Here is a 115,343-nt window from a genome sequence, read left to right as displayed (position 1 = left end):
TAGTTTATTTTATCCCTTAAAACTAACTAACATATTTATTTAAAAAACCATCTATTGTTTCCCAATAAAGTTTTGGATTAACCTTACTTGCCTTAGCATGTCCAGCTCCTTTTATTATTAATTTTTCCTTTTCAGCAGAAGAGGCATTATAAAGTTCTTCTACCATAAAGGAAGGAACAAAGGTGTCTTCATCTCCTTGAATAAAGAGTGTTGGTGTTTTTGATTTTGCAGTTTGATCAATAGGTGACGATTCATTTATCCAATAGCCAGCTCTAATTTTTGTTATTAAATTTGCTATATGCATCATAGGGAAAGCTGGAAGACCAAAAAGTTTATTTAACTGATAAGCAAATTCATCCCATGCACTAGTATATCCACAGTCTGCTACAACGGCCTTAACATTCTCTGGAAGTTCTTCTCCTGATGTATTAAGAACTGTAGCTGCCCCCATTGATATACCATATAAAACTATCTCTGCCCCTTTATCTTCTTTTATTATATAATTAATTAAATCTATTATATCTAAACGCTCGTCCCATCCCATTCCTATATAATCACCTTCACTAGTGCCATGACCTCTTAAATCAGGGATTATAACATTATATCCCATGTCAGAAAAGTTTTTTGCATAGTATGATGTTAATTTTCCTTGAGATTTATAGCCATGTACTGTAATAACCCACTTATTAGAGTTTGGTTTTTTTATAAGATAATTGTGTAATTTTAGCCCATCTCTTGAAGTCATATATAAATCTTCGTAACCACTTTCCTTTAAAAGCCATTCTTCACTTGAAATACTTACTGGTCCACTTGTACTATTTATTGTAACCACATCTTTACTACTTTCAGTTGATTCAAAGACTATATCTTTTGGTGTATCTGGATTTATAGCTAAATTATATAAATAGTTTCCTCCAAATCCTAAAGATAAAATAATACATATTATTATTCCTACTAATATTCCACAAATCCATTTTTTAAGCTTACTCGATCTTTTCTTAGTTTTATTTTCTTGTTTTATATGTGTTGTATTCATATACTCTCCTTCATAAAAGAATTTTGTAAGTCATTATTATATCACGAATTATTTTGATTATCAAATATTTATTATAGCAAATAATTTTATTTATAAAACATTAAAAATCAAAGGTACTTGATGTAATAAAAAACAGTCAAGCATCAAAGCTTAACTGTTTTTTATATCTTGTTTATATTAAATAAATTCTTTAATTAAATACAATACTAAATCATCATCATTTCTGCACTGAGCATTCTGCTCTAAAAGCATATTATTATACCAAACTCCACTACCATCAGGAATGTACCCTCTTTTTACATACATTCTCTGAGCAGAACCATATCCTGAATGAAGCCCAACCCCTAAACAAATGCTTTTAGAATATTCTTTAACAGTATCTTCAATTTTATCAAGTAAAGCTGTACCTATACCTTTATTCTGATATTTCTCAAGAACATTAAAATCACGAAGAGTAGGAATTTTCTTATTGGCAAAAGGTCCATTTTCATCATTTGGAATTAGTGTTGCATAGCCAAGGACTTGCTTATCATTACATGCTACAAAAACTCTTCTAATTCCATTTTCTTGCTCTTCATAATACTTTTCAAATAATGAAATAGGTTTTTCCCACCCTTGTAATTTAAACTCTTTATTAAAGTTAATAATATCTGATTTTATCATATTTCTAATTTGAATATTCAAAACTATTCTCCCTGTCATATAAATCAAAAGAATTTATTTATAAAAATTTCCAACTAACTAAATAATAACATTATTTTAATCATGAACCCCTAAAAAAACTATACTTTTTCATTAATTTTACAAATGAAAATTTAATATATTAATTTATTTCTTTACTAATTTTACTTTCTAAAAAAATTACTAACTATTTATAAAACTAAGTGATAAAATATTAAGGCAGTATAATTTTACACGAAAGATGGTGTTGTTTTGAAAACAAATTTTTTTATTCCAAAATATATGAAGACATTTAAATGCATAGGTCCTAATTGCACTGATACTTGTTGTGCTGGTTGGGACATTAACATAGATGAAAATACTTTTAAAAAGTATGAAAATGATAAAGGAAATCTAAAAGAATTAATAACTGGAAAATACATAAAAAACTCTCAATCAGATGATTCTTTTAATTATGGATTTATGAAAATAACAGAAGATAATAAATGCCCCTTTTTAAATGAAAACTTACTTTGTGAAATTCACGGTAAATGTGGCGAAGAAAACTTATCTATAACCTGTAGAAGATATCCTAGAGTTTTTAATATTATAGATGATATATATGAGAAAAGCGGACTTCCTTCCTGTGAAGAAATCTGTTCTAAAGCTTTTTTAAATAAAGAAAAAATGGAATTTATAGAAATAGAAGAAGATCTTCCTGAAGATTTCCTAGAAATACGCAGAGTAATAGATACTGAAGCTTTTATAGGTTCAGATAATTTAATTCAATATTTTTGGGATATAAGAATTATATCAATAAATATTATGCAAAACAGAAATTTCTCTATTGAGAAGAGACTAAGTCTATTAAGAGCCTTTTATAAAAGTCTAGAAGATCTAAAAACTGAAGAAAACTTTTATGAAATTGAAGATTTACTTGAAAAAATAACTGAATATCCATCAAATATAACTGAATTTATTGATTCTAAGAAAATTATTCCACTTAGTATTACCAATAACTTTTTTAAGATTATATTAGATGAAAAACTTTTAAGAAAAGTCATTGGTACTAGGCTAAAGAAATTGTTATTAGATTTAAATAAGGATCAAAATTTATTTAACAATATACATAAATATGACTTAAACTCCTTTGATACTTACTTTAAGAAGTACTCATACATATTTGAAAATTACTTAGTAAATCAAATTTTTAAGGATATAATTCCCTTTAATACAGGTGGTGATTTAAATGAAAGTATTCATAAGCTTATAAATACTTATAAACTAATAAAAAGCTATTTAATACTTTGGAACATCTCATCACAAAATGAAATTTCAGAAAAAAATATAATATATGTAATTCAAGCTTTAAGTAAGGATTTAGAACATAATAAAGTATTTAAAGATATTCTAAATTATAATATTTAAAATATAATTACTTCATATAATAATAAATAAAGTGTATTAAAAAGAAAAGTACAATTAAATACAATTTATTTTTTAATACACTTTAATTATTTTATAAAATTTTTTCTTAAATAAGGTACCGTATTATCTAAAATTAGAAAAGTTATCCAAATGATATAAATTCATTCAGCAACTATAGTTTATTTCCTTTACTCTACTTATATTTTCATTAGCTATAAGCCCACTTATAATCTCATTTATTGTTACAAACTGTGGAGCTTCTATTTTATATTGATAAACCTCTTCACTAATTAACTCAATATTACTTATTTTTATTTGATATTCCTCAAAAAAATCATTTATTTCATTTAATGCTTTAAGATCTTTACACCTTATTTCTATACTTAAGTTTCTAGTGTTTATTATAAATCTATCTTCAAATTTCTTTAGAGAAATTAAAACTATTAATATACTAACACCACTTAAAATGCTTATAACATAGAATCCCATTCCTATAGCAATACCAACCCCTGCTACTGCCCACATAGAGGCAGCTGTTGTTAAACCCTTTACAGTACCTTTAGTTTGAATTATAGCTCCTGCTCCTAAAAATCCTACCCCTGATATAACTTGGCATATAACTCTTCCTACATCAACATGTAATATACTTGACATAGCTTGATTCTTGGCTATTTCTTCAAGTACAAAATAACCAACTTGTACCTGAATTAAGGCTGCAATAGTGGCTCCTAAACATACTAACATATGAGTTCTAAATCCCGCTGGCCTATTTTTATACTCTCTATTATATCCAACAAGACCTCCTATAATTATAGATAATATTATCCTTATTATTACTTGACTTATGTTCATTTCCTCCCCAACTTCCTTTGTTAAAAATATAATTATAAATAAAATAATGTTTATTATGTAAAAACTTGTAATATATATTTTAAGTTTATACCTAGTAGATAAATAAATCAAATTTTACCATATTATACTTTAAATATAAAAAATTAAGGATACTTATTTTAAATTAAGTATCCTTAACATATAATTTACAAATAATTCAATTGATTTTACTGCCATGAAATATTTACTACTTAAGTTTTAAATCTATATATACTTTGTGTGTTAAATTTAAAATATTAAAGTACTACAGAACCATCTACAGATAATATTTCTCCACTTATATAACTTGCCATATCAGAGGCTAGGAATAAGAAAGCATTTGCTATGTCTTCTGGCTCTCCAACTCTTCCTAAAGGTACATTTTGAGCTATTTGATCTACTAATTTCTTATCTAAAGCAGCAACCATATCTGTAGCAATAATTCCAGGGGCTACAGCATTTACTCTTATTCCATCCTTTCCAAGTTCCCTTGCTAAAGACTTTGTTAATCCATTTACTGCAAACTTAGATGTAGGATATCCTACTCCTGTTTTTTGTCCATATAAACTTACAACAGAACTAGTATTTAAAATTACTCCATATTTTTTATTTTTCATTATTTCTGAAACAGCTTTGGTGCAATTAAAGATAGCCTTCACATTAATATCAATTATCTTTGAAAAATCCTCATCACTTTGGGTATATATTGACTTATTATCACTAACTCCTGCATTATTTATAAGTATATCTATAGTTCCCCATTTTTCTAAAACCTTATCTACCATTTCTTTTACTTCATTACTATCTAATAAGTTAGGATAAAATCCAATTGCATCATAATTAGGATTAATATGATTTAATTCTTCTAATGCTTTATCCACAGTTTCCTTTCTTGAACCACATAAAGCAACCTTAGCACCATGGTCTAGAAATTTTTTCACAGTAGCAAATCCTATTCCTCTAGTACCACCTGTTACTATAACCACCTTATTTTTTATGCTTTTTGATAAAATATCCATTCTCATCACCTCTTATACATACTATAAATTTAATAATTCTCTTATTTATATAATAATACAATGTATATAACTATTATTCTAAATAAGTAGATAAATTTATATACATTTTTTATAGTAACTCTCCATAATGTTTTCTAAATACACTCTTCATTATTGTTGCAAGAACCATATAGCATACTACTATTCCTAACAACCAAGGGAAATAAGTATATGGCAATCTACTCATGCCTAATGAATTTCCTAAAAAAGTGTAAGGAATAATTGTTCCAATAATTATTGATAAGGTTGTAATTGCTAATACTGGTAATGATGCAATACTTTCTATAAATGGAAGTTTAGGAGTACGAATCATGTGTATAACAAGGGTTTGAGACCATAAACTCTCAACAAACCATCCTGTATTAAATACTGAAATAAATAATAAATTATCTACGCCAGGTGCACCATAATGTCCTCCTGCAACGCTTGGACAAATTATGAAAAACATAATAATATAAGTTACTATATCAAAAACTGAACTTGTAGGACCTATCCATATCATAAACTTACCTATTGAGGAAGCATCCCATTTTCTAGGCTTTCTTAAATAATCCTCGTCCATATTATCCCATGGAATTGAAATACAAGAAATATCATAGATTAAATTTAATGCTAGTATTTGAATAGGTAACATTGGCAAGAATGGTAAGAATACACTTGCTATAACTACAGATAACATATTTCCAAAGTTAGAACTTGCAGTCATTTTAATGTATTTAATTATATTTCCAAAGGTTCTTCTTCCTTCAATAACCCCTTGTTCTAATACCATAAGATCCTTTTGTAAAAGTATTATATCTGCAGATTCTTTAGCAATATCAACCGCTGTATCCACTGAAATTCCTACATCTGCTTCACACATTGCTGCTGCATCATTAATTCCATCTCCCATAAAACCAACAGTATGTCCATTTTCACGAAGTATTCTAACTATTCTAGCCTTTTGACTTGGACTAAGCTTTGCAAAAACATTAATTTTTTCAACTTTTTTCTTTAATTCCTCATCATCCATTTCACTTATTTGTGATCCTAAAAGAATATTTTCTACTTCTATTCCAACTTGTTTGCAAATGCATTTTGTAACCCCATCATTATCTCCTGTTAAAACTTTTACTGATACTCCATTTTCATTAAGAGCTTTAATTGCAGATAATGTAGATTCCTTTGGTGGATCTAAAAAAGCAAGATATCCCATTAAAACCATATTAGATTCATCAACTGCTGAAAAAACACTCTCTACAGAAGGATTAGTTTTTTGTGAAACTGCAATGACACGCATACCTTGACTATTTAATCTCTCAACTATTTCTAATATCTCTTTTTTTATTTCCTCTGTTAAACTTTCAACTTTTCCTCTATATTCTACCTTTGAAGAAATTTTTAGCATTTCTTCAACTGCCCCTTTAGTAATTAGTTGAGTTTTACCTTTCTTATCTTTTATTACAACGCTCATTCTTCTTCTATTAAAATCAAAAGGTATTTCATCAACCTTAGTATATTTTTCTTTTAAATAACTAAGATTTAATTTGTTAGCTTCATCTATTATTGCTAAGTCCATAAGATTTTTTAATCCTGTTTGGAAAAAGCTATTTAAAAAAGCATGTCTAAGAACTCTTTCATTTTCATTTCCTTGAACATCAAGATGATATTGTAAGACAATTTTATCCTCAGTTAATGTTCCTGTTTTATCAGTACAAAGCACATCCATAACTCCAAAATTTTGCATTGAATTTAAACTCTTTACAACAGTTTTTTTCTTTGCCATTTTAACAGCACCCTTTGCAAGGTTTGTTGTAACTATCATAGGTAACATTTCTGGAGTCAAACCTACTGCAACTGATAATGCAAATAAAAATGATTCACCCCAATCTCCCTTAGTTAATCCATTTGCAAAAAATACAACTGGTACCATGCACATCATGAATTTAATTAATAACCAAGAAACTGAATTTACTCCTTTTTCAAAACTAGTGACAACTTTGTCATTAGTAATTGTATTTGCCATAGAACCAAAGTAAGTATAATCTCCAGTTGAAATTACAATACAAATAGCAGAGCCACTTATTACATTACTTCCCATAAAGCCTAAATTTGTACTTTCTAAAGGACTATTTATATTAGAATTTATTTCTTTACTAAACTTTTCAACTGGTTCACTTTCACCTGTTAATGAAGCTTGACTAACAAATAAATCCTTAGAAGATATTATTCTTACATCTGCTGGAATCATATCTCCTGCAGATAAATAAACTATATCTCCTGGTACAATTTGTGAAAGCTCAATTTCTTTTTTACCTCTTCTTTCAACTGTAGCTGTTGTTTTTATCATATCCTTTAATTTTTCAGCTGAATTATTAGATTTGCTTTCTTGAACAAACTTTAATATTCCACTAATAGTAACCATTGTGATTATTATTACTACTGTGCTATAGGACCTATCCTTTGGAGCTTGTAAAATAATATCTGTAAATGCTGATATTATTGCAAGAATAAAAAGTACAACTGTAAATGGATTAACAAAGGATTCAATAAGTCTTTTTAAAACTGAATCACCCTTTTCATGTGAAATTACATTTTTGCCATATTTACGAATTCTTCTTTCAACTTCTTCTTTGCTATATCCATTTAAAGTATTTTTCATTTCCTTTAATAAATTTTCTTTGATCATCTTGCTTGATTTTATTAATCTTTCATTGATTAAAACTTCACTTATAACTTTTTGTTCTGTTCTCTTTTTCATCCTTCTTACCTCCTAATTTTCTAAATAATTTTTAGGAAGTAAAGACATTGTACAGGACAAAAGTATACTTTTACCTTATTTAATTATATTAAGCTAAGTAAAAAATGGCAGTAAGAATATGAAATAAAATATTCTTAAAGCATTTTTTATAAAAAGTACTTCGCCTGTGACTTTTATGCCTCTACTACTCCCCGTATCCATTACTACCACCTCAACTTTCTTAAAATAATTTCAAATAATTTTTGATTTAAATATAAAAATCCTCACCTAAAATTAGGTAAGGATTAAATTCAAACAAAATAAAACTATAAGCAAAAAATTTGCTTAAGTATAATATCGTTCAAGTTTTAGCTTCACTGGGCAATGAAATTGCATTAGATTATGCCTTGTTTCTCGACATAGCCTGCTAACCTTCTCATAGTGTCTCCACTATTTTGCGGCAGCAATCCGTATCCCGGTGGTAACCTCACCTACCGATTAATATTCTATTGTTAATTTCATTCTATGCAATTAATTTCAAAGTGTCAACCCTACAAACTATTTTAATAAATATAATTTTCTAGTTTATTTTGAGCTTTTCATTGTTTTGTTTAAACTTTATGAAACTTCTTATTACTTTTAATAAAACTATAAGCAATAATAATATAAACTAATAAAAACATAAATGTACCTAATGCACCTATAAAGTCAAACTGTTCCATGGCATACTTCCCTAATATTATTTGATAATAAATCCATGAAAATGAAAATATTACTCCAGGAATAAGAAAAATTAAATTTAAAAATGGATTTTTCTTTTTCATAATCCACTTTACTTTACCATCTTCTCCACAAGTAGCCTTCATACAAACAGATAATAAAGCAAATATTAAAATTTGAACTGTTAGTAGCATGTAATTAATTCTATTTAAAAGATATTTTTTATCATTTATAATTAAAAGATTATAATCCTTAGAAGAATATTTAACTTTCACTTCATCTCCAACAAAGTCAACTAAGTCTTTATCAATTTTATTTAACTTTGCAGGAACATCAATCTCTTGTCCGTAAACCTTTATCCTTACAACGGGAGTATATGATTTTGACTTAAACTTTCCCGAATTAATCTTTTCATTAAAAGTTATTAACTTTCCTGTTGTTTCTACTCCTTTAAATTCAAGATAAGCTATTTTATACAAATCAGATGCAATTGTATAAATAATTAGTACAGACACTAAACTTACAACTAACTTTAAAAACCACACTTTAACCTTATTATTTTCCATTGTTATCCCCTTAATTATTTTATAAGTTTTTTTAAAATCTCAATTTCTTCCCTATTTATATATCTCCACTTTCCATATTCTATGTCTTCAAGAGTTATATTAAGAATTCTAATTCTCTCTAACTTAACTACATTAAAGCCAAAAACCTTACTCATTCTTCTTATTTGTCTATTTAACCCTTGAGTTAATATTATTGAATAGGTATTTTCATTTATTCTCTTTAGTTTACAAGGTTTTGTTACTTGTCCTAATATTTCAACACCACGCTCCATCTTTTCAATAAAATCATCATAAAAAGGTTGATCTAAGGTTACTATATATTCCTTTTCATGGTTATTTTCTGCTGCTAAAACTTCATTTGCTAAATCTCCATCATTAGTTAAAATTATTAATCCTTGAGAGTCCTTATCTAGTCTTCCTATTGGAAAAACATAATCATCTATCCCTAAGTAATCTATTATATTATCCTTAACTTCTTCTGCAGCAGTACATACAACTCCTACAGGCTTATTAAGTGCTATATAAATCTTTTCCTTTGGAACTAAGGGTTTTCCATCTAAAAGTATTTCATCACTTAATTCAACCCATTGCCCCTCAATACATGGCTTGCCATTAACAATAACCCTTCCCTCTCTAATAATTTTATTAGTTTCTTTTCTAGAGCATATCCCAAAATTGCTAAAAAGCTTGTTTATTCTCATTAGTAATTATAAACATTCCTTCCTAAAGTTAAATTCTTATTTATATTAGTTCTAAATTCATCTGCTTAATTATAACAGAATTACTGAATAACTTTCAAAACTAATATACCAGAAAAAAATATGTAAAAATTAAAGGAACTAACATAATTTATTAGTTCCTAAAATCAAGTTAGTTAACATTAATTTTAAATTAACTATTCAAAGAATTTATAATAAAATCTAACCCCAATAATTATTTTTTATTTTAAGAAAATTAACTATTCCCAATAGATATACCCCTATTATCAACAAAGATAATATTAAGGTTCCCGAAGTAAAACCTAGCCCATTATATTTTAATGTAATAAAGCCATAGTAAAAACTGAGAAATGTCCCTATAACTCCTGGCAATCCTGAAATCAAAAATATTATTTTATTCTTTGTAGGAACATTAAAGGTTAATTCTCTTCCTCTATATGTTTCTACAGACATTTGACTTAGCATAACCATTAATAAAAAAGAGCCAACAACTACTAAAGAATTAGATATCTCATATAACCAAAATAGTTTATCATCTATTATTACCTTAGATGGAGTATTTTTCAAGTAACTAACCTTAACATCTAATCCTATTATATCTAATTCTTCATTTAAGGAATTCATTGTTACAGGAACCTGTACAATTTCCTTTCCATCAAAAAATTCAATTATAGGGATATACTTATAAGAACTCCCTCGTCCACTTCTGCTACTTCTTTGAATAAAATCATATGCAACTATTTTTGCCTCTGCAATTTCTCCCTTAGCTTTAATATACAGTAACTCCATTACTGGATTTAAGGCGTTTAAAACAAAAACAACTCCAAATATAAGAAATATTATCCCACTATTTTTTCTTTCTAATTTCATAAATTTCCCCTTTTCATATTCAACTATAATTTTAATAGTACTATTTCCCTCTTACTACTATTAAAATTCTGTTATCTATAAATCCCTTAGAATTCCCTAAATAATAGTTTCTTTCTAAGATAAAATTATCCTTTTTTTCTTTAGTAAAAATATTTATTTTAACCAAATTTTAAAAATTAGTTTATATATTGCAAATAGTAGTTTATAATGTAATTATAGTATATTTAAATTTTAATAACATACTTTAGGAACGTATGGTTATACTATAAACTTTTCGGATTTTCTGTTAGCCTGTTTTTTATATTGTATTTTTAGAGTAAACAACCTTCTTTGCTTTAAAAATAACTTGGATGATTTTTATGTATAAATAAGATTAATTTTAGTCTTATTTCTTTAAACTCTCTAACTTGGTTTGCCACCAACTACAGATAATGGTAAGATTAGAAAAAAAGCTAAGATGTTTAAATATCTTAGCTTTTTTTCTTTTATTAAATTCTTACTCAAATAATTTACTAATTTCTTCTTCCGTAAGGCGTTTTAATCCCTTACCATCCATAGTTTTTCCATCCATTAAACTTTGAATAAGTTCTCTTTTATCCTCCTGCATTAATACTATTTTTTCCTCAATAGTATCCTTTGCAACTAACTTTATAACTTCAACTTTATTTTCTTGTCCAAATCTATGTGCTCTATCTGTAGCTTGATCTTCTACGGCTGGATTCCACCAAGGATCAAAATGTATAACCACACTGGCAGAGGTTAAATTTAGTCCAACTCCCCCAGCCTTTAGAGATATTAAAAACACTTTAATATTACTATCCTCATTGAATTTTTTAACTCTCTCTACTCTATCCTTAGCAGAAGTTCCTCCATCTAAGTATAAATAAGAAATATCCTCTTTTTTAAAGTCCTCTTCTATTTTTTGTAGTACTGAAGTAAATTGAGAAAATAGTAAAATCTTCTTTCCTGATTCACTAGCATCTTTTACAATTTCTTTTACCACAGTAAGCTTACTACTTTCTCCAGTATAATCTGGTACAACTAGTGAAGGATCTAAACAAATTTCTCTTAATTTTGTCAAATAGGCAAATAGATTAATTTTATCTCTTCCACTCTTTTCAGAACTTTTATTTTCATTTAATTGATTCTTTATTGCCTTTACATAGAAACTATATAACTGTTTTTGTTTTCCTTTCATTTCTACTAAGTATTTTTTCTCAAGTTTTTCTGGAAGTTCACTTAAAACATCTTCCTTAAGTCTTCTTAAAATAAAAGGAGTTATTAAAGATTTTAATTCACTTAAATTGCTTTCATCTAAAATAAATCTTTCTCTAAATCTCTCCTTAGTAAATAAATATCCAGGCATAACAAAATCAAATATTGACCAAAGCTCCATTAAATTATTCTCTATAGGAGTTCCTGTTAAGGCAATATTGCATCTTGATTTAATATTTTTAACAGATAAAGTTGCTTGTGCTGATGGATTCTTTATGTTCTGAGCCTCATCTATTATGCAATAATCAAAACTTAAGTTTTCATAAGCTTTTTCATCATTCTTTAAGGTTCCATAGGTAGTTAATAAAACATCATATTTTTCATAGGATTTTTCTTTTAAATTCTCCTCTTCTATCTTAATACCAAGTCCTCTTTTAAAATCTCTTAAAACCTTATCCCTCTTAGATTTACTACCGTGAACTAATCCAACCCTTATACTTGGAGCAAACTTTTCAAACTCATCCATCCAGTTATATATAACAGAGGTTGGAACAACTACTATGCTTTTGCTTTTTTTCTGAGATAATAAAAAAGCTATTATTTGAAGGGTTTTACCAAGTCCCATATCATCTGCTAAAACTCCACCAAAACCTAAATCAGTAATTTCATTAATCCATTTAAACCCCTCTTTTTGATAAGGTCTAAGCTCTGCATTTAAAGCCTTTGGAAGAAGCTTTCTCTTAAATTCTTTATTTAGAAGCTTTCCTACTATTTCTTGAAGAACATTTCCCCCTTTTATAAAAGAGAGATTTCTATCCTTTAATTTTTCTTGGATATATAAAACCTTACTCTTATCTATATAGACTTCATTATCTTTTATATTTTCTAATCCTAAATCCTCTAGAAGATTTAAAAAGTTTACTATACCAGGATCCTCTAAATCTAAATAAACCTTCTTAGTTCTATAAAAGCGGTCTCCCCTTTTCATAGCCTCTATGCTTTCTCTAAGTTCTCTTAATTCAAAATCTCCAAAGTCAAACTTAAGCTTATAGAAATTACTAAACTCTTTAAGTTCTGATGAAATAAGGGATGAATCTAAAACCTTAAACTCCTTAAGTTCCTCTGATAATAAAACTTCTCCAAGTTCTCTAAGCCTCTTAATTCCCTTAGAGAAAAGCTCATATATTTCCTCTTCATTTCCTATAAAACAAAAATCTTCTTCTCTCTTTATGAACTTAAATCTTTCAAGTTGAAATTCTATATATTTCTCACTTTTTAAATCTCTTAAAAAGCTATTATCTTTTTCATCTCTTATTAAATCAATTATGTATCCACAATAATCAATTTTTACATTACAATAAATTTTTCCCTTATTTTTATATAAATTAAAGGTTGTTTTCATAAGCTTTTCTTTAAAAACTCTAATATTTTCATCTAAAACTATATTCTTGCTTATGTTCTTCAGTTCTTCTAATAGGTTTCTTAGACTCTCTAAGCTCTTCTTATATGTGATTGTATTATTTTTTAGAAACAACTTATGAATTGGACTGTAATATTCTAACTGTCTCTTCCTTGGAAGATATAAGTTTCTATCAAAAAACATAACATCTCCTAAGTTATTTAAAATAACAGGGAATTTCTTATGGTGACTTAATACAAATCCCTCTTTGCCTTCCTTTAAAGTCAGGGCTACTGGAACATTTTCCTTTTTCACCTTAACCTCATAATTAATTGAGTTAAAATTAAAATTTATTTTTTTCTTTTCATCAACTAATTTTAGAAAATCCTTTAAATTATTTTGTTTAATCCTTAAATATCTTCCACTTATCATGTCCTTATGGCTTGCTACAAATTGAAGAACTCTTTTATCTTCTTCTAAAAACTCATCTTTTAATGGATTATAAGTAAATCCATCATTAAATTTTAAAGGCTTTTTTAAACTATTTTTATATAAGAAATCTTTTAAATCCAGTATTAAATTTAAATTTCCTGCACCAATTCTAAACTCACAGTTAAATAAAGTAATCCCCTCTTTTACCATGTGCTTAATATTTATATCTAAAGATAAAAATCTCTTTTCTTGCCCTTTATGTTCCTCATTTTTCTCTTTAACTAATTGAGTTTTATTATTACTTTTTAACTTATTATTTTGCATCTTCTTCTTTGCTAAGGAATAAAAAACATCATTAGTTGCTGAAATGTGTTTACACACATAATTTTTTATATGTTTACTATTCTCTTTAAAGGTTTCACAACTACAATTAGTACCAACAATATCACTATTTTTCATATTTATTTTTATGTGTGTATTATAATCCCAGTTTTTATCATCATTTAATACACTCCCATAAATATGATAAATTCCATCTATGCTCTTGCCCCTAACATCTTTCACATATGCTTCCTTAATTAACTTTTTACCTTGTTCTCTAGTAAAACTGGAAGTTCGCCTTACTAAGTTCTTCATTAAAATATCTAAGTTCAAAGGCATATCCCTCCTTATTTTCAATAAAATTATTCTAAACTACTTATACCTACTATCTACTCTACTTTTAAATCTATATTATAAAATAATTCAACTAAAAAGTTAATTACTATTTTACCTAAACCTTATTATAAAAAATTTAAAGATAGAGATAAATACATGAAATTACCCCTATCTTCTTAAACTTTTTAATACATTAAACTTATATTTAATTATACTGTTAAAATATATTTTAATTTATACTCTTTGGAAAACCATTAAACATTTCAAAGGTTTTTCTACTTCGTTCTATAATAGGCTTAAATTCATCTTTATATTGAACTGGAAACTTATAAGAAAATCCTTTTAATCTATCTCCATCTAAAACTTTTAAACTATATATAATCTCACCATTTTTTTTAGTATATGAGTAAAACCAATCATCACCACACATAGATTCTAATACCTCTCCATAGCTAGTTTCTTTTTTATAAAAAAACTTACTGTCATCATCATTATAATTTTTAAGGTTAACTAAAGAAAACTCGATTAGTCCATCCTTACTCTTAAAAGAAAGTGCCGATTTATCATCTAATTGATAGTTTTTATCTAAAACAACTATATTAGGATATTCAACCATCACCCCTTTTATTATTGCCGTTTCAAAGTAATAACGACTATCTAAACCACCTAGACTAATTGGTTGTTCTCCAACTAAATAACCATAAGTATTTTCAAGCTCTCTAGTATCATCATAATCATTGACATCTAAATCTAATTTAGCTCCATCATTTTCATAATTACCTTTAGTAAAAATTCTTAAGCTCTTATTTTTTTCTCCAAATTTTATGTAACCATCTTCAATGTAAGCACCATATCCATCTCTAATAACAGAATCCTTTAAATTATTTTCTCTATTAAATCTATTAGTCTCTGGATATGAATTATCTTCTTCCACATTTGAACTATTATCTATTAAGTCTTGCTCAATATTATGGCTAAATTCTTTATTAGATTTATCTAATAAACTTTCAAAATTTCTTTCTAAAATAAATTTTTCTAAACTAGCAGAATTATATATTTCTAATTCATTTAACTTATCTTCTGAATAGTTCATTAGTTTATTATCTTTGCCAATAATTGTATTAACTGCACTACTAATCAATATAGTTATGCTTAATATAATATCGATTATTCTCAAATAAGTCCCCCCTTAATAATATATATTTCTTTCCAAATAGTCTTTTATTAAGTTAATTGTACCATATGATTACAAATAAATGATTATTTTCATAATTAATGAATACTAAAAAAGGATTTTGTAATACTAAAATTATATTAAAATTTGGAAAGGTAGTGATTTATTTATTATGAATCCATTTTTAGAAAAAAGCTCAAAAATCCAAGACCATTTCACAGACTGGAGAAATATTTACGCAAAACCTTATAATAAAAACGAAGTTGATCCTTATACAAAAACTAGAATAATTTTAATGAATGGAGCTGAATTTGAAGCAAACTGGTTTTCTCATCAATTCTCTAGAAACTGTAATAACAATGAACTTAGAAGAGAACTTGCCCTTGCTAGAAGATTAGATAAACAACAACAAATGCTAATTGGTTCATTAAGACCTGCTAATGAAAGTATTTTAGAGACTACTATAAGCTATGAACAACTAGCTGTAGATTTAACTGCTAGACTTGCAAAGCGTGAACCTAATGAACATGTTAAAAAAGCTTTAGATTTTGCATTACTTGAAGATTTTGACCATTTATATAGATATTCAGATTTATTATTTATGGAAGAAGGAACAAAAGCAGAAAATCTAGTTGGACATTATACAGAAATAATGCCAGGTAGACCAACCATATCTGAACATAGATGCCCCGCTGACAACATAAGAAACTTTGTTGATTTTAAAACAGCAGACCTTATTACTAAACTAGATATATCAATAATAACTGCGGCAGAACAACAAACTATGAATTATTACATGAATATAGCAGGTTTCTATACTAGTGATATTGGAAGAAATCTTTATCAAGAAATAGGCTTAATAGAAGAACAACACGTTTCTCACTATGGAAGTCTTTTAGATCCTAACTGTACATGGCTTGAAAATCTACTTATGCATAAATACACTGAAGCATATTTGTATTATTCTTGTTATAATTCTGAAGTTGATCCATATATTAAAGGACTATGGGAACAATGCTTCGTTCAGGAAGTTGCTCAATTACATAAAGCTTGTGATCTTCTTAAAAAATATGAAAATAAAGAATGGCAAGAAGTTATTCCAAATGGTGAATTCCCAGAACTTCTAACACTTGGAGAAAATATATCTTATGTTAGAGATATATTAGATAATACTGTTAATAATACAACTATAAAAGATGATTACGTTGATGTAAGTAAATTAGGTCCTGATTCATCGTTCCATGAATTCCAAAATAAAGTTAATAAAAATGTTGAAGATGTTCCAAGTCATAAGGTCATAGTTGATTTTATTTCAAAAAATAATGAAGATTATAGATTTGAAACAAAAGAAAATCCAATTGTTGCTTTAAGAGATAGAAAATCTGATAATACTTCTATTGGAAGAACATCTTTAAGTTAGTATGAACTTATAAAAAATTAAAAGTGGATTCCTTAAGAATCCACTTTTTTAACATCACAATATAAAATTATAATTTTTAACTAAATTAATGAGAATAAATCATTTAAAGCCTCACTCATAGTTGGATGAGTAAATATATTATCTCTTAAGAAAGTGTAATCCTCATCAGCTTTCATAGCTAAGGTAACTATATTTATTATTTCAGCTGATTCTGCACATAAAAGTGTGCAACCTAGTATCTTGTTTGTCTTTACATCTACTATAGCTTTCATCATTCCTTCAGTTTCTCCAATAACCTTTGCCCTTGGAATATTATTAACTTCTAATTTAGCAGTTTTTATTTCAAAGCCCTTTTCTAAAGCTTCTTTTTCACTTAATCCAACTCTAGATAAGTTTGGTTCAATAAATACTGAGTATGGAATAAATTTTCTATCATCAGTACTTCTCTTTCCTTCTCCAAATAAATTGTCTTTTATAATTCTAAAATCATCTAAAGATATATATGTAAATTGAGGACCACCATTAACATCTCCAATAGCCCAGATATTAGGGACATTTGTTTTTAGTTTATTATTAACTGCTACAGCTCCCCTATTTGTTACTTTAACACCTGCAGCCTCTAAATTTAATTCTTCAGTATTTGGTTTTCTACCTATAGCTATTAAAACTGCATCTCCTGTAATTTTATTTAACTCACCTAAGCTATTTTCATAAGAAACTTCAACTTCTCCATGTATTTCTTCAAAAGATTTAACTTTTGATCCTAATAAGAATTCAATTCCTTTTTTCTCTAGAATTTCTTTTATACTTTTAGAAATATCCTCATCTTCTCTGCCAGCAATTCTATCAAAGGCCTCTATTACTGTTACTTTTGAGCCAAAACTTTCATAAATTGATGCAAATTCTAATCCAATATATCCACCGCCAACTATAACTAAATGTTTTGGTAATTCTTTTAATTCCATTATTGTAGTACTGTTATATATTTTACTGCTACTTTTTATTCCTTGTATATTAGGAATTATAGTAGTAGCTCCTGTATTTATAAAGATTTTTTCTCCCTCTAAAATTATATCTTCTTTTTCACTATTAATAAGTATTTCTGTATTTGAAATAAATGAAGCTGTTCCATTAAATACATCTACATTTTCATTATTATTTAGCATATTATAATTTTTATTTCTTAAAGCTTCTATTAAAGATTTTTTTTCTTCTATAGCTTTTCTATACTCTCTTTCCTTTTCTTCAAAGGTATTTAACCCTTTATATAAGGACACTTTTGCTTTATGTACTAAAGTTTTTGTAGGAATACATCCAACGTTTATACATGTTCCACCATACATCTTATCTGATTTTTCTATTATAGCAACCTTTTTACCTAGTTTTCCTAAGTAACCAGCAAGTGTTTTCCCACCTTTTCCAAATCCTATTATAATATATTCATATTTATTCATTTTTCTCACTCCAAACTTTTAATATTAATTTTTATATAAATTTATCCTAAAATCTCTTTTAAAATACATTATTCTCTCTTAAGTTAATTTAATTTTAGCAACTTGTATTAGTTTAAACAATTAGGCACTTTTTAGTTACCACATATTAAATAAATATAAAAAAATAAGGATAGTTTATCTATCCTTATTAAAATTACTTTATAAATATAAATCTTAAAGTTATATTAAAGGTTCAACATGAACAGTAACACCTTTAATAAATTTCATTTTTTTTAATATTAGATTCTCTAAATCACTAGCAATCCTATGTCCCTCAAAAACTGAAATATCTTTATCAACACATATTACTAAATCTACATAAGCCATAGCCCCATACTTTCTTGTTCTAATCTCTCTTAAAGACTTAATTCCTTCAACTTCATCTACTATAGTTTTTATTTCCTTTTCCTTCTCCTCATCAATAGAAATATCCATAAGCTCATTTGCTGAACCTATTAAAATTTCAATTCCTACCTTTGCTATAAAAAGAGCAACAACTATTGATGCTATGGAATCTAGTGATTTAAACCCTAAAATAGCTCCACCTATTCCTATAAAAGCTGCAACTGAGGATAATGCATCTGACCTATGATGCCATGCATCAGCCCTAAGTGCCGGTGAATTTGTTTTCTTAGCTACCTTAATAGTAATTCTATACTGATATTCCTTTATAATAATAGATATAACTGATACAACTAAAGGAAAAGTTGTTGGAATTTGCACTTCATTTAAATGAAAAAGTGAATAAACCCCATTATACCCAATCTTTATAGATAAAATTACTAGTAGGATAGCTAATAAAAAAGAGACTAAAGTTTCAGCTTTTTCATGTCCATAATTATGTCCCTTATCCTTTGGTATGCTTGCTATTTTATTCCCAATTAATACTCCTACAGAGCTTATAATGTCTGATGCTGAATGTGCACCATCTGCTATCATAGCATTAGACTTTCCTATTATACCTGCTAATATTTTGATTATAGCTAAAACTATATTCCATAATATAGATATAATTGTTACTTTATTAGCTTCACAATATCTTGACTCCATATTTATCCCCCTAATATTATCAATTAATATATTAAAACTTAAATAAAACATATAAGATCAAGGCACATATATAATTTATATTATCAATTGATAATTAATTATTATAAAAATACTTTAGTTATATAATATGTAATTTTATTTTTATATGTTCCTAAAAGAAAAAGCTACACATTTATGTGTAGCTTTTTAATATACTTAGTATCTTTTTCTTTTATACTTTGTTACAAAAACTAGGGAAATTAATAGTGTTAGGATAACTCCTCCAAATATTACATAATATGTTTTATTAAAGGTTTCTCTAACTTCTCCTCTTTCTCCTTGTTTAGGAATATTATTAAACATATTTATATTTTCTTCACTTATTCCTAAATCATTTAATTGTCTCTTTTCCTCTTCGCTTAAGCTTGAATAATCCCTGTTATTCAATATCTTCATAGCCTCTTGTATATTTTCTTGTGTAGGCATGTTTCCCATATTAGGTATTTTATTATCCATATTACCATTAGGATTATTAATATTATTAGGAGCTTCTCCCATGTTTCCTCCATTAAAAGGTCTTCCACCTTCTGGAATAGCTTGTCCATTATTATTTTCTTCATTATTATTTACTGAGTTTTCTTCATTCATCTTATCATTAGGCATTTTTCCACCCATATTTTGTTCACCTAAGGCTTTTAAATTTAATGAAGTTTCAATGTTTCCATATTCCGTTGATGTTTGCTCTCCATTTAACTGAGCTTCTACACTCTTTGTTCTATCCTCTCCAAAAACTAATAACTCCTTAATGGCATTTTTGTATTCATCATAAGTATAGAATGCTGTAGGATCAATCTTTACGTAATCTCCTATTAACTTATCATTATTGGTAACTGTAGTACTAAAAATACCACTTTTAAAATATTCATTTACTATCTTATCTAAATACTCATGATACTTCTCTTTATATTCATCATTTTCTAAAAGTTTTCCTATAAGAGGGAAATTTTCTAAATTACCTGTAACAGGAGAATCAATAGGGAAATTTACAGCTCTACTTCCACTATTTGTGGCAAATCCTCCAAAGGATAAATTTAAGTCCCATGGAAGTATCTCACAAACTCCATTATTTTCGTAAAGATAATAATTATGATACATTCCACCTGAATAACTATCTAGGTTAACTAAGAAAGTGTTTACTGCAAAGTACTTAAGAACTTCATCAACATTTAAATATTTCTCTATATCCCTACCATTTTCTAAACTTTTCATCATTTCAATTACATTTTCAAAATCTTCATCCGTTGTACTCTTAAATACTGCACTATCTCTTAAAGTAGAATAACTGCTAATATTATCATCTATATATTTAAAATCAGCACCTTCATTATTTTTTCCTCCCATCATAGGAGACATTTGTCCCATTCCTGCATTTTCTTTATTCATATTGCCAGCCATATTTTGATTTTCATTAGGAATATTCATAGGTTTATTACCCTCTTTATTATTTCCTTCATTGTTAGGCATATTAGGTGGATTCATCATTCCCCCTTCTCTTCCTTGATTATTTTTCATATCAGGCATGGCATCTTTATTTCCTTCATCTTTTTTTGCCCCTACTCCCATAGTTTCAGGTTTATATAAATTACCTTCTAATTCACCATAATTTTTTTCAACAAATCTCTCCTCAATTACTTCTAATGCTAAATATAATCCCCACTGTTCTCCATTAATCTTTATGTTTGAATAAGAATACTCTGGAGTAGGAATCCCAAGAAAATTATATATGTCATAAGATATTGCTTCCTTCATATAAGTGGCATCAGATATATTATTATTTAAAGCTAGTTTTCTTATTCCATGATAGGTCTGTCCGTCAACATATTGTCCAAAATCTATTTTTAAACTATATCTATCTGTTGTATCATCATTTGCAACAGAGGATAAACTTGAATTTCCTTTAGGTCTAACCCCAACATTATAAAAAGTTTCTCCATTTATAGTTATATCTGCACTTCTATATTCCTCATCTGTAGCATTTTCAATTAACCATTCCCAATCACTTTCTTTTATCTTTATATCTATATCAGTTACAATATTTTTATTTAAAACCGTATCAATAGTAGAAGATTGTCCACTAGTACTAAGTGCTTCTGTAGAATTAAATGACTTTAAAGCAAATACGGATACAAAAACAAATATGACAGCTAAGGAAATACTTATTAGAGAAATATATTTACTTGCCTTTTCATTTATCACTTAAACTCACCCTCCTTACAAAAATTCAATTTATTTAAAATAGGAGAGAATAAATTTACCCTCTCCTACTTGTATTTATCTATATAAACTAAAGCTTAAGCCATGTAATCTCCGTTATAGCTAACTAAAACAGCATTTGAAACTCCCTCTATTTTTGATACTTCATTAACAAAGGATGTAGTTATATTCTTTAACTTAACTTCTATTGTCATTTCAATTCCATTTGAAGGAGAAATAGTTTTTGATTTAACACAATATTTGTTTACATTTTTAGATAGTATGTTAAGTACACTATTTTCACTAATATCATTTTTACAATTAACCACTAATATATATGGATTATCTGTTGTTTTCTTATTAGCAAATAGAACCATTACTATTCCTATAAAAACGGCACCTAAAATAGCTAAAGGAATAAGGCCAGCACCTAAAACTATACCTTCACTTATTGACCAAAATAAGAATGCAATATCCATAGGTTCTTTTATAGCACTTCTAAAACGAACTATAGAAAGTGCACCAACCATACCAAGTGAAAGAACTACGTTAGAAGTAACTCCAAGTATAATTAATGTAGTTATTAAAGTAAGTGCCAGTAAAGACATTGCAAAAGTTGATGAATACATAACTCCCTTAAATGTTTTTTTGTAAACCTGCATTATAAATAATCCTACTGCAAAAGAAAGGATCATTGCTATAAACATGTCTAAAAATGAAATAGATGTCATTTTATCAACAAAACTTGATTTAAATATGTCACTAAAATTAACTGCTTGATTGCTCATTTATTTATCCTCCTAATTTAATCCTATATTTTAAACTAATGTATTTTTGCATGTTTTTCTGATTTATCTTAATTTAAACAAACCTTATAAAAAGCTTATCCATATATTCTTGAAGCTGCATACTTAGAAATAGCTGATGCTCTACGCTCATTAGTTTGAATAATATCTTGTATTAATTCTGGTAAAAACTCATCATACTTTACTTCTAACACAACTATATTATTATCTATGGCTTCTATTGTAGGTACTTCACTATCAAATATATTAGTGCTGTATATTCCTGTTCTTATTTTTTTATCAAAGGTTATACGCACATTTCCTAATCTGTATATATAAGCTTCTCTTACATAATCAACTATGCTCTTAGGCTTTAATAAATCCCCCTTAATTTTTGAATAAAATTCAATAAATAAAGGTTTATTACTATATCTTAAAAATTCTATATCTCCCTTAAGAATTTTTTCACATTCCTCTTTACTTATTAACTCACTATCCTTTGAGCATAATCCATTTATCTTAGATTTCTTTTCTAGTTTAATAAAAGAGTGATTATCATTATAAAATCTTATACGAAATTTTTCTCTATAATTTACTCCATTAATCTTTTCCATAAGAACCTTGTCATTTAAATTATCAAAGTAAAGACTTCGTATTTTATATTCATTATTTTCACTAGCATTTGCATCAATTTTCATAATATGCATTAATCTATTTTTAATTGCTCTATAATCTGAGTAATTTATATAATGCTTAATCTCATGTCTAAACTTTTTCTCCTTCACTAAATTCACCTCCAATCTCTCATCAAAATCTATTTTAAATAGCTAACCTTAATAGTTCCTTAACGCTTATAAAAAATTTTTCTAAAAGCAAAAAAACTTATAAATATAATCAGAAAAGAGCTAATCTAAATAATTGATCAAAAACTAACTTAGCTATCATCTTCATAATATTTATAAGTTTTTATTTTCTTAGTTTTAATAAAACTACTATTTTTAAATTTAATTTACCTAATTATTTTGTTAAGTATTAATTTAATATTTTAGGTATTGTAATTTCAAATTTTGTTCCTATACCATATTTTGAATATAACTTTATATCTGTTCCTAAGGTCTTGCCAATAGATTTTAATAAACTTAATCCAATTCCACTACCCTTAATATTCTTTCCTCTAACATCTGCGCTTCTAAAAAATCTATCAAAAATACGTCCTATATCCTCTTCTTTAATTCCTATACCATTATCACAAACTATTATCTTTATATTTTTATTTACTTCTTCAAAAGATAGGCTTATCTTACCACCCTCTTCTGTATATTTAAATGCATTTTCAAGAAGTATTATAAGCATTCTTTTTACCTTACTATAATCCCACTTTACTATTACAGGAGTAAGAGGTCTATTTACAATAAAATTCTTTTCCTGTACTTCTGCTAAATCAACATAAAACTCACTTAAATCTTCTATGAACTCCTCTAGCTCAAAGGATACTATATTTACGCTATTATCTATATCTTCCTTTGATAATAATAATAAGTCACTATTTAGCTTTTCAAGATCTCTAACTTCACTCATCATTTTAGAAATATGTTCAAAATGATCTTCTATTTTATCGTCCCAAGAATTTGCTAAAAGCTCTAATTTGCCTTTTATAACAGCTAAAGGTGTTTTCATCTCATGGGATGCATCTTGAACGAAAAATACTTGTTTATCATAAGCTTTCTTTATAGGCTTTATTACCTTTGAAGAAAGAATATATGATAAAACTAATGCAATTCCTATTAATATTACTAAAGCCATTATTATGGTTTTTATTAATTGGTTTATTGATTGAACTTCAGAATCAATATTCATAAGTAATTGTACTCTTATATCTCTACTTGATATGGTAACTCCTCTAAACTTATAACCTTTAAAGGTTATTTGTTCTACCTTACTCTTAGATTCTTCCCCTAAATCTGGTAAATTATCTTCATCAAAATAGGGATTAGGATTCATTGATAAAACCCTATCTCCTCTATATAAAATAGCTATAATATTAGGAGGAGTAGGAGGTAAAACATTTTTACCAATTTCAAAAAATTGTCTATCCTGCGGATTAGGAATTAATACTTTTTGAACCTTTTCTTTCTCTTGAAGTAAACTATTATCAACATTTACAAATACTCTAGATGTATATAATGTTGTGGTTATAATTGCAAATATTAAAAGGCAGAAAAAAACTATTCCTGCACTAATTAAAGTTACACTTCTCTTTGTTTTAAAGAATATATCTTTTCTCTTCATTTTCTAATCCTCTATGCTCTCATCTATTAAATATCCCATTCCTCTTTTAGTAACTATATATTTATCATATCCAAAGGGACTTAATTGTTTTCTAAGTCTACTCATATAAACTTCTATAATTTCTGTAGATGCATCACTGTTATATCCACATATATTATCAAAAAGTTGCTCTTTAAAAAGTACAACTCCCTTATTTATTACTAAATATTCTAATAGATTAAATAATTTCTCATTTAATTCTAATTCTTTATGATTTATAAAAACCTTCTTTGTCTTCATGTTTATTTCCATACTCTTAAACTGGAGTATGTTTGAATCTTTTATCTTTCCTAAGCTTTTAAGTATAACATTTACCCTTGCTTTTAATTCTTCCATAAAAAAAGGTTTAGTTAAATAATCATTAGCTCCTAAATTAAAGGCTCTAAGCTTATCTCCAAGCTCTTCTTTTGCAGTTAGAACTATAACTCCTGTATTTAGCCTCTTCTTTGAAATAAAGTTTAATACCTCCATACCTCCAGCGCCTGGCAGCATCAAATCTAATATAACTATATCAAAATAATATGTATTTAAATATTCTATAGCATCTAATCCATCATAAACGCATTCTATCTCCACATCATTTTTAAAATACTCAACTATATTTTCACTAATCTCTATATTATCTTCAACAAGTAGTACTTTTATCATAATATTCTCCTTATTTTACATTTTTAAAATTTAATTTTTATGTAAATACATTAAATATTTTAGCATTCCAATTATTATACCACCACTTCCTTTACACAAGCTTAACGATTTTAAATTAATTAAATATCCTGTTAGTTTAATTTTCACCTTAAAATTTAAAATTAATAAAAAAAATGCATAACTAATAGTTACGCACTTTTTAATCCATATATTTTATATACATATATTATCTTATCTCTAATTTAAAACATTACTTTAAACCAATATATTATTTTAAATTTAATTATCATATAAAACTTTTTCTAAAAATTCTACTAAATATATTGCTCCCTTTTCTTTGGTAAATTCTATTATTCTTTCCTTTTGAGTAGAGTCTAAATTATAATGATTTTTTAAGTGAAGTAAATTTTTCTTAGCTGAACTATTATATAAATATTTTAGATCAATATTATCTCTATCCATCTTTTTAATCATTAGCTCACTATTTATTTCTTTTATTATTGCCTCTATAACACATTCTAAAGAGCAATATGGTTCATCTACTATGAAGTATCCTCCATCATTTACACTAAAACCTTTTTCACAATTAAAACAAAAAGCATCTGCACTTTGATTTTTTTCTTCAACTTGCTTTAATTCATCATTACTTTCCTTATAATTGCATCTTAACTTTAACTCCATCTCTACTCCTCCTTTAAGTCTTACCTAAAGATAAAATTTAAGCAACTATTATTTATATATGCATATAAATGATTAAATATGTTAAGTTAAGTAAAAAGTTAATTTTATTTTTAAAATAAAGGATTTTTTAAATTGAATATTAAAATTATTATCTTAATTTATTATTGTTTTCTTTAATACATTTAAATTCTTTTCAAGGTTATAAACCCTGTCTACACACTTAATTAAACAATAATTCTTATAATTATCCTCATGGTCTATTAATTGAATGTTTTTACAAAAGCTTCCTATGTAATTAGGATTATAAAAAAATTCTTCCTTAAAACTCCTTAATTTTTCTTCAATCAAACTTATACCCTCATTTATGTACTCATAATCTAAGGCTCCTTTATTTGAATTACTCAAAACAACTGCATAGTTTATAATTGAAGTTGTAAATTCACTATTTGAAAGCATAAACTTTTTAATTTCTTTATCTTCTTTTTCATCACTAGGATTTGTATGCATTTGTATTCTCCCACTAATTAAATATGAAGAATAAATAATTCTTCTTAATTCCATTTCATCAAAATCTTTTTCTAGTGCTTCTCTTACTTTAGTGATCATAACCTTATCTAAATCAATTAACCTTTTCACCATATTTATAAGTTCAACATGATTTTTATTAGGAAGAATAAATTTATTAGCAAATAATACTACTATAGCAGCGATTCCTGTATATAATAGTCTTAATATAACCGCTTCCCCATCACTCATAGATATGGTAGTTATGGCTAAAGCATAGCAAGTTACATATATACTCATTGTTGCATAATCTTTAAAAGCATACATAAAAAATGTTGTAACTAAAATTATAACAAAATGCATCTCTTGTCCTTTAAAAACAGAAAATAGTAAAAATGCTACTATAACTCCTAAAATAGTTCCTCTAAATCTAGCGTAAACCCTTGCTTTACTATCTTCATAAAAAGGAAGAGCTAAAATAAAGACTGTCATTGGTAACCAATATCCCTTTGGTAAGGAAAACCTTCTAATTACGAAAAAAGCTAAAGTTACTATAACTGACATTCTTATAGCAAATCTAAGTTTAAATTCATTAAGTTTAAAGTTATATTTACTATAAACTTGAAAATAATCCTTGTTATTTTTAAAGTTTAAAAACTTCCTTAAGTTAAATCTATGATAGTTCAAATGTTCTATAGATTCTGATAAATATCTTAAAACTAAACTTGTATAAAAAGTAAGATTTTTATTGTGGAATTTAAATTCTTTTTTAAATCCCTCTAACTTTTCATAACATAATTTATAATCATTAAAATTATTTTCAAGATATTTAAATAACTTATAAAACCTTTTAAATTCCTTTTTATTTTCCTCAATTATTTCCTTTGAACTTTTTAGATCATGTATAATATTATTTATATGTTGAAAAGCAATCATAATTTGATAGTACTTTCTTCTTCCACCTGAATACACAAATCTATTAAGCTCCCTACAAATATCAAAAAGCTCTATCTGTTCACTTTTAACTTTATCTATATCATCATAATAAAGATTTTTAAATTGAGAATGAATATTTTCAAATCCACTTTTTATTAGTTCTTGAATTTTATTATCTTCTCCCTTAGGTGATACAATCATTAAAGCTAAATAAACTATTATGTATGATACAAAAATTCCTAAAAGCCTATTAGAAATTTGATCAAATTTTACTGGAAACATTTGAAGAAGAACGAAGGCCATTAAGTAAGGAAAATAACTATCCGGATTATACTCATCTGTAAGTAAATAAACCAATATTATTATTCCAAAAAAGTTTATTAATACCTCTAAAAGTCCTCCCATACTTGCAACAGAGGCTAATCCCCCTATGGCTAATTGTATAAATAAAGGCTTAAAAATATTATTTTCAATTATTAGATATGTCCTCATTCTTATAAATGTTAAAGTCATATAAGTTGCAATAATTATATTACTTAATCCAAAAAACTTTAAATTTACTAAAAGTAAAACCATAGATAAAATAGTTGGTGGTAATGCCTTTTTTAAAGTTTTTATTATACTATTTACTTCCAAGGCTTTCTCCTTCTTTCAAACTCTTATTTGCTTATTTTAAATATACTTCTATAAAAATTGTACCACATTTAGTTACAATTTGTTCATATTTTATTTCCTATTCAAATTATATTTCATAAGTAAATTTTAAAGATTGAAAATTAAATAAAAAAATAAGAAGTTTTAATATTCCTACCTAATTTGGATATTAAAACTCCTCTTTTAAACTTTAATTTTAAACTGTATTTTAAGTAAATTTTGATTTTTTATATTTTTTATTCTAATGTCTTTTTGCCGAAATCCTCTAAAAGCCTTATTATAGGACATAGACTTCTCCCTAAGTCAGTTAAAGAATATTCAACATGGGGAGGCACCTCATTAAATTGAGTTCTTATAACAAGTTTGTTATCTATAAGATCTTTTAAAACTCTTGTTAGCATAAGACTAGATATTCCATCCACGTTTTTCTGTAGCTGATTAAACCTTATGTTTTCATAACTAGAAACTTCCCATAAAACTTTTAATCTCCATTTACCACTTAAAACCTTTAAAGCGTGTTCTATATGCTTTTCATTAATCTTCCTTTTATTATGTTTTTTCATATAACACCGGTCCTAAAATTTATTTTACTGCTTAATGATATCACATAATAATATTTCTTAATAGTCTATTTTGCTTCTTCTTAAATAAAGCATTTATACAAATAACTTCCACTTTTCTAAAGTCTTATTTACTTTAAATCCATTATAAATTATATAATATTAAATTAAATAAAATTAACTTCAATACTTAACTTTTTGTAAGTAACTAAATAAATATTGCGTACTTGTCTTAAAATTTCATAATTACTATAATTTTATTTGGATATATAATTATTAGATAGGTAGGTTGATTTATTATGATGAATGTGGATACTAGTAAATGTATAGGCTGTACCCTTTGTATGCAAGATTGTATAGTTAGTGACATAGAAATGTTAGATGGTAAGGCTCATATAAAAAATGAAAGCTGTATGGAATGTGGGCACTGTATTGCTATTTGTCCTAAGGAGGCTGTTTCAGATTCAGATTACGATATGAGTAAAATTCAAGAATATAACAAAGATAGTTTTGATATTGATTCAGATAGACTTTTAAATTTTATTAAGTTCAGAAGAAGTACAAGACTTTTCCAAAATAAAGATGTTGAAGAGGAAAAACTTGAAAAAATAATAGAAGCAGGAAGATTTACTCAAACAGGTAGTAATCTTCAAAATGTTTCTTATGTTGTTGTAAAAGATAAGATTCAAGAACTTAGAAAAATAGTTCTAGAAACCTTAAAATCTCTAGGAGAAAACTTATTAAATAAAGAAACTACTCCTGAAAATATAAAAAGATATTGTTATATGTGGATTAAAATGTATAATGATTTCTTAGAAGATCCAAATGGTGAAGATAAACTATTCTTTAAAGCTCCTGCACTTATAATTGTTAAATCAGAATCTACTGTAAATGCTTCTCTTGCAGCATCTAATATGGAGCTTATGACTAATGCTTTAGGACTTGGAACATATTTTAGTGGATTTTTACAAAGAGCCTCTGAAGCAAACCCTAAAATCAATGAATTCTTAGGCTTAAAAGAGAATGAATCCTTAGTAAACTGTATGGTTATTGGTTACCCTAAAGTTAAATATAAAAGAACTGTACCAAGAAAAGAAGCTAAAATAACTTGGATGTAATTATACAAATAAAGGAATCTATATTAAAGTGTTTATTATAGATTCCTTTATCTTACTTATGCTATCCATAATTTTAATAATATAATTACTATACTTCTATTTCAAAAACTAAATCAAAGGTTTTTACACTTCCATAGGTGCTAAAACTAGTTGGTATTGCAGTGATAAATTTAAATCCTCTCTCAGCATATTGATCAATAATTTCTCTATGATTAGCACTATTAAAGAAACCTTCAGCTTGTGCTTCTACATATTCATATCTATACATTTTTCCCCTCCTTATTAAATCAAAATCCCAATTATTCCATCAGTTAATTATACCATTTATTATTAAATATTTTATAACTTTTATTCTAAAATTTATTTAAAAAGAAAAAGAGCATGTATCAAAATAACTTCATACTTTGATAATGCCCTTCATCTCAAATACAAACTTCCATTCCATTTTTGTTAAAAATACTTTTTACTTTATAAATTAATTATATAATAAATTTTAACCTAATTATTCTGTAACAGTTATATCAAAACTTCTTCAATGGTAACACTACCAGATGAAGCAATTGCAAATACAGCCTCTAAGGATTTATCTGAAGATTTCTTTATAATCTTTAGCTTAGAATCATCCTTTAAATTATCCAAATATTCCTTAACCACTAAAATTAAAGCCATAATATTTCTAGCTTTTTCATCCACAGTAACTGATCTAAATCCTTCATTTTCTTTTAAAGTCTCTGAAACATCTAAAACATTTTTACTTAACTTATTGTAATCATCAGTTACAAAGACTGCTATTCCTAGTATTGGAAGATAAGATTTCTTAAACTCAACCTTATTTTCTTTTAAATTAGTTGCTAAATCCCTTACTTGTGCACATTTTATATCAACAGGCATATTTATTATTGATAACACATTGCTTAATAATTCTAAATCATTATTTTTTGAAAAACCGCAATCTGTTAAAATATCATAACATTCATTGATTTCATCAAAGGTTTCTTCAAGATTTTCTGAAGTCATAGCAATCATTGCTGCTGAGCAAAGATCTTCTCTTTTAGTCTCAAATCTATGATTTTTCTTCATATACTTGTAAGCACTCTTTGTATTCATTATTACTTCTTCAACATTAATAAAATTTCTTGAGAAGAATATTTCTTCTGCTGCTAACATTAAATATCTACTTTGTGAAAATTCACTTTTAAGATTAATATAAATGTTTTCTATTTCACTTAAAGCTTTGTCCATATCCTCTTCTAAGGATATATTTACAGCTAAGTTCAATAAATTTCTTCTTCTATATTCTGAAAAGGCTGAAGTATTTTCTTTTATAAGTTTTATTGCTTTTTCTATTCTATCTATGTTAGCAATTTCATTTCTTAATGTTAGGTTTAAGGCACTATATTTTCTATCAATATTTCTCTCAGAAGTCCCTTCAATCTCATCTAAAATCTCACCATTATTAATTAATAAATCTACCCTTTCGCTAATCATAATAATCATCCTTTCTTTTTCAAAAAAATAATTATAAATAAGTCAAATTAACTACTGTAATACAACTAACATTTAGTATAAATTCATGTATAATATTACAAAAATTAACTTACATAATTTTATTAATAAAATTATACTCTTATTTTTAAAAGGCATTATTTAATAGCCTATTATACCCCTTAAAAAAACACCATAAATTTTACATAATTATTAAAATAAAACACATTAAAATGACTTTCTTATAAATAAAAGTATTAAATATCTAAATACTTATATATTTAATACTTAACTTCCATACATAACCTATTATTCTATATTTTGTTGTATAATGAAAGTATAAAAGGGGATTAAAGGGGTGTTGTTTTATGAGAAATTCTACTTATAAACAAAACAAAATTTTTATTTTAGCCTATGTTATATTTGGATTGTTCATGGGTCTATTTTTTGACTTATTGTTATCAACTCACATATACACATTAAGTCTTTTAAGTATATTTTTTGGCTTTTTTATACTAGGAGTAATCTTTAAGATTATCCTTTCATGCCAAAATAAAAAACATATTTAGAAACTAAATATTAAAATCTTATATTATTTAATATAAGTTAAAAGAGATTTTATGATTTAACTCTAATCATAAAATCTCTTTTTTAAACCTTTAAAGATTGTCTATTAAAAATAATCTAATATCTTAATAAAAGATTATTTAATCTTCTAATATTAACTTAAGATAATTTCATTTCTCCATCTACAAGAATAATTTGCGATTGTTGAACCCTATTAATTTTCTTTATGGATATTTTATTTCTTTCAAGTTCTTTTAATATAGGATATTGTCTTGCTAAAACATTAAATGCATCTATTTCATCTAATCCTAGTACCATAGCAGATTTAAAAGGAATTATTTTGCTATCATTAAAGTTTAAAACTATGTTAAATAACTCTTTAGGAGTTGAAATTATTCTTTTATGCTCTGAAAGCAATCTACTTACTCCTGAAAAATCATTAGCTTGTATAAGCTCATTTAACTTAATTTTTTGTTCATCTGAAAGAGTAACAACATAGTCTAACATATTTTCACCTTGCTTAACTGGTGTAGGTATTGGATTTAAAAGTTCTCCTTGTTCATCTACTTCATTATTTTTTTCATCTTTTTTATCATCTTCTAATTCTGCTTCTAAATCAACACCATATGCCACAGCTTCGCTTTTGTCAAAAGTAACATTTTCTACATTACCCTCTTCATTTACAGCAACTTCTACAGCACTTTTCTCTTCTACAGCACTATTTTCTTCTTCATTTTTATTAAAAAAATTCATGGTGAATTCCTCCTAATTCTAATTTTTATCCATTGAGTAAAATAAAACTTTAACTTATTATATCATTTTTTTTATTATTTTTTCTTTAAAAAATAATAAAAAGCAAGTAAAATTACTTGCTTTTTATATTAAATTTTTTCTTAATTATATATGCCTAAACTTATTATATATACATTTAATTTATTTTTCTTTAAAAAACCAATAAGAATTTAACCCAGAAATTTGAACCATAGCATCTTTAGGAACTTGTTTTATGGTATTATAAATATTCATAAAATCTCCAGATCCTATGGTTAAACTTATAAAACCAAAAGTAAATAAAATTCCTGATATAAAACTCATATCACTAGGTATAAAAATCCATATTATAAGTGGTAAAAACCCAAATACTATGTTTGGAAAAACACTTAAAAATATAAATCTTTTCTTTGTTATGGCTGTATTAGATGTAACTAAAGCCAACCTTTGCTTAATAGAATACCACATTTCAACCTCTGCATCTTTTGGAAAAAATATAGCATGCAAATATTCATGTGGTAATATACTAAATGGTATTAAGATAATTCCAAAAATATTTAGTACATCACTCACTCCAAAAAATCCATTAGTTTTTATTCTAAGAAAAATAACTATAAGCAAAAATATTACAACGGGTATTAAAAATCTTCTAGTTTCTTTAGCTAGCTCCTCAGCTGATTCTGGTTCTTCAAACCTTACAGCGTTTTCAGGCAATTCACCTATTGGAAGATCCTCTACACCGTTAAACTTCCCTTTCCAAATTAACTTCAAAAATTTAGCCACTAATCTAATAAAATCTTTAAATAAGATTGTAATTTAATTAAAATTCACTACAACTTATCCTAGTATGTCTTAAAATACATTAAATATAAAGTATTCTAAATACTTACTTTATAATATTAGTGACATTCACCTCCCCATTTGTTTTAAATTATAGATAAAATTCAAATATAATACCAAATAACAACTCACTATACTTCTCATTAATAACTTTTTAATGAAATTCTAGGCACATAAATATAAACCTTATATAGAAATATAAGGTTTATGAAATAACTTTCCCCTATTCCCTTATTATACCATAAAACCTCCATTTTTCGTCATGGTAAATCAAACCAATTGAAAATTATTTAATTTAATCCATATATTAATATATCCTTATATAAAATCATATATATAAATATATAATTTAAAACTCATACTTATTAAGGGTTCTCATTTTAAAATCTCCTTCTATATTTAAGAGAACCCTACTTTTTAATTAATTTATTTTACTTAATATATAGGTTTATAATTTTGAAAGGAGGATTTTGATAAAGTTTATAATTAAATATAAACTTTACATATTTAATTATGAGTATTAAAATTTATGAAATTGAAAGCTTTAAAGATTTAAATCTATTTTGGAATATGTTCCATGATTATATAAACTATATTTTTCAAACAAGTCCACTCTCTAAAGAAACCTTTGAATATTTTTTATCTAAAGAATATAAAGATTCTGTTTTAGAACTTTCTGAAAGAGATTTTAACCCTCTAAAAATAATATTTTTTAAGGAGAAAGATAAAATAATAGGTTTTGCAACTTACATTATATACATTGATGAAAGTGGGAAATCTATAATATTAGAGTATTGTATAAACAAAGAATTTAGAAATAAAGGCTTAGGTAAAATTGCATATAGTAAACTTAAAGAAAAAATGATAAAAGAAGGTGCTAAAACTATAGAACTTACCCCTACTAATAAAAGAAGTGAACTTTTTTGGAAATACAATGGCTTTTCTAACACTAGAATCTTTTTGCAAGATGGTAGAACCTTATTAATAAAAAAACTAAGGTAATATTAATCATTTTTAAATTTTAAAATTATTTTATGTAAATTGTATAGAAATCTAAAACTATGTCTATAATCCTTAATGAAGATACAAAAATAATATATTTAAAGGTTAAGTTTAAATAGTTTATATTTTTATTAATAACTTTCAAAATAGTGTTCATTTTAATAGCTATATAAAATGACACAACTACAAACTATAGTTAATTAAATGTGTGGCTATATTAATGCTCTCCTCTAATTCTTTTTTTGCAAATTAGCTACACATTTATTTTACAAGCCAAATTATGGATTAAATCCATTTACATAATTACTTAAAGTTTATAATAGAATAAACTCTTTAAATATCAATAAACTAAAGAACCTTATATTTAAGTAATCTTATTAATCCAGTATCTAAGAATTACTTAAAAGAAATTTACTAAAGTATAAATATAATAAACTAATGACTCCTATAATAATATTACCCTAAAATCTCCTTTAAACTAATCTAAATCTTAATCAAAATAAAAAGCATAAACCTACAGACTTAGGTCTTGCTTTTTAAAATCACTCTTAATAAGAGGAAGTTAATTCTTTCTCTTATTTTTTTTATACTTAATAACCTCTAAAAAATATTCACCAAAATACAGAAATTACATATAAATAATTATATAGGTTTATACATAAACACCTCCTTACTTTTGTACAGTATGGTTTTACCTAGAAAGTTTTTTCACTATCTACATCTCCTTTATTTAAATTCCATACAAATTTACTTACACAGCAAATTCACTTTAATAAAATTATGTATAAACCTTATATTGCTATTTTAGTAACCTCATTTCAAAACTTATTTTTAAATTAATTTATTTTACTATTATGTGAGAATATATTTCTCACTTTTTTTATTTTCACTTCAAATAAAATTTATTTAAATAGTTTCACTCATAAACTAATATCTTTTATTTTATATCATCCCTAAATAACTTAATTTCCTACTTATTTTATTCCTTTAAAATAAAAATCTAAGTTAATACCAGTATTTACTAGGATATCTATTTCTAAAGGAGTTATTTTGCTCTAATAGAAATATTCTATAGCAAAACTCAATTGAAAATAATTATCAAATTCCTTATAATAGCAATTGAGATTAATTATCATTTGTTTCTTAGATATGTAAAGAGGTGATATAATGTTAAAAGCTATCTTAAAAATAATGAAAAATTCAAATGAATTCTCATCCTCTACTATTGCTAAAGAGCTTAATATAAGTGAAACAATGGTTGAGATTTACAAAGAACAACTAGAACAAAAGGGATATATAAAGAAAATCTCTTTATCTGGCTGCTCTCAAGATCAATGCTCATCATGTGGATGTGGTTGTGGGAGTTCTAAAAGTTTAAATTCTATTTCAGGTTGGGAAATAACTGAAAAAGGGTTACTGGTTTTACAAAAATAATTTTAATTAGATAAAATTAAGTTTTTTATAATTAGGAGGGATATGCAAAATGAATACTTTAGAAAAAAAACAAGTAGGTGAAAAACTTATTGTTAAAGGAATTCAAAAAGACAGTATTGTAAAAAGAAGATTATTAGATATGGGAATTACCCCTGGCGTTACTTTAGAAATCACAGGTAAGGCTCCTCTTGGTGACCCTATTGAAGTTATTGTAAGAGGATATAAGTTAACTCTAAGAAAAAACGAGGCTAAAAGCATTTTAGTTTAGTACTTAATATCTTAAAAGGAGGAACTTTTTATGATACCTATGTCTTTGACTAAAGAAGGCAGTTCTATTCAGATAGAAAGAATGCTTATTAATGATTCCCTAGGAAAAAGACTTATGGAAATAGGAATTTCAAAGGGAAATATTATAGATGTAATTAAAAATGATACTACAGGACTAATAATTAGTATAAGTGGATCACGTCTTGCTTTAGATAAAACTTTAGCAAATAAAATCTTTGTTAAAGAAATCTAAGCTATATATTTTCGTTTTTAATTGATAATGAATATTATTATATTTTAAATGGTGTATTGAGATATTTTATGTATTAATAAGAAACATACTTTAATATAATAATTTATTTTTTAATTAATATATAAATGGTTTATCTAAAAGACTAAATAAAAATCTTTTAGAGTTGGTATTGGGTATTTTACTAAATTTAAAACTTTATTAAGGGGGAAAATTAATGTTAACTATTGCGTTAGCTGGTAATCCTAACTGTGGTAAGACAAGCCTTTTTAACTTGCTTACTAAATCAAGACAACATATAGGAAACTGGCCCGGTGTTACGGTGGAAAAAAAAGAAGGTACTTTAAAGTTTAAAGGTGAAAGCTACAAGGTAATTGATTTACCAGGAACTTATAGCTTAGGAGCATACTCAGAAGATGAGATTGTTGCTAGAAATTACATATTAAAGGATAAACCTGATGTGGTTATAAATGTTGTGGATGCAACTAATTTAGAAAGAAATCTTTATCTTACTACTCAGCTTATAGAAATGGGAGCAAATGTGGTTATTGCTCTTAATATGATTGACCAAGCTGAGGCTTTAAATATAGAAATTGATACCAATAAACTTTCTAAAAGATTAGGTGTTCCTATTATAAAAACATCAGCTTTAAAAAATAGAGGAATAGAAGAATTAATAGAAACTTCTATATATTCAAAAAAGAATGAAAAACTTATTAATATAAATTATGGTGAAGATATTGAAAATGAAATAAAAAACCTTTCTTCTTTGCTAGAAACATATAAAAATAAATTGGAGTTCCCTGTTAATTGGACAGCTTTAAAACTTTTAGAAAATGATGAATATATAAAAGATAAAGTAAAACAATTAAATTCTCCAAGTATATTTACTAAGCTTGAAGAAAGTAATAAGACCATAGAAAAAAATATAGGCTTTGAAGCTGATATGTCTATTGTTGATAAAAGATATTCTTTTATATCATCAATTACTGAAGATGTAATAAAGAAACCTAGTGAAAAGCAAGTAACAACTACTGAAAAAATAGATAAAATAGTTACAAACAAATATTTAGGAATCCCTATTTTCGCACTTATTATGTATTGTTTATATGAATTAACCTTTATTATTGGTGCTGGAATTCAAGAATGGTTTGGAGATCTTATAGCTAAAGCAGGTGTAATTGTATCTGAATGGTTTTCTAATATGGGTGCTCCTGAATTACTAGTAGGATTTATAGATAAAGGACTATTTGGTGGTGTAGGTGCTGTTCTTTCTTTCTTACCATTAATTATGGTTATGTACTTCTTATTAGGACTTTTAGAAGACAGTGGATACATGGCAAGAGCTGCTTACGTTATGGATAGACTTATGAGAGGTTTAGGATTACATGGAAAAACCTTCGTCTCTATGATAGTTTCCGTTGGATGTAATGTTCCTGGAATAATGTCTACTAGAACCTTAGAAAACAAAAAGGATAGAATGATAGCTATACTTATTAACCCATTTATATCCTGTGGTGCTAGAATGCCTATATATGCTGTATTTGTTGAAGCATTCTTCCCTACTCATCAAGGTTTAGTCTTATTTAGTTTATATGTGCTAGGTATTATAGTTGCCTTAATAAGTGGAAAAATATTTAGCAAAACTTTATTTAAAGGTGAATCTTCATATTTTGTAATGGAGCTTCCTGCTTATAGAATGCCATCTATAAAGAATGTATTCCTATTAATGTGGGAAAAAGCAGGTGCTTTCTTCAAGAAAGCTGGAATGATTATATTCCCAATGATGATAGTTCTTTGGGCCTTATCTGTATTACCACTAGGAGTTGAACCAAATAGTGAACACTCTATTTTAGGTATGATTGGTAGCTTTGTTGCTCCATTATTTGTACTAGCTGGATATGGAACATGGCAAGCTGGTGTATCATTAATAACTGGTATATTAGCTAAAGAATCAGTAGTTGCAACAATGGGTATGGTTTATGCTGGAGTTGAAGAAGGGGAAGCCTTAATAAATGTAATTCAACAGGTATTTACTCCACTTTCAGCAATTTCATTCTTAGTTATGACTCTTTTATATACTCCTTGCTTAGCAGCCTTAGGGGCAATAAAAAGGGAAACTAATTCTATGAAATGGACTATATTCTCTGCTGTATATACATTTGTAATTGCCTTAGTTTTATCAACACTTGTATATCAAGTTGGATTATTGCTAGGTTTTCAATAAATTAAATATGCCTTCTAATTATAATTATTTATTTTAGTTATAATTATTATAAGAACCAAGAGATCTCCTTCCAATAGTCTCTTGGTTCTTTCAATTTAAAATATTATATATGAACTTAGAAAATATTATTTTTTAAATTCCTCTATTTGCTTATATGCTACTAACTTTATATGAAATTAACTAAATAAAAAATCAAAAAGATTAAGAGAATTATTTTTAAATCTCTTAATCTTTTTAATTTATATATAAATATAAAATTTTACTCATCTACTGGAATTAAAATTGCATTTTGAATACATTTTGCACCTTCAGGTGTTAAATTTTGATCTCTTAAATAATATTTTTTGTCATCAACTATTAAATGATAAAAATCTATTACTTTACAGTCCCTATCATTTTTCATTAAGTATCTAACAACAGCTCTCATAAAATCGACTCTACTTAAAAAATGTTCATTAAAAGTTATTTTTATTTTTTCATTGCCTTTGTGTAACATATTACAACACCCCTTTTAATAATCATAAATTCCTTATAAAATGAATCATATTAGTATGTAAAGTCCTAAAAACATATAAATTTTCATTAAAGCTATATCTTATGAAAAGAGAATTAGATCACTGTTAATTAAAAAGCAAAATTCAAAATCCAGGACTCTATAAACGTTTACAAGTTTTAAAATAATCCATTTTAGGTTTATATTCTAAAATTTTTAAACCTTATTTTGTAGTAATACCTCTTTCTCTTTACACTTTTATTATACTACTCTACCTTATCAATGTAAACATTTTCTATTGAATAAATATGGTATTTTTTCCTTATTTAAAAAGCATCATTTTTATAAAAAATATATACTTAAAATTGCAAAAAGAAATTTATTATTACACTAAAATAAAGTCTAAAGTTATTAATATAATCGATTTTTTATAAGATAATCATCTTTAATAGTAAGAAAATAAAGAGCCTTCCTAAGTATAAACAAATTTCTTTGTTTACCCTATAAGAAAACTCTTTATCTACTTTATATTTTTAAATAATCCCCTTAAAATATCATAAATTATTAATTTATTTTAAATACTTTCTATTTACTATTCTTCCTTGTTTTTATTTTTTCTTTTTAAGAAAACAGCTCCAACTGAAGCCATTATAGCTCCTAATAAAGATATCATAGATCCTCCAAGAACTTGTCCTGTTGTTGGCAATGTTCCTTCTTTCTTAAGAAGTTTTTCATCTTTAACTGAGTTCTCTTCATTACTTTTATTTTCTTCACTAACTTTATTCTCTTCTTTAAGCTTATTAGCCTTTAATTCCTCTTTTGAATCAGTTTTAGCTTCAGGCTTTTGTACTATTTCCTCATCAATAGGTTCATTATATTTCTTATTGTTATTTGGATCATCCTTTTCTGAATTTTTTAAGGAACTTCTGTCTATAGTAAAGTTAATAACTTTTTCTGATGGGTTTCCTGCTTTATCTAAAGCTTCAACCTTTAAGATATACTTACCATCTTCATCTATTCTTGATTTTCCGTCATATTCTTTTCCATTTAAAGTATATTTTAAAGTTGCATCCTTATCATCAATCTCAATTATTGGAGTAACAGGTTCATTATAAACTTTACCCTCTTCAACTCCAGTTACAAATATATTAGCAGGTGTTCTATCTATAGAAAACTTAACTTCTTTATTTGATACATTTCCAGCTTTATCTGTTGCTTGTATATTTAAAACATAGTCACCATCTTCTTTTATACTAGACTTACCATCATATTCTTTTCCGTTTAAAGTATATTTAAAAGTAGCTTCCTCATTACTAGCTATTTCAGGAATAATTTCTTCATTATATACTTTTCCCTCTTCAATATTATTAACAGAAATATTTGCTGGTGTTTTATCTATAGTAAAGTTAGTTTTTACTTCTGTTTTATTTCCAGCTTTATCTTTAGCCCTTACAATTAACTCATAGTTTCCATCCTCTGAAATAGGAGTTTTTCCATCATAATCTTTTCCATTTAATAAGTAACTAATTTCTACATCTTCATTAGAAACTACCTTTGGAGCTACATCACTATTGTATATTCCTTGATCTGATACTCCTCCAATTGTCACTTCTGGAGCATTTTTATCAACCTTAACAGTAAGCTTTCTAAGAGTTTCATGACCTAATACATCAACGGCCTTTAATACTATAACATCTCCATCTTTTACAGGAACTTCATATGAAAACTCTCTTCTTGTACTATCATTTCCTGGCTTAGCTCTCTCTTCAACTTCTAATTGAATAGTATCATTTTTATAGAACTTATATCCTAATGTGTTATCCTCAACAGTACCTTTTATATTTACTTTATCTTCATTAGTTATAACTATACCATCTGATTCTACCTTTGGAGATAATAAGTTTATTATAGGAGCTTTAGTATCACATAATATATTACTAGCATAATTATATAATACATTTCCATTTTCATCTTTAGCATAAATATTAACTTTATTCATACCTTCTTTTAAAGAAACTTTATGTATAAAAGTTCCATCTTCATTTACCTTAACATCTTCATTATTTAACTTAAATTCTTTTACTGGACCTAAAACTACTCCCTTTACTAGATATTCTAAAGAATTATCAACACTTAAAGTAGCAGTTCCAAAGTTACCTTCAAATTTTATTAATGGATCTGAAGATTCAACCTTTATATTCTTAGATACTTCACCTAAGTTAAATGCTGTATCATTCATAGCTACCTTAACTTCATTTAAAGCATTGTTTTTTAACTTTATGTCACAACTATAAGTGCCATTATTTTCACTTATATTAGCTCTTACACTTTTACCATTTACATATACTGTAGCTATATCTGGTATAATAGAAACATTGTCCTTAGCAGTCCATTCTAATTTATAATCTACTTCATTATCATCCTTATTGCCTAATACTTTGTCTCCTGAAGTTATTTCAATATTAGGTGCAGTAAGGTCAACTTGTACTGGAACAACTACCTCTTGATCTTTAGCATTATCATAATCAACTTTTGATTTTATATTTAAATAATATTGTCCTTCTGGTACAACTTCCTTTTCTCCTGTACTTTGGTTATATAGCTTTCCATCCCAAGTTAAGTTCTCAAATAAGTTTGGAGCTTTTCCACTTCCACTTGGTTCACTATATTCCTCTTTTCTTATATAGTCTTCATGTCCTATAACTCCTAAGGATTTTTTATCTTTATCTAATAATTCTAATTCAGTTACCTTAGCATTTCTTAAATAATATAAATATGGAGCTATGATATCACCATTTCCATTTCCATCTGGAGATATTGCTATTTTACTAGGATCTACTTTAAGATTTCCCTTTTCATCCTTTGCTCCTAAACCTAGCTTGTACCCAATTGCTCCATTTAAATTTGTTAATACTTCTGATGGAACTATGAACTTTTGATTGTTACTATCCCAATTCATAGCTTCTATTATTTGATCTTTTCCCCAGTCTCCATAATATCCTATGAAAGGAACTGATAATGATGGAACATCTTTTCCTGTAAGTTTAATAAATCCTTCAACAAATCTATCCTCTGAAATGGCTTTAGGTATTGTTAATTTCACTTTTAAAGTTTCTGTACCCTTAGCTGGAACAATAACTTTATTTTTATCAAACTTAAGATTTGCCCCCTCAATCCTTACATCATGAGACATAGTCTTTAAAGTATCACTAGTTTCTGTTAAAACTCCACCTAAATTTTCAACATCATACTCAGCTTCTTTATCTCCATAATTTTTTAATGTTAATGTAAATTCTTTCTCATTTCCTATTTGCTTTAATGCCACAGTAGAATTATTATTTTCATCTAATACTACAACCTTATTTTTAAGAGCTTCCTCTATTTGCATAAGACCAGCTCCTTGTCTTCTAGGTGAATAAGGTATCTTAGGATTATTTTTATCCATCTCTATCTTAGAAGTACTTATTGCTGTATTTTTTGCTAATTCTACTAAATCTCTTCCCTTAAGATTTGGATTTTCCTTTTTAAGCCCTTCAACTATTAATGTTTCTCCTCCAGCAACATGTGGCGCTGCCATTGATGTACCAGTCTTAATACCATATTTATTATCATTTATAGTTGAATATATATTTCCACCTGGTGCAGATATTTGTGGTTTAAAGTCTAAGCTTGGAGTAGGTCCCCATGATGATGATTCAACAAAATCACCAGCATCACTACTTGCAACTAATATTTTATTGTTTGTAAACTTTATTTTTAAACTTTTATTAATAGCATTTTTAAATTTTTCCCCGTCTGAGTTTTTAACAAATACTGATGGAATTTTAACCTTTGGATCTGTTGCCATATTTATAAATGACTCATCACCATCTCCATTGTATATTATTACCCCTTCAGCACCAGCTACCTGTGCATTTAAATTTTTATCTATAAAAGTAATTTCCCCTCTTTTTATTAAGGCAACTTTTCCCTTTAAATCTTTTCCTTTAAAATCTTGTACCTTTCCAAGTCCACAATCTACTAAATTAAAGTCTTTATCTAAATTAAGACTATTTTCTTCTCCTGATAACATAAATGGTATATTAACTGCTTCCCCATTTTCTTCAAAGCTTATTGTTGGTAATAACATCTTACTATTATGATAGTTTGCTACTGTAAGTGCATCCTTTGCAGTTCCAGGAGCTCCTACTAAACCAGTATCCTTTATATCTGGAACCTTGTATGGAGCCGTTGAATATTGTGAATTTCCAGCAGCCACGACAACGACTACCCCAGCATCCACAGCCTTTTTAACTGCTATTTGTTCTGGATCATCTTCTTTTTGAAATCCAGCAGAAGATCCTAAACTCATATTTATTATGTCTGCTCCTTGATTAACAGACTCTTCAATAGCTGCTACTATATCATCCTCAGCAGCCCCTTGTCTATTAGGATTATTTGAAAAAACTTTCATAGCTAGTAATTGTGCTTCTGGTGCTACTCCTTTTATTGCCTCATTTTTAGCAACCTCTTCATCACTTCCATTGGCAGCAACTATTCCTGCTACATGCATTCCATGCATATCTACTTTTGGATGTGTATCTATAATATTTTCATTTTCATCAGCAAAATTATATCCATATGGAATTTTTTCTGTAAAATATTTTCCTGGTCCATCTTTTAAATTTTCTTTTTTAAGCTTAGCTTTTGATGAATCTGTTATTTTCATGTCTTTATGATTTGGATCTATTCCTGAATCTATAATAGAAACAACCATTCCTTCACCTTTTAAGCCTAACTCTTTCCAAGTTTCTACTGCCTGTGTTAAATCTTTAGCAGAATTCATAGCTGGATAATAAGTCTTTACAACTTTTACGCTTTTTACACCATCGATTTTCTTTAATTCCTCTATATCTTTTACTTTTGTATCGATACTGAATCCATTTATTAAGGTTCCAAAGCTTTTATTTATCTTTTCTCCTGTAATTTCTTCTGCTTCATCCTTAGCATCTTTTTGTTCTTCTTTTACTTCTTGAATTTTTGCTTCAGATGGTTTTTTCTCACCTTCAGCCTTAGCTTCCTCTATAGCTGCTGGCTTTTCAAGTTCAACTATAACTCTTACTACTTCATTTGGATTTTGATACTTAAAATAAAGTTCATCCCTAGCAATATTCTCTAAATTTCTTACTGTATGGCTTGTCCCATTTTGAATTTCCTCTGCCATTACATTAGTTCCTACACTACTAGGCATTATAAGAGCCAATACCACCAAACCATTGAGCGTTGAGGATAAAAACCTCTTCATCTGTTTTTTCTGTTCCTTCATTAAATTTGTCCCCCTTTTTATTATGTTATTTATAAAAATTTTTATAATAAATACTTAGTTGCCCCTACCAAATATTTATATTATAAAAAAATTTTAAGCTTTATATAGAAACTAATGAATTTTAATTATTACATTAATTCCTTAATCTTTTAATTTCTCTTAACACTTTATTTATATTTTAATAGATTATACATTATTAGTTAATTTTTTGAAAGTGTTCTTTTTATTAACTTTTTGTAAATAAATTCTATTAAATCCCTTTAAAAGGCAGTATTACTTTGATTCCCCCACCTACTTATATATTAATTTTTTTAAAAAATATCAATTTTGCTGTTTCATAAATTATAATTAACATTATTAATAGTTTATTAATAAATCATTGATAACGTTAATTATAGTAATAAAAATAAACTCATTAGGTATAATATTTCATTACACCTAATGAGCTTATTTTAAACTTATCTCTCTTTATAATTTTTAAAATCCCTTACGAAATGGAGGGAATACATAATCATCTTTTTTTCTAAGTGAAATTAATACTTCTTCTCCACAGATATCTTTGCATACCACTGTACCTCTAAAAACCTTAAGGTTATCACAAGCTCCCATTTTTAAGAACTCCATAATAGCCTCTACCTTTGTATCATAATAAGCTTCTGGAACTTCTTTACCATTAGGAGTAACTTCTGCTAATATATATTTCTCTGAAATATATTTACACCAAGCATTTTCTTTATCCCAGTCAGCACCAAATTTTTCTGACATAATATCATACCAATTTTCAGCTAGTTTTTGCTTTTCAGACTTATTCTTTCTTCCAACTAATTCTTCCTTAAGTTTCATAACTGCATATCTAAGATAAAAAACCTTATCTACTTCATCTTCAAATTCATATAAATTAAGATCAAATCCATAAGTTTTATAAACCTCAGTAACTTTTTCATTTAGTTTTTTAGAATCAATTATAAAATTTCCATTCTTTGTCTTATATGTAGTAACTCCCATTATTGCTCTCCTTCATCTAGAAATACTATTTCTTTAAATATATTTAATCTTTAGTAATATTAAGTTTTATAGTTTATTAATCAAAATTTTTATTTCACTATATAATATTATTATCCATAACCAAATTTTCCTATTATATAAACTAATACTTATCCTTAATAAAAGCTTAAAACACAATAATAAAATGACTTTTGTTAACATTTTGTTATTATATTTTATATAATAACATAAACAGTAAAACTTTACCAGTTAACTGAAATCACTACATAATTTTTATTTATGAAAAACATCAAAATTTTGGTTTAACATCTCCATTTATTAAATCAATAAAATCTTTAATATGCTTATTATTCTCTAAATTCATGGATATATCATATATAAGCCATCCAAAATCATTATTAGACAATAACAACTCTATTCTTTCACGCTCCACTTTCCAATAATACTCTAAATTACAAAAAGCTCTTAACAGGGTTATTTCATTATCAGTGTAACCCCCTCTTCCATCCCAAAGGCCAACAATCTCCTTACAGGCTTTCATACTAGCATAAACATCCTCATTCCTTTCTTCTCCACTAGAATTTAAGGTTGCATATGCAAATTTACTAATATTGTACTTAAGTTGTTCCTCTAATCTTTTTTCATATAAATATACCTTTGTACTTTTATAAATACCAAAGAACATACTTGCTATTAATAATACTGATAAAACAACTACTTTATTTTTCTTTAAATACTCCCTTAATTTTTTAATAGTCATTGACTCTCCCCCTTATTTCATATATACATTTAATTATATATATTGATATTTTTCCCACAATATTTTATATATCTTTTATTAAAAAAATTACAATTGAAGTAAAAATAAAAAAGATGTATTGTTTTTATATAGGTTAATTTAACCCTATAATTTTAAACTTTATATTTAAAAGGAGAAATTAAATTGAAAAGAAGTAATTCACCAAATAATAAAAAAATTGAAATAAAAGAAATCTGCGAAATCTGTGGAGAAGAGATGGATGAAAATCCTTTTGCATATGACTATGATTCAGAAAATAAACTTGTCTTTAAATGTCCAGCATGTGGCCACAGAAAAGTTAGAAACTTATAAAAATTAAATATTCTTATTTTTAACATTAAATACTTACAAAGAGAGTATAAAATAACAAAAGAGAGAGCTTTACTTAAAATAAAACTCCCTCTTTTGATTAATATATAGGTCAAACTTAATTTTTTAATAAAACACTTTTAAAATTTTATTTTTATTCTACAGGAATAAGTTGCCATTGACTTGTCCAATAAGTATTTGGAACATTTCCATACTGTAAAACGCCTTCATAACTTTCTGTATGTATTGACATATTAGGCTTCCATCTGTTAACAAACCTTGTATATCCATCTACTGGTACTTCACTCCATTGAGCACTCCACCAAGTTTTTGGAACCTTACCATGTTCTATATATCCAGTTTGGTTTTCTATATTTAAATATTCTCCTGTTTCATTATTCTTTAATAAAGTGTATCCATCTCTATATTCTTTACTCCATTTTGCATTTTTTTCATTTTTTAAAGTTATGTCCCCATAAGACACTTTATCATTATTTTCTTCAATATAAAGGAATTTTCCTGTTTGTCTATTTCTTATTAAGTAATTATTTAAACTTTCACTCTCTTTATATCCATCTACTGGTTTCCAAACTCTCATATAATCAATTGCCCATTCCTTAGGCCAAACATCATTATGAACACCTGAACCTGCATCTGTGTATATATTTAAAATTGTCCCCATTTCATAGTCTGGTGAACCATATATAACCTTAAATAATTCATTATCATAATAAAATTTCAAAGCAGTAGGAGTCCATTCCATTGCATAAATATGATATTCAGAAGTTGGATCTCCTGATGGAACTTTATCTTCTGAAATAGTCCAAGATGTTTGGAAGTTTGGATCATTCCATCCATATGCAGCGATTCTCCATGTATCTTTTTTACTAAAGAAAGTTTCTAATATATCAATTTCACCTGTTTGTTTTGAATTGAACCAATCATTAGTATCATCCTGCATACCAACCATCCACCAAGCTTGATGGCCTCCACCACCTGTGTTAGATAACTTAGCACGAATTTCAAAGTATCCATATTTAGTTGTATAACCTCTCCACTCATTTCTTTCATGATTATCAGTTGTTCCACTAAAATTATGTATCCAACTTTTATCAAAAGACATTATGGCAGATGATCTAACAGTTCCATCATGCTCTGGGCACCATGGTTTCTGATCTTCAGTTATATATTCAACAAGTGATCCATTTTCAAAGCGATAATTAGCCTTAGCACTTTCAGGATCCTTGCACCAATGTGGTAAATAATAATCAGTCCATTTTTCTCTATCTAATGTAGGACCATTGAACTCATCAGAAAAATCTAGTTTATATCCAGCTTTTTCAATTGGATTTGCTGGAAAATCCTTTGCTTTTGAAATAGTAAATGGTAGCAACAATAGTAACATAAAGACAAACATAAATCTTAATACACCTTTTCTATTCAAAAATACCCCTCCATTTAAAAGTTTGACCTATAAAATATATTTATAAAAAAATTATAAATATCAAAACTTTATAAATTTTCTTGTGAACTTAAAAATTCCAAGAATCTTTCAACGCCCCCTGATAAAATTATTACTTCTTCTGGTCTTTTTCCTTTTAAATTAGAAACATCAAAGAAATCTCCACTTTTTGATGAATCAGTAATCATAAAACTATCACTACCATATAATCCCTCATCAATTCCTATGTATTCATCTCCCCAAAAGCTACATTCTTCTGGTAATATTCCAAATTCATCTTTAAAATACCTTAAAATTGTATTTACATTATCACTTTTGCTAGAAACTCCAACTTCTAAGTATTTAGCATCTGTTGTTACTACTAAATCTAAGCCGTATTTCTCTCCTATTTCCTCAGAGATTTTAATAAGTCCTAAAATCCCCTCATTAAATCCATGCCTAGTTAAATTTTCTTTTAATATATCAACCTCATTTTCTTGAAGAAATAGTTGCTCTCCTCTATTATTATCGACCATAAGATCTATTTTACAATAATTAGGTCTGCTAAAAACTATATCCGTCTTATAATCATAGTCTTCTAAAAGCTTCATATGAATATCAAAACAAGCCTTATGAACATCTAAAAGAACTGATTTTTCTGGTATCATATTATTGAATAACTCTAAATTTTTATTTTTATTAAATTTATAATTGTATGCCCCTCTACCTAAGCCTAAAAATAAATTTTCTAATTCTTTTTCAGTAAAGTAATCTTGTAATCTTCCACCAGCAATATTTTCAATAGTAGTTCCACTAATTATTGCTAGTTTTATTCCCTTATTAAGTAAACCCTTCATTCTCGAAACTATTTCATCTACTGGTACCTTCCTAGAAGTTACAGCAGTACCATCCCAATCAAAAAAGATAGCTCTATACCCCTTATTCATAAAACACTCTCCCTTTTTTCTTATTAATAATAAATTTAAACAAAGCAGATTAAAAGTTTTATTTTTAAATAGCTAAACTATTATTTAGCTGGTATTTTTATTATTTCACTTAAATTTTTAAGATAAACTTTTTCTCCATATACATATAATTCTAAATTCTCGCCCTCTAATAGTCTTATTTCAATTTCATCTTTAGAAATTTTTATTTCTAATAGATTCTTCTTATAGAAAATTTTAAAACTATATGCATTCCACTCCTTAGGTATTGTAGGATTTAATTCTAAAATTCCTTTATTAGTTCTAAGTCCTGCAAAACCATTTACAATGCCTTGCCAGGTTCCTGCCATATTTGCAGCATGAATTCCAGCATAAAAGTTATTGTGATAATCATCTAAGTCCATTCTTGCTGACTGTGAAAAATACTTGTAAGCCTCCTCATCATATCCAATTTGACTAGCTAAAATACCAAATATACAAGTTGATAAAGAGGAATGATGCAATGTTACTTCTTGATAGAAATCATAGTTTTTTCTTAATTCCTCTATACTAAAAAGATTACTATGAAGGTACATTGCTAAAATTGCATCAGCTTGCTTTGACATCCTTTGTCTAAATATAAATAGAGGATGATAATTTTCATAAAGAAGATGTCTCTTTTCTTTAGGTATTTTTGAATCATCCCAATGCTTCCTCTTCATAAAGCCATCATCTAAAGGATACACCCCTCTTTTCTCATCATACGGGAAATACATATTTTCAATTATTTTTTTCCAATATTCTATTTCTTCATCTTTTAAATCAATCTTTTTAACCAAATTATCATAAGCTAATTGATCTTTTTCTTTAATCTTATTTAATGCCCATATTGCATCTCTAAGGTTTTCACGGGCCATAAGATTAGTGTAAAAATTATTATCAACTATAGCATTGTACTCATCTGGCCCAGTTACAGCACAAATACAATATTTATTTCCTACATACTCAGAAAATGATCCTACATCAGCCCAAACCCTTGCAGTTTCACATAAAACCTCAGCTGCTTTATCCTTTAAATAGTGAAAATCATCATTAACATCTACGTAAAGCTTAAAGGCATATGCTATGTCTGCATTTATATGATATTGAGCCGTTCCTAAAGGAAAATATGTTGATGCTTCCTCTCCATTAATTGTTCTCCATGGATATAAGGCTCCTTTATCATGTCCTAATACCCTTGCTCTCTCTCTAGCTTTATCTAAAGTAAAATACCTATAATCTAGTAATTTCTTAGCTAAATCTGGCTTAGTATATACAAATACAGGAAGTACATACATTTCTGTATCCCAAAAATAATGTCCCTCATATCCTTCTCCACTTAACCCTTTAGCTCCCATTCCGGTTTTACCATCTCTCCCAGCTGATTGCATAAGGTGAAAAAGATTAAATCTTATTCCCTGTTGAAGTGCATCATCTCCCTCAATAATTACATCAGCTGTTCTCCAAAATTCTTCAACATATTCCTTTTGCTCTCTCTCAGCTTCTATATATCCTTTTTTCTTGGCATCACTTAAAATAGTTTTTATAAAGCCATGTAACTTTTTACAATTCATATCTAAAGATGTGCTATATGCAATAAACTTATCTAATATAATTTCTTTATTTTCCTTAGCATAAAATTCATAAGATACCCCAAAAAGCTCATAATTTTTAAAATTCTTTCTTATAAAGTTTTCTGCTGATATTTTATTTACTGCTCCACAAGCTATTGAAAGTTCACTATTTAATGTTGTTCCTTCATAATAAAGTTCATCTTTTATGGAATCTATATAATCATTTGCAAGCCTTTTACCAAAAGGACCATAATCAACTAAAGGATTAGTTTTTCTTGTATGATTTTCTACATTTGCATCAATAGCAGAGATAAATTTTAAATTTCCACTAAAGTTTAAAGGAGTAACTTTATAACGTATTTCCATTAAATTTTTATTATTAAAACTAACAAATCTACTTATGCTAATTTTTATTTTTTTACCCTTAGGTGATACCCATATAAGATCTCGAGTTATCCTTCCCTCTTTCATATGCAAAACTCTCTTATAATCTTCTATTTCACCTGTAAGCATACTGAATTCTTCATCTTCTATAAATAGCTTTATTATTTTAGCATTTGGAAGATTTAAAAGTGATTGACTTTCTGTAGGGAAACCAAAATTCCATTCCCCATATCTTATATGCTCACTTTCATAAAAGCCATTTACAAAGTTTCCTTCTAATCCTGTTTCAACATCAAAATCATATTCCTCTTCAAAGGTGCCTCTAGTACCTATATATCCATTAGCCAATGAAAATGTTGTTTCATTTCTATAATTATTTTTTAAAAGAAATTCTTCTTCTGTTATATTCCAAGGCTCTATTTTATAAATAGGCTCTCTATAATCTTCCATATTACTCTCTCCTTACCACTTTATTTTCCAAAAAACTTCATTCTTTTTCACAAAGGAATATAAAAACTCAATGGCATCTGGTTTCAATGCTGTCCTATGTTTTGAAATTGCTTCTCTCTTTAAATTTTCTTTTAAATTATTACATTGCATTTCTTTAGGTACAATAAAACTTAATGCTTCACTCCATTTTAAGTTTGAAGTTTCTTCTAGAAGTTTTGGACATGTAAATTCACTAACTTCTTCAGTAATAATAGGCCAATTTTCATCCCCATCACAAGAATGTACTATGCCACTATATAAATTAGGTTCATAGTTATTTTTTTCTCTAAGTTCTTTTAGTATTTCAACTACAAAACAATATAATCCGCTATGATCTCCGTGGGTATCAAACTCAGAGGTTGTAAAAATATTTTTTGGCATATATTTTTCTATTACTCCTAATAAATCATCATGAAAATTCTTTCTAGTATATTTACTATGTTCATTAAAATTTTTAAAGTGATATTCTTTATGATTCTCTAAAGAATAAGTTTCCTTTGAACAGCTAGACTCTAAAATTTTATTTTCATCCTTCTCTTCATAAAGATTCCATATAAAACTTTCTTCTTTAGGCATTCCAGTGTCCGCATATCCAAGGACTATTAAATTTTCACTTTGTAACCCTAAAAGTTCTAAGCCTTCTATACTTTCGCTAATTCTTGCCCTTCCCACAGAAAAATCTTTACAATCATAATCTCCATTAGTAGCCATTACTACCTTCACATCAACTCCACTTTCTATGGCATTTTTTATTATTCCTCCTGTCATAAGTAATTCATCATCCTCATGGGGAACAATTATCATAATACTTCCAAAATCTTTGTCTATATTAATATTTCTCATAAAATTATCACCTCGCCATTTAACCTTTAACAGCTCCAGTTGTAACTCCACCTATTATGTATTTTTGCATAAATATATAGAATACCATAAGAGGTGCAACTCCTAGCATTAACATTGGGAAAAGTGCTGTCCAGTCAGTTGAGAATTGACCTATATTTCTAGATACTTCTTGTAAAATAACTCCATTTTCTCTACTTTGTAAGAATAATAAAGGTGTTAAGAATTCATTCCATACATTTAAAGTTACTATTATAACTACAGTTGAAATAACTGGTTTTAAAAGTGGTAATATAACTCTAAAAAACTTTTTTAATACTCCGCATCCATCAATATCTGCAGCTTCCTCTAACTCCATTGGAATAGTAGCTTCTATAAATTCTTTAAATAAAAATATTGCTTGAGGTGTGTTTATGGCTACGTTTACTAATATTACAGCAAAGGCACTATTCATAAGATGTAAACTCTTTACGATTTTATATAAACTTACTATATTCATTTGGAATGGAACTATTAATCCTGCAAGGAAAAGCAAAAACATACGATTTCCAAGTTTAGTTTTTGTTCTAGCTAAAGCATATCCAGCCATAGATCCAAAAACAACAATCAATATAACCGCTGTGGCAGTTATAAACACTGTATTTCCAAAAGCTCTTGGAAAACTCATCTGTTTCCACGCATTAGAATAATTTTCAAAAATCCAAGTCTTAGGAATTCCTAATGGACTAGCGGTTGCTTCTTGAGGAGATTTAAAAGTTGTTACTATAAGATAATAAATTGGTATAAACCATATAGCAGCTAATAGAATCATTGCTAATTCTAATCCCCATAGTTTTTTGTCTTTTTTCTTAATTCCACTACTCTTCACTTTATTCATCATGATATAGACTCACTCCATTTCCCCATTAATTTCGTTGTTATTCCACTTATTACAAGAACTATAATAAAGAATAATACTCCAAAGGCTGCCCCTGTACTATAGAATCCATCTGAAATACCTTTTTTCATCATAACAGTCATAACTGTTTCAGTAGCATTTCCTGGTCCTCCTGAAGTCATTGAATATATGATATCGAAAACCTTCATACCACCTATAAGTCCTGTAACAACTATTATTTTTACTGATGGACACATTAATGGAAGTGTTACATGAAAGAATTGTTTTAAACTTCCAGCTCCATCAATACTTGCAGCTTCATATAATTCTTTAGGTATTGATTGTAAATTTGCTAAGAATATAACCATTGCCCATCCTGTCCATTGCCAAGCTTGAGTAAAAATTACAGAAAATAAAGCTTTATTTGTTGTGAAGAAATTTATTGTGTCTAATCCTAAAGAATGTAATATATTATTTACTAAACCATAATCTGATGATGAAAGTATAAAATTCCATAAGTAACCTATTATTAATGAACTGAATACTGCTGGAAAGAAAAATACAGCTCTTAATAAATTACGGCTTTTTAATTTTTTATCTAATAATACTGCTAAAGGTAATGCCAAAACTGTTTGTAACCCTGTAAGAGCTATAGCATATATTACTGAGTTCTTAATACCAGTCATCATTACTGGTGTTGAAAATACCTTAGCGTAATTTTCAAATCCAACAAAACTTAAATTAATAGGATTTATATCTGTATAATTAGTAAAACTATAAAATATTGTGTATAAAAATGGTACAATACTAAATATTAAGTAAATTGCTAAAGCTGGTAATACAAAAACATAAAAGTATTTTCCCAAAGTTCCCGGTGTTCTTCTTTTCTTTTTAACTAATTCCATGTAGTCTCCTCCTTTAAATGCTAGATAAGTTTTTTAAAATTGCTCATAACTCTAAACAAATTAGAATTATGAGCAAAAGATTTAATTTTATTTATTTATAAGTTCACTTGCAGCAGAATCTACATTTGATAAAGTTGTTTTTAGATCTTGGTTTCCAAGTAAATAATTTTGCATTTGTTTACCGTAATCTACATGTGCTGATCCTGCATCTCCCCATTCATTCCAAGGACAATAAATATGACCTGCATTTATAGCTTTTTCAGCTCCCTTAAAGGCTTCTGGAAGAGTGAATGAGGTTCCAGTTAAGTAAGAAGATCCTCCTTGATTGTTTTCCCATAAAGCTTTTTGTCCCTCTTCTGTAGATATAGCTTTTAATACTTCCATTGCTGCATCTTTATTTTTAGATTTTGAATTTACTGCAAATCCACATCCAGGTCCACCTATTAACCATCCATCGCTAGGTTTTGTTCCGTAAAATGGCATCATATTAAGTTTTAAATCAGGATTTTTTGACATAATTGCTTCTAAATCCCATGGTCCTGAACAATACATTGCAGCTTTTCCAGTAGCAAATTCCTCTAAAGCTTGATCATGGTCTATTCCAGTCATATCTTTAGTGTATATTCCATCCTTTATCATTTCTGACCATTTATCTAAATACATATTCCATGTACCATCTAACTTAACTTTTCCTTCTCTATACTCTTGTCCAAAGTTTTTACCAGCATCTGTTGATAAATACTCTGCTGTTACAAAGGCCATAGAATTCTTTAATAAAGGTTCCCATGATTTTAATCCTGCTGCTAAAGGTTTTATTCCTAAGCTTTGGAATTTCTTACAAACCTCAATATATTCATCAAAAGTCTTAGGTATTTGAATATTATTTTCTTCAAATAATTTTTCGTTATAATATATTCCTTCAAACCAACTTATTCCTGGTAAAGCATATACATTATTATCGTACTTATAAACATTAGTACCTGAATCTGAATACTTCTTAGCCAAATCGTTTACATTTTCTAGATATCCTAATTTAGCATGTTTTAAGGCTGATGCTGGAGATTCACAAATTATATCTGGACCCTCTTCAGCTGATAATTGAGTATCTACTATTGTGTTATAGTTTGAGTTATCAATAAATTGATACTCTATTTCCACATTTGGTAGTTTTTCAGATAAATACTTTAACATATCTTTCATTGTATCTTCATTATTCCAGTTAGTCATACGAAGCTTTACTTTACCACCATCTTTTGCTTGAGTAGAATCAGTTTTGTCACCACATCCTACCATTGCAGTTGCTCCAATCATCATACATAGAATTGCACTTAGAATTTTTTTTCTCATATCTCTTCCCCCTTTAATTTATCCATCCCTTTAATGATGTCATAGCTTATAAATTATTAAGTTCCTCTTATGATTAAATTATAAAATCATTTAATTTATTAATAAATAATACATTTTTTCGAAACATTGTACAATTTTACGTTATTTTTTATTAATAAAAAAATGCTGTATCAAAATAACTTTTAATAAAACTTAAAGCCTTATAAAGAGAATTTTAGTAATTTTCTCAGTATGCTTCTATGTTTTATCTCTTAACTTTGATACAGCACCTTAGTTTATTTTTAATTTAATTTATCATCTATTTTAGGAAGTCTTAGTGCAATGCATATATAATTATTTTCAACTAAAGAACACTCTAAGTTACACTCTATGCCATAATATAGTTCTATTCTTTCTTTTACATTATATATACCATATCCTTTTCCTGGCTTATTTAACATCTCCTCTATGCTATTAATATCATTATTATTGCTACTATTATAAATTTTAAAGATTAAAGAATCTTCATCCTCCTGAAACTCAACTATAATCTTTCCTCTTTCTTTTCCTTGATTACAATCAATTCCATGCTTAATAGCATTTTCAACTATAGGTTGTAGAATAAAATTTAACATATTATTTTGTAATCCCTTTTCATCTATTCTATATTCCACATCAAAACTATATGAATGTGCTATTTTTTGAATTTCAATATAGGATTTTATATTATCAATTTCACTTTTAACATCTGTTATATCTTGTCCATTATTTAAACTAGTTCTATAAAATTTAGCTAGATACCCTGTTATATCACTTATATCATCATTTCCTTCTCTAATGGCTTTCCACTTTATAGTAGATAAACTGTTATATAAGAAATGGGGGTTTATCATAGCTTGTAATGCTTTAAGCTCAGTTGCTTTCTTCTCAAGCTCAATTTTATAAACTTTATTTATCATATCGTTTAAGTCCCTTGTCATATGTCCAAAGCTATTTGTCACAATTCCTATTTCATCAGTATCCTCTGTAAAAATAGGATTATTGAAATTCCCCTTTGAAACATCTTCAGCCTTATCCTTAAGCAATAATATTCTTCTGCTTAAGGCTTTAGATAATATATTTATTAATATAACTACTACAATTAAACAAAAAATTACTATTAATAAAGTTGAACCTATTATAGGGATTAATTCCTCTGTTATTTTCTTTTTATCTAAATAATAAAACACCTTCCAATTTGAAGCATCAATATTATTTTCACATATTAAATACTCCTTTTCTTTCAAATTAGCTCCAGATTTTATATTTAATATATTTTCTAAAACCAATTCATTTATTTTACTATTTTTCATCAGCTTTTTAAAAACTATATTTCCACTATTATCTTTAATAATAATTCCATTATCTAAGAAATCCATATTTTCTAAAGGCTCTGTTATAATACTCATAAACAATTCAATTCTAAGTACACCTATAACTTTACTATTAGTTGCAGTGTCTAATATGCTTCTAGTTATAAATAATTTTCCATCCTCATAACTCCAAAAGGGCTTAAAACTCTTTTCACTTTTTTTATACCATTCCTCACCCTCTACAAAATTACTTGGCTTTAAAAAGGATCCTATCTCTCCACTTACATTAGGAGTATATATATTTATTTCCTTTATGTAATCATCACTGGTTATAAAATACCAAAATATAGGCTCTACAGTATCATTTAAGGTTTGTGCTATTGATATATTATCATTAGGCTTATTTTCTATAACCTTTCTAAAGTTTAAGTTATAAGCAAGATATTTTGCATACCCCTCTTCCTTTTTTAATTTAAAGTCTATCTCATCAGCAATTCTAAGACTATTATTTTCCATTGTCTTCTCAGTTTGTATTAATAAATTTTTTCTTGATTCACTAAAACTATAAACCCCTAAAACTATTATTGGTATAGATACAGATATGCTAAAACTAATAATTAACTTTTTCCTTATAGATGCTTTTCCTAAAAACCACTTTATTATTTTTTCAATCATACATAACCTCACGTGCCTTAACTATTCTTACGTTTAAATTGATTTGGAGTTACTCCAAAATAATTCTTAAATATACGGTTAAAGTATGATTGATTTTCATATCCACAGGCCTTACCAACTTGTACAATTTTCATATTACCTTCTTCTAAAAACTCCTTAGCCTTATTCATTCTAAAATCAGTTATATATTTAACTATGTTTGAGCCTGTTTCTTTCTTAAAAACATAGCTTAAATAGGTTGGCGTAAAATTAACCTTATCTGCAATATAATCTAAACTCAGTTCACTGCTATATTCATTTTTTATTATCTTTATCACTTTGTTAGCTATGCTTTTTTCGTCTAAAATATCATTATCACATTCCTTTGCAATATCCTTTATAATAGATTCAAAAGCTGCTTTTAAGGTTTCACTTGAGTTACATTTTAATATCTTTTCTATAAATCTCTTTTTCACTTCACCATTATATATATCAAAGGCTTTACAAAGTTTTTCCATTAAATCATAAAAAAGGTGATGTATGTATATAGTACTAAGTGAACCTGATTCTAACATGTATTCTATAAGCTTATTTATGTAAAATTCAATATCATTTAAATTTCTTTCATTTATAGAGTTTTTAAGATTTTCCTTTACATTCTCTATTTCAAGTGTGTATAAATCATTAGTTTTATCCTTATTAACCCTAATAATCCTTGATTCAAAATCATAAATATTTTCCTTTATATTATTTAATCCCTTTACCTTATCATAGATTTTTTCAATTCCACAAAATACATTACTAATAAAAAAAGAAGAGTTTTCATTGGCTAATAATTTAATTTCTCTGGCTAATTTAAAACAAACTTCTTCTAAAAAATCCTCTTTTATTTTTAAATTGCTATGCAATAATAAATATGATTCATTAGGATAAAAATTTATATATTCATATGGAATTTTTAAATATGTATTTAAGAGATTAAAGAAAATCTCCTCCTTCTCCTCAAAAAAGTTATCTCTTGTCTCTATGTTTATTAATACTAAATATTTATCTTTCAACTGTATATTGTATACGTTTAACTTTTCATTAATATCATTTTGGTTGTTGTGATTAGCTAATAGCTTATAAAGTAACATCTTCTTGCTTGATTCCATAAGTAATTCTTTTTCTTTCTCTTCTTCCTTTCTTTTTATGCAGCTTTTTATTACCTCTTCCATAACTCTTTTAAATTCATCCACCTCAATAGGTTTAAGTAAATAATCAACCACTTTTGCCTCTAAGGCTTTTTTAGCATAGTCAAATTCACTATATGCACTAAAAATTATTATTCTAATTTTAGGATCATACTTAAAGGTTTCCTTTGCTAATTCTAGTCCATCCAAGAAAGGCATTTTTACATCTGTAAAAAGAATATCTATATGATTTTTCTTTATGTATTCTAAAGCTTCTTTTCCATTTACAGCTTTAGCTATATTCAAAGGAAATTCATATCTTTTTATAAGAAATTCAATTCCTTCACGTTCTGTAGCCTCATCATCTACTAATAGTATTTTTAACATATCTTCTCCCCCTTTTATGCTTAAAAGCTTTTTTAACATTGCATAATTATTAGTATATAAAATTAATTACTAATTCTACTTTAATATAATGTATAATAAAAATTCAATAATAGTTAAAAATTTTTCTTTATAATAGATTTGTTAATACCTAAATTTAACATAATTATTAACAATAATTTTAATACATAGTTATTTTATATAATTTTATTATAAAAATAATACTTTTTATCATACTAAGAACAATATAGTAGAGATATTCAAACTTATTTAAGGAAGTGAATTACTTGAAAACACAAACTAGGAATTACTTAATTGATAATAGTAAAGGCCTTTTAATATTTTTAGTGGTCTTAGGACACAGTTTAGAATTTATTAGAAAAGATTATGAAGTGGCAAGACTTTTATATGTATTCATATATGAATTTCATATGCCTGTATTTGTTTTTATTTCAGGATATCTTTCAAAAAATGTAGAAAAAGGACGTAGAAATGCCGTAAGAAATTTTCTCACTCCCTTTTTATTATTTAATATAATATGGAATTTAATCACATTGGCAGGTCCATTATTTTTAAGAGCTGAATTTACTAAACTTCCTAATGAACAAGCATTTTCCTTCTTCACTCCTGGTTGGGCACTATGGTATATATTTGCGATGTTTTTATGGAAAATCCTTTTACCTGATCTTTTAAAGTTTAAAAATATTTTTATTCTTAGTATTATTTCTGGTATTTTTGTAAAACTCTCTGGTGAATTTGGCTCTTATATGGCTCTTTCTAGAACCATTACCTTTGCTCCATTTTTCTTAGCTGGTTATTATTCTAGTGAGGAAAATTTAAAAAGATTTAGGAAGTTTACAAGATTTAATATTATAAACAAAGTTCCTTCAATATTAATTCTAATTATTGGAGTTTTAATAGCCTTAATTTTTGTTAACTATTCAAATATTGCAGATGAATTTTTCTGGGCAGATAGGTCCTATAGTAATTTTAACATAGAAATATTCACTGGAATCTTACTTTATATTTCAGTTTATATAATTGGATTCGCTTTTGTATATGTCTTTATAAACTTAATGCCAGAAAATCAAACATTCCTATCAAAAATAGGTAAAAATACTCTTTCAGTTTATTTTTTGCATACTTATTTTATAGGTAGTATTTTAGGATTAACAAGCTTAATGTCAAGTAATTTAGGAAAATTACTTGCACTAATAGTAGGCTCTCTAATAGTAACATTTATTCTCTCTAGGGATTGTGTAGCTAGATTTTTCAATAAATTTTTAGATAAATTTAACAGACTATTATTTATAAAAGAATAGAATATGTATAAAAATAAACAAATAAAACTTACAAACATATGCCGAGAATTACTAGATTTCTCTTCATAATGTTTGTAAGTTTTATAAAAAGTTATTTCGATACCAATACCTTATAATCCTTATTAAAAAGCTTAACTAGATTTAGATTTTAGTCCAAAAATCTATAATTTAATCTATTTCCATTTGTATAATCATATGAAATACTCTTTTTTCCAATATATCCTTCTACAAATAACTCTCATTTCTTAGTACTTTCTATAGATAATACTGAAATCAATTTCAATTTTATTTGTTCAAGTTTCTCCTTTTGTTCCTTTGTTCTTACCCTTCCATCTAAACTCTTTGTAAGCAATACTGCATCTGAATAGTTTTTATTATCTATAAACTTTTCTAGTTTCTCCATATCACTTTTTATATCTTTATCATATTCAGATTTTTCATCTATATTCTTATTTAATGCATCTACACATTTCTTAAAATTAGGGAACTCATTAGACTTCTCCCCAACATTTTGAATTTTAACTTCAGCTTTTCTTATCTTTCCCTCATCTAAAGCCTTACTTGCCTCTAAATAATTTTCAATCATATCTTTTAGTTCTTTAGCCTCTTTATTTTTAGGATTTTCGTCTAAAGCTAACTCTAAAGATACAACTGCCTTCTCATATTGCCCTTCATTAATAAGTTCTTTCCCCTTATCTAGTGCTTTATTAGAACTACTACATGCAATAAGATTTAATGATAAAATTGTAATTAATACTACTAAAATTAAAGCCTTAATACTTCTTTTCACCTAATTACCTCCTGTCACCTAATCTATATTATTTTAATTTAGCTTAGCAAAATAATTTAAGCAAAATTATAATCCTATAAAAAATCCTATATTTCTATAATTTTTTCAATTTCCTTTTTATCCCAAATAAATAGTATCATATTTTGAACAATAAGTAAATATTCTTAACTAACAAAAATAATAATGAATAATTAGTAAAACTTTTAAATACAAAAAACCAAATATAATTGAAACCTAGCAAAATCAAAGGGAGTAATTTAATATGATCAAATTACTCCCTAAATATGTAACATTATTCTCTTTTATTTCTGTAATATCCTACAAATACTATATTAACTTTATGTAAGAATTTAATTTTGACATTTGGATTTCATTTTTAATTTTGTAAACTCCATACTTCCTTTCAACCATCTTCCCTCCAAGCTTTCTAACATGCCATTGTATGTTCATCCTATCTTCTAAACCTTCTAATTCTTCATATTCATCACTTTTTATTTTAAGATAACATTCTCTAATAACCTTACAAAACTCTCTTGGTATTTTTACATCTCTCATAGCTCTAACTATCCCTTCTTTTCCTTCAATCAAAAGGATTTCAAAGGTATAATCTAAATCTTCTGATAAATAAAAATCATCGGAAGCAAAATTTAAATCCACTGGAAAAGCACTACATTCCAAAACCCCATCTATAGTTAGAGTAAACCCTATAAAATCTCTTGAAAGTCCAAACTCCTTTTTGGGATAAATCTGAAATCCAAGTTCTAACTTTCCGTAGTTAATAGCAAAATGATCTTCTTTATTTGAATTATCCCATCTTAATAATAGGTTAAATTCATCTTTATTTTGAAGAACCATTGCACTATCTCCCTTAATATCCATATAGGTCTTATCCCCTATACCAACAATAACCCCCTCATCTTCATAACACGCCTCTTCTTCGCTCTTTTTAAGATTATCTCTAGCATTATTAATAGTACTTAAGAAAAGTTCATCTTCGAATTCATCTGTTTTAATAAGTTCTCTGACGAAATCTCTAACATCACTAAGCTTCTCATTCATCATAAAAACCTCCCCATTTATTACATGTCATCCCAAATCCATTATATACCAAAATCTTTTTTTGGTACAGACAATGAAAAAGACCATATCAAAGCATTTATTTAATCATAAACCTTTCACAAGATATAAGTATTTATAATTAAATCACTTTTGATATAGTCTAATATAATTATAGTTTTAATCTTTAATGTATTTATCTAAATTAGATTCTTCTGGTTCATCTGTAAACTTATATAGGCTAAAACTTTCTTCTACCTGCTTTGATGTTATTCCATCAAAAAGTATAGCATCAAGATTTTCTAAGTCTTCTAGAGCAACTTCTCTATTATAATCTTCCCTTGTAATTTTTAAATAATACTCCCTAATAATCTTACAAAGCTCCCTTGGGAATCTAATATGTCTCATAGCTCTTACTATATGCTTTTCATCTATAGCAATTATATTTAAAGCGTAATTCATTTTCTCAGAAAATTCAAAACCTTCAGGAGTAAAATTAAAGTCTAGCCTCATATCACTATAATCAACAGCATCCTTTATTGATAAGGTAAATCCAACAAAATCATAATTAATATCAAAGTCTTCTCTCTTAAAAAGTTGAAATCCAAAATCAACCTTTCCTTTACTTACGCCTCTAAAACTCTTCTTAGCTTCACTTGGAAACCTTAAAATAACTAGGAGACTATCCTTATCCGTCAAAAGGCTAACCATGTCTTCCGAAAGATCTATAGAAAGCTTGCTGCCAACCTCTAAATAACACTCTCCATCTTCATCATTAGATTCTAGTTCCTGAAGGTTGTCCTTTCCTAAAACCTGATACAAATAGTTTTTAAATTCAATATCAAATTCATTTTCCATTCCTTAAGTCGTCTCCTTTATTTTTAAATAACCTTCAACTATTATATATCAACAACATTATAGTTACAAACCATATTTTAACCATTTTTAATTCTAAAAAGACTTTAAAAATAGCAGAGACACCATATACCATAATAATTAATTAAGTTCTTCTAAATAACTAAGTATTACTTTATCTTATCCCTAAGCTTTAAAAGTACCTCTCTTATTTCATTAACCTCTTCATGGGTAAAGTTTTCAAATACACTATCAAAGCTATTATTTATATCACACCTAAAAGTTTTTGCAAAGTCTACTCCTTTTTTAGAGAAAACTATATATGTATTTCTCTTATCCTTTTCATCCTTAAACTTCTCCACATACCCCATATTTTCAAGTCTTGACACTATTCCTGACACAGTTCCCTTAGCTAAGGACATTTCATCACAAAGTTCCTTAACTGTAACCTTTCCCTTATGAGCTATAAGTTTAATCACTGTTATTTGTTGGTGAGTAAGTCCACTTTCTTTAAGTCCTTCACTTACTTTCCCCATGGTACTTGAATAAATTTCCTTTATCAGCATAGCTATTTCAAATGAATCATAATTCATATAAGTCCCTCTTTTCTAAAAAATAAATTTCAAATTATATTTCTCCAGGGGATCTAAGTCCTATGAAAAATATATAAAAGATTCTACCTATAAAATTAATGGTACATAAAGTCTTCTAAACTTTATGCACCATTTAATACCTTTATACTAAATTAGCTAATTTTATATTTTACTTTTAAATTATCAAAGGTGAAGAATCCTACAAAGAAATATACGCCAGCCATAAATAGTGCTGCTCCTAATCCCATATAAAAATCGCCTAAATAAACTGGATTAAATATTCCTAAGTTTCTAACTGAAATTCCAAAGAAAATCATAAATCCCATTATAAGATAACTCTTAAAATCAAAGAAGGAAAATACACAATGTTTATCAAGTTTACTATTTACTATTCTTGTTGTATGTTTCTTAAACATTTTACTAAATATAAATTTAAAAAACACAAAAAATATAACTGCTGCAAAAATGATTGTTATGATTAAGTTTCCGTGATGTGACATAACATCTCCAAACCCTAAAGTAAATACTCTAAATCCTGCAAATCCCCATACTAATCCTGCTATAAAAAGTAAAATTCTCTTACTAACTCTTGGAGTAAATTTTTTAATTCCGTCCATAATTTTCATCTCCTACAAAATAATTTTATTTTATTAGATGCAACCCACCTTAAAATGGTTCGCATGAAAACTCTTTGTTCCTATGCAAACCATTTTACTCCTAATAATAATTATTGTCAAATAAAAATTTTTATTTATTTCATTCTTTATTTATGCAGATCAATTACTGAAATTAAGGTTACTAAAATTTTATTACTTAAATTATAATCTCTTTCATAAGACTCTTATTAACCCCCAAATTATCCTTTCAAATATTTAGTATAAAAGATTTTTTTAAGGGAAACATAAGGGTGTATCCTTATAGAAGTTAAGACTTCATTTTTGTGATTGATGTTCATCACCTCCTAAAAGTCTTAATTTCTCAAATTTTCTATATGCCTTTTTAAATTAAAGATGGCTATACCTTATATTTCCCCCTTCTAAGAAACTTCAGGTATAGCCATCTATTTTTATTTAATATTATTTCTTATAATTTTAAAAGATGTAAAAGCAAAAATCACAAAGCCTACAAAGGATAAAATAGAACTTAATAAAAGAATTATATCTCCTATTACACTTAATCCAATAAAGCTAAAAATTTCCAAAGATCTTTGAAACATCTCTGTTTGAAGTAACACAAGCATAAAGGATCCTAATGCTACTAAAATCAACTTAATATTTTTATTTTCCATTTAATAATCCTTCCCTATATTTCACCTTACTTACTTTTTCCCTATTTTCCACTTGAAATATTTATTTACAAAAATCAAAAATATAACTAATAAGATACTCATTATAAAAGGCTCTAACCCTTCATACAACCTAATAAAGGTATTCAACTAAAAAACTCCTCCTTAAATTTATAAAGCCTAAATAGCCCTATTTTTAAAGAATATTATTTCTAATAAGATTAATAATTTTTTTCATCTCATAACATCTCCAATTAATTATTTTATCTATTGCTTATATTTGTAAATTTTATAACATACAAACTTATTACCAACTTAAAATATTTTGTGTTGCTATTTTTTGATATTCATTGCAACATATAAGCTTACAATCATCTCCCCCAAAATGTTCAGAAAAATAAAGTCTTTCCTCTTCTAGCTCTTCTATTTTATCAATATTTCCTTTAAGATAAGCTTTTATTCTATACATAGCAGAATCGCATCTTGCCATAACTCCACCAAGTCTAATATCCATAACTTCAAAGCCTTGTCCTTTACATTCTTTATACCATAGATCCCTAAAACTCTTATGAAAACTCTTTAGCTTTTCTTGTATTTCTGGAATAAAGTTATATGCTATAAGCCTTAATGCATCCTTATCCTTTTCTAGATAAGCTTTTCTTATTTCTAATCCTATTTCACTTTTAACTGAAAGGTAAGCAGCAAGTTTAGAATACATAGTAAACATTAATTTAAACCTCTCACTTTTCTCTCCTATTTCCTCATATTTTTTAGAAAGATTAATATAATGTTCTTCTAAGTCTAGCCCCTCTAAATGCTTATCAAAGGCTCCTAAAAGCAAATCTTGGTAAGCTATATATTTTGAAGGATTACAAACCTCCATATTAGGAATTTTAACTGATGGAACAAGATCTAATTCTTCTAAAGAAGTAAAGTCCTCCATGCTAAGCCCTGTTAAAGATTTGCATCTTTCATCTATCCATTCTTTCTCTACCTTGTTATAATAGCCATGCTCTCCAAATAATATAAGACCTACTATTATTGAATATATTGGCGTTTCTGATCCATCATCTCCCCAAGCCGTTGCAAAGACTTCTTTTATTCCTTTAGCCTTACATTGATTTAAGGCAGCATTTGTTGTTTCAAAGGTCTTTGAATAGTTTGGAGCAAATCCACTCCACCTCCAGCATCCTCCTGCAAAGATAATATTATTATTAAAATCATCTCTAATATCTAAAAGCTTCTTATATTTTTCTTCATCAGAATTATAATAATCCCAATAAACTAAGGAAACTTCCTCTGGAATATTATTTGCTATTTCAGGAGTTATAACTATATCTAAATCGTAATATCCACCATCTGGAGCTCCACATCTTAAAAACATATCATCCCAAATCATTGGCTTAAAATCATATTTTTTTGCTATTTCATTAACCTTATTTAAATGCTCTACCATGAGCTCTTGGTGAGGAACATGTCCATGTTTAGTTAAATAATGGCCTCTTCCTAAATCAAAAGCCTCATCCATACCTATATGAATATTTTTACTTCTAAAGCACTCTCTTAAAGAAGAAATCATTGCCTCTATAAACTTATAAGTCTTTTCCTCTCCTACTAAAAGTACATCTTGAGTGTCTTTCACCCCTTCCCCATAAGGCCATCTTAAAGTTTGTTTTAAGTGAGCTAAAGTTTGAATACAAGGTACAACCTCTATACCTAAAGAGTATCCATAATCATCAATTTCCCTTAATTCCTCTTTGGTATATCTTCCTCTCATATAACCAAAGTATGGATAACCCTCAATCTCATAAGTATCTTCAGTATAAAGCATACACCTATTATGTCCCATTAATGCCATATATCCTAATATCTTTTTAACCTCAGAAACTCTATAGACAGCATTTCTTGAGGCATCTATCATTGCTCCTACTGAATCAATATAACTTTTTTCACTTTTTCTAAAACTCTCCTCTCCCTTTTTAAGAAATTGAAGATATAAACTAAATGCCCTAAAAAAGTGATGTTTTTTCTTATATCTTATTTCATTATTTTTTCCTCTAAGGACTTCTATTACATTTTCTGATTCTTCAGGAAGCTTAGAAACATTTATAATTTCTAAATTTTCATTATTACTCCCCTTCTCATTATAAAGCTGAAAATCAATTAGTTCTTCTAATCCATTGACAGCTTCTAACATTTCCTCATTTAATCCAACTAATTTAACTCTCATCTTTATTCCCCTCTCATACTAAAAATAGGTGTTTCCTATATAATTCCACATTAAAATCAAATATCCTACTAAAAAGATTATTTTATGATAAATAAAAATAAATTGTTATAAAAATGAACTTTTTGTTGACTAAATTCAAACTTGCATATATAATCTAATTGAAATTGATTATCAATAATAGAAAGGAAGACATAATAATGCTACTTATAATTTCATTATTAATAACAACAGTCTTGAGTATTGTTTTTTATAAAGAAATAAAAAAATATTCTTCAATACTCTACATAATAGCTACTTTAATAGTTGTATTTTTCATAGTATTTATGAAAACCGATCTACATAACTATATTCCTAAACACATAAGTAAATACACCATAGGAGTATTCTCTAAAAGTACTTTTTCCTTAGCTTTATTTACTATAGTAATGTACACTGGAGCTTTAAGTAATTCATTTAAATATAAGAAAAACCTAATGGCTATAAGAGGCGAACTTTCAATAATCGCTTGTATCTTAACCTTAGGTCATAATATTTTATATGGAATATATTATTTCCCTACATTCTTTACTAACCCACATTCTTTAACTTATTATAAGTTTTTTGCAACTTTATTAAGTTTAATCATGATATGCTTAATGATTCCTTTAATGATCACTTCATTCCAATGTGTAAGAAAAAAAATGAACTATAAAACATGGAAAAAGATTCAAAGGTCAGCATATTTATTTTATGGTTTAATGTACATACATATAATGCTTTTATACATACCAAAATTTGATAAGAAACTTTTTGAAATAATATTATATAGTATTATATTCTTTACATACTATTTCTTACGTATAAGAAAGTATTTTAAAGATAAATCTAAACCTTGTTTTAGCAAATAAAAATTACTCTAAAAATGGACTAGCTCTTTTTACCATTAAGAGCCTCTAATAGTTTTTAAAATAAATAAAATAACCTATACATAAATAACTACACATATAAATAAAACTTATAAATAGATAAAGAGCTTATATTTTTTAAACTCTAAATCTATTTATAAGTTTTTTAATATATCTAACCCATAATATTTAAGCTTATTAAATTTATAATAAAATTTCTTTATATGCCCTACTAAAAATTATATTTTTATTTTCTATTTAAATTCCTCTGGATGTCTTCTCTTAAGTTCTGGAACTGCCCATCCTCTTCCTGTTTGCTCTAATCTTTTACAGTACTCTTTTAAATGACCTTTAGCATGATATGGTCCTCCCTCTCTTATTACAGTCCAAAGGGGATCAACATCACTTTCACTACTCATCATCATTTCATCATGCCACTGTTGAAGAAGATATGCTCCTTCCATGCATAGTTCTTTTCTTATCTCTGCTAAATTTCTTATTTCGTGAGGATTATCCTCTACATTAAAAAGCATTTCCTTTGGAAATAAGTGGTATCCATCATGATAAGTTCTAATATAAATATAATCTTTAAATCTTACAGCTCTTTGGCACACATGAGCACATTGCCCTAAAACCAAATAATCTCTTCCTGTATCTTCTCCATTTAAAATACTTTGTGCATAGCTTCTACCATCCCAGTACTCTTTCTTTTCCTTATTAAATAACTCAGCTAAAGTTGGTACTAAATCTAAATTATAATGGAATCCATCATCTCTGTAATTTTTCATAGCTCCAGGCCACTTTATTATCATTGGTATTTTAGTAGTTGCATAATCAGCAGTTCCGTGCTCTGCATACATACCAAATTCACCTATTGCCTCCCCATGATCTGATGTTATTATAATAGCAAGGTCTTCGTATAATCCCTTATCTTTTAATAAATTGAGTATTTGTCCAATATGAGAATCCATATAATTTATTCCTGAATCATATTGATCAAAGAATTTTATAAGATCATCATAATTTTTAATTTCTCCCATATGTTTTGGAAATCTTGGTGATGTATCACTATTATACATTCCTATTTCTCTAGCTCCATGTGGTCCAATTTTATTGTTACGATGTTCATTAAATCTTTCCTCACTTATCCATCTCTTTAAACCATCTCCTTCAAAGGGATTTTCATAAGTATCTGGAGTTCTATAAGGAGTATGTGCATCCCAATAGTTTACATGAAGGAACCAGTTATCTTTATCGCAATTATCTTCTATCCATTTTAAGACAGTTGGAGTTACTTCTTCTGCTGACTCTGCTCCACATCCACCTACGTTATGAAGCTCATTAAACCCAGCATTAAACCACCAAGCACTATGTCTCTCAGCAAAAGTACTTATAGAAGCTGTATAAAACCCTTCACTTCTTAAAAACATAGGAAGGCTATTAAATGCCATTCTATCATTGAAACCTCTATTATCCCCATCTATTCTGAAATCAGCACAAACTCCTCCATGATTTACAACACCAGTATGTATTCCAAATCTTCCTGACATAAGTGCAGCCCTTGAAGGAAGACATGGTGCATCTGAACAATAATAATTATCAAAAGTTATACCCTCCCTTGAAACACTATCTATATTAGGAGATGTATTTCTTTCATATCCATAGCAACCTAAATGATCTGCTCTTAAAGTGTCTAAATCTAACATTAATATTCTCATTTTCTCAACTCCTTCAATAAAACGAAAATTTAATTTCTTTAATATATAATTCAACACAACTTCAAAAATTCCATAAAAACTCCTTATTATAATTAAATTCTATAATTATCTCCTTAAATTAATATTTTCTCATACTTAATTTAAAGTTATAAAAAAAGGAATGTATCAAAATATAATAAAAGCTATTTTGATACATTCCCTTTTGAAAAAATTAATAGTTATATATTATTATAAAACTAAATTTCTTTAGTTTTATTGAATCTTCTTATATGAATTTCAGTACAAATTATAGGACTAACTAAAATTAATATACCCACCAAGATATACCCTATATCAGAAATTTCTAAATTAAAAAATCTAATTATCAAAGTGAATATTATTGAGAATATAAATACAAAAACACATGGCTTTAAAATATAATTATTAGCCTCTTCCCATGTTTCTTCATTTCTCATTGCATACTTTAGTTTATACCCTACAAAAAGATTGGGATATTCCTCATAGTCATCATGAAGCTTTTTACAAATAAGCCCACTAATAAACATAACTATTCCCATAAAAATTATCACCAAAAATATTTTCCCCCTTCTAGTTTAAACACCAATACTAAAAAATATAAAATTGCAATCGCCTTTATATAATACCACTATTTACCACAATTTTCATTTAATAAATTCTTTTAAATTCATTCATTATCCTTTAAATCCATTCATTACCATTGCTTTTTTTTTATATTTCTCATGTTTTGGATAATTTGGATAATAAGATACAAATTTAAATAAATTAATTGCATATTTGAATATAAATTTAAATTAAGCAAATAATAATTCATGAAGAAGGAGTATTTCATTCCTTCTTCATAACTACTTACTTTTTTAAGCTTATAGGTTTAAGATTTAATAGCCTATATCTTACGATTATTAAAAGTGTAATTAATTAGTCAATCAACTTTAATTCTCTCAAAATTATTGTCACTTCATTTAATTAAGGAGAATACCTCTCTTTCAAAGAGATTCTTAAACCTATAAGCTATTTGTTTTGAAAAAAAGAAAAGCTATTCCTCCCACTGAATAGCTTTTCATTTACTCACTCAACAATATATACAATATAAATTAATACTTTATTTTACTTATAAATGTTACCACTCCCTCTTTAATTTAACAATGTTCTAAAATTAACAAATTGTTACGTATATTACAGTAACAAATTATTTTTTAACATTATTCTCTTCTAACTTTTAATTTCGTTAAAATATTCATTTTATTTATGTACTCTATTATCTAATTCGATTTCGACAATTGAAATTGGTCATACCACCTTTCAAATAGCCATTTTCTATATGTTCTTATTTTTTAAATTTACAAAAAAAGCTCCTTACTCTATAAATATTTCAATATAAAAAATATTTAAAAATTTTCCTTTTTATTTCTCTATGTCATTGTTCCTTTGAACAAAAATACTATATATTAAATATTGCAACTTTTTAAAATACAGGTTATAAATTTATCAATTAATAATAAATCTAAACTTTTCTTATAAATAAACTTAAAATATAACTAAAAATATTTTATTTTTCACTTTTTGTACAAGCTTGAAAATTTGATACTATCTATAAAGAAAATTATAATTAAATTGTTAATACTTAAAATAAAATATAGATTTAGGAGAGTGAGATATATGTTAGGTAACATAGTGATTTATCTTAATTATGTTATATTAGTAGCGATTATTGTAGGTGGTATAGCTTTAGTAGCTGCAAGCTCAAAAAAACATGAACATAAGTAAACATTTAAGTTTTGACGGAATCTCACATATAAAAATAATCTATGCATTTAAGTTTTGGCAGAAAAAAATCTCTAGCTATAAACTAGAGATTTTTATTTTATAAAAAGTATTATTTCTATAGATAATAAATCATGTCTATTTTTAAAATTTATATAAAAAAGAATTCTTAATAATTTACATTAAAAGAAATTATAAATCATCTTTTAATTACTTTAAAAGTACAATAAAAAAGAGTTATATGATTTTAATTAAAAGTCTTTTTAAGCACAAGTTAATTTAACTTTTAATTCCTCTATCATATAACTCTTAAATATTTTTAAGTTGCTTACTTTAGAGTATCCTACTCTATTTACTAACCTCTTTGTTAGTAAGACTTTTTATTTATATTAGCCTTTAAAACAACTTAATTTAATTTTTGATTCCTCTTTGAACCTTGGTACTTCTTAAAGCACCTTACTCACCATTGAGATTTTTACCTGTTTTGGATTTGCTTTCTGATGTTATTTTTGAGCAATCCTAGCTTAAATTACCCAAAAATAAAAGATAGATACTCACTTTGAATACCTATCTAGGAAAATCTCTACAAGTTAATTGATGAATCTCTATATTTTAATCATACTAATTCAAGCCACCTCATTGTAGCTTACCATAATTAACTTAAATCTTAATTTAAATAAACTAACTCATAAATAGTCAGAACTTTATTAATATGGCTCTATTCCTCTTCAGTATGATAAAATTTCAATCACTTGTCTCTTTCCCCAGAAAGATAAACTATTCGCTTTGAATTAGGCAGGTCTCCTGGCTCATAACTATATCTTCTTAACACCTTCCCATGATTGATCACAGTGGTATATCGTTAAGTCGAAGTCATTTACAGTTGCTGGGGGCAGCTTTAGTTTTACACTAAATTCCCTATTAAGCATCACTGCACCTATTTCAAAAGTAGATTTTAAATCTCTACTTAATTACATTATATAAATAAATCCTTCAATTATCAACACTTTTTCTTAATAGTTAAATTTATTAAACAAAAATTTACTAATTATAAATTATAATACAAATTTTTCATGTTATATTATTATTAAAATTCATAATATAGGAGGATTTTATGAAAGAAAGAATTAACTTTAAAATTCTTAACCAAGCTGCTTGGATAAGCTTACTTTTAACCTTTATAACCCCCTGTGAATTAAGCCCTTCTGGCTTTAAAACTTGGGGATATCCAGTAAAATATTTTACAACATATGAGTTTCCACAAGATAGTATCACACTCCTATCCTCTACTTCAACTAGCATATTAGGATTAATATCAAACATCCTAATTATATATATTATCATTAACACATTTATTCTTTTAAAAGAACGCTTTATAAAAAATAAAAACTAACCTCCTATAAAAACATTTTTCTCAAAATCTTTATAAACAAATCTATCCTTGGTATTAAAAATTTATAAAACAATATATTTTTATAAAAGGAGGAAATAATTATGTTAGAAATTAGTCCTTTAGATGATGTTATGTCTTATTTTCATCTAATATTTTTTACTTATATTGTTCTCTTTATTGTTATAACCTTAAACTTTACTAAAGCAATTTATATAAATAAGAAATTAAATCTTAATAATTCTAGTAGAAAAACCCTTCAAATATTTGATTTAAGTATGAATACTTTTTGTGTTTTAGCAATGCTTTCTGGCCATGTATTTCAAGGAGTACTAGCAGATAATAATGCTTTAGGATGGACTACTTGGAATAACAGACTTTTATTAATATCTATTATGAGCCTTATTATTTTTATATTAAATCTAATTGTAGTTTTTAAAAATAATAAAAAGTAAAATCAGCCTGAAACTTTTTTCTTATTAAAATGTTCTTTAATCTATATTTAGAAATAAACATTAATTTAAACATAGTATAATTTATTTGTGCTAACAAACACAGACTATAAAAAATAAAAAGCTATAGTATAGTTTGATTAATTAAAAAATCTACTATACTATAGCTTTTCATTTCCAAAATTTGTAATTTATTAGAATTTAAGTTATAATTAATATGTAAACTTAAAAGCATTGGAGGTGCTTATTATTCTGTATTTATCTTTCTTTCTAATAATTGCAATAAGTATTTTCTTAGGTAGAGGAAAAAGCTTAGTAAAACAAAAATTATTTTTAACTTTATCCTCTTTCTTAATATTAATTGGAATAATTACTTCATTTCTAATAAAAAGTATATTTTTAAATAACTTAAGAATCCATAATGAACTTTATGATTATGTAAATCTTGAGTTTATAAATTGGGCCCTTAATAAATTTAATTCTTACTTTAAATGGTCATATTTATATGTCTTTATAGTCTTAGGAATTCTCTTATATAATCTATATACAGATTATAATATAAGGAATAGAGAAAACTTAAAACACTTTAACTATATTTGTGTAACATCTATGGGAGTTATATTAACTGGTGCAATAATCTATTCCTTTAGCTCCATAAATAAAGTCTTTGACATACCATTATATTTAGAGATAACAGCTTTTTCTCAAATATTTATACTTTATATTCCACTAGTGGCAATGAGACTTTATATAGGAAATCCAGAGGTTGAAAATACAGTATTTGAAGTATAAAAATATTGTATTTTTTATCCATCTAATAAGAATATATTATTTATATATTTAAGCTTAATAATTATCTAAATCTTTATTTATTAAGCATATTCATAGGTATTTATCACTTTCATAATTTTTCAAAAACAAAAAGTCTGTAGCAATATATTCTTGCTACAGACTTTTTTACTTTAATGCTTCCTTATCTCTTTACTATTTATACTAATTTAAAACATCCCTATTCTTTTCATTTTTTGATAAGTTAATTATTAAAAGTATTGAAATTATAATAAATACTACATAAGCAATTAAAGGAATATATTTAGGATAATTTATTGTGGTCATATGATTTAGTCCTATATTATCTAAAAACATTATTAAAGCTCCTAAAATAGGCACTTGTACTCCTATTAATGCCACATAACTTTTAACTTTACTACTTACAAATAATGATACGCTAGTTACCACAAAAGTTATTATATATATAACTAGAATAGTTAACATTATATATTGTCCAAAAGTTAAATCAAACCAAGAAACCATATAATTAAATTTAGAATTTATGCTACAATTCCAAAATTGCAATGTATCATTAGGAATATACATTAAAAATAGCCCTATTAACTCCAAAGTACTTATTCCAAAAGCAGTTATCATAGCTGAAATAACTTTTTTACTCCCCATCTTTCTTCCAGTTTTTGATGAATACTGAAGAAGGTTTACTTTATTTTTTTCATCTCTTAAAAATATTGGTGATATTATAAAAGCTAAGGTCACCACAACAAGTATTGAAAAATTAGTTATTAAGGAATCATAATTTAAAAAAGTAACATAACTTAAAACAGATTTTGGTTGCTCACCTTTTTCAAGTTCTTCTAACCTTTTGTACCTATTGGTTTCACTGCTATCTAATCCATAGTGTCTATTTAAATAATCTTCATATGACAATATTATAGACTCTCTAGTTCCCATCTCCCAAAATAAATATACATTATCCTCAAAATATATTTTTGAATGAAGCTCATCAACCTTTTCATCAGTTTTTCCCTTATCTAAACTTTCTCTTAGCTCTCTATATGATTTTATTCCAAGTTCTTGTGCCTCTTTATCTCCCTTTAAATATTCGTCTGCCTCTTTTTCTCTTAAAGCTGACTTTTCCTTAAAATCTTCAAATTCCTTTTCATCCATTGTTGTTCCATAATCTTTAAGCATTTCTACGCTTAAATTAAAAGTTGGTGTGTCTGAACCATTTGGAAAAACTTCTATCCAAAAACTTATAAATATTTTCCATATTATAAAAACTATTAATCCAAGAATCAATAGAATTTTTAAATTAAAAAGTTTCTTTATTTCATTAATTATTATTCTCATATTTTACCTCTTCACTTAAATTAATATTTTTCCCTTATAATATATCTACCTTCTTAAATCTTTTTATTAAAATTAAGGAAATTATAGTTACAATAATTCCATTACTTATTAATGTTCCTTCTATATAATATTTTGAAGTTAGTAGTGCTCCAGCCTCTGCAAACCATTTTTGTGGATTTAAGGTTAAAACAAATATGTTAAAATATGACCATATAACTAGTTTTGAACTCATACTAAATAATCCTGGCAGCATAAATAATCCTCCAAAAAGTATAAAAAAGGCAAAAAAAGCTTTATAACTACTCTTTAGAAAAAGACATAAGGATAAACTTATTCCCCCTGAAATAAGTGATATTATTAAAACAACTCCTATGGAAAGAAGTAAGTTTTGTAAAACTGTAAGGTTATACCAAGATATATGAGGACCTACTTCCCAATTTAAAGCACTACTAATTGGAACATTCCAAATCTTACTATAATCAAACACACTAAAATATACAATTAGAGTAATTACTAAGATGATTATTGCAACTAATATTGAATACATAAGTCCAACTATAGCCTTATCTTTAATAAGATTACGCCCTCTTTTTGTAGCAGAAACTAATCCTAGAGTTTTATTTTCTCTCTCATAATTTATTAAAAAAACTACTCCTAATACTACAAGTATCATAATTTCAATTAAGCAAGCTCCAATTACTTTTTTATATAATAAATTTTGAGTTCTATAACTTTCTCCAAAGAAAAATAAATTTTTATGTTCTCCATTACTTTTTAACTCTTGAAGTCTTTTCCCTAAATCTTCATAATTTTTTCTAACTAAATTAGCGGCTTCTCCTTTAAACCCATACTTATTTATGTTACTTTCAGCCATTTTTTCAGAATCTAAGCTTTCTATTCTATGAATAAACTCTGGAGTTATATTTTTATATAAATTAATTGCACTTAACTGATTTATTAAATCCATATCCTCCTTTGAAAATACTTTTTCCTCATAAGTCCAATTATGAAAATCCTTATTAGCTAAAAATTCATCCATAGATTCAAAGGTTTTATGAAGTTTTCTTTCTGTAAGCTCATTTAAATCCTTCATCTTCTCATCATACATATTTTCTAACTTTTTAAGCATATTCTCGTCTACTTTATATCCAACCTGACTTATTAGCTTATTAGTTTCCTCTAACCCCTCTTTTATATAGGAATTATCCTTAATTAAAATAAAATTGTATATTAAGAAAATACCTATAAGAACTATTAACACTGGATTTCTAAAAAGTTTTTCCCATTCACCCTTTTTAATACTCATAAGATTATCCTTCTAACTCCTCATCTCTATATTGATAAAGGAATACATCCTCTATATTAGGATTAACCCTAACCCATTTTTCATCATTATTCCCCTGGCTTATGAACCTAGCTTTCATTATTCCACTATCTTGCTTTTCTGATAATAAAATATATTTCTTTCTAAACTCTTTACTTTCCTCAAAGGTCATTGAGGTTTCATAAACCATGCCATCTAAAGTGCTACATATATTTTCTATGGAATCCTTATATAAAATCTTATGATCCTTAATCATAATTACCTCATTAGAAATAAACTCAATATCTGAAACTATATGAGTTGAGATTATTACTATTCTATCTCTTGATAAATCACTTAGTAAATTTCTAAATCTAACTCTTTCCTTAGGGTCTAACCCTGCTGTCGGCTCATCTAAAATTAGTATCTTAGGATCATTTAACAAAGCTTGAGCTATTCCAACCCTTTGAATCATTCCTCCTGAAAAACCCTTCATTTTTTTATTCTCAACATTTTCTAAGGAAACAACTTTTAATACCTCTTTTACTTTTTCTACTGCATCTTCCTTTTTTATTCCCTTTAAAGCTGCTAAATATAGCAAAAACTTTCTTGGTGTATAATTTCTATAATATCCAAAGTCCTGAGGTAAATAACCTATAATATCCCTATACTCTCCATCTAATGAAACTATATCTGTACCCTTATAAAGTATTTCTCCACTAGTTGGGAAAATTAATGTGGTTAATAGTTTAATTAAAGTTGTCTTTCCAGCCCCATTAGGAGCTAAAAGAGCATATACCCCATTATTAAACTCTAAATTTATATCCTTAAGGGCATAAAAACTTCCATATTTCTTGCTTACATTATTAACAACTAACATAAAATTTCTCTCCTTTTTTTATACCTATAATTTATTAATTCCTTCAAATTCTTAACATATAGAAATATACATACAATAGAAATTACTATGTGAACATATATTGGAACTTCCATTAAAAACTCTAAATAGTACTTCTCATTTCCAAAACTTAAAAGTAAGTTTCCTAAAATCCACCCTACTATAATAAAAGCCTTTGAAAATACACTTTTAAACCTCATTAGTGCATATATAAATACTGTTGAAAATAGAAATAAACCTGTAACTGACAATATTATTAGCCTTAAGGCATTTAAATCTTTATTTGATATACTCATAAAAACTATAACTATTGTGTTTATTAAGATGCTTCCAAGGCTAAATATAAACATTCTTAAAGCTGAAAGTTGATACAAATTATATTTGCAAGTCATTTCTAACTGAAAAACACCCTTTGTTTTTGAATTATAAAATGAGAATAAAATCACACTAAGATAAAGTATTGGTGAAGATATAAATATAAATTTATATAAACTTCCTACCTCTCTATTATTTAAACTGGTCATTGAAAAAAATAATACAAATATTCCAGATAGTAATATAATTCCTAGTTCAGTTTTATCATGAAATATATTATTAAAGCCTAAATCTTTAAAAGCATTTCTTAAGTAAGCGAAAAATGTCAATTTAGGTTTAACCCCCTCATTAAGTATTTCATCTAATTCCCCTAAATTTAATTCTGGAACCTCTATTTCTAAATCTATATTCTCAATATTAAACTCCTCTTTTTCTCTATTCATTCTTCTTCACCTCCAATATCTTCTTTATCTTTTTAATACTTGAATAATATTTAGTTTTAACTGTAGATTCTGACATATCAATTAGAGAAGAAATCTCTAAAAATGTCATTCCTCCAAATATCTTTAGTCTTAAAATTTGCTGAATGCTTGTATTTAAAGTATTAATAATCTCTAATATCTCCTTAGCATCCTCCTTAAGCTGAAATGATTCTTCCAAATCATTTTCATATCCTACTAATCCTTCCTCAAATTCATCTACAACAGTAACATATTTATAATATGTAGATCTGTAATTATCGATTATCTTGTTACTGGCTATTTTATAAAGCCATGTCCTAAAGGAAGCCTTTTCATCATCAAATCCCCCTAAGGATTTAAGCATAGAAATAAATATTTCTTGAGTTAAATCCTTAGATAACTCCTCATTAGAGGTTTGTCTAAAAACATAAGCAAATATCTCCTTATAATAAAACTTAACAATTTCACCAGCTGCTTTTTTATCATTATTCTTTTTTACAAGGGTTATTAATTTCTTTTCATTAATCCGTCTCACCCCACCATCTTCAGTAAAATTCATCCTAAACTTTAATAACCAAAAATTATATATAATTTTCTCTTCAATATCTTTACACTTATTTATTCGTAATAGATAAGGAAATAGTTTTACTTTTTTAGAAAAATTTTATAAAAAATTTCTCTAAATCATATATTAAAATATAACAAATAAAACTTACAAACATATTATTCTAATAAATTTTAATTTATTATCTCTTTTAAGAAATTTTTATCCCTTAACTATAAATATAGTCAACTAATTAAAAAAACATCATAAATATTCCAAGTAAAACTGAAATTGTTACAAGTATATAGGGAATATTTGTTTCCCCTGTCTTTTTAACTTTAATAATAATTGCAATTATTGATATAGATCCAAATAACCAAGATATAATTTGTTGCACTACATAATTTGTTGGTAAACTAGTTGCATTAAGGTATGCTATAAGAATTGACCATATAACTAAAAAATAAAATACTACATTTTTTAGTTTGCTGTTTTTCAAGAAAAAAAGCAAAGAAATTCCTAATATACTTAGTACTAATATAAATACATATAATATTAATAAATATCCAAGTGCCATATTTCTTCCCTCCTTTAATAATGTTTCTCTATACTTTTATAATATCCTGAAGTTATTAAAACAATTATGAAGTTAATTTATAATCTATTCAAATGTTAACCTATACTTTTAATTAATACCATAAATATTCACTTAAATTTCTTTAAATTTTATCAATTAATTAAAAAAACAGTATATAATGTATTTATAATATATGGTATATCTTACATAAATATCATATAAAACTAAAGTTAAAGACAATAAAGTAATCAATAATGTTAAATTAAGATACTTTAATTAATATAAACTACTTAAGGAGATGCTCTTATGAAAGTTTGTCCTAATTGCAAAGAAAACTTTCCATATACGGATTTAATACTTGCATTATGGGGATTTGCTGGTTGTGGGTATATCAAATGTAAAAATTGTAATACTCAATACAAGGTTACAAAAAATTCTAAAGTATTCATTGCCTTATTAGCCTTATTCCCTTATTTTATAGAAGGATATATATTTTCTTTTGATATTTTTTATTACATTATTTATCTAATTATTATTGTTCCCTTATCCCCATTTATGATTAGACTAAAAGAAAATAATGATAATGAGAAGTATATAAAACTTTAATTAAAACTAATTTCAATATATAAAATTTTATATATTGTAACAATAAGCTAATTTTTAAAATAATAAACTAATTATACTTTATAAACTAAACATATAATTTTTATATTAAATTACATAAGTTTTAAAATTAAGGCTATAAATTTAGAGAGGTTATGAAATGAGAATACTAGATGATATAACTAAATTTATTTTTGTTTGTGATGAACCAAAGCCTTGTGACTTAATCTTTATACCAGGTTCATCCAAATACGAGGTAAGCGAAAAGGCTAGTTTATTATATAAACAAAGATTAGCAAAATATGTACTTCCTTCAGGCAAGTTTTCTTGTAAACTAGAAAAATTTCCAAATGAAAAAATAATAAATAAAAAATATGCTGGTAAATATGAATCTGATTGGGAATTCTGTAAGGAAGTTTTATTTAGAAATGATGTTCCATTAGAATCCATTTTAGTTGAAAATAAATCAACTAATACCTCTGAAAACGCCTTTTTCTCAAGGAAAGTTACAGATGATTTAAATATAGAAGTTAAAAGTGCTATATTATGTTGCCAAGCCTTTCATGCCAGAAGGGCTTTAATTACTTACTCTTTAGCATATCCTAATACACAATTTTATGTTGTTCCAGTAGAAACTCAAGGAATTTCTAAGGATAACTGGTATAAATCTGATTACGGCATAAATAGAGTTCTTGGTGAGCTAAGAAAATGTGGCTCTTATTTTGAAGAATATATAAAAGATTTAAATAAAATTATATAAAATTAACGCCTTATTTTTAAGCTTATTAATTTAAATATATTAAAAGGAGTTTTTATATGTTTTCTAAGAAAGAAAAAAGATTTGAAAATAAGTTTATAGAAAACTTAGATTTTGGAACAATAATTGTCTTAGTGGATAAAAAAACTGGAGTAAATTATCTTTTAGCTCAAGGTCTAAATGGCTGCAGTTTAACCCCTTTACTAGATTCTAAAGGAAATGTAGTTGTGGAAAAATAATAAGATTAATTCTTTAAACAATACTATATGAAAACCACTTTAAATTAATATTCAATTAAAATATAGAGTATAAAAAGAGATATCATATATTTTGATATCTCTTTTTCATTGATTTTACTATTCAATTAATGATATTTTTATTAATTTTCCTTTAAATCGAAGAAATTAAGATTAATTTATAATGATTATTTATCCTGCCTATTTCTTCTAATTACTTTTCTTTTGTAAAAAATCATTGCTACACCTATTCCAATAGCTATAACTCCAATTATTACAATAACTATTCTTCCGCCCACTGAGCCAGTATTAGGTAAGAAACCTGAGTGTTTAACCTTAACTTTACATGTATCTTTAAATCCACCATCCTTAGTTGTTACTGTTATTTCAGCTTCTCCTGATGATTTAGCCTCTATATTTCCATTCTCATCAACTGATACAACCTTTGGATTGCTTGATATCCAAGTAACATCTTTGTTTGTTGCATCTTTTGGACTTATTTCAGCCTTTAAAGTATATTTTTTACCTTTTTTAAGGTTTAAATCTTTCTTATTTAATTTGACGCCAGTTACCTTAATTTCTTCTGGAGAAGTGGCTTCTTTTTCATTTACCTTAACATTAATTTCCTTAGTTTTTGATGCCCCTTCACTATCTGTTACTTTGTAAATTACTTTATAATCTCCAGACTTTTCTGTGTCCACATTATTTTCTATAACCTTAATATCCTTTGTTATATCTCCATCTTCCTTATCCATAGCTGTTACACCCTCCATTGGATCAAATTTATCCCCAACTGTTAATGTAACATCTTTAGCATTTATTTCTGGAGCATTATTTATAACTGAAGGTGATATACTATCATTTTTAAGAGCTAAGATAGCAGTTCCTCCATCTTCCCTTGAAGGGGCTTTTACAGTTACATTTCCATCTTTGCCTATTGAATATTCATTTCCACTATATAAGTCTTTAACCTTATCTCCTTCTTTGAAATTTGTTTTAAAACTTATATCTTTATCTTCATTTTTAGTGTTTAATACAACAAATAGGTTTTGTCCATTTGTAATATTTTTCTCTTCATTATTTTCACTTAGATTCATAGGCGTAATTTCTTTTCCATTATAGCTTCTTAATACTACTGAATACCCTTCTTCATTGTTTCCTGCAATAGTTTTTCTATTTCCCTTTGAAAATACCTTAGAGTATTCTTTTCTTATATTAAGAAGTTTTTCATAATGATCATGAACCTTTTTATACTTAGGATCATTTAATCTTTCAAAATCCATATCATATCTATTTTGATCTCCTTGTTCAAAGCCATTCCATCCTGACATTCCAAGTTCTTCTCCATAGTATATAACAGGGATACCCTTATCTGTTATTTGAAGAGAAGCAGCAAGCATTTGTTTGCCTAAGTCATCTCCTACAGTCTTTAAGAATCCATCTTCATCATGACTACTTAAGAATTGTCCCATTAAATTGATATTGCTTATTTTACTTGCTCTATCATCTAAATAAGCTGAAGCTCCCTCAATATTTCCATTTACAAAATCTCTTGCTTTTCCTTTATAACCAAAGTCTAATAAAGCATCCATTTGTCCATTTTGAAGTTGTCCTCCATCGTTATTTATATCAGCTCCAAAATATTCACCAATAGTTTTAAAGCTTGGGTTTATTTCTGTTAATTTATTTTTAAATGCCTTCCAAGTTGTATTATCAACATGCTTAACTGTATCAACTCTAAAATAATCAATAGTATTTCCTTTTTCAGTCTTTAATCTTTCAATCCACCCTGTTTGCCACTCTATTAATTTTTCTCTTACTTCTGGATCCTCTGTTTTAAAATCTGGAAGTCCTGCTGACTCTTGAGTTATAAAATCATTTCCTGGATTCTCTCTAAACATACCTTTAAACTTAGCTCTATCTTTCTCTGTTGGATAGTTATTAGCTCCACTATTAGCCTCTTTATTTTTCATTCCATAGCCAGCATGATTTAAAACAACATCAACCATTATTTTTATTCCACTATCATGTGCTGTATCTATTAATGTTTTTAAATCATCCATAGTTCCTAAATGTGGATCTAATTTTTCAAAATCCTTAGCCCAGTAACCATGATATGAGTATTGAGTTTTCCCTTGTGAGAACATTTGATTAAAATCAGTATTCTCAACAATAGGAGTTATCCAAATTGTGTTTATTCCAAGTTCTTTTAAATATGGAATCTTATCTGTTAATCCTTTTAAATCTCCTCCATGATAAGTATATGGATTCTTCTTATCATAGTTATTTCCATGAGGATCATCATTATTCTTATCTCCATTAAAGAATCTATCTGTTACTGTAAAGTAAATTCTAGATTCATCAAAACCAAAGTCTAAAGGTCCAACTCCAACCTTTGATTTAACAGTTAAATTTCCTAATGCCTTATGATTTTCACCATTTTTATCAACTATTGTAACTGGTATTTCTTTTTCTCCAGCTACTACATTATCATTTATTCCAATGCTTTGGCTTAATGAATTATCCTTTAATAAATTTAAATCCATTAACACCTTATTAGGGCCACCTACATTTGTAAGGTCCATATAAACTTCTTTTATATTTTCTTTTTTAGCATCACTTCCACTTAATTTTAGATTTACAAGGGCATTTTCATCATAGTTAACCTGATTATTTTTGAAAGTAACCTCTCCATTTATTTTTAATGGAGAATATTCTATTGTTTGTTTTTCAGTTTCAACTGTTTTACCATCCTTAGTAACTAAGAAACTATATTCATAAGTTCCAGGTTTTATATCCTTTAATGAATATGCAAAGAACTCATTTTGTGAATCATAATCCATATCATAAGTCTTTGTATCCTTAAATAATATTCCTGGTGAAGTAACCTTAACTTGAACCTTATCTATTGAAGATTGATTACTCTCTTCATATAAAGCTTCATCCCTATATTTAAAGTTAATATTTCCTTCTTGTATTTCAGCATTTTTTATAGCTGGAACTTGGAAGAACTCTCCCACTCCACTCTTAACAGTTACCTTTGTTACATTCATTGATGGATCTATTTGTATATATCTATCTGATTCATATGGATCTTTTTCATCCCATCCAGTACCCTTTCTTAAAACAAATCCAACCTGAGTTACATCTGGTGCTATTTCAAACTTAGATATTGCTTTTCCATCTTTTATTTGAGTAAAGTTTTGTTGACCATCATTTATCCCTGTTTGCCAAGTCCAAATATTCCATCCATCATAGTTTTTATCATCTCTAACATAAGTGAATTCTATATACTTTTTAGTATATTTTTTAACTTCTATTTCCTTAGTAGCCTTAGCCTTTCCACTCTTAGCTGTTATTTTAACTTTGCCTTCACTAATTCCTTGAACCACTCCTAAAGTTGATACTTTAGCTATGCTTTCATCTGAAGAGAACCACTCTATGTTTGCCCCTGAGATTACTTGTCCAAATTGATCCTTAACAATTCCATTAAGTTGAATATCCTTCCCTGTATAAACTTGATTTGGACCATTTAATTCTAAAGAGCTTGGAACAAGATGAACAACCTCTACTTCTACGTCCTTAGTTAAACTTCCAGAGTTTAAAGTTATAATTGACTTTCCTTCTTTTAAAGCAGTTACTTTTCCATTATTTGAATCAACCTTTATTACTGAGTCATCTGAAACATTCCATTTTATTTCTGCATTAGGAATTATTCTTCCATTTTGGTCTTTAATTACTGCCTTCAAGAAATTTGAAGCTCCTATATCTAATTTTAAGCTTGAAGGAGTAACATCTATAGATGTTGGAGTTTGTGCTTCTCCTTCTACACTTTCATCATAAAGAACCTTAGCTGATAAAGGTGCAACCTTTACTGAATTTACTCCCTTAAGAGATTCTAAGACACTTGTTCCAGCCTTGTGTTCATTTACTACCACATTCCAATCGCCTTCATGTGGAAGAGAAATTTCCTTCTCAGCATTATTTCCATTATAAGCCACCACTATATTCTTCCATGAATCTCCATTAGCAAAGTTTTTAAGTTGAAATACAACTATATTATCATTAGCTTTAGTTACTACTAAATTACTTTCAATAGCAGCCTTTGTATCCATTCTAAAGGCTGGATGTGATTTTCTTAAAGATATTAATCCTTGGTAATAATCAAATACTCCACTAAACTTTTCTTTATTTTGCCAGTTTATTTTATTTATAGCATCTGGACTCTTATAGCTATTGTGATCTCCATATTTACTTCTTAAGAATTCATCTCCAGCTTGGAAGAATGGAATTCCTTGTGAAGTTATTGTAATAGCAGTTGTTAATATACTTCTTCTTACATATTCATTATCTAAAGGATTAGTCTCTGTTATTACACTATATGGTTTAGCTTTCTTGTTAACTGCCTCTTGAACTGAAGAATATTTATTAGCATCTTCCCCTGTTAAAACTCCATCTCTCATTTCTAAGAAACCTGCAGCTTTTTCTTTGCCTGCTGCCTTTATAATCTTATCCCAAAGATTTAAATTATCATGAGCAGTTACATAGTTTATTGTTTCACTTGGACTATCAGTAAAATCATCAACTGATCCTTTAACCCCAGCTACTATAGCTCCTTCTTTACCACTAGCTCCAGTGGCAAATCCTTGTCCTGCTCCATCACTATCACCTTTTATAGCGTTTCTAAAATTATCATTAAATACGGCAAAGCCCTTACCTTTTTGGCTTCCCTTTAAAGTTTGTTGTTCTTGTGGAAGTGCACTTCCTCCAGCTTGCCATGGTTCACCATATATTATTAAACTTGGATCAATTTCATTTCTTAACTCAGTTGTTAGTTCACTCATAGTTTTTGTATCTATTAATCCCATTAAATCGAATCTAAATCCATCAACATCATATTCTTTAGCTAAATACTTAACAGAATCTTTTATATATTTTCTAACCATAGGTCTTTCTGTTGCAACTTCATTACCACATCCTGATCCATTAGTGTATTTACCTTCATCATTAGTTCTATAAAAATATCCTGGTACAACTGGATCAAAAGGTGAGTTTTGACCTATTCCATAAGTATGATTATAAACCACATCCATAACCACTCTTATTCCATTTTTGTGAAGAGTTTGTACCATATCTTTAAATTCTCTTACTCTTGATTTTGGATCTTCAGCATTTGTTGAATATGATCCCTCTAAGGAATTATAGTTTTGAGGATCATATCCCCAGTTAAATTGAGGCTTATTGCTTATTTCATTAACTGAAGCATAATCAAAAGATGGTAATAAATGAACTGTTGTTATACCTAACTCTTTTAAATGATCTATTCCTGTTTTAACATCAGTTCCTGGAACCTTTGTTCCTTCCTCTGCTATCCCTTCAAATTTACCTTTATTATTTATTCCTGAATCTTTAGATATTGAAAAATCTCTAACATGCATTTCGTATAAAATTGAATCTGTAGGATTTAACATAGGAGGTTTCTTTACACTTCCCCATTCTGATGGGTTTGTAGATGAAAAATCAATTATAGCCCCTCTTTGGCCATTAGCTGAAACAGCCTTGGCATATGGATCTATAGCATAATTTGTTTTTCCATCTGAAAAGCTTACTTTGTACATATAGTACTTACCTTCTAAGTCTTCATCTACTTTTAGGCTCCAAACTCCTTTATTCTCCTTCTTCATAGAAATTTCTCTTCCACCAGTATTATCTGTTACTTTTCCATTTTCATCATAAGTTCCCTCATTATCATATAATACTAAGCTAACTTCCTTAGCTGTTGGTGCCCATAATTTAAATGTTGAAGAATCTTTTTTGTAAGTTACCCCTAAGTCATCTCCATTGTAGAAATATTCTGGATCATCTAAGATTTTTCTCATAGTAACCTTGGTTGCTCTAAAGCTATTACTGCTAACTTCATAATCATGACTTAGATCAATTTCTGGAGTACTAAAGAATCCTTTCTTTAAAGTTAATTTAACTTTATTATCAGATACTTTAATTGCACTTGTTTTAATTTCCTTATTATCAGTCTTATCAATTAATTTGAAAGAATCTAACTCTGAATCTTCTATATTTCCAGCAGAAGTAACTAAAAGGTCTGTTTTACTATCCATTAAGGCAGATATTAATTTAGGTGAGGTATCTACATCCTTCTTATCATAATAAATATTTTCATCCCCTTGTATTAGCCATACTTCTACATTATTTCCATTCTTAACTTCTATGGTTCTATCATGTCCAACATCTTTATCTTCCCAATTTCCTTTTCTAATAAGGAAGTTTAATTTATCAGATGGGAATTTATAGACTGCTCTTGTGAAGCCTTTTTCAGCTTCATCTTTTTTATTGAAGTCATAACCTTTTCCTTCTCCACCTGTTTGCCATAACCATAAATTCCAATTATCATAATTACCATCAAATCTATAATAATTTATTGTATAGGTATACATTTGAGATAAAATAGCAAGTTCTTTACTAACTGAGTATTTTCCATCAGTAGCTTTAATCTTTATTTTCTTACTGGAATCTACATCCTTAGAAACTTTTAAAGTATTTTCTTTAATAGATACTCCACTTACTGGTTCCTCTAAAGACCAATTAACATTAGCTTCTTTTTTATTCCCTTCAGTGTCATAGATATATGCAACTAACTTTGTATTGCTACCTACTTCAACACTTGATTCTCCACCTATTTCTAAACCTGGCATATTTAATACTGAATTTCCATTAGCCATGACCTTATTAGATGGGTCTGTAAATGAATTATCCCAATTATCCTTATTAGGTTTAAACTTATATTCATAAACTCCACCAGTTAAAGGTATTGTTACTTTAAATACACCATCTTCTCCCTTTTTCATTTCAATTTGCTTACTTGTATCCCAAGATACCATAGATCCTATAAGATACAAGCTATCACCATTAAACTTAGCACTAAAAGTTACTGTTCCATCCTCATTTACTACAGGACTTTTTACTGAATCTGGCTTGTTTTCACTTTCTCCTTGATTTCCATCATTATTATCTTCACCTGTATTTTCATCACCTTTTATTCCTAATGCCTCATTTATTTCTTTAGTGTTATTTATTTCTTTAGTGTTATTTATTGAATCGTATATTTTATTATTTTTTAAATCTGCTACAAAGATAACATTTCTGTCCTCTGGCACATTTAAAGTAACATTTCCTTGAGATGGTATTCCTCCATTATCCCAAGAATGATTTACAAGGCCTTTATACTCATAAGTTCCTTTTTTCATTACCTTAGAATATAAAACCCTATTTTCATCAAGATTATGCATTTCAAAATTTTTGTTATTTACATCCCAATCTCCATTTCCTTCTCTAACTGTTCCTATTAGGGAAACTGTATTAGAAAGACTTGGATTATTTATTGAATCCTTAACATAATTATCTAAATAATTGCTTAGAATAGTTATGTTTTTAGTACCCTTTGGAATTACTACCTTAGCATTTTCTGCTACTTCACCATTATTCCACTCTCCATTATATGAAACTTTGTATTCTAAACTTATATCTTTTCCTCGTGCACTCTCTTTTATAGGGAAAGTCTTTTTATACATACCTCCACCTATATAATCAAGCTTCTCGGTATCGTTACCAGGATTCCAATCAGAAGCCCCATCAATTATATCCTTTATATTACCTGCTAAAATAGCCTTAGTTTTAAATTGATCAGGATTATTTATTGAATCATCTACCTTTTTATTTTTATAATCCAACCTAAATATTACCTCTGAATCTTTTGATAAATTCAAAGCTATGTTTTGACCATTATTACCATAGCTCTCATCCCAAGTTCCATTCATGGCAATTTTATAATTATAATTTCCTGCCTTTAACTTTAAAGCCCCTTCATATAAACCATTTTTATACTTTTTCAGCACTCCATTCATATTTCTTGGATCCCAATCGGAACCGTTACCACTTTCTTTTAAAAAATCTCCCACAACTACAGCAAAAGCTTCACTCTCATTCTTAACTAAAGTCTTTTCATTTGCTTTAGTATTATTATTTTCTACTTCAGCCATTACTGGCATATGAGGTAAAAAACTAAACAAGAATGTAAATAAAACCAGCATAGAAATAGACTTAATCTTTTTACTGCTATTCACTTTATAAACCCCTTTCTTATTTGAATTTTAATAATATATTTTAATATTAACACTTTCATAATAACGTTTTCAATATTTTTAGAAATTTTGTAACATTATACAAAAGCAACTAAATTAAGCTTATATTTTAAATATACTTTTATTGATTATTTTTTAAATATACATATCTCTTTTCAATTTTATATACTTTAAATAAATATATATTATTAAATATCCCTTTTATTTAACAAAATAATTCCCATATAAAAGAAAAAATGGTATATTATTTTAGAAAACAAAACTATTTTATAGAATTATATATTGATTAAAAAATTTAAAGCCTAAAGGCATATTTAGTGAATACAATAAAATCTATATGAAATACAAAATAGAAGAATCACTTTAAAATATAAAGACTTTATTGCTTATTTTAATATAAAACTATTAGCAAATTACAAAGTATAATAATTTAAACTTTAAAAATAAAATCACAAATAAATTAATAAGGGGGAGAATACAATTAAGGTAATAAGAAGATTAATAATTTTAGTTTGCTTAATTACTATTTGTTTTATAGGCTTTATTTGCTTACCTAAAAGCAAATATTATTTTAAAGATATAAGATCACTTGTTAATGAAGGCAAAGCTGAAGTAATAGAACCAAATCAAAAGATAAGAATAGATGATGATTACTTAATAATAAAAAGAATTATTAATACTGAAGATGAGTCATATATTAGATATAAACAAGTCAGAACTACTCTAGGCTGGTCTTTCTCAGAAAGTATCTTTAGAATATTTGATGACAATGGAGAAGAATATATAAAAACAGCTATAAGCTCCTCTACAAGTTTTTGGGTAACAGAAGGATTAATACTACTTGATAAAAAGATCAAGGAAGACGTAAAATATTTAATTATTAAAATTGACTGGTATGATAGACAAAATAAAATAAAAATTCCACTTAACAAAGAAGGTGAAGCTAATGAAAATTTATAAAAAATATAGTGCTATTATAGAATGGTTTTTGGCAATAATACTTATCCTCATTTGTTCTAAAATAATTTTCCCTGGAAGCTTCACTCCTCTAAAAGCACATGAGCAATCAGAAAAGTCAGTTTATTATTGCCCTTCAAATATAATTAAAACTATAGACTTAGGTAAAGAAAAAATATATCTATGTAAATATAAAGATTGGTTTTCAATAGATGTTATTAGAAAAGGGCTAATTAAGTGGCATCCAGTTAATTATCCAGCTGGATATCCAATAGACTACTCTAAGCAAGTAACTTTTAATACTTATACTTCAAAGCCTACAAAAAACTCTGAACCTATAGCTAAAATATACGGTTATGTAAATGACCCTCAAATAAAAAATATTGTATTAGAGGACAATAATAATAAAATCATTTCAAATTATGAATTGGATGAAAATAAAATGTTTATTCTTACTTCACATACAAATAATGAAAAAAATAAAGCTAACTATATAAAAGGCTTAGATACTAATGGAAATATTATATACGAAGAAGAGCTTAAATACTTTTAACCTAAATAGAAACAAGGTGCTAATATTTAGCACCCTGTTTTATTTTTATCCATTAAAGATTACTAACTATTTAATGTCCTAATTAAAATTCATATTAATTATTTATTGTAATAAAGTAATATTTTTCTATAAAGCTAATTCCATACTTATATTTCTTTTTTTCATTCCCAAAGCTTCATAAAATTTAATAGCTCCTTTATTGAATTCCCAGACAACTAATTGTAATGTGTTTACTCCTTCTTTTTTTGCAAAACTTATAATATGCTGAAATAAAAATTTTCCTATTCCTCTTTTACGATACTTTTCCTTAACACAAAAAGTATCAATTAAGGCAGTTTTTACAGGAGTAAGTATTGGTATGTTTCTAGGTCCTACTATTTGTATAAGACTAAAAGCTACAACCTCTTTACTTTCTCTTTCCTGAACTAAAAACATCTTGTATCTATCATCCTCTAGAATTTCTTTAAATTCCTCTTCTGATAAGGGTTTATCAGTTTCATTGTACACATCTGGTCTATTTTTAACATGTAAGTCATGTACCTCTCTAATAATTTCATTTATCACCTTGTAATCTTCTTTATCTGCAAATCTTATTTTGTATTTCATTTTGTCCTCCTTAGAGTAAATTTAAAATATAACTTCTAGCTTAACTCATAGTAATTATAAAATTATTTATCATGTGTATTAAGGTTAAAATCCAAAATGGAGATAATTTTTTAGGTTTATAATATGTATAAGAAAATACCATTATTATTGCACTAGGTATCACACAAAAAATATATATTAGACTGTAGTAATGCAATAAAGCAAATATTAGTGCAACTAATAATGAATATTTAAATTTGCTTTTAATAAATTTTTTGCTTAAATTTATTAATCCAATTATTAAAAATGACTCTATTATGGGTCCTACTATACTAGCAAAAATAATTCTTACACTAACACTCTCATTAATTAAATTGCTTCCAATAAATTTTCCACCTAATTTAATATATATATCTATTAATTGCCCTAAAACAACATCAATTAATAATATAAGTGCAACCATAGAGATAACAAATAAAAAATCCATTAGTATTTCTTTTAATAATAAGTTCTTACATTCTTTTGTTTTTTCCATTATAAATCCTCTTTTCATTAATAGTATAAATCTTTAAAACAACTCTATTTAAATTTTTCCATATTTGTTTATATAATATAATTATAAAAATAAATTCATATTTTTTCAAATATAAGAAGATTCTTATAAATAAAAGCTATAAAATCTCAATAATTGTTAAATGTAATAAGTTTGACAATTAAAATTCTAACTGTTAACATGATAATAATGAGGTGATTATATGAATAATAATACTATTTATACAAACTTAGTTAGCACTATTGCTAGAAAATTAAAGTTTTCAGCAGATAAAAAGATTAATAATTTAGGATTAAATTCTCAACAAGGTAGAGTTATACAGTATATTTATGAACATCAAGATGAAGGACTAATACAAAAGGACTTAGCAAATGTATTTGGAAGAACTACAGCAAGTATTACAAGTATGCTAAAGGGCTTAGAAAAAAACGGATACATCAGAAGAGAAATCCCCTCTAATAATGAAAGACAAAAGAACATATATGTAGAAAAAAAAGGTATAGATCTTATAGAAACATTCAATAAGAATTTTCTTGAAATTGAAGAGGATTTAACTTCCTCACTTACAGAAGAGGAAAAAGAAACTTTTCTAAAAATACTTACTAAGATTAATACTAACTTAAAATAAAGTGGTGATTTAAATAAATAATCATCACTTTTTTTATTTAAATAAGTTGACATATTTATTTTTTAAGAATATAATCAATTCATAAATTAGAATTCTAACTATTAGATATATTACAATAAATATTCTAATATTAAATAAATTTAAATTCATATTAAGCTAAAATTTATTCATTATAGAACTTATTTTTTATATTAATAGTTAGATTTCTAATAGTTTGAATTTATGCAAAGGAGGCCACTATGGAAAATACAGAATCAAATATTAAATATTTAAAAGATGAACCAATAAAAAAAGCTATAGCTCATCTATCTATACCTATGATGATAGGTATGTCAGCTGGTACTATTTATAATGTAATTAATGCTTATTTTATAGGCTTAATGAATGATACAGCAATGATTAGTGCTATCACTTTAGGCTTACCAATATTCACTGTATTAATGGCATTTGGAAACATGTTCGGTGTAGGTGGAGGAACATTTATAACAAGATTAGTAGCAAAGAATGAAGATGAAAAAGCTAAAAAAGTCGCAGGCTATACATTTTATGCAAGTATAATATCTGGAATATTATTAGGAATAATTGCCTTCTTATCAATTGGACCAATAGTTAAATTATTAGGTGCAGATGCAAATACACTTAGTTATACAACTCAGTATTCAACTACACTTTTTACTGGTGGATTTTCAATCATATTAAATTTTGCTCTTGAACAAATAGTAAGATCAGAAGGTGATTCTAAGGAATCTATGTATGGAATGTTCATAAGTGTAATTATAAGCACAATACTTGATGTATTATTTATATTAATCTTAAATATGCATGTATATGGAGCTGCTCTATCAATTATTTTAGCAAATATAGCTTCTTCAATTTATTATATTTGGTATTTGGAAACAAAGAGTGAAAATCTTAAAGGATTTCTACACTTCTTTAAACTTAGTTTAAAAGATCAAACTGAAATATATAAAATTGGAGTATCTGAATTAATTCAATCTGCATTTTTAATTGTAACCACCTTATTATTAAATAACTTTTCCATTCAACATGGAGAAGGTGTTGTTGCAAGTTTTGGTATAGCACTTAGAATTGTTCAGATTCCAGAGTTTTTTACCATGGGTATAGTCTTAGGGGTAATGCCACTTATAGCATATAATTTTTCTAATAAAAATCTATCTCGCTTAAAGGAAAGTATAAAGTATTCTACTTTATTTATATTTGTAATTTCAGTTTTATTTGCAGGGATTGTATATATATTTAGGAATCAGGTTATGCACGCTTTCTCAAGTGATACCTCTGTTCTTCAAATAGGTTCATATATCTTAGTTGCAATGTTAATATCAACTATATTTAATGGACTTACTGCTTTGTTTATGACAATATACCAAGCATCTGGCGAAGGAATAGCAACAGGCATAATGGCTATAAGTCAAGGATGTTTATATATCCCTGTAGTAATAACTCTTCATTATTTTTATGGACTTCATGGATTAATCTGGTCCATGACAATAACAGAAATTACAACATGTTTAATAGGTATAGTTTTATTTATTATCTATAACAAAAAACTCAAAAAAATATAGAGATTTAAAATTACTTTTATAATATAAATAATCCTTAATATATTAATATAAAATTTATGTATTTTATCTTTTAAAATTTAATTATTTATTAATCACTAAGTATATACAGATTAAACTTTAAACAAAAGTACAAGCTTAAAAGCCTGTACTTTTATTTTATCTATTATTAAATTATTTATATTCTAATTAAAAGCACTTTTTACAAGCTACATACCCTTGAGCTTCAGCTTGTTGTCTAGTCATTTTTATAGCACCTTCCATTCTATGTGCTGTTGGAGTACTATGATATTTATTACTTTTGTGTCTTCCTCCATTTGCATATACATAATCTGAACTTTCTTCTTTTACTGGTACTGAATCATCTGATGATTCATTTTTATTAGGTGCTGAAGTTGTTGGTTCTTTAGTAACTTTCTCATTATAATTTTTATTAGAGCTACTTTGAACTTCTTTACCAGAATCTTCATTTGCTACTATTGAACTTTTACTCTCTTCTTTAAAACTCTCATTAGCTGATTCTAAATTACTATTAGAAGTATCACTACCTCCCTTAACAGAATCCTCCTGTTTAGCATTATCTTTACTAACTTCAGTTTCATAATTATTTTTTGTTGATTCATTGTTTTCTGATTGAACAGTTGTTTCTTTGTGCCCATTATTTGATTGATCTTCTCCTGAACACCCCCCCACAAAAAAAGCAAGTAGAAAAACTGTAATTAAAATTAATAATATTTTTTTCTTCATATATAATTTCTCCTTAGTTTAATCCAGCAACTAATAATACCATAAAATTTATTTTAAGTTAAATTTAATCATTTTTATAAATGTATATATTATTTAATTAACTTATTCAAAGTCTTATTATCTATAAAAATTCTATTTTTTTCTTTATATTCCTTAATATTCATTAAATATTTTTCTATTAATAACACTTATCTATTGCTTATTTATTTTAATAAATAATACAAATTAACATTAAATTGTAAAAATTAATATAATTAATATAAAAATTTACTATGATCTTGTACAGAATTTAACAATTTAAAACATAAATAAGGTATAATTTATATTGTTAAGAATTATATTTTTACTTAGATATCTTGAAAAATCGAGGTGATTATTATGAAGGTAAGAATTATAAGGCCTTCTTAAAATACTAATATCAACTTATAAAATTAAGAAAGTTTTTAATAAAGGAGGAACTTAAGATGAAATCTTTAATGAGTTTTATTCCAATGATTTTATCACTAGCAATTGCAACTTTTATTTTTATACCTATAAATAAAAGTTTAAAGTTATCAGATAAAATAGCAAAAATTATTCCTACAACCCCTAAATTTAAACCACTATTTTTTGTGGTATGTATGTTTTTACTTTTACTTATAATAGGGCTACTTGGTTTATATGTAATACCAATGAATGACTTAACTTACTACATATTAACTGGAATAATAGCAGGTATTGGTATTAGCATAACAGTTGAAATTTCACCAAAACATCACAAATAAAATAAGACTATTAAATAGATAAAGAGGGTAAGTGAAAACTTGCCCTCTATTTATTAATAACACTAATTATTTTTTGCTTTCCATTCATTTAATTGTTTTTGTATTTCATCTTTAACTTCATTTATACCTGAATCATTTAATTTCTTATTTAAATCATTTAGTCCAACTTCAGGATCTATTGAACCTGTATATAATGCTCTTTCAAATTCCTGTAAAACATTATTTATAGCAGAAATTTGATTTGAAACGTTTTCCGAATTAAATTTAAATCCTAATATTGGAGAAACCTTAGCTGAATTATTGAATTTTTCAAAAGCCTCCCACTTATCTATAGGGTCATTTTCTGAAACATAAGTACCAAGTAAGTTTCCATATGCCCAGCTAACAACATCATATTTCTTTCCATCAAATTTCTTTATTTGCTTGTCATTTATTTTTTCATAATGTTTTCCCTCTATTCCAAACATCAATAAGTTTCTTAAATTTGTATCAGTATTTACTAAAGTCAATAACTCCATTGCCTTCTTAGGATGTTTAGAGTTAGCAGAAATTGCAGTCATTGCACCAGTTGTTGAATTATTAGTTATATATGGTGGTATTATTGATGAAGTTACTACTTCCCTACCTAAAGATTTTCCCCATATATTTTCAGCATATGGTTGTCCATCTGCTTTCCATACAAATCTTTTTACTTCTGGTTTCATATCAGTTACTGCTGCATCTTGATTTATGTATCCAGCTTCATAATATTCTCTTAATTTTAATAACATATCCTTCATTTCTTTTGATTCAAATTTATTTGTTACTGTCAAATTCTTATCATTATAGAATATACCTAATGGATTTACTATATCATCAAAGTCTAAAGGAATTGAATCTCCTTGAGTATAAAATGGAATAAAATCCGGTTCTTTTTCTTTTACTAATTTTAACCAAGGTTCTAAATCGTTTACTGAATGTATATTTTCATAAGGAATATTATACTTTTCAACAAGCTCTTTATCAAATACCCACATAGGTGCTAATGCTATTTCTTTTTGATTTGGAACAGCATATATTTTACCATCTATCTCTGCACCCTTCCATAACTCTTTGTTTATTTCTTTCTTTAATGGTGCTCCTTCTGTATCTAATAAATCATTTAACTCTAAAAAGGCTCCTTTTCTAGCATATTCTAAATAAGGAAATGCCCAAGAACATGTAAAGGCAAGATCATAAGGTTCCCCTGAATTACTAATAACACTCATTTTCTTAGTATAATCCCCAAAAGGTATATGTTTTATATCTACTGTAGCATTTATTTTATCTTTTAAATATTTATTTACTTCTTCTTCAACAATGTCATTATCAGCTGGCTCATCACCTATAACATACCAAGTTAAATTAACAGTTTCCTTACTTTCCTCTTCTTTGCTATTTCCACAGCCTGTAAGTATTAAAGATGAACATACAATACCACTTAAAATCAGTGATAATGCTTTTTTTCTTTTTATCATATTGTCCCCCTCCTAATAATATCTTATCCGCTTTCGAAAACGTTTTATATAAAGAATTTTACTATTTAAACTATTTAATATCAATAATTTAAGTCTAATATTTTAATACAAAAAGAATACTTTATATAATTTGTTAATAAATTATATAATTTGTACATACATTTAAAGAAATATTTCTATTTCACTTCCCCTGTAAAATCACTTAAATTTATCTTTTAAAATCCTCTTTATCTATTTTTAAACTATTATTTTAATAAAACATAGTTTATCTATGTATCATTTCAAATAAAAAAATACTCCCTTTAAAATAGATTTTTATAGTTTCTTATCTACTTTAAAGGAAGTAATTTACTTATACCTATATTTTTATAGTGACAAAGATTGTTTTTATAATTTATAAGCTTAAACTATGTAAAATAAATTATTATTAATAATTTTCAGCTCTTACTTCAAAAAATCCTTTGGCATAATTACATACTGGGCAAACCTCTGGAGCCTTTTTACCAATAACAAGATATCCACAATTTAAGCATTCCCACATAGTTTCTTCTGATTTTTCAAATACCTTTTTCATCTTTATATTGTTTAAAAGCTTTCTATATCTATCTTCATGAGATTTTTCTATTTTAGCAACCTCTACAAATTTTTCTGCTAAATCAAAAAATCCCTCTTCTTCAGCCTCTTTTGCAAATCTAGCATACATATCTGACCATTCATAATGCTCTCCTTCTGCCCCATGTAATAAATTTTCTTTAGTATCTCCTAAATATCCTAACTCCTTAAACCATAGTTTAGCATGTTCTCTTTCATTGCCAGCTGTTTTTAAGAATAGTTCATATATTTGTTCATATCCTTCATTCTTGGCTACCTCTGCAAAGAATGTATATTTATTTCTAGCTATGGACTCCCCTGCTAATGCATCCATTAAATTCTTTTCTGTTTTTGTTCCTTTATATTTATTACTACTTTCACTAGATGATTCTGATTTATTAGAATCTTTATCATCTACCTCTGATTTCTCTTCAACTTTTACAAAGGCTGAAGCTGGACTCTTGCAAACTGGACATATAAATCCTTCTGGTAATTCTCCTTCTTGTATATATCCACAAACTGTACAACGATATTTTACTGATTCACTCATTTTTTCTCCTCCTAAATCTTTACTTCTATCAAAATAAGTTGTATGTAACATTTCCTCAGCAAGATTGCTTAAAGGTTTTTCATAAAACTCCTCATATAACTTTTTAATCTCTTCATTTTCATAGCTAACTCTTAATTTCATGCTTGAATCTCTTTTATATAATCCATCTATACGTTTTTCTCTAAGTTTATCACCCTCAAATTTTTTATCTTTAGGTTGTCCCCCTCCACCTATGCATCCGCCTGGACAAGTCATAACCTCAATAAAGTGATATTTCTTATCCGAATTTTTTATCTTTGAAATAAACTTTAAAGCATTTTCAGTTCCATAAATAACAGCTATGTTTATTTCTAAGTCATTTATTTTAAAACTAGCTTCACGAACACCTTCAATACCTCTTACAGACTCTAAATCATAAAAATCTTTAGGTGGATCTTCTTTGGTAATATATTTGTATGCTGTTCTTAAAGCAGCTTCCATAACTCCACCTGTATTAGCAAATATAACACCAGCCCCTGAAGCTTCTCCCATTAATTTATCAAAGTTACTATCCTCTAAAGAATTAAAATCAATTTCTTTTTCTTTAGCCCAAATAGCTACTTCCCTAGTTGTTATAACATAGTCCATATCACGCATATCTTCTATGCCATAATATCTACCTGATGCATTCATTTCTTCTCTTTTGATTTCAAACTTTTTAGCTGTACATGGCGTTAAGGCTACATTTACAATCTTAGAAGGATCAATTCCCATCTTCTTTGCAAAATAAGTCTTTATTGTAGGTCCTTGCATACCTATAGGACTCTTTGAAGTTGAAATATGCTCTAAGATTTCTGGATGAAAGGTTTCAGCATATTTTACCCAAGCCGGACAACAACTAGTAAATTGAGGTAGAGGTTTATTATTTTTAGTTATACGCTCTACTAATTCACTTGCCTCCTCAACTATAGTCATATCAGCAGCGAAATTAGTATCAAGAACATAATCAAAACCTAACTTACGAAGTAATGCTATCATTTTACCTTGAACAAAACTTCCATCATTCATATTAAATTCTTCACCTAAAGATACTCTAACAGCAGGCGACGTAGAAACTATGACTATTTTATCTTTATCACTTATCGCATCTTGTACCTTTTTATAATCAAAAACCTCTGTAATACTAGATGTTGGGCATACATTCGCACATTGACCACAATTTATACAAACAGCAGTATCATTAGTTTTCTCCAAAGAATAATGACCATTTACTCCTATATAATCTGTGCATATATTTTTGCATGAACCACATTTTATACATTTCTCTTCATCTCTACAAATAGATGGATTATCCTTCTCAATAGCTACACGTATATCCGTAGCTAAATGTTTACCCATAGATTTTCCTCCCCTTAACCTTAAACTTTTGTTTTCTTATTTCATATAATATTAACCTCAAATACATATTTTTTCAATTAATGTATTTAAATACTATTATTTATTTTTCATGCATTTATTAACTTTTTGTTGATAATATGAACTTTATTTTAATACAATTTTAATTCTCTATAGCTTTTATCTATAAATTTTAATTTATAGATTTCTAGTTTATATTTATTATATCTATGTTACCTAATAGTAACCTTATTAAACTTAAGCCTATTAGGATATTTAAGTTTTAAATTCCCCATGTCACTAATACAATAATCTTGTTAAACTTTAAGCTTCTTCTTATAACAAAAAAATCTACCATTAAAACTTTATTGTTTAAAATGCTTTTTAATAAAAAATTAGAGTAAGCCCTAATATATTACCTTAAACCTACTTAATCAAAAGTATACTAATTTACTGCAATATAATTTAAAACCTACTCTCTACTTTATTCATCTCTAAAATCATATTTACCATTTGGTAAGTCTATATTATGATTGTTTATTGAAATAGTATCATTATCAATCCAAATCATATTTGCCTCATTTATATGATAATCCCTATATATCTCTTTTTTACTCTCTCCTTCCCTTAAATAACATTTAACTGACCAATCTACCGTAGCCCCCCCATTAATAAGATAAGCTTCAATCTTATACTTTCCGTCACTAGATACTGTTTCTCCTAAAAACTCTTCACTTACTTTAAACCTCTCATTAAACTCTCTTATTGATGATGATATTTTAAAAGTAGCTACACCTAAAAATATTAAAATGGTAATAATATAAACTCCTAATCTAAAGTTAAAATTCTTATTCTTTAAATATTTATTCTCTCTTTCCTCCATAACATTTCTCCTAACATATTAAAATATAAACCTTAGATTAATTTTATATAATTTCCCCCATTAAATCCACCAATATTTAACAAACTAACCCTTTAATAATATATGTAAAACTCATCTAATAAACCCTTAATAAAAATAAATTTATTAATATTACTTATATATTAAGTGCCTAAAATTCATACCTTATTAACCCTCTATTAATACATTTACTTACTTTTATGCCAATTTCGTTAACTTTTCGACCAGTTGCGCAAAACCTATTGATTAATTTATTATTATTTTTTAATATAAGATTAAAATTTAAATTTAAATAAATATTCTAAGTAAGGAGGAAAGATGTAGATGCTTATATATTATTGTATTTCTTTAATGATACTTTTAACTATGCTTATGACTGGAATTATTAATCCAATTTGTTCATTCCTTAGTGGCGATACTGAAATTAGATTTAATGGAATTCTATATACTAATTTAAACGAAGAAAAATATAAAAAGATATTATTTTCAACTTTTTTAAATTTTATTATTTTAATATTATGTCTATGTATAGTATGTTTTAAATTTAACCCTTTCTTTCCTATATTCTTAGCTATATTGTGCATAATATTTTTACAACACCATATATTAAAATCACTAAGATAAAAGTTATTTATAAAATCTTATTTAAATGAATAATAAATTAAATAGTAATGTAAAAACTAAATACCATTTCAAATATTTTATATATAAAACTAATAAGGGATTCGTATTTAAAATACGAATCCCTTTCCTTTTACTTTAATTTAAATATTCTGCTTAAATAAATTGTTTTTATCTACTTACTATAGTTGAAAGCGTAGCTACATATTTCCCATCTAAATCCTTATATACTGCTGATATGCCACTAACTCCTTCTTTAAAAAGCTTAGTATCTAGTTCTAAATTTCCATTATTTAAAGAACTTTCAACATCAACATTTGATATGTCAATACTTTGTCCACCTGTATTTCTTCTTATGTTTATTTCTTTAGGTGCTAATCTTTCTCCATCTTTTCCTACAAAGGATTCATTTATAACATATTTTCCTTCAACTTCTTCTGGTGATCTTATAACTATATATTGTTCTTTTATGCTTACATTGTTAAGCTTCTTTAAACCTTTTATTTTAGATATATCTCTTATTTCATTGCAGTCAAGATTTAAGTCTTCTATATTTACAGCATATTGTAAACCTTCTAAGTTTGCTATTCCATATCCAACTGCTGATAAGTTTGTTAACTTATTCATATCTCCTCTTGTTATTACATCACTTGATATATTTAATTGATCTTTTATAGCCCTTTTTAATTCATTATCTGGTATATTAACTTCCTCTGTTAAATCAATAGCTGCCTCTAAATTATCCATAGCCTCTCTAAGCTCTATAATAGTAGAGTCTATTACCTCTTGTTCTGGATTAGGAGTTTCTAATACTTTATTAGCCTTTTCTAGAGCAACTTGTAATTTATTAAAGCTTTCCTCTGTATATAAATTTTCATCTACTCCTCTTGCTTCCTCAACTATTCTTTCTAAAGCAGTAAAATCCTTAGAGTCTGCATATAATAACTTAGCATCTGCCCAGTCTGCATGATCTCCTCCATTTCCATTTTCACCATCTTTAGCTACTAATTTAAGTTCACTTACTCCAACTATTGGAATTAAAACATGCTTTCTTGGAGTCTCTGAATTCATAACACCACTATCAAATACTTTTTTTCCATCAGCATAAACTTCAAAACTTAAAGATGATACATCAGAATTTCTCATCTCTCTATCTACACCAACATATGCTTCAAAGAACTTATAATTTCCCTCAGATAAATCATATACTATTGTTGAAGTTGCATGAGTTCCAATACCTTTCTTATACTCCACTTCTTGTCCATCTTCACCAAGTAAAGTTATGGTATTATTTTCAACACTTCTATCTTTTTGTACACTTCTCCAACCTGAATTAGCTGATTTCCAGTTCTTATCACTTATATAATCATAAGCATTAACAACTGATACTTTTCTATCTAGTGTAGTTTTATTTCCATGAGAATCAGTAACTTCATAGGATACTACATAGTTACCTCCTCTTTTTGTATTTACATTATTATTTATAACTTTTATATTCTTTGTTATGTCTCCATCTTCAGGATCATTAGCAACCATTCCTTGTAATGGGTTAAATGAATCACCTATATTTAAGGCTACCTCTTCCCCAGTTAATATTGGTTTATCGCTTGTAGTATAAACTTTTGCATCTGCCCAGTCTGCATGATCTCCGGCATTTCCATTTCCACCATCTTTAGCGACTAATTTAAGCTCACTTGCTCCTGCTATTGGAATTAAAACATGCTTTCTTTCAGTGTTTACATTCATAACACCGCTATCAAATACTTTTTTTCCATCAACGTAAACTTCAAATATTACTGATGGCTCATTAGAGTTTCTCATTTCTCTATCTACACCAACATAAGTTTCAAACATTCCATAATTTTTACCTGATAAATCATAAACTATCTCTGAGTTTGCATGAGTTCCAAGACCTTTATCATATTCTACTTCTTGTCCATTTTCACCAAGTAAAGTTATTCTATTATCTTCAACACTTAAGTCTTTTTTTACATCTCTCCATCCAGATGATGCTGATTTCCATTCCTTATCACTTAAACTTTCAGCTGTAGTTATTGTGTATATTTTTCTTTCCTTAGTAACTGTGTTTCCGTCTTTATCTGTAACTTCATAAACTACAGTGTATATTCCACCTCTATTTGCTTCAAAATCACTTGATTTTACTTTTATGCTTGATGTTAAATCACCATCTTCTACATCATTAGCAGTAACACCATCTAATATATTAAAATTATCCTTAACATTTATTACTGCATCTTCAGTTTTTATTTTAGGCTTTACATTATTAGTTGATAACTTAGGGTTTACTATTATACCGTGGTCTGATGTATTTCCATTTCCACTATCACTAACTTGTATCTCTAATTTGTTAATTCCTTTAACTGGAATATTTATTTCTACCATATTATCATTATATTTTAAAACCTTAGTTGTTTCTAAAGTCTCTCCATCTGCTATAACCTTAAAAGAAATACTTGAATTATCGTTAGCTCCTATTGTTTGATCAACACCTAATAAAGCTTCAAATCTGTCATAATCTTTTCCCTCTAAATCATATACAACTTTTCCATTAGCATGTATTCCTATGCCCTTATCAAAGGTTTTAATTTCTCCATTTACTCTACCTTTTATATTTGTATTTCTTCTTGGAGTTCCCCATTGAGTTTCTACTGATTCCCACTCTTCATCTGATAAATAGTCATAAGTACTAACTACTTCAACTTTAAGAGCTTTTTCTTTAGTTTCCTCTTCATCAGTGACTTTATAAACAACTTCATATTCACCTTTCTTAGTGTTATCAACAGTATTCTTAATTACTTCAATTTTATTGCTTATATCATTTCCTTCGTAATTATAAGCTTTTACGTAATCCAATGGGTTAAACTCTTCATTAAGCGCTATTAAAACCTTTTGTTGTGCACTAATACTTGGAGCATGTAATTTAAAATTATAAGGCTTACTAGGATTTATTTCATTGTCATAAGCAACTATACTGTATTCATGGTTTTCATCTATATTAGCTCCGTGATCAACAAAATTATTTGTTGATGTAAATCCTATTGTTTTGCCATCCCTAGATATTTCATATCCTATAACATTGTTTTTATTTTCATTATCTATATCAAAAGAAATTGATACATCATTTCCGTTTACTATTTTTGCTTCTGCCTCGAACTTAAGATTTTCTGTAAATACTCCACCTTTATTTAAGTACATTTTATCATTTGCGTACCATAATTTATTAGATGGTTTAGGATATTTAGATGTATATTCCTTAGTCTCTTTCCATACATCCATTCCATGTCTTTCAAAATGCTCTGATAAGTCTAACTTAAACACATCTGATGCAGCCATAACCCATGCATTGTGTTTATTTTCCCAACTTCCACCACCTATATCTCTACTTCTAAATTCTTGTTCAAATCTTGGCCAGAAAGTTTTATCATATAACTGTAATTGCCATAAAGGGGCTACATGAGATAATAAAGATTTATCACTTTCTGGATAATATTCATTATTAGAATAATCATCTAAAGCCACCTTTGGTAATATGTTTCTTTCCCATAAATTTTGTCTAGTTATATTAGATGGTACACCTTTAATTCTCTCAAAATGAAGTGGAAGCATATTATTAGTTACCTCTACTATAGTTCTATTATTAGTGTCAAAATTATGACCCATTTCATGCATAAATCCCCAACCAGTATCTACGCCTAACGCTCCACCTTGCTCTGCTTTATTAAATCCTGTTATTCCATTTCCAGCATTCATAAAGCCTCCATTGTCTAACCATTTAAGCATACTTATATATCTAAAGTTAAAGTCAGAGTTAACCTCACTAGATTCATCAAATCCCCAATATTTCATAGTTTCTTTAATTACTTCATCACTTTTATTTGCAGTTTCACTTGGTAATTTATTATTATTTTTATACCAATTTAAAGCATAGGTTGCAGTTACGTTAACTAATGTTTTATCACTAAATACATCAAATACATCTGGTAATTGAGGATCCTTTTTTAATAAATCAACATATTCTTCAAGATCATTCATAACTTCTTCATCATTATCAATGCCTTTTATATAGTTTGGATAGTTTATAGCACCCTCTATTCTTATTTTAGGCTTTCTTCCTTGTTCTTCTGAAGTGTATGGGTTACTTGTATAAAGTACACCTGCCTTAGCTGTTCCTGGTCTTAACTCATTTGTAGGTTTTTCTGGTATAGTTATTACATTTTTACCTTTGCTTAAACTTATAGTAACATCTCCGTTATGCTGACTATCCATTTGTTTAAATACTAATTTTGGTGTTGGCTTTCCATCTTCCACATCAACATAAACAGTTATTACTTGTCCAGATTTTACTGCATAGCCAGTTGGTTGCCAGTCTTGGAAATTCCAAACCTTTCTTTTTTGAGATTCTTTAATTGAGTTTCCTCTACTTTGTAATTCAAATACAGTAGATCCTGTATTTCCTGCTAATACTTCTTTAGCAAGTTCTAATTTTTCCTTATATAAATTTACTAAGGGATGATTTTTTACCTCTTCCTCTAATGAAGCTAATTTTTCTTCTGTATTAAAGTCTTCTGATAATTCATTCATTAATCCATTTGTAAATAGTTTATCAACTTTATCTGATGTTTTATCTTCTTTATATAATCCAAATTCACTAGCACAAGCCCAGTTTTCATAACCTTTTTTGAATACAAATTTAATTCTCTTAAATTCTGTTGGATTAAATTTTATTTCTACAGAATTTTGAGTTATATTAGCATTGCCACTAGTTACCTTTTGATAATTATCTCCCTTAGTTGTTCTTGATGCATAAATATCAAAAGCTTCAGCAAATCCTCTATTTGAACCACGAGGTGCTGTATATACTATTCTATCTAATGTAGTTAATTCTTCTAATTCTATTTCAACTTCATTTGTAAAGTTTTCTGTATTTTGCTTTCCTGAATGCCATTTTGTATTGAAATCTCCATCTATAGCTTTATCTATAGATTCTGATGCATATTGTCCACCATTGGTTTTTATTGATTTTATTTTGCTTTTATCTAACTTATAGATAGCATCATAAGCTTTAAGTAATTCATTATCTGGATTTAAAAAGTCAGATACTTTAGCATCAGTATATTGAACCTCTTTATTTTCAATAATTAACTTAGCATTCTCTAATTCTTCTTTATAATCATTATAAAAAGGATGCTCCTTAGCTTCTGATTCTAACTTTTCTATTTTTTCTAAAGTATTAAATTCTTCAGATACTTGACTCATAGTGCTATCTGTGAATAATCTACTCATTTTATCTCTTAACTGATCTTCTTTATAGAAAGTAAATTCTGATGCTAAAGCCCAATTTTCATATCCTTTTTTAAATACAAATTTAACTCTTCTTGCCTCTGTTGGATTAAACTTAATTTCTATTGATCCTTTTGTTACTTCACTGCTTCCTGATGTTACTTTTTCAAAAGTATCTCCAGAAGTTGTCTTTGATGTATATATATCAAAGGCCTCAGCAAATCCTCTCATATTTAAGTTTGTGTAAACTACTCTATCTAAAGTCTCTAATTTATCTAAAGTAATTATTACTTCATTTGTAAAATCAGAACTATTTTGCTTTCCAGAATGCCATTTTGTATTAACATCGCCATCAATAGCTCTATCTATTGTATTCTCTGCATAATTTCCTCCATTAGTCGTTATTGATGATGTATTTATCTTAAATAGTTCATTATATTTTTTTAATGATTCATCATTAAAATCTTTAAACTTACTTACTAAGGCATCCTTGTAAACTACATTGTTTCCTTGTAAAACTAACTTAGCATTTTCTATTATTTCTCTAAAACTCTCATAAAATGGATGATCTTTAATCTCATTTTCAAAAACATCTAATTTTTCTATAGTGTCAAATTCTGGATTCACCTTGTTTTTCTCTTCATTTATGAATATAGAATTCACCTTATCCATGATTTTATCTTCCTTATAAAACCAAAACTCTGAAGCACTTGCCCAGTCTCTATCTGCTACTTTAAAGACAAATTTAATTTTCTTAGCTTGTACTGTATCAAACTTAAATTCCATAAGGTTTCCTGTTGACTTGCTTGTCCCTTGAGAAACTAATTTAAAGTCATCATCATTTCCAGTTTGTGAAGCATATATATCAAACTCTGTTGGATATCCCTTTCCTCTTGCTCCATCTTGTCTTGTTGCATATGCTATTCTATCTATTGATTCTAAATCATTAAATTCAACTACAACTTCATTTGTAAAATCAGAACTATTTTGTCTTCCTGTTTCCCAGTGAGTAGATAAATCACCATCTATAGCTTTATCTATAGAGCTTGATGAATATTGTCCACCATTATTTGTTATTGAAACTATTTCATTTCTCTGTACTTTGTACTTTTGATTATATGCATCAAAATTCTCGTAGCTATTTAAATTGAATTGATTTATAGATGCTTGATTTATTACGCTTTCTTCTATAGAACTTATCTTTTCCTTTATTACCTCACTAGCATAAACATTCAAAATAGGACTTGCATTTGACATTATCATTGATGCAATAAGAATTTTAGATATTTTTTTCTTCATAATTTTCCCCCTCATATTATTATGTAACCACGAGTCATCTCTCTACGCCTATACCATTTAATAAAGTATTTTTACTAAAAAAAACTATCCTTAATATTAATTAAAGGATAGTTGCATAAAAACAGTTCTAAAAATAAATATATACTTAAGTATATATTTATAAATTAACTCTATTAAAACAAAGAATATTAATTCTTCGGCAACTGGCTAGCATAGTTATCATATAACCTTAGCCCCTTTAGCTTTGCGTCTCTAGATTTCCCTAGGTTTGCCAATATATTATTTTAGTATTTATATAATACAAAAATTTAATCCTATATTCAATATAAGATATTCTAATTTTTTATGTAATATTATAAAAAACGACTTGTTTTTTATACTTTTTACATTTTATTCATCTTTTATAAAATCACTTTATAAATAAAATTAAACTCTAAAAACATTAATTTATAGAAGTTATACTATAAATAAAAAGCTAGCAGGATTTTTTATTTTTTTCTTGCTAGCTTTTCATTTATTAATTATATTATTAATTTGTAAAATTAAATAAACACATGTATTTTTATAGTTTTATATTAATTTAAAGCTATATTACTTTAAATCTTCTACTACCTTAGCCATAGTTAATGCTAAATTATCACCTTTTGAATTATCTCTAAAAAGATTAAATTCCTTATTAGCAGTTACTATTTTTACTTCCTCATTTTCATCTTTAGTAGTTACTGAAAATTCTTTTAAGTCTTTAAATGGTATATGATCAACCTCTCTTGTTTCTTCAGCATAACCTAAGGATGCATGTCCTACATGCTCTAAATAAAGAGAATCCTTAGTTACAATTAGATTTACTTTATACGCAACATCTCCACCAGCTCCAGTTACTAAATTTGATAAAAAATTTATAGCTGCATCCTTATTACTCACTTGTTTCATAACTGTAATCTTCATTAGAATATCTTCTTCTTTTAGATTTAATTTAAACATAAAAACACCCCATCTTCATATTTATTTATAATTAATTTTTACCACATTTAAAGAATTGATCATATAAAGCTTTTATTAATCCCAAAACAATAATAATTCCTTGGGTTATCATTATAGCATTATAATATTTCTTATCTATAAATATACTAATAAGAGCAATTATTATTACACTTAATCCTATTATCAAAAAATCCATTCCAACAATTCTAGATACTTTCTCTTTATCATGCTTTTTTTCATCAAAGCCATTAAGAATATCTCCACAATTAAAATATTTAATTATTACCCCTAAAAAGGTTAATATTCCTCCCCCTAAAAAAGCAAGTACTAGAATTCCTGTTAAATCTGCTTGTTTCATAAACTCTCCCCAATCTATATTATCTAATTACTATATTAACTTATTTTACAATATATACAAATTAATTAAAATCTCTAGATTTATTCAAATCATTTAAATTCTATACAATTGGGGTTTCTTATAAAAAAATTCCAGTAGAAATATCCAACTACTCTACTGGAATTATTTTTTAAATATAAGAGATACTTTATTATTTTTTTATTAAAAAGTCTTAATCTAAAGATTAAACTTTTATATAAAAGACTTTATATTAAAACTTTAAAAATCTATTAATTATTATACGTAATTTTTAGACTTACAAAGTTTCTTAAACTCGTCAGCTACGAATTGTACTTGTGTTCCAACTATAACTTGAACACTTGTTTTTCCAGGTCTTATAACTCCTGAAACACCAGATGATTTTATCTTTTTCTCATTAACTAGTGTGCTGTCTTTTACTTCTAATCTTAATCTAGTTATACAGTTATCAATTGAAGTAATATTAGAAGGTCCACCTAGTCCTTCTAAGATGATTTTTGCAACTTCAGTGTAGTTATTATTTGCTAAAACTGCATTTGAATCATCATCCTCATCATCTTCTCTACCTGGAGTCTTTAAGTCAAATTTCTTTATCATAACTACGAATACTAAGTAGTATATAACTCCCACTACTAAACCTATACCTAATAAGTATAATGGGTTTAATGCCATTGGTGATGCAAAACTTAATATCCAGTCTACTAAACCAGCACTAAAGTTAAATCCTGCTCTTACTGGTAAAGCAGCAACAACTGCCATAGATATTCCTGTTAATAAAGCATGAGCTACATATAAAGCAGGTGCTAAGAACATGAATGCAAATTCTAATGGTTCAGTTACTCCTGTAACGAATGATGATAAAGCAGCAGCTAATAATATACCAGCAGCAGCCTTCTTTTTATTAGTTTTTGCACAACGATACATTGCAAAAGCAGCAGCAGGTAAACCAAACATCATTACTGGGAAGAAACCTGACATATACATACCAGTTTGTCCTAAAGTACCTGTTCCAGCCCAGAAGTTTCCTATATCATTTATACCAGCAACGTCAAACCAGAATACTGAGTTTAAAGCATGGTGTAAACCAAGTGGTATTAATAATCTATTGAAGAATCCATAAACACCAGCTCCTATTGGTCCCATAGCTATTATTGATTCACCAAATGAAACTAATGCGCTATATATTACAGGATATACAAAGTATAAAACTAAAGAAGCTACTATTGAAGCAAGTGCTGTTACTATAGCAACACATCTTCTTCCACTAAAGAATCCTAAGAAATCTGGTAATTTAGTATTTTTAAACCTATTATAACAACCAGCTCCTATTAAACCGGCTACGATACCTATAAATTGGTTTTGTATCTTTCCAAAGGCTGGGTTAACAGCTTCAACATCTACTCCTTGCATCATTGCAACAACTGCACTAGATAATAATGTAGTTATCATAAGCCATGATACTAAACCTGCTAAACCTGCTGCTCCATCATTATCATCTGACATACCAACAGCTACCCCAATAGCAAATAAGATTGCCATGTTATCTATAATAGCTCCACCAGATTTTAATAAGAATGCTGATACTACACTATTAGCACCCCATCCAGATGGGTCTAGCCAATATCCAATTCCCATTAATATGCCTGCTACTGGAAGTGCAGCAACTGGTAGCATTAAAGATTTACCTAATTTCTGAAAATATTTCATCATATTAATATTCCCCCTATAAATTCCACTAACTGTTAAATTGATTCTTTAAGAACCCCTTTTTTTCTGAAAGAATCAAACTAATCTTTCATAGTAAATTAACAGATTATAAATTAGAATATATTTATTTATGATTGCTTTAAAACGTTTTCTTAAACTATAAAATTCACAATAAATTTTGTAGTTTACATAATATCAATTTTTCCCTCTATAACACCTCCTAAAATAATCTAGTAAAAATTAAACTTAATAAACTTATTAAATCTATATAACTAGTTCCCTTAAACTAATTAATATATTATTTAATTGTTTATTAATTGTACACTTCTATTAAAAATGTATTCTAAACTTTTAATATGTTGATTATATCGTGTGACAATATTAATAAAATAAAATCATAGTCTTAAATTTAATAATTAAATAAAAATCACCCTTCATCTAAAGACTATACTGTAATTTAAAATACACCTTCAATATCTATATACATATTTTTACTTTTATTACAACTTTATTATAACATGTAAAATTATTTTATATTATGTATTTTAAGTAAACATTTCATTAAAATTCTTTATAAGTAACACTATCCTGATATAATGAATGTAAATATATAATATCTAAGCATATAATTTTATAAAAAGGAGTGATTTTAATAATGAAACTTTTTAGGAAAACCTTTGTTGTTGAGCTAAAGGATTCATTACAGTACCCTTCAGCTAATACCATATGCGATACGATTTTAAAGCAAGAAAGTAATGTTGAATTTATAAGTAAAGAAAAACCTGTAATCTTTAAATTAGACAATGTGATCTATGAAGTAGAAATTACAATGGCTCGTGGTGGTTATGAATTGGCTTGTAAAGAGATTAAATAGCTTTTTATTATATTTTTTAAAAGTACCAATAGATAGAACTATTATATTTTTAATCTCTCCCATATAATAAAATATAATTAAAGAACCTATTATATTGCTTCTTATTTAAGTTATAAAAAAATATAAATAAAGGGCTTGTATCAAAATTAATTTTGATATAGCCCTTTTGTTCTACTTATTTTTTACATTTCATTTTGTCTTGAACATCCATTAATGCTTCACCAAATCTTTGGAAGTGAACAATTTCTCTTTCTCTTAAGAAACGTAAGATTTCCTTTATATCTTGGTCATCAGTTAAGTTTATAAGCCATTGGTAAGTTGCTCTAGCCTTTTGCTCTGCTGCCATATCTTCATGTAAATCAGCTACAACATCACCCTTTGCTTGAATGTAAGTTGCTGTCCATGGATTTCCTTGAGCATCAGAGTAAAATAATGCTTTACCATGGTCTGTGTAACGTTCAGCTAGTCCAGCCTTTTTCAAATCCTCAAGAGAAGCATTCTCCATTAACTGATAAATCATAGTTGCAATCATTTCTACGTGAGCCATTTCTTCTGTTCCTATGTCAGTTAATAATCCTTTTGCTTTATTAGTTGGCATTGTATATCTTTGATTTAAATATCTAAGTGCTGCACTTAACTCTCCATCTGGTCCACCATATTGAGATATTAAAAACTTTGCCATTCTAAGATCGTTACACTTTAAGTTTATTGGATATTCTAAAGTTTTTACATAATACCACATAATTAAATCCTCCTAATATCTAATTTCCCAAGGCCAAGGTTGTTCAATCCACGCAACTGGATTTTCTACATAAGCCTGCCCAAAATTTCTTATAGGTCCATATTCACATTCAAATCTTTCTATTAATTCGCTTAATTTTGAAGATATTTCTTTATAGTCCTCAGTAGCTTTTCTGTTTTCTGGGAAATTATCAAGATAAAGATTTAATTCCACTGCATAAAATTGTAACTTTTGTATATCATCTAATAATTCTAGTGCTTTCATAATTTCACCTCATTAACATTCTTTCTTTTCTTTATATGGTCTGTATAAATCTTTAAAGATTGTTCCTTTCCAGAAACCTTTACAGATTGAATATAAGTTTTCATATTTCTGAGGTAATATATATGCACGTGCATACTCTAATTTAAATTTGTCATCAGTACAATCATACATATTATTTATCCATCCTTTACATATATGGTAATTTCGTTATAGTAATATACTATGCCTATATATAAAATGATGTTACATATTCCTTTTAATCAAATTCATTTATTCTAAAAATAAAAGACCTTCTTAATGATTCATTAAAGTTTCATTATTTATAGAAACTCTTTGAAAGATCAAGTTAGGTCTTAATATAGACTTTAACAATGCCCCATTGTAAATAAGAAGGCAAATATTATCTTAGGTATTAATATACTTTAACTTTCACTTAAGCAAAAGCTAATTTTTTAAGTTATATAGAATATAGCTTACTATTCTCTTTATTGCAAAGATGTATTTTTATCTTTTAAAGTCATTTTTAGTATATGACTTTTACTATACTGCTTATTTTAAAATCTTATAAACTTCTTCTACCTTTAATAGCTTAATTTTTGATTAACATAAGTTTTATTGCAAACTATGCTTTAGAAGGTTTGCTTCTAAAGAACTATTAAGATTTTTGATTGAAATACTGTTTATTGCAAACCATATTTACCCTTGAAGTTTTCTAGAGCAAAATTATAATTTTTCTTATCATCATCAGTAAAATCTCTTAGATTCTTAAAGTTGTCTATATCTGAGCAAATATCAAACCCACACTCTTCACTCATCATATATTTTAAGAAATCTTTATATTTTTTATTGATTACATCTTTCCCAAACCTTTTAAAAATCTCATAATAAAACTTTTCAAAGCCCTCTGTTGTCAAAGGATTTAGTACCATAAATTTATCTTTAATCTTTAAATCTAATAAAATAAATTCAAATCCAATTAAGCTTTCAAAGGCATCATTAGCATCCTCTCTTACTCTTCCAATCTTCACCTTTTTTACCTCCTAAAATAAGACTAATTACTTACTTCTATTCTTCTTACTTATTTCCTTTAAATATTTACTTATTTTATTATTTATCAAATTAAGTAATTATATCCATAAGTTTATTCTAAAAGGTATAAGCTTTTAAACTTTTAATATCTAATGGCTTTGAGAAATAATATCCTTGAATATAAATTTTTTCATAAAGAAAGGTTTTTATTATATCAACCTGCTCTTTTTCCTCTATCCCCTCAATAACTATAGACTTATCTGATAATCTACATATATCTAATATAAAGTCTATTACTTTAAGGCTTATTTCTGAATCATTAATTCCATCTGCAAAAAACTTATCTAATTTAATAATATTAGAATCTATTTTCTTTAATAAATCTAAATTTGAGTACTCCACACCAAAGTCATCTATTGCGATTAAAATACCATTATCCTGTAAAAACTTGATGTTTTCTTGTATTTTTTCTATTTCCTCTACTCCAAACTTTTCTATAATCTCTAGACAAATACTATTTTTTATTATTTTGTTATCATTAACTATTTTCACTATTTTCTTTAAAAACTCTCTATCTTTTATCTCATTAAAAGATACATTTAGAGAAATATAAAAATCTTTTTCATTGATATTGTCGTAACACCTTATAATATTATAATCTTTAATTACCCTCTTTAAGACCCACAATGTAATTTCTTTCATCATATTGGCGTCTTCTATATCCTTCATAAAATGATATGGAGTTAGTAATTTGCCATCTTTTCTTAAACGCAATAAAGCCTCAACGCTTCTTACTCTATTATGTTTAAAATCCACTATTGGTTGATAATACAAAGTATAATTGTCTTTTTTTAGATCATTATATATTTTTTTCTTTTTAAATATTTTAACTATTCTCTTTTTAACCTTCTTGAACATAATTATACATATAATAAAAAGAATTAAAATAACTACATTCTTATTAGTAGTATCAATAATAAAGTTATCAATTTTTTTAAAATAAGGATTATTACCAAGATATGCATTAAGATTAATTGTACTAAGCGCTCCATCAATTTTTTTTATTAACTCTTTATTATTCTTATTTGCTACAATATATTTTTCTCCAGATGAAAATTCAAAAACTTCTTTAATATTTTTTCCTTTATTTTTTATATCACTATCTGGATTATCCACAATAAAATCTACTTTATTATGAATTAATAAAGTCTTTACTGCTTTATAAGAAGATCCATTAACTAGTTCAACATTTATATTTCTTTTTTTTAGATAATCTAATATCCATTCATTATCTAATTCACCCTCTATATATCCCATTTTCATACCATTTAAAGCTTCTAAATCACCATATTTTATATTCTTATTTGTATATATAAAATTCAGCTCATCATTTATAGATTTATTTGTAAACTTAAAGGATTCTTCTCTCGCTGGAAGCTTATTTATTCCAAATACTAAATCTATTTCTCCGTTTT

At 26.9% G+C, this 115,343-nt stretch carries 90 protein-coding genes and 3 riboswitches (1 of these 93 only partly in view); of the genes, 22 read left to right on the top strand and 68 right to left on the bottom strand.

Annotated features, from left to right (window positions below; translation table 11 throughout):
* Window positions 1-22: 22 nt before the first annotated feature.
* Together CPF_RS05680 and CPF_RS05675 are read right to left on the bottom strand one after the other, a co-directional pair.
* Window positions 23-1,036: an alpha/beta hydrolase gene (locus tag CPF_RS05680; RefSeq protein WP_011590598.1), complete on the bottom strand. Its 1,014-nt coding sequence runs from the start codon at window positions 1,034-1,036 to the stop codon at window positions 23-25.
* 177 nt (window positions 1,037-1,213) lie between these two features.
* Complete coding sequence (locus tag CPF_RS05675; protein ID WP_003474578.1) at window positions 1,214-1,720, bottom strand: GNAT family N-acetyltransferase; 507 nt, start codon at window positions 1,718-1,720, stop codon at window positions 1,214-1,216.
* 249 nt (window positions 1,721-1,969) lie between these two features.
* Here CPF_RS05675 and fliB point away from each other — a divergent pair, with 249 nt between their 5' ends.
* Entirely contained in the window at window positions 1,970-3,124 is a 1,155-nt protein-coding gene (gene fliB / locus CPF_RS05670) for a flagellin lysine-N-methylase (protein WP_011590597.1), read from the top strand.
* Window positions 3,125-3,289: 165 nt separating this feature from the next.
* On the opposite strand, the gene CPF_RS05665 is transcribed toward fliB, so the two are convergent.
* From CPF_RS05665 to CPF_RS05630, 8 genes are all read right to left on the bottom strand, one after another.
* A complete protein-coding gene (locus CPF_RS05665) occupies window positions 3,290-3,976 on the bottom strand; it encodes an MgtC/SapB family protein (protein WP_011590596.1) in 687 nt (228 codons plus the stop codon).
* Between the two features lie 275 nt (window positions 3,977-4,251).
* On the bottom strand, window positions 4,252-5,013 hold the full coding sequence (locus tag CPF_RS05660) for an SDR family NAD(P)-dependent oxidoreductase (RefSeq protein WP_011590595.1): 762 nt from the start codon (window positions 5,011-5,013) through the stop codon (window positions 4,252-4,254).
* A 109-nt stretch (window positions 5,014-5,122) separates the two neighbouring features.
* The gene (gene mgtA / locus CPF_RS05655; RefSeq protein WP_011590594.1) at window positions 5,123-7,792 is read right to left on the bottom strand and encodes a magnesium-translocating P-type ATPase; all 2,670 of its coding nucleotides are present in this window, start codon (window positions 7,790-7,792) and stop codon (window positions 5,123-5,125) included.
* 326 nt (window positions 7,793-8,118) lie between these two features.
* Window positions 8,119-8,277: riboswitch (M-box (ykoK) riboswitch) on the bottom strand.
* Between the two features lie 105 nt (window positions 8,278-8,382).
* Window positions 8,383-9,057: a hypothetical protein gene (locus tag CPF_RS05650; protein ID WP_003456279.1), complete on the bottom strand. Its 675-nt coding sequence runs from the start codon at window positions 9,055-9,057 to the stop codon at window positions 8,383-8,385.
* A gap of 14 nt (window positions 9,058-9,071) precedes the next feature.
* Window positions 9,072-9,758, bottom strand: a complete 687-nt coding sequence (locus CPF_RS05645; protein ID WP_003456143.1) for a pseudouridine synthase — start codon at window positions 9,756-9,758, stop codon at window positions 9,072-9,074.
* A 219-nt stretch (window positions 9,759-9,977) separates the two neighbouring features.
* Window positions 9,978-10,646, bottom strand: coding sequence for a DUF3592 domain-containing protein (locus CPF_RS05640; RefSeq protein WP_004457147.1), 669 nt, complete (start codon window positions 10,644-10,646; stop codon window positions 9,978-9,980).
* A gap of 496 nt (window positions 10,647-11,142) precedes the next feature.
* A complete protein-coding gene (locus CPF_RS05635; protein ID WP_041702650.1) occupies window positions 11,143-14,346 on the bottom strand; it encodes a DEAD/DEAH box helicase in 3,204 nt (1,067 codons plus the stop codon).
* 232 nt (window positions 14,347-14,578) lie between these two features.
* Entirely contained in the window at window positions 14,579-15,526 is a 948-nt protein-coding gene (locus CPF_RS05630; RefSeq protein ID WP_011590592.1) for a hypothetical protein, read from the bottom strand.
* Between the two features lie 169 nt (window positions 15,527-15,695).
* On the opposite strand from CPF_RS05630, the gene CPF_RS05625 reads away from it, so the two are divergent.
* Window positions 15,696-16,943 carry a hypothetical protein gene (locus CPF_RS05625; protein WP_011590591.1) on the top strand — a complete coding sequence of 416 codons (1,248 nt, stop codon included), beginning with the start codon at window positions 15,696-15,698 and terminating at the stop codon, window positions 16,941-16,943.
* A gap of 80 nt (window positions 16,944-17,023) precedes the next feature.
* On the opposite strand, the gene CPF_RS05620 is transcribed toward CPF_RS05625, so the two are convergent.
* The 10 genes from CPF_RS05620 to CPF_RS05575 all read right to left on the bottom strand — a co-directional run bounded on the left by CPF_RS05620 (window position 17,024) and on the right by CPF_RS05575 (window position 28,817).
* The gene (locus CPF_RS05620) at window positions 17,024-18,397 is read right to left on the bottom strand and encodes an FAD-dependent oxidoreductase (protein ID WP_011590590.1); all 1,374 of its coding nucleotides are present in this window, start codon (window positions 18,395-18,397) and stop codon (window positions 17,024-17,026) included.
* Window positions 18,398-18,616: 219 nt separating this feature from the next.
* Window positions 18,617-19,486 carry a cation diffusion facilitator family transporter gene (locus CPF_RS05615; protein ID WP_011590589.1) on the bottom strand — a complete coding sequence of 290 codons (870 nt, stop codon included), beginning with the start codon at window positions 19,484-19,486 and terminating at the stop codon, window positions 18,617-18,619.
* 195 nt (window positions 19,487-19,681) lie between these two features.
* Window positions 19,682-21,721: a CotH kinase family protein gene (locus CPF_RS05610; RefSeq protein ID WP_011590588.1), complete on the bottom strand. Its 2,040-nt coding sequence runs from the start codon at window positions 21,719-21,721 to the stop codon at window positions 19,682-19,684.
* A gap of 95 nt (window positions 21,722-21,816) precedes the next feature.
* A complete protein-coding gene (locus CPF_RS05605) occupies window positions 21,817-22,506 on the bottom strand; it encodes a DUF4956 domain-containing protein (RefSeq protein WP_003456146.1) in 690 nt (229 codons plus the stop codon).
* A gap of 95 nt (window positions 22,507-22,601) precedes the next feature.
* A complete protein-coding gene (locus tag CPF_RS05600; RefSeq protein WP_003456340.1) occupies window positions 22,602-23,288 on the bottom strand; it encodes a polyphosphate polymerase domain-containing protein in 687 nt (228 codons plus the stop codon).
* A 247-nt stretch (window positions 23,289-23,535) separates the two neighbouring features.
* Complete coding sequence (locus tag CPF_RS05595; protein ID WP_011590587.1) at window positions 23,536-24,792, bottom strand: sensor histidine kinase; 1,257 nt, start codon at window positions 24,790-24,792, stop codon at window positions 23,536-23,538.
* A 3-nt stretch (window positions 24,793-24,795) separates the two neighbouring features.
* Complete coding sequence (locus CPF_RS05590) at window positions 24,796-25,479, bottom strand: response regulator transcription factor (RefSeq protein ID WP_003456343.1); 684 nt, start codon at window positions 25,477-25,479, stop codon at window positions 24,796-24,798.
* A 279-nt stretch (window positions 25,480-25,758) separates the two neighbouring features.
* Window positions 25,759-26,160, bottom strand: a complete 402-nt coding sequence (locus tag CPF_RS05585; RefSeq protein WP_011590586.1) for a hypothetical protein — start codon at window positions 26,158-26,160, stop codon at window positions 25,759-25,761.
* A 153-nt stretch (window positions 26,161-26,313) separates the two neighbouring features.
* Window positions 26,314-28,236 (bottom strand): FUSC family protein, encoded by a 1,923-nt coding sequence (locus tag CPF_RS05580; RefSeq protein ID WP_011590585.1) that lies wholly within the window; start codon window positions 28,234-28,236, stop codon window positions 26,314-26,316.
* A gap of 254 nt (window positions 28,237-28,490) precedes the next feature.
* The gene (locus tag CPF_RS05575; protein WP_003456232.1) at window positions 28,491-28,817 is read right to left on the bottom strand and encodes a winged helix-turn-helix transcriptional regulator; all 327 of its coding nucleotides are present in this window, start codon (window positions 28,815-28,817) and stop codon (window positions 28,491-28,493) included.
* Window positions 28,818-29,113: 296 nt separating this feature from the next.
* Between CPF_RS05575 and CPF_RS05570 the strand changes: the two genes are divergently transcribed.
* Entirely contained in the window at window positions 29,114-29,932 is an 819-nt protein-coding gene (locus CPF_RS05570; protein WP_011590584.1) for a nitroreductase family protein, read from the top strand.
* Window positions 29,933-30,020: 88 nt separating this feature from the next.
* Here the strand turns inward: CPF_RS05570 and CPF_RS05565 are convergent, their stop codons facing one another.
* The 4 genes from CPF_RS05565 to CPF_RS05550 all read right to left on the bottom strand — a co-directional run bounded on the left by CPF_RS05565 (window position 30,021) and on the right by CPF_RS05550 (window position 33,526).
* Window positions 30,021-30,200 carry a DUF4177 domain-containing protein gene (locus CPF_RS05565; protein WP_003456349.1) on the bottom strand — a complete coding sequence of 60 codons (180 nt, stop codon included), beginning with the start codon at window positions 30,198-30,200 and terminating at the stop codon, window positions 30,021-30,023.
* Window positions 30,201-30,448: 248 nt separating this feature from the next.
* Complete coding sequence (locus CPF_RS05560) at window positions 30,449-31,420, bottom strand: DUF4003 family protein (RefSeq protein WP_011590583.1); 972 nt, start codon at window positions 31,418-31,420, stop codon at window positions 30,449-30,451.
* A 723-nt stretch (window positions 31,421-32,143) separates the two neighbouring features.
* Window positions 32,144-32,737, bottom strand: a complete 594-nt coding sequence (locus CPF_RS05555; protein ID WP_011590582.1) for a hypothetical protein — start codon at window positions 32,735-32,737, stop codon at window positions 32,144-32,146.
* A gap of 180 nt (window positions 32,738-32,917) precedes the next feature.
* Window positions 32,918-33,526 (bottom strand): DUF3267 domain-containing protein, encoded by a 609-nt coding sequence (locus tag CPF_RS05550; RefSeq protein ID WP_003456400.1) that lies wholly within the window; start codon window positions 33,524-33,526, stop codon window positions 32,918-32,920.
* 582 nt (window positions 33,527-34,108) lie between these two features.
* Between CPF_RS05550 and CPF_RS05545 the strand changes: the two genes are divergently transcribed.
* From CPF_RS05545 to feoB, 5 genes are all read left to right on the top strand, one after another.
* Window positions 34,109-34,597 (top strand): GNAT family N-acetyltransferase, encoded by a 489-nt coding sequence (locus tag CPF_RS05545; protein ID WP_003456337.1) that lies wholly within the window; start codon window positions 34,109-34,111, stop codon window positions 34,595-34,597.
* Window positions 34,598-35,764: 1,167 nt separating this feature from the next.
* Window positions 35,765-36,031 (top strand): FeoC-like transcriptional regulator, encoded by a 267-nt coding sequence (locus CPF_RS05540; RefSeq protein ID WP_003456159.1) that lies wholly within the window; start codon window positions 35,765-35,767, stop codon window positions 36,029-36,031.
* 49 nt (window positions 36,032-36,080) lie between these two features.
* Window positions 36,081-36,299: a FeoA family protein gene (locus CPF_RS05535; RefSeq protein ID WP_003456366.1), complete on the top strand. Its 219-nt coding sequence runs from the start codon at window positions 36,081-36,083 to the stop codon at window positions 36,297-36,299.
* Window positions 36,300-36,329: 30 nt separating this feature from the next.
* On the top strand, window positions 36,330-36,551 hold the full coding sequence (locus CPF_RS05530; RefSeq protein ID WP_003456171.1) for a FeoA family protein: 222 nt from the start codon (window positions 36,330-36,332) through the stop codon (window positions 36,549-36,551).
* Window positions 36,552-36,765: 214 nt separating this feature from the next.
* A complete protein-coding gene (gene feoB, locus CPF_RS05525) occupies window positions 36,766-38,775 on the top strand; it encodes a ferrous iron transport protein B (RefSeq protein WP_003456318.1) in 2,010 nt (669 codons plus the stop codon).
* 259 nt (window positions 38,776-39,034) lie between these two features.
* Here the strand turns inward: feoB and CPF_RS05520 are convergent, their stop codons facing one another.
* The 4 genes from CPF_RS05520 to CPF_RS05505 all read right to left on the bottom strand — a co-directional run bounded on the left by CPF_RS05520 (window position 39,035) and on the right by CPF_RS05505 (window position 46,338).
* Entirely contained in the window at window positions 39,035-39,271 is a 237-nt protein-coding gene (locus tag CPF_RS05520; protein ID WP_003451889.1) for a hypothetical protein, read from the bottom strand.
* A 589-nt stretch (window positions 39,272-39,860) separates the two neighbouring features.
* The gene (locus tag CPF_RS15220; RefSeq protein ID WP_011590578.1) at window positions 39,861-44,573 is read right to left on the bottom strand and encodes a S8 family serine peptidase; all 4,713 of its coding nucleotides are present in this window, start codon (window positions 44,571-44,573) and stop codon (window positions 39,861-39,863) included.
* Window positions 44,574-45,050: 477 nt separating this feature from the next.
* A complete protein-coding gene (locus CPF_RS05510; protein ID WP_003456144.1) occupies window positions 45,051-45,578 on the bottom strand; it encodes a hypothetical protein in 528 nt (175 codons plus the stop codon).
* Window positions 45,579-45,867: 289 nt separating this feature from the next.
* On the bottom strand, window positions 45,868-46,338 hold the full coding sequence (locus tag CPF_RS05505; RefSeq protein ID WP_003456199.1) for a hypothetical protein: 471 nt from the start codon (window positions 46,336-46,338) through the stop codon (window positions 45,868-45,870).
* A 183-nt stretch (window positions 46,339-46,521) separates the two neighbouring features.
* Between CPF_RS05505 and CPF_RS14960 the strand changes: the two genes are divergently transcribed.
* Window positions 46,522-46,689 (top strand): hypothetical protein, encoded by a 168-nt coding sequence (locus tag CPF_RS14960; protein ID WP_003456228.1) that lies wholly within the window; start codon window positions 46,522-46,524, stop codon window positions 46,687-46,689.
* 151 nt (window positions 46,690-46,840) lie between these two features.
* Here CPF_RS14960 and CPF_RS05500 read toward each other — a convergent pair whose 3' ends face one another.
* The 9 genes from CPF_RS05500 to CPF_RS05460 all read right to left on the bottom strand — a co-directional run bounded on the left by CPF_RS05500 (window position 46,841) and on the right by CPF_RS05460 (window position 59,049).
* Window positions 46,841-48,130 carry a glycoside hydrolase family 16 protein gene (locus CPF_RS05500; protein ID WP_003456415.1) on the bottom strand — a complete coding sequence of 430 codons (1,290 nt, stop codon included), beginning with the start codon at window positions 48,128-48,130 and terminating at the stop codon, window positions 46,841-46,843.
* A gap of 68 nt (window positions 48,131-48,198) precedes the next feature.
* Window positions 48,199-49,074, bottom strand: coding sequence for a hypothetical protein (locus CPF_RS05495; RefSeq protein WP_003456288.1), 876 nt, complete (start codon window positions 49,072-49,074; stop codon window positions 48,199-48,201).
* Window positions 49,075-49,154: 80 nt separating this feature from the next.
* The gene (locus tag CPF_RS05490) at window positions 49,155-51,497 is read right to left on the bottom strand and encodes a glycoside hydrolase family 65 protein (RefSeq protein ID WP_003456339.1); all 2,343 of its coding nucleotides are present in this window, start codon (window positions 51,495-51,497) and stop codon (window positions 49,155-49,157) included.
* A 12-nt stretch (window positions 51,498-51,509) separates the two neighbouring features.
* Window positions 51,510-52,379, bottom strand: coding sequence for a PIG-L deacetylase family protein (locus CPF_RS05485; protein WP_011590576.1), 870 nt, complete (start codon window positions 52,377-52,379; stop codon window positions 51,510-51,512).
* Window positions 52,380-52,398: 19 nt separating this feature from the next.
* Complete coding sequence (locus tag CPF_RS05480) at window positions 52,399-53,256, bottom strand: carbohydrate ABC transporter permease (RefSeq protein WP_003451790.1); 858 nt, start codon at window positions 53,254-53,256, stop codon at window positions 52,399-52,401.
* Window positions 53,253-54,158: a carbohydrate ABC transporter permease gene (locus CPF_RS05475; protein WP_003451894.1), complete on the bottom strand. Its 906-nt coding sequence runs from the start codon at window positions 54,156-54,158 to the stop codon at window positions 53,253-53,255. Before CPF_RS05475 ends, CPF_RS05480 begins: the two co-directional genes overlap by 4 nt.
* Window positions 54,159-54,245: 87 nt before the next feature.
* Window positions 54,246-55,505: an ABC transporter substrate-binding protein gene (locus CPF_RS05470; protein ID WP_003456161.1), complete on the bottom strand. Its 1,260-nt coding sequence runs from the start codon at window positions 55,503-55,505 to the stop codon at window positions 54,246-54,248.
* A gap of 281 nt (window positions 55,506-55,786) precedes the next feature.
* Window positions 55,787-57,511, bottom strand: a complete 1,725-nt coding sequence (locus CPF_RS05465; RefSeq protein WP_011590575.1) for a sensor histidine kinase — start codon at window positions 57,509-57,511, stop codon at window positions 55,787-55,789.
* 17 nt (window positions 57,512-57,528) lie between these two features.
* Complete coding sequence (locus CPF_RS05460; protein ID WP_011590574.1) at window positions 57,529-59,049, bottom strand: response regulator transcription factor; 1,521 nt, start codon at window positions 59,047-59,049, stop codon at window positions 57,529-57,531.
* 284 nt (window positions 59,050-59,333) lie between these two features.
* Here CPF_RS05460 and CPF_RS05455 point away from each other — a divergent pair, with 284 nt between their 5' ends.
* Window positions 59,334-60,368: an acyltransferase family protein gene (locus CPF_RS05455; protein ID WP_041702648.1), complete on the top strand. Its 1,035-nt coding sequence runs from the start codon at window positions 59,334-59,336 to the stop codon at window positions 60,366-60,368.
* A 238-nt stretch (window positions 60,369-60,606) separates the two neighbouring features.
* On the opposite strand, the gene CPF_RS05450 is transcribed toward CPF_RS05455, so the two are convergent.
* The 7 genes from CPF_RS05450 to CPF_RS05420 form a co-directional block, all read right to left on the bottom strand.
* Window positions 60,607-61,158: a hypothetical protein gene (locus CPF_RS05450; protein ID WP_003451892.1), complete on the bottom strand. Its 552-nt coding sequence runs from the start codon at window positions 61,156-61,158 to the stop codon at window positions 60,607-60,609.
* 327 nt (window positions 61,159-61,485) lie between these two features.
* Window positions 61,486-62,217 (bottom strand): hypothetical protein, encoded by a 732-nt coding sequence (locus CPF_RS05445; RefSeq protein WP_011590572.1) that lies wholly within the window; start codon window positions 62,215-62,217, stop codon window positions 61,486-61,488.
* Between the two features lie 177 nt (window positions 62,218-62,394).
* Window positions 62,395-63,072: a hypothetical protein gene (locus CPF_RS05440; RefSeq protein ID WP_003451821.1), complete on the bottom strand. Its 678-nt coding sequence runs from the start codon at window positions 63,070-63,072 to the stop codon at window positions 62,395-62,397.
* A 167-nt stretch (window positions 63,073-63,239) separates the two neighbouring features.
* Window positions 63,240-63,662 (bottom strand): MarR family winged helix-turn-helix transcriptional regulator, encoded by a 423-nt coding sequence (locus tag CPF_RS05435; RefSeq protein WP_011590571.1) that lies wholly within the window; start codon window positions 63,660-63,662, stop codon window positions 63,240-63,242.
* Window positions 63,663-63,814: 152 nt separating this feature from the next.
* A complete protein-coding gene (locus CPF_RS05430; protein ID WP_003451945.1) occupies window positions 63,815-64,279 on the bottom strand; it encodes a hypothetical protein in 465 nt (154 codons plus the stop codon).
* Window positions 64,280-64,728: 449 nt separating this feature from the next.
* Entirely contained in the window at window positions 64,729-64,950 is a 222-nt protein-coding gene (locus tag CPF_RS05425; protein ID WP_003456362.1) for a hypothetical protein, read from the bottom strand.
* Window positions 64,951-65,254: 304 nt separating this feature from the next.
* Window positions 65,255-67,177, bottom strand: coding sequence for a beta-N-acetylhexosaminidase (locus CPF_RS05420; protein WP_011590570.1), 1,923 nt, complete (start codon window positions 67,175-67,177; stop codon window positions 65,255-65,257).
* 197 nt (window positions 67,178-67,374) lie between these two features.
* Between CPF_RS05420 and CPF_RS05415 the strand changes: the two genes are divergently transcribed.
* Complete coding sequence (locus CPF_RS05415) at window positions 67,375-68,064, top strand: ferric reductase-like transmembrane domain-containing protein (RefSeq protein ID WP_011590569.1); 690 nt, start codon at window positions 67,375-67,377, stop codon at window positions 68,062-68,064.
* 251 nt (window positions 68,065-68,315) lie between these two features.
* Here CPF_RS05415 and CPF_RS05410 read toward each other — a convergent pair whose 3' ends face one another.
* On the bottom strand, window positions 68,316-69,779 hold the full coding sequence (locus CPF_RS05410) for a sulfatase (protein WP_011590568.1): 1,464 nt from the start codon (window positions 69,777-69,779) through the stop codon (window positions 68,316-68,318).
* A 236-nt stretch (window positions 69,780-70,015) separates the two neighbouring features.
* Entirely contained in the window at window positions 70,016-70,348 is a 333-nt protein-coding gene (locus CPF_RS05405; RefSeq protein ID WP_233419473.1) for an SdpI family protein, read from the bottom strand.
* Window positions 70,349-72,337: 1,989 nt separating this feature from the next.
* Window positions 72,338-72,517: riboswitch (cobalamin riboswitch) on the bottom strand.
* A 158-nt stretch (window positions 72,518-72,675) separates the two neighbouring features.
* Here CPF_RS05405 and CPF_RS14875 point away from each other — a divergent pair.
* From CPF_RS14875 to CPF_RS15215, 3 genes are all read left to right on the top strand, one after another.
* Window positions 72,676-72,954 carry a hypothetical protein gene (locus tag CPF_RS14875; protein WP_158301052.1) on the top strand — a complete coding sequence of 93 codons (279 nt, stop codon included), beginning with the start codon at window positions 72,676-72,678 and terminating at the stop codon, window positions 72,952-72,954.
* A gap of 101 nt (window positions 72,955-73,055) precedes the next feature.
* Window positions 73,056-73,406 carry a hypothetical protein gene (locus CPF_RS05395; protein WP_011590565.1) on the top strand — a complete coding sequence of 117 codons (351 nt, stop codon included), beginning with the start codon at window positions 73,056-73,058 and terminating at the stop codon, window positions 73,404-73,406.
* A 237-nt stretch (window positions 73,407-73,643) separates the two neighbouring features.
* Window positions 73,644-74,195: a hypothetical protein gene (locus tag CPF_RS15215; RefSeq protein ID WP_011590564.1), complete on the top strand. Its 552-nt coding sequence runs from the start codon at window positions 73,644-73,646 to the stop codon at window positions 74,193-74,195.
* A gap of 201 nt (window positions 74,196-74,396) precedes the next feature.
* On the opposite strand, the gene CPF_RS05385 is transcribed toward CPF_RS15215, so the two are convergent.
* The 6 genes from CPF_RS05385 to CPF_RS05360 form a co-directional block, all read right to left on the bottom strand.
* The gene (locus CPF_RS05385) at window positions 74,397-75,545 is read right to left on the bottom strand and encodes a hypothetical protein (RefSeq protein ID WP_011590563.1); all 1,149 of its coding nucleotides are present in this window, start codon (window positions 75,543-75,545) and stop codon (window positions 74,397-74,399) included.
* Between the two features lie 34 nt (window positions 75,546-75,579).
* Window positions 75,580-76,851: an ABC transporter permease subunit gene (locus CPF_RS05380; protein WP_011590562.1), complete on the bottom strand. Its 1,272-nt coding sequence runs from the start codon at window positions 76,849-76,851 to the stop codon at window positions 75,580-75,582.
* A 4-nt stretch (window positions 76,852-76,855) separates the two neighbouring features.
* Window positions 76,856-77,728 carry an ATP-binding cassette domain-containing protein gene (locus CPF_RS05375; RefSeq protein WP_011590561.1) on the bottom strand — a complete coding sequence of 291 codons (873 nt, stop codon included), beginning with the start codon at window positions 77,726-77,728 and terminating at the stop codon, window positions 76,856-76,858.
* The gene (locus tag CPF_RS05370) at window positions 77,722-78,504 is read right to left on the bottom strand and encodes a membrane protein (protein WP_011590560.1); all 783 of its coding nucleotides are present in this window, start codon (window positions 78,502-78,504) and stop codon (window positions 77,722-77,724) included. The genes CPF_RS05375 and CPF_RS05370 overlap by 7 nt, the downstream gene beginning before the upstream one ends.
* Entirely contained in the window at window positions 78,497-79,081 is a 585-nt protein-coding gene (locus CPF_RS05365) for an RNA polymerase sigma factor (protein WP_004457096.1), read from the bottom strand. The genes CPF_RS05370 and CPF_RS05365 overlap by 8 nt, the downstream gene beginning before the upstream one ends.
* Before the next feature lie 238 nt (window positions 79,082-79,319).
* On the bottom strand, window positions 79,320-79,643 hold the full coding sequence (locus tag CPF_RS05360; protein ID WP_041702646.1) for a hypothetical protein: 324 nt from the start codon (window positions 79,641-79,643) through the stop codon (window positions 79,320-79,322).
* 306 nt (window positions 79,644-79,949) lie between these two features.
* On the opposite strand from CPF_RS05360, the gene CPF_RS05355 reads away from it, so the two are divergent.
* From CPF_RS05355 to CPF_RS05345, 3 genes are all read left to right on the top strand, one after another.
* Entirely contained in the window at window positions 79,950-80,249 is a 300-nt protein-coding gene (locus tag CPF_RS05355; protein ID WP_011590558.1) for a TIGR04104 family putative zinc finger protein, read from the top strand.
* Between the two features lie 157 nt (window positions 80,250-80,406).
* A complete protein-coding gene (locus tag CPF_RS05350) occupies window positions 80,407-81,006 on the top strand; it encodes a YdcF family protein (RefSeq protein WP_003477519.1) in 600 nt (199 codons plus the stop codon).
* Window positions 81,007-81,062: 56 nt separating this feature from the next.
* Window positions 81,063-81,242 carry a DUF6440 family protein gene (locus CPF_RS05345; protein ID WP_011590557.1) on the top strand — a complete coding sequence of 60 codons (180 nt, stop codon included), beginning with the start codon at window positions 81,063-81,065 and terminating at the stop codon, window positions 81,240-81,242.
* Between the two features lie 185 nt (window positions 81,243-81,427).
* Here CPF_RS05345 and pulA read toward each other — a convergent pair whose 3' ends face one another.
* The gene (pulA, locus tag CPF_RS05340) at window positions 81,428-89,377 is read right to left on the bottom strand and encodes a type I pullulanase (protein ID WP_041702645.1); all 7,950 of its coding nucleotides are present in this window, start codon (window positions 89,375-89,377) and stop codon (window positions 81,428-81,430) included.
* A 964-nt stretch (window positions 89,378-90,341) separates the two neighbouring features.
* Here pulA and CPF_RS05335 point away from each other — a divergent pair.
* Entirely contained in the window at window positions 90,342-90,905 is a 564-nt protein-coding gene (locus CPF_RS05335; protein WP_011590555.1) for a hypothetical protein, read from the top strand.
* Between the two features lie 126 nt (window positions 90,906-91,031).
* On the opposite strand, the gene CPF_RS05330 is transcribed toward CPF_RS05335, so the two are convergent.
* Together CPF_RS05330 and CPF_RS05325 are read right to left on the bottom strand one after the other, a co-directional pair.
* Window positions 91,032-91,511, bottom strand: a complete 480-nt coding sequence (locus CPF_RS05330; RefSeq protein WP_003451929.1) for a GNAT family N-acetyltransferase — start codon at window positions 91,509-91,511, stop codon at window positions 91,032-91,034.
* 40 nt (window positions 91,512-91,551) lie between these two features.
* Window positions 91,552-92,025 carry a CPBP family glutamic-type intramembrane protease gene (locus CPF_RS05325; protein ID WP_003480821.1) on the bottom strand — a complete coding sequence of 158 codons (474 nt, stop codon included), beginning with the start codon at window positions 92,023-92,025 and terminating at the stop codon, window positions 91,552-91,554.
* A 220-nt stretch (window positions 92,026-92,245) separates the two neighbouring features.
* On the opposite strand from CPF_RS05325, the gene CPF_RS05320 reads away from it, so the two are divergent.
* Window positions 92,246-92,671, top strand: coding sequence for a MarR family winged helix-turn-helix transcriptional regulator (locus CPF_RS05320; protein ID WP_003456311.1), 426 nt, complete (start codon window positions 92,246-92,248; stop codon window positions 92,669-92,671).
* Between the two features lie 239 nt (window positions 92,672-92,910).
* Complete coding sequence (locus tag CPF_RS05315) at window positions 92,911-94,254, top strand: MATE family efflux transporter (protein ID WP_003480819.1); 1,344 nt, start codon at window positions 92,911-92,913, stop codon at window positions 94,252-94,254.
* A 186-nt stretch (window positions 94,255-94,440) separates the two neighbouring features.
* Here the strand turns inward: CPF_RS05315 and CPF_RS05310 are convergent, their stop codons facing one another.
* Window positions 94,441-94,998: a hypothetical protein gene (locus CPF_RS05310; RefSeq protein ID WP_003460380.1), complete on the bottom strand. Its 558-nt coding sequence runs from the start codon at window positions 94,996-94,998 to the stop codon at window positions 94,441-94,443.
* Between the two features lie 464 nt (window positions 94,999-95,462).
* Here CPF_RS05310 and CPF_RS05305 point away from each other — a divergent pair, with 464 nt between their 5' ends.
* Window positions 95,463-95,762: a hypothetical protein gene (locus tag CPF_RS05305; RefSeq protein ID WP_003460376.1), complete on the top strand. Its 300-nt coding sequence runs from the start codon at window positions 95,463-95,465 to the stop codon at window positions 95,760-95,762.
* A gap of 62 nt (window positions 95,763-95,824) precedes the next feature.
* Here the strand turns inward: CPF_RS05305 and CPF_RS05300 are convergent, their stop codons facing one another.
* The 7 genes from CPF_RS05300 to nagE form a co-directional block, all read right to left on the bottom strand.
* Window positions 95,825-97,258: an ABC transporter substrate-binding protein gene (locus tag CPF_RS05300; protein ID WP_003480817.1), complete on the bottom strand. Its 1,434-nt coding sequence runs from the start codon at window positions 97,256-97,258 to the stop codon at window positions 95,825-95,827.
* Between the two features lie 427 nt (window positions 97,259-97,685).
* Window positions 97,686-99,776, bottom strand: a complete 2,091-nt coding sequence (gene rbr, locus CPF_RS05295; RefSeq protein WP_011590552.1) for a rubrerythrin — start codon at window positions 99,774-99,776, stop codon at window positions 97,686-97,688.
* A gap of 481 nt (window positions 99,777-100,257) precedes the next feature.
* The gene (locus tag CPF_RS05290; RefSeq protein ID WP_011590551.1) at window positions 100,258-100,656 is read right to left on the bottom strand and encodes a DUF5412 family protein; all 399 of its coding nucleotides are present in this window, start codon (window positions 100,654-100,656) and stop codon (window positions 100,258-100,260) included.
* Window positions 100,657-101,466: 810 nt separating this feature from the next.
* On the bottom strand, window positions 101,467-107,895 hold the full coding sequence (locus tag CPF_RS05280) for an NPCBM/NEW2 domain-containing protein (RefSeq protein WP_011590549.1): 6,429 nt from the start codon (window positions 107,893-107,895) through the stop codon (window positions 101,467-101,469).
* A gap of 195 nt (window positions 107,896-108,090) precedes the next feature.
* Window positions 108,091-108,178: riboswitch (cyclic di-GMP riboswitch) on the bottom strand.
* A 308-nt stretch (window positions 108,179-108,486) separates the two neighbouring features.
* Window positions 108,487-108,876, bottom strand: coding sequence for a hypothetical protein (locus tag CPF_RS05275; RefSeq protein WP_041702644.1), 390 nt, complete (start codon window positions 108,874-108,876; stop codon window positions 108,487-108,489).
* A gap of 31 nt (window positions 108,877-108,907) precedes the next feature.
* Complete coding sequence (locus tag CPF_RS05270; RefSeq protein ID WP_011590547.1) at window positions 108,908-109,234, bottom strand: DUF3784 domain-containing protein; 327 nt, start codon at window positions 109,232-109,234, stop codon at window positions 108,908-108,910.
* A gap of 276 nt (window positions 109,235-109,510) precedes the next feature.
* The gene (nagE, locus tag CPF_RS05265; RefSeq protein ID WP_004458822.1) at window positions 109,511-110,962 is read right to left on the bottom strand and encodes an N-acetylglucosamine-specific PTS transporter subunit IIBC; all 1,452 of its coding nucleotides are present in this window, start codon (window positions 110,960-110,962) and stop codon (window positions 109,511-109,513) included.
* Between the two features lie 652 nt (window positions 110,963-111,614).
* On the opposite strand from nagE, the gene CPF_RS05260 reads away from it, so the two are divergent.
* Window positions 111,615-111,833 carry a DUF4318 domain-containing protein gene (locus tag CPF_RS05260; RefSeq protein WP_003454064.1) on the top strand — a complete coding sequence of 73 codons (219 nt, stop codon included), beginning with the start codon at window positions 111,615-111,617 and terminating at the stop codon, window positions 111,831-111,833.
* A 175-nt stretch (window positions 111,834-112,008) separates the two neighbouring features.
* Here CPF_RS05260 and CPF_RS05255 read toward each other — a convergent pair whose 3' ends face one another.
* From CPF_RS05255 to CPF_RS05240, 5 genes are all read right to left on the bottom strand, one after another.
* Window positions 112,009-112,575 (bottom strand): manganese catalase family protein, encoded by a 567-nt coding sequence (locus tag CPF_RS05255; RefSeq protein ID WP_003480806.1) that lies wholly within the window; start codon window positions 112,573-112,575, stop codon window positions 112,009-112,011.
* 12 nt (window positions 112,576-112,587) lie between these two features.
* Window positions 112,588-112,839 carry a spore coat protein CotJB gene (locus tag CPF_RS05250; protein WP_003480805.1) on the bottom strand — a complete coding sequence of 84 codons (252 nt, stop codon included), beginning with the start codon at window positions 112,837-112,839 and terminating at the stop codon, window positions 112,588-112,590.
* A gap of 12 nt (window positions 112,840-112,851) precedes the next feature.
* Entirely contained in the window at window positions 112,852-113,010 is a 159-nt protein-coding gene (locus tag CPF_RS14755) for a spore coat associated protein CotJA (RefSeq protein ID WP_003453870.1), read from the bottom strand.
* Window positions 113,011-113,519: 509 nt separating this feature from the next.
* Entirely contained in the window at window positions 113,520-113,867 is a 348-nt protein-coding gene (locus CPF_RS05245; protein ID WP_003454002.1) for a hypothetical protein, read from the bottom strand.
* Between the two features lie 118 nt (window positions 113,868-113,985).
* Window positions 113,986-115,343: the 3' portion of an EAL domain-containing protein gene (locus tag CPF_RS05240; RefSeq protein WP_003460382.1), read on the bottom strand. 268 nt of this gene lie beyond the right edge of the window; the window shows 1,358 of its 1,626 coding nt (coding positions 269-1,626); the start codon falls outside the window, past its right edge — the gene reads right to left on this strand; it ends in the stop codon at window positions 113,986-113,988.

The sequence above is a fragment of the Clostridium perfringens ATCC 13124 genome (genome assembly GCF_000013285.1).
In the GTDB taxonomy this organism is placed as follows: Bacteria; Bacillota; Clostridia; order Clostridiales; family Clostridiaceae; genus Sarcina; species Sarcina perfringens.
Note: the sequence above shows the minus strand (reverse complement) of the source record. Positions and strands in the feature narration are given on the sequence as shown.

Bases quoted from the DNA above. Each gene is read 5' to 3' on its own strand.
- CPF_RS05640 (WP_004457147.1), bottom strand. From the start codon at position 10,646: ATGAAATTAGAAAGAAAAAATAGTGGGATAATATTTCTTATATTTGGA.
- CPF_RS05360 (WP_041702646.1), bottom strand. From the start codon at position 79,643: ATGGCACTTGGATATTTATTAATATTATATGTATTTATATTAGTACTA.
- CPF_RS05565 (WP_003456349.1), bottom strand. From the start codon at position 30,200: ATGTATAGATATGAATATGTAGAAGCACAAGCTGAAGGTTTCTTTAAT.
- CPF_RS05560 (WP_011590583.1), bottom strand. From the start codon at position 31,420: ATGATTAGCGAAAGGGTAGATTTATTAATTAATAATGGTGAGATTTTA.
- CPF_RS05605 (WP_003456146.1), bottom strand. From the start codon at position 22,506: ATGAGCAATCAAGCAGTTAATTTTAGTGACATATTTAAATCAAGTTTT.
- CPF_RS05280 (WP_011590549.1), bottom strand. From the start codon at position 107,895: ATGAAGAAAAAAATATCTAAAATTCTTATTGCATCAATGATAATGTCA.
- CPF_RS05380 (WP_011590562.1), bottom strand. From the start codon at position 76,851: ATGAGTATTAAAAAGGGTGAATGGGAAAAACTTTTTAGAAATCCAGTG.
- CPF_RS05365 (WP_004457096.1), bottom strand. From the start codon at position 79,081: ATGAATTTTACTGAAGATGGTGGGGTGAGACGGATTAATGAAAAGAAA.
- CPF_RS05345 (WP_011590557.1), top strand. From the start codon at position 81,063: ATGTTTTCTAAGAAAGAAAAAAGATTTGAAAATAAGTTTATAGAAAAC.
- CPF_RS05435 (WP_011590571.1), bottom strand. From the start codon at position 63,662: ATGAATTATGATTCATTTGAAATAGCTATGCTGATAAAGGAAATTTAT.
- CPF_RS05530 (WP_003456171.1), top strand. From the start codon at position 36,330: ATGATACCTATGTCTTTGACTAAAGAAGGCAGTTCTATTCAGATAGAA.
- CPF_RS05570 (WP_011590584.1), top strand. From the start codon at position 29,114: ATGATGAATGTGGATACTAGTAAATGTATAGGCTGTACCCTTTGTATG.
- CPF_RS05355 (WP_011590558.1), top strand. From the start codon at position 79,950: ATGAAAGTTTGTCCTAATTGCAAAGAAAACTTTCCATATACGGATTTA.
- CPF_RS05645 (WP_003456143.1), bottom strand. From the start codon at position 9,758: ATGAGAATAAACAAGCTTTTTAGCAATTTTGGGATATGCTCTAGAAAA.
- feoB (WP_003456318.1), top strand. From the start codon at position 36,766: ATGTTAACTATTGCGTTAGCTGGTAATCCTAACTGTGGTAAGACAAGC.
- nagE (WP_004458822.1), bottom strand. From the start codon at position 110,962: ATGATGAAATATTTTCAGAAATTAGGTAAATCTTTAATGCTACCAGTT.
- CPF_RS05300 (WP_003480817.1), bottom strand. From the start codon at position 97,258: ATGATAAAAAGAAAAAAAGCATTATCACTGATTTTAAGTGGTATTGTA.
- CPF_RS05520 (WP_003451889.1), bottom strand. From the start codon at position 39,271: ATGTTACACAAAGGCAATGAAAAAATAAAAATAACTTTTAATGAACAT.
- CPF_RS05385 (WP_011590563.1), bottom strand. From the start codon at position 75,545: ATGAGAATAATAATTAATGAAATAAAGAAACTTTTTAATTTAAAAATT.
- CPF_RS05585 (WP_011590586.1), bottom strand. From the start codon at position 26,160: ATGGAGTTAAAGTTAAGATGCAATTATAAGGAAAGTAATGATGAATTA.
- CPF_RS05290 (WP_011590551.1), bottom strand. From the start codon at position 100,656: ATGGAGGAAAGAGAGAATAAATATTTAAAGAATAAGAATTTTAACTTT.
- CPF_RS05545 (WP_003456337.1), top strand. From the start codon at position 34,109: ATGAGTATTAAAATTTATGAAATTGAAAGCTTTAAAGATTTAAATCTA.
- CPF_RS05415 (WP_011590569.1), top strand. From the start codon at position 67,375: ATGCTACTTATAATTTCATTATTAATAACAACAGTCTTGAGTATTGTT.
- CPF_RS05420 (WP_011590570.1), bottom strand. From the start codon at position 67,177: ATGAGAGTTAAATTAGTTGGATTAAATGAGGAAATGTTAGAAGCTGTC.
- CPF_RS05315 (WP_003480819.1), top strand. From the start codon at position 92,911: ATGGAAAATACAGAATCAAATATTAAATATTTAAAAGATGAACCAATA.
- CPF_RS05490 (WP_003456339.1), bottom strand. From the start codon at position 51,497: ATGGAAGATTATAGAGAGCCTATTTATAAAATAGAGCCTTGGAATATA.
- CPF_RS05425 (WP_003456362.1), bottom strand. From the start codon at position 64,950: ATGGAAAATAAAAATATTAAGTTGATTTTAGTAGCATTAGGATCCTTT.
- CPF_RS05510 (WP_003456144.1), bottom strand. From the start codon at position 45,578: ATGGGAGTTACTACATATAAGACAAAGAATGGAAATTTTATAATTGAT.
- CPF_RS05330 (WP_003451929.1), bottom strand. From the start codon at position 91,511: ATGAAATACAAAATAAGATTTGCAGATAAAGAAGATTACAAGGTGATA.
- CPF_RS05660 (WP_011590595.1), bottom strand. From the start codon at position 5,013: ATGGATATTTTATCAAAAAGCATAAAAAATAAGGTGGTTATAGTAACA.
- CPF_RS05350 (WP_003477519.1), top strand. From the start codon at position 80,407: ATGAGAATACTAGATGATATAACTAAATTTATTTTTGTTTGTGATGAA.
- CPF_RS05335 (WP_011590555.1), top strand. From the start codon at position 90,342: ATGAAAATTTATAAAAAATATAGTGCTATTATAGAATGGTTTTTGGCA.
- CPF_RS05505 (WP_003456199.1), bottom strand. From the start codon at position 46,338: ATGACTATTAAAAAATTAAGGGAGTATTTAAAGAAAAATAAAGTAGTT.
- CPF_RS05260 (WP_003454064.1), top strand. From the start codon at position 111,615: ATGAAACTTTTTAGGAAAACCTTTGTTGTTGAGCTAAAGGATTCATTA.
- CPF_RS05375 (WP_011590561.1), bottom strand. From the start codon at position 77,728: ATGTTAGTTGTTAATAATGTAAGCAAGAAATATGGAAGTTTTTATGCC.
- CPF_RS05620 (WP_011590590.1), bottom strand. From the start codon at position 18,397: ATGAATAAATATGAATATATTATAATAGGATTTGGAAAAGGTGGGAAA.
- CPF_RS05460 (WP_011590574.1), bottom strand. From the start codon at position 59,049: ATGTTAAAAATACTATTAGTAGATGATGAGGCTACAGAACGTGAAGGA.
- CPF_RS05480 (WP_003451790.1), bottom strand. From the start codon at position 53,256: ATGATGAATAAAGTGAAGAGTAGTGGAATTAAGAAAAAAGACAAAAAA.
- CPF_RS05575 (WP_003456232.1), bottom strand. From the start codon at position 28,817: ATGAAAAAACATAATAAAAGGAAGATTAATGAAAAGCATATAGAACAC.
- CPF_RS05465 (WP_011590575.1), bottom strand. From the start codon at position 57,511: ATGATTGAAAAAATAATAAAGTGGTTTTTAGGAAAAGCATCTATAAGG.
- CPF_RS05255 (WP_003480806.1), bottom strand. From the start codon at position 112,575: ATGTGGTATTATGTAAAAACTTTAGAATATCCAATAAACTTAAAGTGT.
- rbr (WP_011590552.1), bottom strand. From the start codon at position 99,776: ATGGGTAAACATTTAGCTACGGATATACGTGTAGCTATTGAGAAGGAT.
- CPF_RS05370 (WP_011590560.1), bottom strand. From the start codon at position 78,504: ATGAATAGAGAAAAAGAGGAGTTTAATATTGAGAATATAGATTTAGAA.
- CPF_RS05250 (WP_003480805.1), bottom strand. From the start codon at position 112,839: ATGAAAGCACTAGAATTATTAGATGATATACAAAAGTTACAATTTTAT.
- CPF_RS05475 (WP_003451894.1), bottom strand. From the start codon at position 54,158: ATGGAATTAGTTAAAAAGAAAAGAAGAACACCGGGAACTTTGGGAAAA.
- CPF_RS14875 (WP_158301052.1), top strand. From the start codon at position 72,676: ATGAAAGAAAGAATTAACTTTAAAATTCTTAACCAAGCTGCTTGGATA.
- CPF_RS05410 (WP_011590568.1), bottom strand. From the start codon at position 69,779: ATGAGAATATTAATGTTAGATTTAGACACTTTAAGAGCAGATCATTTA.
- CPF_RS15220 (WP_011590578.1), bottom strand. From the start codon at position 44,573: ATGAAGGAACAGAAAAAACAGATGAAGAGGTTTTTATCCTCAACGCTC.
- CPF_RS05595 (WP_011590587.1), bottom strand. From the start codon at position 24,792: ATGAAGAGAAAAGATATATTCTTTAAAACAAAGAGAAGTGTAACTTTA.
- CPF_RS05680 (WP_011590598.1), bottom strand. From the start codon at position 1,036: ATGAATACAACACATATAAAACAAGAAAATAAAACTAAGAAAAGATCG.
- CPF_RS05535 (WP_003456366.1), top strand. From the start codon at position 36,081: ATGAATACTTTAGAAAAAAAACAAGTAGGTGAAAAACTTATTGTTAAA.
- CPF_RS05430 (WP_003451945.1), bottom strand. From the start codon at position 64,279: ATGGACGGAATTAAAAAATTTACTCCAAGAGTTAGTAAGAGAATTTTA.
- CPF_RS05625 (WP_011590591.1), top strand. From the start codon at position 15,696: ATGAATCCATTTTTAGAAAAAAGCTCAAAAATCCAAGACCATTTCACA.
- CPF_RS05270 (WP_011590547.1), bottom strand. From the start codon at position 109,234: ATGAAACAAGCAGATTTAACAGGAATTCTAGTACTTGCTTTTTTAGGG.
- mgtA (WP_011590594.1), bottom strand. From the start codon at position 7,792: ATGAAAAAGAGAACAGAACAAAAAGTTATAAGTGAAGTTTTAATCAAT.
- CPF_RS14755 (WP_003453870.1), bottom strand. From the start codon at position 113,010: ATGTATGATTGTACTGATGACAAATTTAAATTAGAGTATGCACGTGCA.
- CPF_RS05305 (WP_003460376.1), top strand. From the start codon at position 95,463: ATGAAATCTTTAATGAGTTTTATTCCAATGATTTTATCACTAGCAATT.
- CPF_RS05470 (WP_003456161.1), bottom strand. From the start codon at position 55,505: ATGAGAAAAAAAATTCTAAGTGCAATTCTATGTATGATGATTGGAGCA.
- CPF_RS05325 (WP_003480821.1), bottom strand. From the start codon at position 92,025: ATGGAAAAAACAAAAGAATGTAAGAACTTATTATTAAAAGAAATACTA.
- CPF_RS05540 (WP_003456159.1), top strand. From the start codon at position 35,765: ATGTTAAAAGCTATCTTAAAAATAATGAAAAATTCAAATGAATTCTCA.
- CPF_RS05445 (WP_011590572.1), bottom strand. From the start codon at position 62,217: ATGAATGAGAAGCTTAGTGATGTTAGAGATTTCGTCAGAGAACTTATT.
- CPF_RS05555 (WP_011590582.1), bottom strand. From the start codon at position 32,737: ATGAATTTTTTTAATAAAAATGAAGAAGAAAATAGTGCTGTAGAAGAG.
- CPF_RS05395 (WP_011590565.1), top strand. From the start codon at position 73,056: ATGTTAGAAATTAGTCCTTTAGATGATGTTATGTCTTATTTTCATCTA.
- CPF_RS05440 (WP_003451821.1), bottom strand. From the start codon at position 63,072: ATGGAAAATGAATTTGATATTGAATTTAAAAACTATTTGTATCAGGTT.
- CPF_RS05485 (WP_011590576.1), bottom strand. From the start codon at position 52,379: ATGAGAAATATTAATATAGACAAAGATTTTGGAAGTATTATGATAATT.
- CPF_RS05310 (WP_003460380.1), bottom strand. From the start codon at position 94,998: ATGAAGAAAAAAATATTATTAATTTTAATTACAGTTTTTCTACTTGCT.
- CPF_RS05495 (WP_003456288.1), bottom strand. From the start codon at position 49,074: ATGAATAAGGGGTATAGAGCTATCTTTTTTGATTGGGATGGTACTGCT.
- CPF_RS05275 (WP_041702644.1), bottom strand. From the start codon at position 108,876: ATGTTTAAATTAAATCTAAAAGAAGAAGATATTCTAATGAAGATTACA.
- CPF_RS05615 (WP_011590589.1), bottom strand. From the start codon at position 19,486: ATGGAGTCAAGATATTGTGAAGCTAATAAAGTAACAATTATATCTATA.
- CPF_RS05665 (WP_011590596.1), bottom strand. From the start codon at position 3,976: ATGAACATAAGTCAAGTAATAATAAGGATAATATTATCTATAATTATA.
- CPF_RS05320 (WP_003456311.1), top strand. From the start codon at position 92,246: ATGAATAATAATACTATTTATACAAACTTAGTTAGCACTATTGCTAGA.
- CPF_RS05590 (WP_003456343.1), bottom strand. From the start codon at position 25,479: ATGATAAAAGTACTACTTGTTGAAGATAATATAGAGATTAGTGAAAAT.
- CPF_RS05650 (WP_003456279.1), bottom strand. From the start codon at position 9,057: ATGGAAAATAATAAGGTTAAAGTGTGGTTTTTAAAGTTAGTTGTAAGT.